General features: G+C 58.6%; 115 protein-coding genes, 1 tRNA gene and 1 other RNA gene (1 of these 117 cut by a window edge). 63 read left to right on the top strand and 54 right to left on the bottom strand.

The features are described from left to right. A protein-coding gene (locus ACR0L4_RS10350; protein ID WP_170750553.1) for a Bax inhibitor-1/YccA family protein crosses the window boundary here: on the top strand, positions 1–356 show its end. It extends 424 nt beyond the left edge of the window; 356 of the gene's 780 nt are visible here — the last part of the coding sequence; its start codon lies beyond the left edge, outside the window; the stop codon is at positions 354–356. A 159-nt stretch (positions 357–515) separates the two neighbouring features. Here the strand turns inward: ACR0L4_RS10350 and ACR0L4_RS10345 are convergent, their stop codons facing one another. Further along, complete coding sequence (locus ACR0L4_RS10345; protein WP_170750551.1) at positions 516–1022, bottom strand: membrane lipoprotein lipid attachment site-containing protein; 507 nt, start codon at positions 1020–1022, stop codon at positions 516–518. Between ACR0L4_RS10345 and ACR0L4_RS10340 the strand changes: the two genes are divergently transcribed. Continuing rightward, entirely contained in the window at positions 1021–1188 is a 168-nt protein-coding gene (locus ACR0L4_RS10340) for a hypothetical protein (RefSeq protein WP_480512718.1), read from the top strand. The two genes, ACR0L4_RS10345 and ACR0L4_RS10340, sit on opposite strands and share 2 nt — an antisense overlap. Before the next feature lie 41 nt (positions 1189–1229). Here ACR0L4_RS10340 and rpmG read toward each other — a convergent pair whose 3' ends face one another. From rpmG to gatC, 7 genes are all read right to left on the bottom strand, one after another. Then, positions 1230–1397, bottom strand: a complete 168-nt coding sequence (gene rpmG, locus ACR0L4_RS10335) for a 50S ribosomal protein L33 (RefSeq protein ID WP_005630270.1) — start codon at positions 1395–1397, stop codon at positions 1230–1232. 127 nt (positions 1398–1524) lie between these two features. After that, positions 1525–2232 (bottom strand): DUF533 domain-containing protein, encoded by a 708-nt coding sequence (locus ACR0L4_RS10330; RefSeq protein WP_480512716.1) that lies wholly within the window; start codon positions 2230–2232, stop codon positions 1525–1527. Between the two features lie 117 nt (positions 2233–2349). Continuing rightward, positions 2350–2749, bottom strand: an RNA gene (gene rnpB, locus ACR0L4_RS10325) — RNase P RNA component class A. Positions 2750–2872: 123 nt separating this feature from the next. Next, positions 2873–3538 carry an N-acetylmuramoyl-L-alanine amidase gene (locus tag ACR0L4_RS10320; protein WP_480512817.1) on the bottom strand — a complete coding sequence of 222 codons (666 nt, stop codon included), beginning with the start codon at positions 3536–3538 and terminating at the stop codon, positions 2873–2875. Between the two features lie 4 nt (positions 3539–3542). Continuing rightward, positions 3543–4238 carry a hypothetical protein gene (locus ACR0L4_RS10315; RefSeq protein ID WP_480512714.1) on the bottom strand — a complete coding sequence of 232 codons (696 nt, stop codon included), beginning with the start codon at positions 4236–4238 and terminating at the stop codon, positions 3543–3545. 38 nt (positions 4239–4276) lie between these two features. Then, positions 4277–5764, bottom strand: a complete 1488-nt coding sequence (gatA, locus tag ACR0L4_RS10310; protein ID WP_480512712.1) for an Asp-tRNA(Asn)/Glu-tRNA(Gln) amidotransferase subunit GatA — start codon at positions 5762–5764, stop codon at positions 4277–4279. Positions 5765–5767: 3 nt separating this feature from the next. Further along, positions 5768–6055: an Asp-tRNA(Asn)/Glu-tRNA(Gln) amidotransferase subunit GatC gene (gene gatC / locus ACR0L4_RS10305; RefSeq protein WP_142636734.1), complete on the bottom strand. Its 288-nt coding sequence runs from the start codon at positions 6053–6055 to the stop codon at positions 5768–5770. 229 nt (positions 6056–6284) lie between these two features. Here gatC and ACR0L4_RS10300 point away from each other — a divergent pair, with 229 nt between their 5' ends. The 3 genes from ACR0L4_RS10300 (at position 6285) to ACR0L4_RS10290 (ending at position 7939) form a co-directional block, all read left to right on the top strand. Further along, a complete protein-coding gene (locus tag ACR0L4_RS10300) occupies positions 6285–6443 on the top strand; it encodes a hypothetical protein (RefSeq protein WP_480512709.1) in 159 nt (52 codons plus the stop codon). Between the two features lie 149 nt (positions 6444–6592). Next, positions 6593–7156 (top strand): DUF4202 domain-containing protein, encoded by a 564-nt coding sequence (locus ACR0L4_RS10295; RefSeq protein WP_480512707.1) that lies wholly within the window; start codon positions 6593–6595, stop codon positions 7154–7156. 93 nt (positions 7157–7249) lie between these two features. Continuing rightward, the gene (locus ACR0L4_RS10290) at positions 7250–7939 is read left to right on the top strand and encodes an SGNH/GDSL hydrolase family protein (RefSeq protein WP_480512705.1); all 690 of its coding nucleotides are present in this window, start codon (positions 7250–7252) and stop codon (positions 7937–7939) included. On the opposite strand, the gene ACR0L4_RS10285 is transcribed toward ACR0L4_RS10290, so the two are convergent. After that, positions 7920–8591 carry a ceramidase domain-containing protein gene (locus ACR0L4_RS10285; RefSeq protein WP_480512703.1) on the bottom strand — a complete coding sequence of 224 codons (672 nt, stop codon included), beginning with the start codon at positions 8589–8591 and terminating at the stop codon, positions 7920–7922. The genes ACR0L4_RS10290 and ACR0L4_RS10285 overlap by 20 nt on opposite strands. A gap of 59 nt (positions 8592–8650) precedes the next feature. Here ACR0L4_RS10285 and ACR0L4_RS10280 point away from each other — a divergent pair, with 59 nt between their 5' ends. Next, complete coding sequence (locus ACR0L4_RS10280) at positions 8651–9343, top strand: metal-dependent hydrolase (RefSeq protein WP_480512701.1); 693 nt, start codon at positions 8651–8653, stop codon at positions 9341–9343. A gap of 1 nt (position 9344) precedes the next feature. Here the strand turns inward: ACR0L4_RS10280 and ACR0L4_RS10275 are convergent, their stop codons facing one another. Continuing rightward, a complete protein-coding gene (locus ACR0L4_RS10275; protein ID WP_170750531.1) occupies positions 9345–9803 on the bottom strand; it encodes a nucleoside deaminase in 459 nt (152 codons plus the stop codon). A 62-nt stretch (positions 9804–9865) separates the two neighbouring features. On the opposite strand from ACR0L4_RS10275, the gene ACR0L4_RS10270 reads away from it, so the two are divergent. From ACR0L4_RS10270 to ACR0L4_RS10215, 12 genes are all read left to right on the top strand, one after another. Beyond that, positions 9866–10681, top strand: a complete 816-nt coding sequence (locus tag ACR0L4_RS10270; RefSeq protein ID WP_480512699.1) for a pseudouridine synthase — start codon at positions 9866–9868, stop codon at positions 10679–10681. Positions 10682–10855: 174 nt separating this feature from the next. Beyond that, positions 10856–11770, top strand: coding sequence for a 5-bromo-4-chloroindolyl phosphate hydrolysis family protein (locus ACR0L4_RS10265; protein WP_480512698.1), 915 nt, complete (start codon positions 10856–10858; stop codon positions 11768–11770). 33 nt (positions 11771–11803) lie between these two features. Next, positions 11804–12994, top strand: coding sequence for a toxic anion resistance protein (locus tag ACR0L4_RS10260; RefSeq protein WP_480512696.1), 1191 nt, complete (start codon positions 11804–11806; stop codon positions 12992–12994). A gap of 54 nt (positions 12995–13048) precedes the next feature. Beyond that, a complete protein-coding gene (locus ACR0L4_RS10255) occupies positions 13049–13963 on the top strand; it encodes a DUF2927 domain-containing protein (protein WP_480512815.1) in 915 nt (304 codons plus the stop codon). Positions 13964–13985: 22 nt separating this feature from the next. Continuing rightward, the gene (locus ACR0L4_RS10250; protein WP_480512694.1) at positions 13986–15134 is read left to right on the top strand and encodes an SPFH domain-containing protein; all 1149 of its coding nucleotides are present in this window, start codon (positions 13986–13988) and stop codon (positions 15132–15134) included. 23 nt (positions 15135–15157) lie between these two features. Continuing rightward, entirely contained in the window at positions 15158–16246 is a 1089-nt protein-coding gene (locus tag ACR0L4_RS10245; protein WP_170750521.1) for a TFIIB-type zinc finger domain-containing protein, read from the top strand. Between the two features lie 117 nt (positions 16247–16363). Beyond that, positions 16364–16801, top strand: a complete 438-nt coding sequence (gene dtd, locus ACR0L4_RS10240) for a D-aminoacyl-tRNA deacylase (RefSeq protein ID WP_480512691.1) — start codon at positions 16364–16366, stop codon at positions 16799–16801. Beyond that, positions 16801–17904 carry a glycerate kinase type-2 family protein gene (locus ACR0L4_RS10235; RefSeq protein WP_480512689.1) on the top strand — a complete coding sequence of 368 codons (1104 nt, stop codon included), beginning with the start codon at positions 16801–16803 and terminating at the stop codon, positions 17902–17904. The genes dtd and ACR0L4_RS10235 overlap by 1 nt, the downstream gene beginning before the upstream one ends. 235 nt (positions 17905–18139) lie before the next feature. After that, positions 18140–19726, top strand: coding sequence for an ABC transporter substrate-binding protein (locus ACR0L4_RS10230; RefSeq protein ID WP_480512687.1), 1587 nt, complete (start codon positions 18140–18142; stop codon positions 19724–19726). A gap of 1 nt (position 19727) precedes the next feature. After that, entirely contained in the window at positions 19728–20684 is a 957-nt protein-coding gene (locus ACR0L4_RS10225; protein WP_170750515.1) for an ABC transporter permease, read from the top strand. Then, entirely contained in the window at positions 20681–21538 is an 858-nt protein-coding gene (locus tag ACR0L4_RS10220) for an ABC transporter permease (RefSeq protein WP_170750513.1), read from the top strand. The genes ACR0L4_RS10225 and ACR0L4_RS10220 overlap by 4 nt, the downstream gene beginning before the upstream one ends. Next, positions 21535–23172: an ABC transporter ATP-binding protein gene (locus tag ACR0L4_RS10215; protein WP_170750511.1), complete on the top strand. Its 1638-nt coding sequence runs from the start codon at positions 21535–21537 to the stop codon at positions 23170–23172. The genes ACR0L4_RS10220 and ACR0L4_RS10215 overlap by 4 nt, the downstream gene beginning before the upstream one ends. Positions 23173–23226: 54 nt before the next feature. Here the strand turns inward: ACR0L4_RS10215 and ACR0L4_RS10210 are convergent, their stop codons facing one another. Beyond that, positions 23227–23691, bottom strand: a complete 465-nt coding sequence (locus ACR0L4_RS10210) for a peroxiredoxin family protein (RefSeq protein WP_480512684.1) — start codon at positions 23689–23691, stop codon at positions 23227–23229. A gap of 208 nt (positions 23692–23899) precedes the next feature. Between ACR0L4_RS10210 and ACR0L4_RS10205 the strand changes: the two genes are divergently transcribed. Then, positions 23900–24736, top strand: coding sequence for an alkaline phosphatase family protein (locus ACR0L4_RS10205; RefSeq protein ID WP_480512682.1), 837 nt, complete (start codon positions 23900–23902; stop codon positions 24734–24736). Here the strand turns inward: ACR0L4_RS10205 and ACR0L4_RS10200 are convergent, their stop codons facing one another. From ACR0L4_RS10200 to ACR0L4_RS10185, 4 genes are all read right to left on the bottom strand, one after another. Then, the gene (locus tag ACR0L4_RS10200) at positions 24737–25660 is read right to left on the bottom strand and encodes an alpha/beta hydrolase (RefSeq protein WP_480512680.1); all 924 of its coding nucleotides are present in this window, start codon (positions 25658–25660) and stop codon (positions 24737–24739) included. 12 nt (positions 25661–25672) lie between these two features. Beyond that, positions 25673–27562, bottom strand: a complete 1890-nt coding sequence (locus ACR0L4_RS10195) for an acyl-CoA synthetase (protein ID WP_480512678.1) — start codon at positions 27560–27562, stop codon at positions 25673–25675. 160 nt (positions 27563–27722) lie between these two features. Continuing rightward, complete coding sequence (locus ACR0L4_RS10190) at positions 27723–29540, bottom strand: ABC transporter transmembrane domain-containing protein (RefSeq protein WP_480512676.1); 1818 nt, start codon at positions 29538–29540, stop codon at positions 27723–27725. A 271-nt stretch (positions 29541–29811) separates the two neighbouring features. Next, positions 29812–29885: transfer RNA gene (locus ACR0L4_RS10185), tRNA-Gly, on the bottom strand. A gap of 23 nt (positions 29886–29908) precedes the next feature. On the opposite strand from ACR0L4_RS10185, the gene ACR0L4_RS10180 reads away from it, so the two are divergent. Beyond that, positions 29909–30763, top strand: a complete 855-nt coding sequence (locus ACR0L4_RS10180; RefSeq protein ID WP_480512674.1) for a TIGR01458 family HAD-type hydrolase — start codon at positions 29909–29911, stop codon at positions 30761–30763. Between the two features lie 270 nt (positions 30764–31033). On the opposite strand, the gene ACR0L4_RS10175 is transcribed toward ACR0L4_RS10180, so the two are convergent. Continuing rightward, on the bottom strand, positions 31034–31732 hold the full coding sequence (locus ACR0L4_RS10175) for a Crp/Fnr family transcriptional regulator (RefSeq protein WP_170750499.1): 699 nt from the start codon (positions 31730–31732) through the stop codon (positions 31034–31036). A gap of 181 nt (positions 31733–31913) precedes the next feature. Between ACR0L4_RS10175 and hemA the strand changes: the two genes are divergently transcribed. Then, positions 31914–33137: a 5-aminolevulinate synthase gene (gene hemA / locus ACR0L4_RS10170; protein ID WP_480512672.1), complete on the top strand. Its 1224-nt coding sequence runs from the start codon at positions 31914–31916 to the stop codon at positions 33135–33137. 52 nt (positions 33138–33189) lie between these two features. Here the strand turns inward: hemA and ACR0L4_RS10165 are convergent, their stop codons facing one another. The 7 genes from ACR0L4_RS10165 to ACR0L4_RS10135 all read right to left on the bottom strand — a co-directional run bounded on the left by ACR0L4_RS10165 (position 33190) and on the right by ACR0L4_RS10135 (position 39917). After that, the gene (locus tag ACR0L4_RS10165; RefSeq protein ID WP_480512670.1) at positions 33190–33477 is read right to left on the bottom strand and encodes a cytochrome C oxidase subunit IV family protein; all 288 of its coding nucleotides are present in this window, start codon (positions 33475–33477) and stop codon (positions 33190–33192) included. A 5-nt stretch (positions 33478–33482) separates the two neighbouring features. After that, positions 33483–34031 carry a cytochrome c oxidase subunit 3 gene (locus ACR0L4_RS10160; protein WP_170750493.1) on the bottom strand — a complete coding sequence of 183 codons (549 nt, stop codon included), beginning with the start codon at positions 34029–34031 and terminating at the stop codon, positions 33483–33485. After that, positions 34028–35950, bottom strand: coding sequence for a nitric oxide reductase activation protein NorD (locus ACR0L4_RS10155; protein WP_480512668.1), 1923 nt, complete (start codon positions 35948–35950; stop codon positions 34028–34030). Before ACR0L4_RS10155 ends, ACR0L4_RS10160 begins: the two co-directional genes overlap by 4 nt. Positions 35951–35959: 9 nt before the next feature. Next, positions 35960–36775, bottom strand: a complete 816-nt coding sequence (locus ACR0L4_RS10150) for an AAA family ATPase (RefSeq protein ID WP_480512666.1) — start codon at positions 36773–36775, stop codon at positions 35960–35962. Beyond that, a complete protein-coding gene (locus ACR0L4_RS10145; protein ID WP_480512664.1) occupies positions 36775–38142 on the bottom strand; it encodes a cbb3-type cytochrome c oxidase subunit I in 1368 nt (455 codons plus the stop codon). The genes ACR0L4_RS10150 and ACR0L4_RS10145 overlap by 1 nt, the downstream gene beginning before the upstream one ends. A 16-nt stretch (positions 38143–38158) precedes the next feature. Next, a complete protein-coding gene (locus ACR0L4_RS10140) occupies positions 38159–38608 on the bottom strand; it encodes a c-type cytochrome (RefSeq protein WP_170750485.1) in 450 nt (149 codons plus the stop codon). A 121-nt stretch (positions 38609–38729) separates the two neighbouring features. Further along, positions 38730–39917, bottom strand: coding sequence for an NnrS family protein (locus ACR0L4_RS10135; protein WP_480512662.1), 1188 nt, complete (start codon positions 39915–39917; stop codon positions 38730–38732). A 229-nt stretch (positions 39918–40146) separates the two neighbouring features. Here ACR0L4_RS10135 and ACR0L4_RS10130 point away from each other — a divergent pair, with 229 nt between their 5' ends. The 20 genes from ACR0L4_RS10130 to ACR0L4_RS10035 all read left to right on the top strand — a co-directional run bounded on the left by ACR0L4_RS10130 (position 40147) and on the right by ACR0L4_RS10035 (position 60563). Next, the gene (locus ACR0L4_RS10130; RefSeq protein ID WP_170750481.1) at positions 40147–41823 is read left to right on the top strand and encodes a cytochrome D1 domain-containing protein; all 1677 of its coding nucleotides are present in this window, start codon (positions 40147–40149) and stop codon (positions 41821–41823) included. Positions 41824–41948: 125 nt separating this feature from the next. After that, the gene (locus ACR0L4_RS10125) at positions 41949–43733 is read left to right on the top strand and encodes a NapC/NirT family cytochrome c (protein WP_480512660.1); all 1785 of its coding nucleotides are present in this window, start codon (positions 41949–41951) and stop codon (positions 43731–43733) included. Positions 43734–43788: 55 nt separating this feature from the next. Beyond that, on the top strand, positions 43789–44190 hold the full coding sequence (locus ACR0L4_RS10120) for a cupredoxin domain-containing protein (RefSeq protein ID WP_480512658.1): 402 nt from the start codon (positions 43789–43791) through the stop codon (positions 44188–44190). A 190-nt stretch (positions 44191–44380) separates the two neighbouring features. Further along, positions 44381–45142, top strand: a complete 762-nt coding sequence (gene cobA, locus ACR0L4_RS10115; RefSeq protein WP_480512656.1) for a uroporphyrinogen-III C-methyltransferase — start codon at positions 44381–44383, stop codon at positions 45140–45142. Next, a complete protein-coding gene (locus ACR0L4_RS10110; RefSeq protein WP_480512654.1) occupies positions 45135–45506 on the top strand; it encodes a c-type cytochrome in 372 nt (123 codons plus the stop codon). Before cobA ends, ACR0L4_RS10110 begins: the two co-directional genes overlap by 8 nt. Next, positions 45503–46648, top strand: coding sequence for a cytochrome D1 domain-containing protein (locus tag ACR0L4_RS10105; RefSeq protein WP_170750470.1), 1146 nt, complete (start codon positions 45503–45505; stop codon positions 46646–46648). The genes ACR0L4_RS10110 and ACR0L4_RS10105 overlap by 4 nt, the downstream gene beginning before the upstream one ends. 3 nt (positions 46649–46651) lie before the next feature. Further along, complete coding sequence (ahbB, locus tag ACR0L4_RS10100) at positions 46652–47641, top strand: siroheme decarboxylase subunit beta (RefSeq protein ID WP_480512652.1); 990 nt, start codon at positions 46652–46654, stop codon at positions 47639–47641. Next, entirely contained in the window at positions 47638–48087 is a 450-nt protein-coding gene (locus ACR0L4_RS10095) for an Lrp/AsnC family transcriptional regulator (RefSeq protein WP_480512650.1), read from the top strand. Before ahbB (ACR0L4_RS10100) ends, ACR0L4_RS10095 begins: the two co-directional genes overlap by 4 nt. After that, positions 48084–48566, top strand: coding sequence for a siroheme decarboxylase subunit beta (ahbB, locus tag ACR0L4_RS10090; protein ID WP_480512648.1), 483 nt, complete (start codon positions 48084–48086; stop codon positions 48564–48566). The genes ACR0L4_RS10095 and ahbB (ACR0L4_RS10090) overlap by 4 nt, the downstream gene beginning before the upstream one ends. Positions 48567–48569: 3 nt before the next feature. After that, positions 48570–49784 (top strand): heme d1 biosynthesis radical SAM protein NirJ, encoded by a 1215-nt coding sequence (gene nirJ / locus ACR0L4_RS10085; protein ID WP_480512646.1) that lies wholly within the window; start codon positions 48570–48572, stop codon positions 49782–49784. Next, the gene (locus ACR0L4_RS10080; RefSeq protein WP_480512644.1) at positions 49759–51312 is read left to right on the top strand and encodes a cytochrome D1 domain-containing protein; all 1554 of its coding nucleotides are present in this window, start codon (positions 49759–49761) and stop codon (positions 51310–51312) included. Before nirJ ends, ACR0L4_RS10080 begins: the two co-directional genes overlap by 26 nt. Then, entirely contained in the window at positions 51269–51532 is a 264-nt protein-coding gene (locus ACR0L4_RS10075; protein ID WP_480512642.1) for a hypothetical protein, read from the top strand. The genes ACR0L4_RS10080 and ACR0L4_RS10075 overlap by 44 nt, the downstream gene beginning before the upstream one ends. Positions 51533–51635: 103 nt before the next feature. After that, positions 51636–52094 carry a DUF2946 family protein gene (locus ACR0L4_RS10070; protein ID WP_480512640.1) on the top strand — a complete coding sequence of 153 codons (459 nt, stop codon included), beginning with the start codon at positions 51636–51638 and terminating at the stop codon, positions 52092–52094. Positions 52095–52144: 50 nt separating this feature from the next. Then, positions 52145–54268, top strand: a complete 2124-nt coding sequence (locus ACR0L4_RS10065; RefSeq protein WP_480512813.1) for a 4Fe-4S binding protein — start codon at positions 52145–52147, stop codon at positions 54266–54268. A gap of 15 nt (positions 54269–54283) precedes the next feature. Beyond that, positions 54284–56191, top strand: coding sequence for a TAT-dependent nitrous-oxide reductase (gene nosZ / locus ACR0L4_RS10060; RefSeq protein WP_480512638.1), 1908 nt, complete (start codon positions 54284–54286; stop codon positions 56189–56191). A gap of 3 nt (positions 56192–56194) precedes the next feature. Further along, positions 56195–57451 (top strand): nitrous oxide reductase family maturation protein NosD, encoded by a 1257-nt coding sequence (locus tag ACR0L4_RS10055; protein ID WP_480512636.1) that lies wholly within the window; start codon positions 56195–56197, stop codon positions 57449–57451. Beyond that, positions 57441–58334, top strand: coding sequence for an ABC transporter ATP-binding protein (locus ACR0L4_RS10050; protein ID WP_480512634.1), 894 nt, complete (start codon positions 57441–57443; stop codon positions 58332–58334). The genes ACR0L4_RS10055 and ACR0L4_RS10050 overlap by 11 nt, the downstream gene beginning before the upstream one ends. Then, on the top strand, positions 58331–59152 hold the full coding sequence (locus tag ACR0L4_RS10045) for an ABC transporter permease (RefSeq protein WP_480512633.1): 822 nt from the start codon (positions 58331–58333) through the stop codon (positions 59150–59152). The genes ACR0L4_RS10050 and ACR0L4_RS10045 overlap by 4 nt, the downstream gene beginning before the upstream one ends. Continuing rightward, positions 59149–59664 (top strand): nitrous oxide reductase accessory protein NosL, encoded by a 516-nt coding sequence (locus ACR0L4_RS10040; RefSeq protein ID WP_480512631.1) that lies wholly within the window; start codon positions 59149–59151, stop codon positions 59662–59664. Before ACR0L4_RS10045 ends, ACR0L4_RS10040 begins: the two co-directional genes overlap by 4 nt. Further along, the gene (locus ACR0L4_RS10035) at positions 59661–60563 is read left to right on the top strand and encodes an FAD:protein FMN transferase (RefSeq protein ID WP_480512629.1); all 903 of its coding nucleotides are present in this window, start codon (positions 59661–59663) and stop codon (positions 60561–60563) included. The genes ACR0L4_RS10040 and ACR0L4_RS10035 overlap by 4 nt, the downstream gene beginning before the upstream one ends. Before the next feature lie 93 nt (positions 60564–60656). On the opposite strand, the gene ACR0L4_RS10030 is transcribed toward ACR0L4_RS10035, so the two are convergent. After that, entirely contained in the window at positions 60657–61223 is a 567-nt protein-coding gene (locus ACR0L4_RS10030) for a tetratricopeptide repeat protein (protein WP_480512627.1), read from the bottom strand. A 30-nt stretch (positions 61224–61253) separates the two neighbouring features. Then, positions 61254–61742, bottom strand: a complete 489-nt coding sequence (locus tag ACR0L4_RS10025; protein WP_480512625.1) for an Lrp/AsnC family transcriptional regulator — start codon at positions 61740–61742, stop codon at positions 61254–61256. A gap of 103 nt (positions 61743–61845) precedes the next feature. On the opposite strand from ACR0L4_RS10025, the gene putA reads away from it, so the two are divergent. Then, positions 61846–65244 (top strand): bifunctional proline dehydrogenase/L-glutamate gamma-semialdehyde dehydrogenase PutA, encoded by a 3399-nt coding sequence (gene putA / locus ACR0L4_RS10020; protein WP_480512623.1) that lies wholly within the window; start codon positions 61846–61848, stop codon positions 65242–65244. Positions 65245–65286: 42 nt separating this feature from the next. After that, positions 65287–66030, top strand: a complete 744-nt coding sequence (locus tag ACR0L4_RS10015) for a rhomboid family intramembrane serine protease (protein WP_480512621.1) — start codon at positions 65287–65289, stop codon at positions 66028–66030. A 7-nt stretch (positions 66031–66037) separates the two neighbouring features. Here ACR0L4_RS10015 and ACR0L4_RS10010 read toward each other — a convergent pair whose 3' ends face one another. Beyond that, the gene (locus ACR0L4_RS10010) at positions 66038–66823 is read right to left on the bottom strand and encodes an inositol monophosphatase family protein (RefSeq protein WP_170750433.1); all 786 of its coding nucleotides are present in this window, start codon (positions 66821–66823) and stop codon (positions 66038–66040) included. 98 nt (positions 66824–66921) lie between these two features. Beyond that, positions 66922–67827 carry a LysR family transcriptional regulator gene (locus ACR0L4_RS10005; RefSeq protein WP_170750431.1) on the bottom strand — a complete coding sequence of 302 codons (906 nt, stop codon included), beginning with the start codon at positions 67825–67827 and terminating at the stop codon, positions 66922–66924. Positions 67828–67921: 94 nt separating this feature from the next. Here ACR0L4_RS10005 and metF point away from each other — a divergent pair, with 94 nt between their 5' ends. Both metF and ACR0L4_RS09995 read left to right on the top strand, forming a co-directional pair. Next, entirely contained in the window at positions 67922–68788 is an 867-nt protein-coding gene (metF, locus tag ACR0L4_RS10000; protein WP_170750429.1) for a methylenetetrahydrofolate reductase [NAD(P)H], read from the top strand. A 204-nt stretch (positions 68789–68992) separates the two neighbouring features. Then, positions 68993–69661: a J domain-containing protein gene (locus tag ACR0L4_RS09995; RefSeq protein ID WP_480512618.1), complete on the top strand. Its 669-nt coding sequence runs from the start codon at positions 68993–68995 to the stop codon at positions 69659–69661. 52 nt (positions 69662–69713) lie between these two features. Here ACR0L4_RS09995 and ACR0L4_RS09990 read toward each other — a convergent pair whose 3' ends face one another. Then, positions 69714–70232, bottom strand: a complete 519-nt coding sequence (locus ACR0L4_RS09990) for a YHS domain-containing (seleno)protein (RefSeq protein WP_480512616.1) — start codon at positions 70230–70232, stop codon at positions 69714–69716. A 236-nt stretch (positions 70233–70468) separates the two neighbouring features. Here ACR0L4_RS09990 and yghU point away from each other — a divergent pair, with 236 nt between their 5' ends. Next, complete coding sequence (yghU, locus tag ACR0L4_RS09985) at positions 70469–71347, top strand: glutathione-dependent disulfide-bond oxidoreductase (RefSeq protein WP_480512614.1); 879 nt, start codon at positions 70469–70471, stop codon at positions 71345–71347. 46 nt (positions 71348–71393) lie between these two features. On the opposite strand, the gene ACR0L4_RS09980 is transcribed toward yghU, so the two are convergent. Both ACR0L4_RS09980 and ACR0L4_RS09975 read right to left on the bottom strand, forming a co-directional pair. Continuing rightward, positions 71394–72182: an SseB family protein gene (locus ACR0L4_RS09980; protein ID WP_480512612.1), complete on the bottom strand. Its 789-nt coding sequence runs from the start codon at positions 72180–72182 to the stop codon at positions 71394–71396. Beyond that, positions 72175–72762: a uracil-DNA glycosylase family protein gene (locus tag ACR0L4_RS09975; protein ID WP_480512610.1), complete on the bottom strand. Its 588-nt coding sequence runs from the start codon at positions 72760–72762 to the stop codon at positions 72175–72177. Before ACR0L4_RS09975 ends, ACR0L4_RS09980 begins: the two co-directional genes overlap by 8 nt. A 235-nt stretch (positions 72763–72997) precedes the next feature. Between ACR0L4_RS09975 and ACR0L4_RS09970 the strand changes: the two genes are divergently transcribed. From ACR0L4_RS09970 to ACR0L4_RS09955, 4 genes are read left to right on the top strand one after another with little or no spacing between them, the layout of a single operon-like run. Beyond that, the gene (locus ACR0L4_RS09970; protein WP_170750416.1) at positions 72998–73657 is read left to right on the top strand and encodes an ATP-binding cassette domain-containing protein; all 660 of its coding nucleotides are present in this window, start codon (positions 72998–73000) and stop codon (positions 73655–73657) included. Then, positions 73635–75209, top strand: coding sequence for a KpsE/RkpR family capsule polysaccharide export protein (locus ACR0L4_RS09965; RefSeq protein ID WP_480512608.1), 1575 nt, complete (start codon positions 73635–73637; stop codon positions 75207–75209). The genes ACR0L4_RS09970 and ACR0L4_RS09965 overlap by 23 nt, the downstream gene beginning before the upstream one ends. Before the next feature lie 5 nt (positions 75210–75214). After that, positions 75215–76048 (top strand): 3-deoxy-8-phosphooctulonate synthase, encoded by an 834-nt coding sequence (kdsA, locus tag ACR0L4_RS09960; RefSeq protein WP_480512606.1) that lies wholly within the window; start codon positions 75215–75217, stop codon positions 76046–76048. Between the two features lie 15 nt (positions 76049–76063). Further along, positions 76064–77560, top strand: coding sequence for a phosphomannomutase/phosphoglucomutase (locus tag ACR0L4_RS09955; protein WP_480512604.1), 1497 nt, complete (start codon positions 76064–76066; stop codon positions 77558–77560). A 44-nt stretch (positions 77561–77604) separates the two neighbouring features. Here ACR0L4_RS09955 and ACR0L4_RS09950 read toward each other — a convergent pair whose 3' ends face one another. Next, complete coding sequence (locus tag ACR0L4_RS09950; RefSeq protein WP_480512602.1) at positions 77605–79557, bottom strand: AsmA family protein; 1953 nt, start codon at positions 79555–79557, stop codon at positions 77605–77607. A gap of 97 nt (positions 79558–79654) precedes the next feature. On the opposite strand from ACR0L4_RS09950, the gene rimO reads away from it, so the two are divergent. Continuing rightward, positions 79655–81043, top strand: coding sequence for a 30S ribosomal protein S12 methylthiotransferase RimO (rimO, locus tag ACR0L4_RS09945; protein ID WP_480512600.1), 1389 nt, complete (start codon positions 79655–79657; stop codon positions 81041–81043). An 11-nt stretch (positions 81044–81054) separates the two neighbouring features. Here the strand turns inward: rimO and ACR0L4_RS09940 are convergent, their stop codons facing one another. Together ACR0L4_RS09940 and ACR0L4_RS09935 are read right to left on the bottom strand one after the other, a co-directional pair. Further along, entirely contained in the window at positions 81055–81411 is a 357-nt protein-coding gene (locus ACR0L4_RS09940; RefSeq protein WP_480512598.1) for a diacylglycerol kinase, read from the bottom strand. Between the two features lie 140 nt (positions 81412–81551). After that, the gene (locus tag ACR0L4_RS09935) at positions 81552–81740 is read right to left on the bottom strand and encodes a hypothetical protein (RefSeq protein WP_170750408.1); all 189 of its coding nucleotides are present in this window, start codon (positions 81738–81740) and stop codon (positions 81552–81554) included. A 229-nt stretch (positions 81741–81969) separates the two neighbouring features. Between ACR0L4_RS09935 and ACR0L4_RS09930 the strand changes: the two genes are divergently transcribed. Next, a complete protein-coding gene (locus ACR0L4_RS09930) occupies positions 81970–82212 on the top strand; it encodes a CDGSH iron-sulfur domain-containing protein (RefSeq protein ID WP_480512596.1) in 243 nt (80 codons plus the stop codon). Here ACR0L4_RS09930 and ACR0L4_RS09925 read toward each other — a convergent pair. From ACR0L4_RS09925 to ACR0L4_RS09905, 5 genes are all read right to left on the bottom strand, one after another. Further along, the gene (locus ACR0L4_RS09925) at positions 82195–82473 is read right to left on the bottom strand and encodes a DUF6455 family protein (RefSeq protein ID WP_480512594.1); all 279 of its coding nucleotides are present in this window, start codon (positions 82471–82473) and stop codon (positions 82195–82197) included. The genes ACR0L4_RS09930 and ACR0L4_RS09925 overlap by 18 nt on opposite strands. Then, entirely contained in the window at positions 82473–82742 is a 270-nt protein-coding gene (locus ACR0L4_RS09920; RefSeq protein ID WP_480512592.1) for a DUF6455 family protein, read from the bottom strand. The genes ACR0L4_RS09925 and ACR0L4_RS09920 overlap by 1 nt, the downstream gene beginning before the upstream one ends. A 13-nt stretch (positions 82743–82755) precedes the next feature. Continuing rightward, entirely contained in the window at positions 82756–83007 is a 252-nt protein-coding gene (locus ACR0L4_RS09915) for a DUF6455 family protein (protein ID WP_170750404.1), read from the bottom strand. Positions 83008–83076: 69 nt separating this feature from the next. After that, positions 83077–83445 carry a YigZ family protein gene (locus ACR0L4_RS09910; protein WP_480512590.1) on the bottom strand — a complete coding sequence of 123 codons (369 nt, stop codon included), beginning with the start codon at positions 83443–83445 and terminating at the stop codon, positions 83077–83079. Further along, on the bottom strand, positions 83442–84143 hold the full coding sequence (locus ACR0L4_RS09905) for a M48 family metallopeptidase (RefSeq protein ID WP_480512588.1): 702 nt from the start codon (positions 84141–84143) through the stop codon (positions 83442–83444). Before ACR0L4_RS09905 ends, ACR0L4_RS09910 begins: the two co-directional genes overlap by 4 nt. 120 nt (positions 84144–84263) lie before the next feature. Here ACR0L4_RS09905 and ACR0L4_RS09900 point away from each other — a divergent pair, with 120 nt between their 5' ends. From ACR0L4_RS09900 to ACR0L4_RS09890, 3 genes are all read left to right on the top strand, one after another. Continuing rightward, positions 84264–84512: a hypothetical protein gene (locus tag ACR0L4_RS09900; RefSeq protein WP_170750686.1), complete on the top strand. Its 249-nt coding sequence runs from the start codon at positions 84264–84266 to the stop codon at positions 84510–84512. Between the two features lie 202 nt (positions 84513–84714). Further along, entirely contained in the window at positions 84715–85293 is a 579-nt protein-coding gene (locus ACR0L4_RS09895) for a nitroreductase family protein (protein ID WP_480512586.1), read from the top strand. Further along, entirely contained in the window at positions 85290–85988 is a 699-nt protein-coding gene (locus tag ACR0L4_RS09890; protein ID WP_480512584.1) for an EI24 domain-containing protein, read from the top strand. The genes ACR0L4_RS09895 and ACR0L4_RS09890 overlap by 4 nt, the downstream gene beginning before the upstream one ends. A gap of 3 nt (positions 85989–85991) precedes the next feature. On the opposite strand, the gene ACR0L4_RS09885 is transcribed toward ACR0L4_RS09890, so the two are convergent. Beyond that, a complete protein-coding gene (locus ACR0L4_RS09885; protein WP_170452611.1) occupies positions 85992–86264 on the bottom strand; it encodes a DUF1467 family protein in 273 nt (90 codons plus the stop codon). Positions 86265–86285: 21 nt separating this feature from the next. Next, entirely contained in the window at positions 86286–86690 is a 405-nt protein-coding gene (mce, locus tag ACR0L4_RS09880) for a methylmalonyl-CoA epimerase (RefSeq protein WP_170750399.1), read from the bottom strand. 135 nt (positions 86691–86825) lie between these two features. On the opposite strand from mce, the gene ACR0L4_RS09875 reads away from it, so the two are divergent. Beyond that, positions 86826–87542: a response regulator gene (locus ACR0L4_RS09875; protein ID WP_480512582.1), complete on the top strand. Its 717-nt coding sequence runs from the start codon at positions 86826–86828 to the stop codon at positions 87540–87542. Between the two features lie 240 nt (positions 87543–87782). On the opposite strand, the gene aspS is transcribed toward ACR0L4_RS09875, so the two are convergent. The 4 genes from aspS to ACR0L4_RS09855 all read right to left on the bottom strand — a co-directional run bounded on the left by aspS (position 87783) and on the right by ACR0L4_RS09855 (position 92035). Continuing rightward, positions 87783–89558 (bottom strand): aspartate--tRNA ligase, encoded by a 1776-nt coding sequence (gene aspS, locus ACR0L4_RS09870; protein ID WP_480512580.1) that lies wholly within the window; start codon positions 89556–89558, stop codon positions 87783–87785. Between the two features lie 79 nt (positions 89559–89637). After that, positions 89638–90291, bottom strand: a complete 654-nt coding sequence (locus tag ACR0L4_RS09865; RefSeq protein ID WP_480512578.1) for a CPBP family intramembrane glutamic endopeptidase — start codon at positions 90289–90291, stop codon at positions 89638–89640. A 14-nt stretch (positions 90292–90305) separates the two neighbouring features. Then, complete coding sequence (locus ACR0L4_RS09860; RefSeq protein ID WP_480512575.1) at positions 90306–90953, bottom strand: aminotransferase class IV family protein; 648 nt, start codon at positions 90951–90953, stop codon at positions 90306–90308. Then, entirely contained in the window at positions 90908–92035 is a 1128-nt protein-coding gene (locus tag ACR0L4_RS09855; protein ID WP_480512811.1) for an aminodeoxychorismate synthase component I, read from the bottom strand. Before ACR0L4_RS09855 ends, ACR0L4_RS09860 begins: the two co-directional genes overlap by 46 nt. 177 nt (positions 92036–92212) lie before the next feature. On the opposite strand from ACR0L4_RS09855, the gene carB reads away from it, so the two are divergent. Continuing rightward, positions 92213–95557: a carbamoyl-phosphate synthase large subunit gene (gene carB / locus ACR0L4_RS09850; RefSeq protein WP_480512573.1), complete on the top strand. Its 3345-nt coding sequence runs from the start codon at positions 92213–92215 to the stop codon at positions 95555–95557. A 55-nt stretch (positions 95558–95612) separates the two neighbouring features. Here carB and ACR0L4_RS09845 read toward each other — a convergent pair whose 3' ends face one another. From ACR0L4_RS09845 to ACR0L4_RS09835, 3 genes are read right to left on the bottom strand one after another with little or no spacing between them, the layout of a single operon-like run. Continuing rightward, complete coding sequence (locus ACR0L4_RS09845; RefSeq protein ID WP_480512571.1) at positions 95613–98654, bottom strand: efflux RND transporter permease subunit; 3042 nt, start codon at positions 98652–98654, stop codon at positions 95613–95615. Between the two features lie 11 nt (positions 98655–98665). Beyond that, the gene (locus ACR0L4_RS09840) at positions 98666–99703 is read right to left on the bottom strand and encodes an efflux RND transporter periplasmic adaptor subunit (protein WP_480512569.1); all 1038 of its coding nucleotides are present in this window, start codon (positions 99701–99703) and stop codon (positions 98666–98668) included. Continuing rightward, positions 99700–100167, bottom strand: a complete 468-nt coding sequence (locus tag ACR0L4_RS09835; protein WP_480512567.1) for a MarR family winged helix-turn-helix transcriptional regulator — start codon at positions 100165–100167, stop codon at positions 99700–99702. The genes ACR0L4_RS09840 and ACR0L4_RS09835 overlap by 4 nt, the downstream gene beginning before the upstream one ends. Before the next feature lie 168 nt (positions 100168–100335). On the opposite strand from ACR0L4_RS09835, the gene ACR0L4_RS09830 reads away from it, so the two are divergent. Then, positions 100336–101460 (top strand): beta-ketoacyl-ACP synthase III, encoded by a 1125-nt coding sequence (locus ACR0L4_RS09830; RefSeq protein ID WP_480512565.1) that lies wholly within the window; start codon positions 100336–100338, stop codon positions 101458–101460. Positions 101461–101485: 25 nt separating this feature from the next. On the opposite strand, the gene ACR0L4_RS09825 is transcribed toward ACR0L4_RS09830, so the two are convergent. Together ACR0L4_RS09825 and ACR0L4_RS09820 are read right to left on the bottom strand one after the other, a co-directional pair. Then, positions 101486–103273 (bottom strand): hypothetical protein, encoded by a 1788-nt coding sequence (locus ACR0L4_RS09825; RefSeq protein ID WP_480512563.1) that lies wholly within the window; start codon positions 103271–103273, stop codon positions 101486–101488. 72 nt (positions 103274–103345) lie between these two features. Further along, the gene (locus ACR0L4_RS09820; protein WP_170750682.1) at positions 103346–103807 is read right to left on the bottom strand and encodes a hypothetical protein; all 462 of its coding nucleotides are present in this window, start codon (positions 103805–103807) and stop codon (positions 103346–103348) included. A 358-nt stretch (positions 103808–104165) separates the two neighbouring features. On the opposite strand from ACR0L4_RS09820, the gene ACR0L4_RS09815 reads away from it, so the two are divergent. Beyond that, positions 104166–104744, top strand: coding sequence for a thymidine kinase (locus tag ACR0L4_RS09815; protein WP_480512561.1), 579 nt, complete (start codon positions 104166–104168; stop codon positions 104742–104744). On the opposite strand, the gene ACR0L4_RS09810 is transcribed toward ACR0L4_RS09815, so the two are convergent. The 5 genes from ACR0L4_RS09810 to ACR0L4_RS09790 all read right to left on the bottom strand — a co-directional run bounded on the left by ACR0L4_RS09810 (position 104741) and on the right by ACR0L4_RS09790 (position 107936). Further along, positions 104741–105691 (bottom strand): 2-hydroxyacid dehydrogenase, encoded by a 951-nt coding sequence (locus ACR0L4_RS09810; protein WP_480512559.1) that lies wholly within the window; start codon positions 105689–105691, stop codon positions 104741–104743. The genes ACR0L4_RS09815 and ACR0L4_RS09810 overlap by 4 nt on opposite strands. After that, a complete protein-coding gene (locus tag ACR0L4_RS09805) occupies positions 105691–106029 on the bottom strand; it encodes a tRNA-binding protein (RefSeq protein ID WP_480512557.1) in 339 nt (112 codons plus the stop codon). Before ACR0L4_RS09805 ends, ACR0L4_RS09810 begins: the two co-directional genes overlap by 1 nt. Then, entirely contained in the window at positions 106022–106837 is an 816-nt protein-coding gene (gene proC, locus ACR0L4_RS09800) for a pyrroline-5-carboxylate reductase (RefSeq protein ID WP_170750385.1), read from the bottom strand. The genes ACR0L4_RS09805 and proC overlap by 8 nt, the downstream gene beginning before the upstream one ends. 39 nt (positions 106838–106876) lie before the next feature. Next, a complete protein-coding gene (locus ACR0L4_RS09795) occupies positions 106877–107377 on the bottom strand; it encodes a YbjN domain-containing protein (protein WP_170750384.1) in 501 nt (166 codons plus the stop codon). Positions 107378–107687: 310 nt separating this feature from the next. Further along, entirely contained in the window at positions 107688–107936 is a 249-nt protein-coding gene (locus ACR0L4_RS09790; RefSeq protein WP_120632035.1) for an accessory factor UbiK family protein, read from the bottom strand. A gap of 97 nt (positions 107937–108033) precedes the next feature. Between ACR0L4_RS09790 and lgt the strand changes: the two genes are divergently transcribed. The 4 genes from lgt to ACR0L4_RS09770 all read left to right on the top strand — a co-directional run bounded on the left by lgt (position 108034) and on the right by ACR0L4_RS09770 (position 112248). Next, positions 108034–108921: a prolipoprotein diacylglyceryl transferase gene (gene lgt / locus ACR0L4_RS09785; protein ID WP_480512555.1), complete on the top strand. Its 888-nt coding sequence runs from the start codon at positions 108034–108036 to the stop codon at positions 108919–108921. Then, positions 108918–109985 carry a class I SAM-dependent methyltransferase gene (locus ACR0L4_RS09780; RefSeq protein WP_480512553.1) on the top strand — a complete coding sequence of 356 codons (1068 nt, stop codon included), beginning with the start codon at positions 108918–108920 and terminating at the stop codon, positions 109983–109985. The genes lgt and ACR0L4_RS09780 overlap by 4 nt, the downstream gene beginning before the upstream one ends. Beyond that, a complete protein-coding gene (pgeF, locus tag ACR0L4_RS09775; protein WP_480512551.1) occupies positions 109982–110740 on the top strand; it encodes a peptidoglycan editing factor PgeF in 759 nt (252 codons plus the stop codon). The genes ACR0L4_RS09780 and pgeF overlap by 4 nt, the downstream gene beginning before the upstream one ends. A 725-nt stretch (positions 110741–111465) precedes the next feature. Further along, a complete protein-coding gene (locus ACR0L4_RS09770; RefSeq protein ID WP_480512549.1) occupies positions 111466–112248 on the top strand; it encodes a Hint domain-containing protein in 783 nt (260 codons plus the stop codon). Positions 112249–112308: the final 60 nt, after the last annotated feature.

The raw sequence follows: 112308 nt of genomic DNA, 5'->3' as shown, positions 1-112308 counted from the left end.
TGACGGCAATCGCCTTTGCTGGCCTCAGCCTGTATGGGTACACCACCAAACGGAACCTCAGCGGAATGGGGACTTTCCTGATGATGGGTGTGATCGGCCTGCTGGTTGCGATGGTCATCAACCTGTTCCTGCAGTCGGGCGTCATGATGCTGGCCATCTCGGCCATCGGTATTCTGATCTTTGCTGGCCTGACCGCCTTTTACACACAGGACATCAAGAACACCTATGTCGCACATGCTGCACATGGTGATCAGGAATGGCTGGACAAAGCGGCGTTCGATGGTGCGTTGAGCCTGTACATCTCGTTCCTGAACATGTTCCAGTTCCTGCTGATGTTCATGGGCCAACAGGAATAGATACGCGCCTCAGGCGAAGTTTCGATGGGCGGGTCTGCGATGACCCGCCCTTTTTCTTTCCGTACATACAACATGTCTGCGATGTCATGCACGGCGGCAGACACAAAAAAGGCCCCAACCAGACGGTGGGGCCATTTTTGCGATAAAGGCTTTTCTGTATCAGCTGCAGTTCAAGGGGACTGCAAACCCTGAACTCTTTTCGGACGATCCCTTGCGATAAACGTCACCTGCAGCCAGACATCCGGTGAACCGTTCGGTTTCACTGCCAAAGACAGCCCCAACCGAATTGTCGACCCGAACATTGCTGCTGCGCGTCCGGACCACCCCGAACAGGGTTCCGTTCACGTTTACCGTGCTCAGATACAGGTTCTGGCTGTTGCCCGACAACGGAACCGCGTTGCCGTCCGACTGCCCGCCATTGTCGATGGCCACACCGGCAATCTTGGAAATATCGACCTCATCGGACAGGACCGACACGGTCGGCAATTCGGCCAGCTCTGCGGGAACATTTGTTGCGGGCGGCACAAAGGCAACGGTGCCCGGTACATCAGAGACTGTGCGCGGCTCGCCATCAATTCCGGTGAACCCAACACCTTGGCGATTGAACGGATCCTCACAAGCCGCGAGGGTCAGAACGGCGATAGTGGGTAGCAAGATTTTTTTCATGACGGTCAACATTTTGTGGCGTTTTGCTGAAGCGTACCGGCAGGGATGTGCAAAAAGCAAGCCGCTGGGTATGCGAATGGGCGCAACGCTGATGCGCCTCTGCAACGGAGCCGGCTACCCGCGCCGGATGCGGGACAACTGGTACCGCAAAGAAAAAGGGCTCTGACAGTGCAGAGCCCTTTGGGAATGTTCAAGCGGAACGGCAGATTACTTGATCTTGCCTTCCTTGTACTCGACATGCTTTCGAGCAACCGGATCGTATTTACGAACGGTCATTTTCTCGGTCATGGTGCGCGCGTTTTTCTTGGTCACGTAGAAGTGGCCCGTGCCCGCGGTCGAGTTCAGACGGATCTTGATTGTCGTCGGCTTCGCCATGGTTATCTCCTGCGTCCGAAAAGGCAGGGGCCTTTCGGTTGAATTCCTATGAGCGTGCGCTTTTACCCGCTGCCACGCCCGAGTCAAGGCCAATCGGACCAGTATGGCTCAGGTTTCGGATACGGTCCTAAGAGGGCAAGGTCGGAGCGCCCATATAGGTGTGAATCCGATCTCGTTCCGCGTCGGATAAACCCAGCGCCGTGGCAAGTTGCAGCAGATAAGACGCCTCGCGCTCGTTATCCAGACGAATCGCGGCCAGAGATGTGGCGTAGATCTGGGTTTTGAGCGGCGCGCCTGCATCTGCCGCCAGCCCCATGACATCGATCGGCGCTTCCAACTGTTCAAGCACAAAGGCGCGTTCTTCATCGCTGATATCATCGCCCAGTTCTCCGAGAATGGTCTGTTTCTCCTGTTCATCCAGTTCCCCGTCCGCCTTGGCTGCCTGGATCATGGCACGCAGCATCAGTTTGGCTTGTTCTTCCATCGCCGCCCCGGCTGGTGTGCCGCTGAAAACCGTCTGCAACATGTCAGCGGATTGGTGACCGCTGGTTTTTGCAGCACCCTGCATCGCGTTCAACAACCCGCCCAGCCCCGCGGCACCGGTCGCGCCGCCGCCCAGGCCCATCTTGCCGATCATGTCCTGAAACCCCGATGCACCGCCCGGCATGCCGAACTGTTCGGCCATCTTGCCAAGCTGGTCCACGCCAAAACCGCCACCTGCGCCTTGCATCATGTTCTGCAGACCAGCCATGCTGCCCATTTCCTTGTATTTTTCCAATCCCTTTGCCGCCGCGAAACCAACTGCGACGGATGCCAATGTCTTCATGAAACTCATATCGGTCCTCCCGGGTTCACAAATCCCTGTCTGGCAGGGTAGCAGCGGAACCGGCTTGAGAATACCGGCCGCGCACATGTGGGCGGATCACCACTCGGCAGTTGGTTAGGGCCAGGTATGCGCGGAGGGCCTGTAAGCCGGATCTTGTTCCGGGGTTGCCCCCTTTGATGACCATTCCTCTAGGCCGTGCATTGCTGCGCGGCTCAAGCTGCCAACCCGGTCCCTCTCGGCCAAGACGCGCTTAGCGGCGGTATCGGCTTGCGCCGACCGGCCCGCGCGGGGACCCTATTTGGCATTGCTCCCGGTGGGGCTTGCCGTGCCGCCCCTGTTGCCAGGGGCGCGGTGGGCTCTTACCCCACCGTTTCACCCTTACCTTTGGCCGAAGCCGCAGGCGGTCTGATTTCTGTGGCGCTTTCCGTCGGGTTGCCCCGCCCGGGCGTTACCCGGCACCGTAGTCTTGTGGAGTCCGGACTTTCCTCTCGGGTCTTGCGACCCCAGCGGCCATCCGGCCCTCCGCGCGTGGGCTGGGTAGGCTGTGGGCCCGGCGGCGTCAAGGGTGGATGGAAGAAGAAGGGGCCAGCCCCTTCTTGGCCTGCGGCCAATTCATCCCCGGGATATTTCTGGCCAGATGAAGAATGGATCAGTTCTGTGGTCCACACGGGTAGAGTGGGATGAAATCCGCAGGCTCCAGCGGGCCTTTGCCCCAGGGCCGGTATCGGAGGCGGACGGCAGTGAGGAGGGTGTCATCGTCGGCGTCGGCTGTGAAACCTGCTTTGCGGGCCAGAGCCCGGAATGCTTGGGGGGTCGGGTCCACAACCTCTGTATCTTGACCGCGCCTACCGGCGAGGCCTTGTCTTTCCAGTCGCTGCCAGTCAAATCGCGGGCCGGGATCGGATTTTCGCCCAAGCGCCATGCCGGAATGTCCAATGACATCCTCAGGGCGGATTGACCAGCGGGTCTTGATGGCCTTCAACAGCTGCTCAAGCGTGGTCATCAGTGGCTGAGAGAACGGATGCGCACCCGTATTGTCCAACTCGATCCCGATAGAGCGTGAGTTGATATCCTTATGTCCGCACCACTCGCCTGCCCCCGCATGCCAGGCGCGGTCTTCTTCGCGAACCATCTGCCAGAGCGTGCCGTCATTGCCGACCAAGTAATGCGCGGAAACCTCGGCCGTTGGGTCACAGAGCCGATCCAGCGCGGCCTTTGCGCTATCCATCGCGGTGTAGTGCAGGACGATGAGACGCGGCGTCAGATCATCCCTGCGCGCACCGAAATTTGGCGATGGATGCCAGATTGGCAACAGTGGGTCAGTTGTTGACGGCACTGCGGAACCGGCTGGGATCCCAGCCACAAGCGTACCCATCCCCATCCGGGTCAAGGCCCATACGATCACGCTGGGGGCCGCCATTTGACAGGAACTCGATCTGGGCCTGATCAGCGGATGCGAATCGTGCGCAGTTGCGCTGTGCTTTGGCTTGCAGGTTGAAGCCGGCGCGACTGTAGAGCTGAGTGCCCACCGGATTGGACGTACTAAGCGCGTATTGAACGATGTTGGGCTGGCCGTCCGAGCCGCGCTCAGGAACGGCAGTCGGGGTGACAACTTCGTAGGTTTGTCGGTTCTGTTCGATCCGAGCCGCATCGGATTCGATGCTGCGTCGCTCGGAAACGGCGGCGAAATCCTGTTCGTCGGAAATACCCGTGGTGTTGGGCAAGGGTGCCGACGAGGTCGAGGTCGTCGCCAGAGCGGCCGCCGTCTGGTTGGCGATATCGGCGTTCGCACCGGTTGCAACAGGCAGTGTTGATACCGCACCAGTGCTTCCCAATGCCTGCTCGGACACGTCCACCGGTGCCAGCAACGGGTTGTTCACCGCCCCCTGCCCGGCCAACTGTGCCTCGCGTTGTGCCTGGTATTCGGGCGTGTTGAACCCCGTGCCCTGAACGGGCGCGACGGTATCACAGGCGGCCATCAGGACAACGACTGGAATCAAAGGCAAAAAGCGCATGCAACGCCCCCGTTTTAGATGCAGGTTCCGCCTGACGACTACCACCATTTCGCCGGTTTTGCCACAAATCCGGCTGCGTTTTCCAACGCGTAGGCGGTGTTGAGCAGGTCGCCCTCATCCCATGGGCGTCCGATCAGCTGCAGCCCCAGCGGAAGCCCTTGTTTATCAAGCCCTGCCGGCACCGAGATGCCCGGCAAACCAGCAAGGTTCACAGTCACGGTGAAAACGTCGTTCAAATACATTTGAACGGGATCAGCCTCGGTCATCTCACCCAGTCCGAAAGAGGCCGACGGGGTTGCCGGGGTCAGGATCGCGTCGATGCCAGCGGCAAACACATCCTCGAAGTCTTTCTTGATCAGGGTGCGAACCCTGCGGGCACGGTTGTAGTAGGCGTCGTAGAAGCCAGCCGACAAGACATAGGTTCCGATCATCACGCGGCGCTGGACCTCGTGGCCGAATCCTTCGGCGCGGGTTTTTTCGTACATCTCGGTGATGCCGTCGCCCTGCGCCAGCTGCGCGCGACGTCCAAAGCGCACACCATCATAGCGCGCGAGGTTCGAGGACGCCTCGGCAGGCGCAATCACGTAGTAGGCAGGCAGCGCATACTTCGTGTGGGGCAGAGAGATATCCACGATCTCGGCCCCGGCGTCCTTCAACATAGCCGCGCCATCGGACCAGAGCTTTTCGATCTCGGTCGGCATTCCATCCATGCGGTATTCCTTGGGGATACCGATTTTCTTGCCCTTGATGTCGCCGGTCAGCATCGCTTCGAAGTTCGGGACGGCCAGTTCGGCACTTGTGGAATCCTTGGGGTCGTGGCCGCACATGGTTTCCAGCATGATCGCGGCATCGCGGACATTCTTTGTCATCGGACCGGCCTGATCCAGCGAGGAGGCAAAAGCCACGATACCCCAACGCGAGCACCGGCCATAGGTCGGCTTGATGCCGGTGATTCCGGTGAAGGCCGCAGGCTGGCGGATCGAGCCGCCGGTATCGGTGCCGGTCGCCGCCAGACACAGATCGGCGGAAACGGCAGATGCAGACCCACCCGACGAGCCGCCCGGTGTCAGTTGAGCATCGTCGTTGCCGCGCCGCCACGGGCTGACGGCGTTGCCATAAACAGAGGTTTCGTTGGACGAACCCATTGCGAATTCGTCCATGTTCAGCTTGCCCAGCATCACTGCGCCCGCGTCAGCCAATTGCTGCGAGACGGTGGATTCATACTCGGGCTTGAAGCCTTCGAGAATCTTCGACGCCGCCTGCGACGGCACGCCCTTGGTGCAGAACAGGTCCTTGATGCCAATCGGCAGACCACACATGGACGGCGCGTCGCCACCTTTGATCCGCTCATCTGCTGCCTTGGCACGCTCAAGGGCAAGCTCGGGCGTCTTGTGGACAAAGGCATTCAGCGCGTCGGCAGTTTCAATCGCCTCCAAGCAGGATTCCGTGAGCTCAGCCGAGGTTACGTCACCTGCTCGCAGCGCATCACGCGCCTCGGCCAGACCTAGCTTGTTCAGATCGCTCATGTCTTACTCCACCACTTTTGGAACAGCGAAGAAGCCTTCGCGCGCGTCCGGGGCATTGGCCAGAACCTTGTCCTGCTGATTGCCGTCAGTGACCACATCCTGGCGGCGCTTCAGGCGCATCGGCTCGACCGAGACCATCGGCTCGACACCGTCCACATCCACCTCGTTCAGCTGCTCGATGAACCCGAGGATGGTGTTGAACTCGGACGCCAGCGCCGGCAGCGCGTCATCCTCGACCTTGATCCGGGCCAGTTTGGCCACCTTGGCGGCGGTGCTTTGGTCAATCGACATCGGAAAACCTCATATGCGTTAGGGGGCATTTACCCGTCTGCAGCCGCAGTCGCAAGACCACAGCCCCTCCTGTTCGACACAAGATTTGAACGGCCCCACTTCACCTGCCATTCAAAGGTGAATACCCGATATGCAAAAAAGTAAACCAAATAGTTCACTTTTGATCTTGAAAACTGAACTGAACTGTTCATTTTATATCTCACAACGCAACACATACCGGAGACAGATCGTGAAAACCTTCATCACCGCCGCAATCTTGTCCGCAACCGTTCTGACCTCGCCCGCAATGGCATTTGGCGTCAGCACTCAAAGCCTTATCCCAAACCTGACATTCCCAGAGCCGGTGTCGGAACCGATCACTCAGGACAAAGTCAAACCGGGCAAGTGATATGACCCCTTCGTCCGGGCCAGCCCCCCCGTTGGCCCGGTACGAATGCAATTGACTGCTGCATCCGCTGACTTCAGCCGCTACCATCCCCAAAAGCATCCGACCCGCGTCATATCCAACGCGGTTTCGGCCAGTCCATGGAGTGGAAGATGAGCGCGCGCAAACAGGCAGTTCTGGACGCAATTGATGCGGCCAATGCTAAAGATCCCAATATCGAAGATGGCCAGCCCGAGGCCTTGCTGTATGGCAAGCGCATGAGTGCCGAATTGGACCGGCTGTTCCCCGATGCCTCGGACCCTTTGCAACTGGCGGCGCGTGGGCAACATATTGAACGTTGGAAACTTGCGCGCACGGAATACCCCGAAGGCCGCGCCGGGTATCTGGCCTGGCGCAAGGCGCAGGCCGTTCACCATGCCGACAGGGTGATGGCCTTGATGGCCCAAGGTGGGTACGGTCCCGAAGACGCTGAAAGCGCCGGTCGCATGTTGCGCAAACAGGGTATCAAACGCGACGCCGAGGTTCAGGCCCTTGAGGACGTGATCTGCTTTGTTTTCCTCAAATGGTATTTCCAACCTTTCGCGGGCAAGCATTCGGCCGAAAAGATTCAGAGCATCGTGGAGAAAACCGCGCGCAAGATGTCTTCGGACGGGCGCGCGCGTGTTTTGGCGGAATTCGATCTGCCCGATCACCTTGCCACAGCCTTTCAGGACTGAGAGCACACAGGACAAAGCCCCACTTCGGTTAAGCGTCCGTTAACCCATCAAAGGTTCAACTGACCCGGTCAGAAATGCCAAAGGTCAGGACACATGTTCAGAAAGCTGTTTGTCTGTGCGGCAATGACCAGCCTTTTGTTTGGATGTCAGGACATGCCATCGCGTCATCCAGACGCAAAGATCATCGCCGTTGGTGATTCTCTCATGGCGTGGAATGCGACTTCGGGGTCATCGATCCCGGATATCGTCGCAGACAGCATCGGTGCTCCGGTTGTTGATCGAACGGTCTCAGCCGCGTGGCTGCAAACCCAATACGATGCCCAGGGGCGCGCGCAAACCGGCGTGCAGGCGCAGTTTGTCGAAGGCAACTGGGATTGGGCCATTGTGAATGGCGGCGGGAATGACCTGATGCTGGGATGTGGCTGTTCGCGCTGCGATGCAGTGTTGGACAAAATGATCTCGGAGGATGGAAACCGCGGTCAGATCCCCAACTTCCTGCGTCGGATCCGCACGACCGGCACCCGTGTCATCTATGTGGGCTATCTGCGCAGCCCGCAGCTGTTCACTCCGATCGAACACTGCAAGGCCGAAGGTGATGAGTTTGAGGCACGCATTGCCAGGCTGGCGCAACAGGATGAGGGTATCATCTTTGTGTCCAGTCAGGATGTTGCGCGACCCGGGGATGCCTCGTATTTTTCCTTTGACCTGATCCACCCATCACGCAAATCCAGCCGCATTATCGGTGAGAGGGTCGCCGAGGTGATCAAGACGCAGGCAAAGTAGCCGCCTGTCTGCTGATCAGGACCCGACGATAGGCTTCAATCATCCAGCCCAACATGGTGGCGTTCAGGATATGCCACAGGAAATGCGTGCCAATTGGAACCCTTTGGCAGATCGGCCCATCCAATGCGCGGAAGGTTATTGAAAGGATCAGGATCAATGCACCAAGGGTCAGGTTCGCGGCAAAGCGCGGCTCTTGATGCCGCAGCAAAAAAGCGTAGACCAAAATCAGCAGCGGTACCGGCGCATAGGCAGCAGACCCACCCAGGCCCGGCACAAATTGGAACAGAGGGATCGTAGCGGCCGCGTAGGGCACAAACAGGAGCGTCCCGACCAGAGCATAGCCGGACGGCATACGCCAGACATCCTTGTTCACGGCAAAGATGTAAATCAGGATGAACAGCAGAATGGGTATCACATCCGCAATTGCAGCCCAGACCTGCGCATGAGTGTGAAACAGGTAGCTGCCAAGCCCGATCACGGCCAGAACCAGAACCAGCCCCATCGCAAGCGGCATATCCTGCCCCTTCACCCTGCGCCACATAATGAAAGCTGCGATCAGGAAGGCCGCATTGGTCACCGCGTTGATCGGCTCGGCCCAATAGGCCGCCGACATCCTCTCACAATACCCGTCGATTTGCTGCATCCAGTCCATGAACTTTTACATAGCGGATGCTAAGTTGGTGCCAATAGGCATCGAAGGAGGATTTTCGCATGAACATCATTTGGTTGGGCCATGGCAGCTTTCGCGTTGAGACCGAAGGCCAGGTGTTGCTGATCGACCCTTGGCTGACGGGCAACCCAGTCCTGCCCGACGATCAGCATGACGCTGCTGTGGAAGGGGCGACGCATATCCTGCTCACCCACACCCATTTCGACCATGTTGTGGACGTTTTGCCTTTGGCCAAACACCTGAAAGTACCTGTTGTTGGTCAATATGACCTCATGGGCTACTGGTCAGAGGCCGAAGGGATTGAGACCATCGGCTTCAACAAAGGCGGTACGGTGAACCTGAACGGCATCAAGGTGACGATGGTGCCTGCATCCCACAGCTCGACCTTTTCGACCCCCGATGGGCTTCGGACAGGCGGCAGCGAGGTCGGCTACATGATCGCATCCGAAGGGCAAATGCTGTATGTTTCGGGCGACACCGACATCATGGCGGACATGGACTGGATGGGGGAGTACTACAAACCCGACATCGGAATTCTGTCGGCAGGCGGGCACTTTACCATGGACATGAAAGCCACCGCCTACGCGGCCAGCCGCTATTTCAACTTCAAAACGGTGATTCCCTGCCACTACAAGACCTTCCCGATCCTCGAACAATCCGCGCAGACATTGATCGACGGGCTACCCCAGGTCGATGTGATCGAACCGGAACTGATGAAGCCGATTGCCCTGTAGACTAGTCGTCCGTCCGACGTGCCGCGAAGAACGCTTTCAAGAGTGCGGTGGCTTCGTCGGCTGCAATCCCGTCATAGACCTCGGGCGCATGATGCGCCTGAGGATGCGAGAACACCCGCGCACCGTGGGCAACGCCGCCTGATTTCGGGTCAGAAGCCCCATAGTACACCCGACGAATCCGTGCAGCGGCCAAAGCTGCGGCGCACATCGCGCAGGGCTCCAACGTCACATAGAGATCGTGATCCGGCAGTCGCTCAGACCCGGCCTCGGCGCAGGCGGCACGCAAGGCCAGTATCTCGGCATGGGCCGTGGGGTCGTTCAACTCGCGGGTTCGATTGCCGGCAGACGCCACAACACGACCATCCGGCGCGACGATGACAGCCCCAACAGGCACCTCGCCGCGTTCAGCCGCCGCGCGCGCCTGTGTCAGCGCCTCGTGCATATGCGATTTGAACACCATGCCCCTGACTGCATCAGAAACCTGCCTTTCGCAAGCGCGCGGTATGGGGTATGGCCGACGCCATGAGCAACACCCCTCCTCCCGGCGATCGGATCGCCAAAGTGCTGGCCCGTGCAGGCGTCGCCTCGCGGCGCGAGGCTGAACGCATGATCGAAGCAGGCCGCGTTTCGGTGAACGGCAAGGTTATCGACAGCCCGGCCCTGAACGTGACCGCGAAAGACAAAATCGCCGTCGACGGAAAACCTGTCTCGGAACCTGAACCCTCGCGTCTTTGGCTGTACCACAAGCCAACCGGTCTGGTGACGACGACGAAAGACGAAAAAGGGCGCGCGACGATCTTTGACAATTTGCCCGACGACATGCCCCGCGTGATGTCCGTAGGGCGGCTGGACCTGAATTCCGAAGGGTTACTGCTGCTGACCAATGATGGCGGCATCAAACGCAAACTGGAACTGCCCTCAACCGGTTGGCTGCGAAAGTACCGCGTTCGCGTGAATGGCAGGCCCAAGGACGAAGATTTCGCGCCCCTGCGCAAGGGCCTTGTGATCGATGGAGAACGGTTCCAGCCCATGACCGTCTCGCTTGACCGTCAGCAGGGTGCGAATGCCTGGCTGACCATTGGGCTGCGCGAAGGCAAGAACCGCGAAATCCGACGCGCGATCGAGGATATCGGGTTTACCGTGAATCGTCTGTTGCGCGTCTCCTACGGACCATTTCAATTGGGTGATCTGAAACCCGGAGAAGTCGAAGAGGTCCGGCGCAGGGTGATGCGGGATCAACTGGGTCTGGATGGCGACGCCAAACCCGAGGGCACGGCCAAACGCGCCACACGTCCGCAAAGAAAACGGCCACCAATCGGCAAGAAACCCCGCAAGTGATGCGGGTTTAGCCACCTTCCCCCTAGCGCCAAGCCCGCGCATCCCCTAAATTTTCTGTGAATGCTGCATTTGGGGGGGCATGATGTCCGGGAGCGGAGTGCAAAAACTGGCCTATGCGGTCTTGCTGGTCCTGTTGTTCGGCGTGTGCACCGGTTTGCTAGGGGGGCTGTGAGCATGTCCAAACGGTTTGGCGGCAAATACAGTCCCCAGGGTCAGCCATCTTCCGACGCGCCACCGCCGCGGGGCCAGTTCGATGGTGCCCGGGTCGAGCCTGCAGGCGCACGGGCGAATATCCTGTTCATACCCGCCATCCCTTTGGTCTTTTTGTCCCTGAATGACGGCGCCATCGGGATGACCATCGGCTTGGTTGCCGCAGGTCTGCTGACCGCCGCCGCGTTTTTGCTGCGCGAAGGGTTGAGGGCCGAGGCCGCGTATGACGCGCGTAAATCGGCCCGTCGCCCAGCCTTTCCACGCAAGATCTTTGCCAGCGCCCTGACCGGTCTTGGCACGGCGCTTGCCGCGTACCGGACCGAATATGTGGACGCTGAAGCCGTTGGACAGGTGAGCTTGCTGGCCCCCGTTCTGTTCGGAGCCGCGGCAAGCGTTTTGCACTCGGTCTCGTTTGGACTGGATCCGATGAAAGACAAGGGCATGGAAGGTGTTGATACATTCCAACAGGACCGTGTGGCCCGCGTTGTCGATGATGCCGAGAATCACCTGTCCGAAATGACCGATGCGATCAAACGTGCCGGAGATCGCCGCATCGAGGCCCGTGTCGAACGGTTTCAGGACACCGCCCGAGACTTGTTTCGCACCGTCGAAGTAGACCCGCGCGATCTGGCCGGAGCGCGAAAATACCTGACCGTGTACCTACAGGGCGCGCGCGATGCCACGATCAAGTTCTCGGACGTTTATGCGCGTACGCGAGACGCACAGGCGCTGGCAGATTACTCGGCCTTGCTGGACGATCTGGAACAGAATTTCGCTGCGCGCACGCGCAAGATGCTATTGGATGACCGCAGTGATCTGACGGTCGAAATCGACGTGTTGCGCGACAGGCTGCAACGCGAAGGCGTCCGGTTGGACTGACCGACACCCTATATTTGAGCGAGGAACATCCCCATGTCAGATGAGATCAAGAACAAGGCGGTCGAGGCCGAAACCCTGGTGCAAGAAGTCACGGCCGTGGCCCTGCCCGAGCCGGTCGCCGAGATCGTCTCGCTTGAAGATGCTGACGAACCCGTCAGCGCCGAGATTCGCAAGCGCATGAACGAGATCGACATGGGCAACACCAATTCGATCGTTTCTTTCGGGTCCTCTGCACAGGCAGAGTTGCAAGAGATCAGCCAGGCTATGCTGGCAGATGTGCGCAACAAGGATGTCGGCCCCGCCGGGGACAGCCTGCGCAATATCGTCACCACGATCCGCGGCTTTTCGGTAAGTGAGCTGGACGTGCGTCGCGAACGCAGTTGGTGGGAAAAGCTGCTGGGCAAGGCCGCGCCTTTTGCCAAGTTCACCGCTCAGTACGAAGAAGTTCAGGGACAGATCGACCGCATCACCGATGATCTGCTGAGCCATGAACATACGCTGTTGAAAGATATCAAATCGCTTGACCTGCTCTATGACAAGACGCTTGGTTTCTACGACGAGCTGGCGCTTTACATCGCAGCAGGAGAAGAAAAGCTGACCGAATTGGACAGCCACGACATCCCCGAAAAGGAAACCAAAGTTCAGGCCGCACCCGAAGACCAACAGGTTATGATTGCGCAGGAACTGCGCGACATGCGGGCCGCGCGAGACGATCTGGAACGCCGTGTGCACGACCTGAAACTGACCCGTCAGGTGACAATGCAATCGCTGCCCTCGATCCGGTTGGTTCAGGAAAACGACAAGTCTCTGGTCACCAAGATCAACTCGACCCTGGTGAACACCGTTCCGCTGTGGGAAACCCAACTGGCGCAAGCGGTCACCATCCAACGCAGCGCTGAAGCCGCCGCTGCCGTGCGGGATGCCAATGACCTGACCAACGAGTTGCTGACCTCGAATGCCGCTAATCTGCGCGAAAGCAACAAGATGATCCGCGAAGAGATGGAACGCGGCGTCTTTGACATCGAAGCCGTGAAACAGGCCAACGCGGATCTGATCGGGACGATCAACGAAAGCCTCGCCATCGCAGATGAAGGCAAGGCCAAGCGCGCCGCAGCCGAGCAGGAATTGCAGAAAATGGAGACCGAGCTGCGCGATACATTGGCCGCTGCAAAGGCGCGGCGCGACGGGACCGGCGACAATGCCGGCACCGCTGTTCCGGGCTAAGGTGGGTTGGGCGTGCGGCCTTTGTACATTTTCAAACTGGGCCTTGGGGGTTTGATGTTGCTGGCATTGGTTGCTTGCGACGAAACCCTGACGTCTGCTGTTGCGCCGCAACCCAGCCCTGCGCCGCCGCCCCCGGCGGCGAACGCGTACGTTCCACCCTCTGCCGCAAGCCAGGATCTGGCTCGCTTTTACCAGCGCGTCGAGCGCGATTTGCTAACGCGCGGTCTTTTGCGAACCGATGGGGGTGGGCCGGATACGCCATATGACGCTGATGACCTGGGTCGGAACTTTGAGGCGATAGCCTTTTACAGCGAATATCCGAATCACAGCGTCTCATTTGGTTCGCGGCAAACAGACGGGCAATTGAGCCGCTGGTCGGGGCCCGTGCGCATCCAGACAGAATTCGGCCCCTCGGTCCTGCCCGCCACGCGGGCACAAGATGATGAGATGGTCCAATCCTATGTTGCGCGGTTGGCCAAACTGACCGGACACCCGATATCCACGGTCAGCCGCAAGGCGAATTTCCATGTCTTTTTTGCGGGCAAGGACGACAGCACCTATGTCGTGACCCGCCTGAAAGAGCTGGTTCCGAATATCAGCCAGGCCTCGCTGGATCTGGTCGCCAACCCGCGCGCGAATTTCGACTGCTTTGTCTTTGCCTCAGCCACAAGCAGCGCCCCGAACAAATACGTGCGCGCAGTGACGCTGATCCGCTCGGAACTGCCCGATCTGGTCCGGCGCAGTTGCATCCACGAGGAAATCGCACAAGGGCTTGGCCTGTCCAATGACAGCCCCGCCGCGCGGCCTTCGATCTTTAACGATGATGACGAGTTTGCCCTGCTGACAAGTCATGATGAGAAACTGCTGACAATGCTCTATGATCCGCGTCTTGAGCCCGGAGTGACGGTCGATCAGGCCCGCCCCGTGGTGCGGATCATTGCGCGCGAATTGATGGGTCAGCCGCTCTGACCCCAAGGACAGGAGAACCCAAATGGGAATTTTCGATTTTCTGACCGGAGAATTCATCGACGTCATTCACTGGGTCGATGACTCCCGCGACACCATGGTCTGGCGCTTCGAACGTGAAGGGCACGAGATCAAGTATGGTGCCAAGCTGACCGTCCGCGAAGGTCAGGCGGCCGTGTTCGTGCATGAGGGACAGTTGGCGGATGTGTTCACGCCGGGCCTCTATATGCTTGAGACCAACAACATGCCGATCATGACGACCCTGCAGCATTGGGATCATGGCTTTCAGTCTCCGTTCAAATCCGAGATCTACTTCGTCAACACGACCCGGTTCAACGACCTGAAATGGGGCACGAAAAACCCGATCATGTTGCGAGACCCCGAATTCGGCCCGACCCGTATCCGGGCCTATGGCACCTACACGGTGCGGGTGAAGGACCCGGCAAAGTTCCTGGTCGAGATCGTCGGAACCGATGGCGAATTCACCATGGATGAAATCAGCTTTCAGGTCCGTAACATCATCGTGCAGGAGTTCAGCCGCGTGATCGCCGGGTCGGGCATTCCGGTTCTCGATATGGCAGCAAACACCGCAGATCTGGGTAAACTGATCGCAGCCGAGGTGTCACCCGTTCTGGACAACTATGGGTTGGAGATGCCCGAATTCTACATCGAGAACATCTCGCTTCCGCCTGCGGTCGAGGCCGCTCTGGACAAGCGGACCTCGATGGGGCTGGCAGGCGATCTGGGCAAGTTCACCCAGTATTCCGCAGCCGAGGCGATGACCGCAGCAGCCAACAACCCCGGCCAAGGCGGGGGTTTGGGCGCTGGACTTGGCATGGGGATGGGCATGGCCATGGCGCATCAGATGTCGAACATGGCAGCGGGTCATCCGGGCGGCCCATGGGGATCGCCCGCCCCCGCTGCGCCGCAACCGACAGCGCAGGCTGCCCCGCCACCGCCTCCGCCGGTTGAGCACGTGTGGCATATCGCAGTGGATGGTCAGACAAGTGGGCCGTTTTCCAAGGCCAAGATGGGGCGCATGGCCACCGACGGGGAACTGACCCGCGAAACCCATGTCTGGACCGCCGGTCAGGATGGCTGGAAGAAGGCAGGTGACGTGCAGGAGTTGGCGCAGCTGTTTACCATATTGCCGCCTCCCCCACCGGGTGCGTGATCCAAACCGAGCAAAGTCGAGCCATGACCGAAGAACATCGCTTTCCCTGTGAGCAATGCGGCGCGGATTACCGGTTCAACCCCGGTGACGGCACGTTGACATGTGATCATTGCGGGCACTCGGAACCCATCGGCGCTGGACCATGGGGCGGTGCAAGCCTGCGAGAGCTCGATTTTGATGCCGCCATCGCTGATCGACTGCCGGACAGCGAAATCGAAGAAACGCGAGTTTTATCCTGTCCAAACTGTGCTGCACAGGTCGAGTTCGATCCGAACACCCATGCGGCCGAGTGCCCATTCTGTGCGACCCCCGTGGTGACGGATACCGGAGTGAACCGGCATATCAAACCCAAGGGTGTGTTGCCCTTTGCGCTGGATGAACGGGCGGCCCATACAGCGATGGCTACATGGTTGGGGCGCCTATGGTTCGCGCCGAACGGCCTCAAGGACTACGCCCGCAAGGGTCGCAGGATGCAGGGCATCTATGTCCCCTATTGGACCTTCGACGCCGACACCAAATCCAGCTACCGGGGTGAACGGGGCGTCGTGTACTACGAAACGCGGACCGTCATGCGCGATGGCAAGCGCGTGCAGCAACAGGTGCCCAAAACCCGCTGGACACCAAAGTCGGGGCGCGTGGCGCGGTTTTTTGATGATGTTCTGGTGCTCGCCTCACGCTCACTGCCGAAGACATACACCGACGCCCTGGAGCCATGGGACCTGCCGGCTCTGGAACCCTATCAACCTCAATATCTGGCAGGGTTCCGCGCCGAAGCCTACTCGGTCGAGTTGGCCGAGGGGTATTCCGAGGCGCGGGCGCATATGGCGCGCGTGATCGAGCGGGATGTGAGATTCGATATCGGCGGAGACCGTCAGCGCATACATGCGGTGGATACAGATGTGCGCGATGTGACGTTCAAGCATGTCCTTCTGCCGGTCTGGATGGCCGCTTACAAATATCGCGGCCAGACCTATCGCTTTGTGGTCAACGGACGCACCGGACGGGTGCAGGGTGAAAGGCCATGGTCTGCCATCAAGATCACCATTGCTGTGGTTCTGGGCCTGCTGGTTGCTGCGGGTCTAGGCTACGTAATAGCGACAACGCAAGGGTAGCCTTGCCCAAACTGACACAAACGGGTGTTTTCCCGAACGTTGGCAAGGCTTTGGGTGACATTCCTGTCAGTGGCAGCTAAAACGTCCGAGACACGGCTTCGACAGTGCTGGGGGACAATGCGCGCGGTTTTGCAACGAATTTCACGGGCTTCGGTTTCAGTGGATGGAATAAGTGTCGGACAGTCTGGACCGGGCCTCATGATCCTTGTTTGCGCGATGCAGGGCGACAACGAGGAAAACGCCGCCAAGTTGGCGGGCAAAATCGCCAAGATGCGGATTTTCAAGGATGACGCGGGCAAAATGAACCGTTCTGTTCTGGATGTAGAGGGGTCAGCCTTGGTGATCAGCCAGTTCACCCTGGCAGCCGATACGGCCAGCGGCAACCGCCCCGGGTTCTCTGACGCTGCGCCACCGGAGCTAGGAAAGCACTTGTACGAAACCTTTGCTCGGAACCTGGCCTCATATGGTATTGCCGTCGAAAAGGGGCAATTCGGGGCCGATATGGCCGTGGAACTGGTCAATGATGGGCCGGTGACGATTTGGATGGAAAACTGATGACACGCGCGGAACAAGCAATCGCACTCTGGGAGGCCGGAGTGGCGGCGGTAGACGGCTATGCGGCAACTAGGAACGCGTTGTCTGGTGTTGCTAAACCGGACCGGATTTTGGCCGTTGGCAAACCAGCCGCCGCGATGACGCGTGCGGCGCTGGACCATTTTGGCGACATACCGGCACTGGTCGTCACCAAAGACGATCACGGCAAAGACTTGCCCGATAGTGTCGACGTGATTGAAGCCTCGCACCCTGTTCCGGACAGCCGCAGTCTCGCAGGTGGGCGGGCCCTGCGCCTTGCGGTCGAAGCGATGCCGTCAGACGCGCATCTGCTTTTGTTGGTGTCCGGCGGTGCATCCTCGCTGGCCGAGGATCTGATAGAAGGCAAAACACTTGATGATCTGGAAACGCTGAATAAATCGCTGCTGTCCGAAGGCCTGGACATTGGCGCAATGAATGCCGAACGACGCAAGCTGTCGCGCGTCAAGGGAGGCGGGCTATTGTCGCGGTTCAAAGGCAGGCTGGTAACGGTTCTGGCCATCTCGGACGTGCCCGGTGATGACTTGAACGTCGTCGGCTCGGGCATCGGAGCCCTGCCCGAAGGCGTCTCGTTTGAGGCCACGACGCAAATCATCGCCTCAAACGCCCATGCACGTGCCGCTGCGGCGGCAGCCGCCAAAGAGGCCGAACTGAAGGTTCAGGCCAATCAAGAGGCGTTGCATGACGACTACCGCGCCGTCGCCACTTCCTTGGGTCAAATGATACGTCACATGGAACCGGGCGTGATGGTGTTTGGAGGAGAGCCAACTGTTGTTCTGCCCCCACAGCCAGGACGCGGAGGGCGCAATCAGGCGCTTGCATTGGCGCTGGCCCGAGAGATATCGGGTCATGACGACATCACAGTCGTTGTGGGCGGAACCGATGGGACAGACGGCCCAACCAGCGCAGCGGGCGGAATCGTTTCAGGCGCGACCTGGGGTACAGGGGCCGAAGAGGCGCTGAGGGACGCAAACAGCGGACAGTATCTGGACGATACCAATGCTTTGCTGGTTACCGGACCAACAGGAACCAACGTGATGGACCTGATTGTCGCAATTCGGCAATGAATTGACGCGTTTGTGTCATATCTTGCAGGAAAGCACGTTGATCATCCTGACCATGCGGCGGTTTTACAAACAGGGGGCCGCGACAGTGCAGCCGCCCGACACGTCAATGTCATGACCTATGCGTCGTTGAGGCAGAAATCTTCTTGCCCGCTAAGCTGAAATGCGCCAGCTTTGACTCATGCGTCAATAAAAAGCTCGCAAAGAGCAATAACTCAGAAAAACAGGGAGAACCCAAATGAAAGATAAACTCACCTATCTGGCCGGCCAGGTCGCGGCAGGCAAACTCAGCCGTCGCGAATTCATGGGCAAGGCGATCGCCATGGGCGTCACCATTGCAGCGGCCAGCACCATGTTCGCGACGGCAGCGCGCGCCGCTGGCCCGGTCAAAGGCGGAACCATTCGCGTCGGCATCCAGGGTGGTGGTTCGTCCGACAGCCTTGACCCGGCGCTGGCTGCAAACGCCACAGCAACCCAGGTGCTGCGCCTTTGGGGTGAGCCTCTGCTGGAGCTCGATCCCAATGGTGGACTATGGCCACGCCTGGCCGAAAGCTTTGAAGCTTCTGCTGATGCAACGGTATGGACCTTCAAAATCCGCTCGGGTGTCAATTTCTCGAACGGCAAGACCATGACTGCCGACGATGTTCTGGCCACCATCGAGCGTCATTCCGGTGAGGATACGCAATCCGGGGCACTTGGCCTATTGCGCGGCATCAAAGCCATGAGCGTCGAGGGCGACAAGTTCATAGTCGAACTGGACAAACCCAACGCTGACCTGCCCTATCTGATGACCGACTATCACCTGCTGATCCAGCCCAATGGCGGCAAGGACGACCCGACTGCTGCCATCGGCACGGGCCCCTATGTGCTGAGTTCCGTGGAACCGGGCGTACGGTTTGTTGGCGAGAAGAACCCCGACTATTGGGATGACAATGTTGGTCATGCCGACACGGTCGAACTGCTTGTCATCAATGACGATACCGCTCGTGTGGCGGCGCTGCAGTCTGGTCAGGTTCACATGATCAACCGCGTCCCGCCCCGCACAGCCAATCTGGTTGGACGCGCGCCTAATATCAATCTGCGCACCACCTCGGGTCCAGGACACTATGTGTTCATCATGCACACGAACACAGCACCCTTTGACAACAAGGACCTGCGGCTGGCGCTCAAGTACGGCATCAATCGTCAGGAAATGGTCGACAAGATTCTGTTTGGCTTCGGCTCGGTCGGAAACGACACTCCGATCAACAGCGCCTACCCGCTATACACAGAGCTGGAACACCGCGACTATGATCCGGACAAGGCAAAGTTCCACATGGATCAGTCAGGCTTTGACGGGTCGGTCCTGTTGCGCACGTCGGACAACTCGTTCCCGGGTGCGCCGGATGCTGCGGCTCTGTTCCAGCAATCCTGCGGCGCAGCTGGCATAGATATCGAGATCAAACGTGAACCGAATGACGGTTACTGGTCCGAGGTCTGGAACAAGCAGCCCTTCTGCACCAGCTACTGGGGTGGACGTCCGACGCAGGATGCGATGTTCTCGACCGCGTATCTGTCCACTGCGGACTGGAATGACACCCGGTTCAACAACGAGCAATTCGACCAGTTGCTGATTGCCGCACGTGGTGAGTTGGATGACACCAAGCGCACGCAGATGTATGCGGACATGTCCACCATCCTGCGTGACGAAGGCGGACTGATCTGTCCGATGTTCAACCAGTTCGTCGATGCAACATCGAGCGAGCTTGATGGCTGGGTTGAAACAAGTGTCGGGTTCGACCTCAACAACTTCTACGCTCCGATGACCATGTGGGTTGCTGCCTGATATGGGAATCGCGATGAAACTTGTGGTCCAGCGCGTTGCGCTGGGCCTTTTGCTGCTACTGGCCGTGTCCGTACTGATCTTTGTGGGCACGCTTATTTTGCCCGGCGACGTGGCCCAATCCATTCTCGGCCAGTCCGCAACCCCCGAAGCCCTTGCCAACCTGCGCGAAGAACTGGGGCTGAACGAACCCGCCATAACGCGCTATTTCGACTGGCTTTTTGCCGCGTTGCAAGGCGATCTGGGGACCGCTTTGACCAATGGTCGCGACATTGCCGAGAGTATTGGTCAGCGCATGTCGAACACGCTGTTTTTGGCCTTTTGGGCCGCGATCATCTCGGTGCCATTGGCCATTCTTCTGGGCCTGATTGCCGTGCGCTACCGCGATCGCTGGCCGGACAAGCTGATATCGGCTGTTACGCTGGCTTCGATCTCGATCCCGGAATTCCTGATCGGCTATCTGTTGATGTATTTCATCGCCGTGCAACTGGGCTGGTTCCCATCCGTCGCAATGATCGGCGATCACATGAGCCTGTTGCAAAAGCTTCAAGCCATCGCCCTGCCCGTCATGGTTCTGACGCTTGTGGTGCTGGCGCATATGATGCGCATGACACGCGCGGCCATCCTGAACGTGATGCAGTCGGCCTATATTGAAACGGCTGAACTCAAGGGCCTGTCAGGGTTTCAGGTCATCGCCCGCCACGCCTTTCCGAACGCCATCGCACCAATCGTCAATGTTGTGATGTTGAACCTCGCCTATCTGGTTGTGGGTGTTGTGGTTGTCGAAGTGGTGTTTGTCTATCCCGGCATGGGCCAATATCTGGTGGATCACGTTGCCAAACGTGACGTTCCCGTTGTGCAGGCCTGTGGTCTGATTTTTGCCGCCGTTTATATCGGCCTCAATATGGTTGCGGACATTGTCTCGATCCTGGCCAACCCGCGTCTGAGGCATCCGAAATGAAGAACATCCCAATTTCCGCAATGATCGGGCTGTTCCTGACGGCCCTCTACTTTCTCATGGCGCTGTTCGCGCCGCTCATCGCGCCTTACGGCATGGCCCAAGTGGTCGGCGATGTATGGGAACCCTCCAAGATCGAGATCATGCTTGGGATCGCACCCGCAGGTTTCACCGAGTCGAATTTTTGGCTGGGCACCGACAACATCGGCCGCGATCTGCTGAGCCGGATGATCTATGGTGGGCGCACGACGATCTTCATCGCAACGGCTGCGACGATTCTGTCCTTTGTGACCGGCTCGGTTCTGGGCTTCTTTGCGGCGGTGATGGGCGGCTGGGTCGATCAGGTGCTGTCGCGCTTTGTCGATCTGATGATGTCGATCCCGACGCTGATTTTTGCCCTTGTGATCCTGTCTGTGATGCCGGTGACGGTTCCGATCCTGATCGTTGTCATGGGTCTGCTGGATTCGACCCGCGTCTATCGCCTCGCCCGTGCCGTTGCGGTCGATATCACCGTCATGGACTATGTCGAGGCCGCGCGTCTGCGTGGCGAAAAGATTGCCTGGATCATCTTCCGCGAAATCCTGCCCAACGCGTTGTCACCGCTGGTGGCCGAGATGGGTCTGCGGTTCATCTTTGCCGTTCTCTTCGTCTCGACCCTCTCGTTCCTGGGGCTGGGTGTCCAGCCGCCCGAGGCCGACTGGGGCGGTATCGTGAAAGAAAACAAGGAAGGCATCGTCTACGGCATTCCGGCCGCGCTGTTGCCCGCCGTGGCCATCGCGACGCTGGCCATTTCGGTCAACCTTGTGGCTGACTGGGTTCTGAACCGTACCACATCGCTGAAAGGAGGCCGAGGATGAGTGATACCCTTCTCAAGGTCCGCGACCTCAAGATCGGCGCGACTGTCTATCCGCCGGGCGAAAAGCCCCATGACATCGAAATCGTGCACGGGGTCAGCTTTGACCTCGAACGCGGCAAGGTGCTGGGGCTGATCGGCGAATCCGGGGCCGGGAAATCCACCATCGGTCTTGCGTCGATGGCCTATGGCCGGGGTGGCGTGAAGATCACCGGTGGCGAGGTCTGGGTCAACGGACGAGACATTCTGAAAGCCAGTCTGGGGGATATCCGGAACCTGCGCGGGGGCGAAGTTACCTACGTGTCTCAATCCGCCGCCGCGTCCTTCAACCCTGCCAAAAAGATCATGGATCAGGTGATCGAAGCGTCTGTCGAACACAAGAAATTCTCGCGCAAAGAAGCGGAAGCCCGCGCACGGGAGCTGTTCGCCAAACTGGGTCTGCCCGACCCGGATAACATCGGCGAACGCTATCCGCACCAAGTCTCAGGCGGTCAGTTGCAGCGCTGCATGACTGCACTGGCACTGTGCCCCGAGCCTGATCTGGTGGTGTTCGACGAACCAACCACAGCGCTGGACGTGACCACGCAGATCGATGTTCTGATGGCGATCAAGGAAGCCATTGCCGACACTGGCGTTGCCGCGCTTTACATCACCCACGATCTGGCCGTCGTGGCGCAGGTGAGCGACGACATCATGGTGTTGAAAATGGGGGACACCGTTGAATACGGCACCACCGATCAGATCATCAACAATCCGCAGGAAGAGTACACGCAGGCGCTGGTCTCTGTGCGCTCGATCGACCACGAAGAGAAACAGCCGACATCGGAACCGGTGCTCAGCGTTGACGGTATCACCGCGCGCTACAAGGGGCTGAATTTCGACGTGCTGCACAACGTCAATGTCGAACTTCATCCGGGTCAGACCTTGGCGGTCGTGGGAGAATCCGGTTCGGGCAAGTCGACGCTGGCGCGGGTGATCACCGGCCTGCTGCCACCACGCGACGGCGAAATCACCTTTGCCGGTCGCAAGCTCTCGCCCGATCTCAAGGGGCGGACCCGCGAAGACCTGCGCGAGTTGCAGATGATCTACCAGATGGCTGACGTGGCAATGAACCCGCGTCAGACCGTGGGCACGATCATCGGTCGCCCGCTGGAGTTCTACTTCAACATGCGCGGGGCCGAAAAGCGCAAACGGATCATCGAACTGCTGGATGAGATCGAACTGGGCGAGAAGTTCATCGACCGCTATCCAGCGGAACTGTCCGGTGGTCAGAAACAGCGTGTGTGCATCGCACGATCGCTGGCCGCGAAGCCCAAAATGATCATCTGTGATGAGGTCACTTCGGCGCTGGACCCACTGGTGGCGGATGGCATTCTCAAGCTGCTGCTCGACCTGCAAAAGATCGAGAACGTGGCCTATCTGTTCATCACTCACGATCTGGCGACGGTGCGTGCAATCAGCGACAGCATCGCAGTGATGTATCAGGGGCGTGTTGTGCGCTACGGTCCCAAATCGCAGGTCATGAGCCCGCCGTTTGACGACTATACCGACCTGCTTCTGAGTTCGGTGCCCGAGATGCAGTTGGGTTGGCTGGAAGAGGTTGTGGCCCATCGCAAGATGGAAAGCGCCGGAAACTGATCCGCTGCCACGAAAGGAATCCGGCGGGTCTCGGCCCGCCGGTCTTTGTTTGATCTAAGCCTGCGGACCGTAGCGCTGATGGTGCCGGGCCAAAACCTCGCTCAGCTCGTCCTGATAGCGCATGCCTTGCAGGGTTTGCTGCAACACTCCTTCACCGTCGAACAACAGCAGGGTTACGTGGGGCACGCCATATCGGTTGGCGAACCCGGCCCCGTCCTGCTGGCTGATATCGGCAACGAGATAGATTAAATCATCATCCTCGAACTGTTTCATTGCCTTGCGCGTTTCACGCTGCAACGCCGTACAGATCGAGCATTGCGGGTCATGCACCTGCACAACCACCGGCTTGCCTCTCCCGATCCGCGTCAGATCATGCTCAGCCTGCATGGCACGGACCGAGCGCGTCATGAAAAAGCCAGCGCTCCCGACCACGACAGCGGCAATCGCACCGTTGCGGGCAAGCCGCAGAACTTCCCTCCGGGACGTACCGTTTGCTTGAGCTTCCTTTGCCTTTTGCATTTGTGCTTTTTTGCGTTTTGAAATCTTTGCCATCACCCGACCCGCGCGATTATCCTTGATCGGAATCATAGTCGTTTGAGCAGATTGGCGAACTCACAATCCCGGCATCAAATCACAGCGGCTTCGTCAGGCAAGATGTCGTTTTTTGCGTTGCCGAACGGGGCATGCGCCGTCAAACAGGCATCACTAACAGCAAAGGATGCCTGACATGGACCGCAAACTCCTCCTCATTATTCTGGACGGTGTTCCGTGGCGCAATTTCCGCCGACTGTTTGGCAATCTGGAAGGCTGGGTCGACAGTGGCGAGGCGCAGGTCTGGAAGCTGCGCGCGGTGCTGCCCTCGACCTCGGCCAGTTGTTACGCCTCGATTCACACGGGCGTCACACCACAGCAGCATGGCTGCACCGGCAACGGCAACGTCTTCCGATTGAGCCACAAGGATGTGTTCAGTCAGGTCCGCGAGGTCGGTGGCGTGACCGGGGCGGTCACTCACAGCTACTGGTCGCAGTTTTTCAACCGGCATCCTTTCGACTACGTCCGCGATGTTGAATATGACGAGCCTGACAGCAAGACCATCAACCATGGTCGGTTCCACAGCATGACCGGCTATGGCAAGGCCAATCAGATGACGCCTTCGGATGTGGATCTGTTCGCCACGCTGACCAATCTCTGCCTGCGCTTCGGTCTGGATTACGGGATCCTGCACACTTGCACGCTGGACAGTATGGGTCATCGATTTTTTCACGATTGCGAGGAAATGGATCACGCCTGCTTTGTCGCCGATGAGATGCTGGCCCCCTTTATCCCACACTGGCGCCAACTGGGGTATGAGGTCATCGTGACAGCTGACCACGGACAGGATGAGCGTGGTCATCACGGCGGGCGTAGCCCATTGCAGCAGGAAACCGCGCTGTACTACTTCGGAGACGCCAAAGGCCCCGAAGCTGATGCCGTCATCGATCAACTGCAGCTGGCGCCGACGATCCTGAACCGTATGGGGGCACCGCTGGCCGACACGATGAAGGCCAAGCCCTTTCTGACGTGATCAATCGTAGGACCAGATCCCCTGACCCAAAGCCTCGATCGCAACCGAGATCCGTTCAAAGCTGTCCGCTGCGCGCTTGACCGAGTTTCGGGCGCGCAAATAGCCGTGGACCAGACCGGTCTCATTTATCCACTCAGCTTGCCCGCCTGCAGTTTTGATGGCCTCACAGTAATCCGACCCGTCATCGCGCAAAGGATCACAATCGGCTGTCACAACCACAGTGGGCGGAAGGTTTGAAAAATCACTGTCTTGCAACGGTGCGAATGTTGGGTCGCCTTCAGGGGCCGCCCCTGCGCACCGGGTCTTTTCGTAGAACAGCACCTCGTCACGAGTCAGCAACGGGGCCTGCGCGTGCTCCAAATACGATCCCTTGGACGTATCGCCCCCAAGTGCCGGATAGATCAGAACTTGCCCCAACACGGTCTCTAACCGTCCCCGAGCATGATGGGCTACCGCCGCCGCCAAAGTTCCACCGGCGCTGTCGCCTGCCAGCACCAAGGGGTCACCGAATTCCTCTGCGGCCCATGCCGTAGCGGTCCAGCTATCCTGAAACTGAACCGGATGCATGTGTTCGGGGCACAGACGATAGTCGACAGCAACGATCCGATACCCCGTCTGGACGCAAATCTCGGCGCAGACATCGTCATGACTGTCCAATCCTCCAACGACAAATCCCCCACCATGGAAATAGACGACGGTGCGTGTGGGTTGGCCTGCCCAATACAGACGGACCGGCACGCCATTGGCGGACCGGTCCTGTGTTTCTACGCCTTGCGGGCGGGGCTGGCGAAAATCCCGACACATCGCGTCATAGACCCGACGTTGGTCCATGATCGACAGTTCCACTGCGTCGTCAGGATAGCTTTCCGCCGTGCGTCTTATGAACGCCCAAGTTTCTTCATCGATCAGACGTTCATAATCCATGTTCCCTCCCGGTCAGGCAGCCCACTCCCATGGCCGGGTAAACGATCCCAGCACTTTGCTGACATCGTCCTCTGACGCGCCGTTCGCGTCAAGCTGTGCGACAAGACCGCGTTTCTTGTCATCGATTACCGAGACAACACGCGCATCGACGCCTGCACTTTCCAAAGCACCGTTGTACACCCGCGTAATGGCGTTCTTGCGCAGGTCAGGCTTGAAGACCTTGCCAACAGCGGTTTTGGGCAGTTCAGTCAGGATCGTCATATGCTTGGGCTGTGCAGCACGTTCGTGCACATGCACTTTGCAGAACTCCATCAGTTCCTCTTCGGTGACCGAGGCCCCTTCGATCAATTCGACGAAGGCGCAGGGCACCTCGCCCGAATGGGCGTCGGGTTGGCCAATGGCACCGGCAAAGGCGACGGCCTGGTGGCCCAAAAGTGCCTCTTCGATCTCGGCCGGGTCGATATTGTGGCCGCCGCGAATGATCAGATCCTTCGCACGACCGGTGATCCACAAGTACCCATCCTCGTCAAACCGCCCCAGATCGCCCGTGCGCAAATACTTGTCGAAATGGTAAAGATTCTCGTTCTTGTCGGCCTCGGTATAGGTGTTGCCCGCGAAGACGCCGGGGTTCGAGACGCAAATCTCACCGATCTCGTCCGCCGCGCATTCATTGGGTCCATCCGGACCGTCCTTGAGGATTTTGACATCCGTATACGGGAACGGAATACCGATCGAACCGATCTTCTTCTCACCATCCACCGGGTTGCAGGACACCAGACAGGTTGCCTCGGTCAGGCCATAGCCCTCGACAATGGTCACGCCGGTCGCTTCTTCAAAGCGTCGGAACAGTTCCACCGGCAGAGGGGCCGAACCCGAGAAGGCGGTCTTCACGGTCGAGATATCTGCATCCACCGGGCGTTGCATCTTGGCCGAAATTGCCGTGGGAACGGTGATGATAAAACTCACTTTCCAGCGTTCGATCAGTTTCCAGAAATTGTCGAACACACCGTCGCCGCGATATCCGGCCGGTGTCGGGAAGACCACATGCGCGCCTGACGACACGGCCGCCATCATGATCACGTGAACGGCAAAGACGTGGAACATGGGCAGCGGGCACATGATGACGTCGTTTTCGTCAAACAACAGCGTGTGACCCAACCAGCCATTGTAGACGAGGCCGGAATACTTGTGCTGCGCCACTTTTGGCATACCGGTCGTACCGCCCGTGTGGAAAAAACAGGCGACCCGATCTTCCTTGCCATCCTCAAAGTTCAATGTCTTGGGCTGCTTTGCCAGCTCGCGATTAAAACTTTTGTAATCCGCGTGGGCCAGTTTTTCCTTGTCGCCCATCTTTGGTCGCAGGAACGGCACCAGCCAGGATTTTGGCGGTGTGAGGTATCGGTTCAGGTCAATTTCGAGAATGGTGTTGACCTTTGGCGCATGGCGCACGGCTTCTTCAACCTTCTGCGCGACATCCGTTTTCGGGAAAGACTTCAGCGTCACAACAACCTTGGCTTCGGTTTCCCGCAAGATTGCCGCAATCTGCTCGGGCTCCAGCAGCGGGTTAATCGGGTTCACGATCCCTGCCACGGCTCCGCCCATCAATGTGATCAACGTCTCGTTGCAGTTGGGCAGCACATAGGCCACCACGTCCTTTTCACCAATCCCCAGCGAACGAAACAGGTTCGCTGCCTGATTGACCTGTCCCAGCAGGTCAGACCACGTCAGTGTCTCAGCTTTGTCATTGGGGCCTGACAGAAGTTGAAAGCTAACCGCGTTGTGATTTGGGAAATTCTTTGCTGTACGCGACAGCAACTGGTGAAACGTCACCGGCAGGTCACGCTCCTCCCACGGCATTTCCTGTTCAATCCGCTCTTTGTCTTCCTTCCCAACAAGGGGCATGTGGTTCCTCCCGGTATTTTTTTCTCCCGCGCGTCACGCGCGATTTTGATCCTTGATTAGATGGGATCACAACCTTGGCGACGCAAGCAAGGGCTTAGCCGTGGAAAAGCCAAAAATGTAGAATGACGCTACGACGCAACTGCGAATTTCCGTACGTCATTTACTCGGCGGCAACCCCGTCGGTGAATTGCAGGCGCGCCAGACGGGCATAGAGGCCATCCTGAGCCACCAGATCGTCATGGGTGCCCTGTGCGACGATCCGGCCGGCATCCAGTACGATGATCCGGTCTGCCTTTTTCACGGTGGCCAGACGGTGCGCAACGATCAGCGTCGTCCGTCCCGCGCGCATTTTGTCCACTGCCCCCTGAACCGCGCGTTCGCTTTCCGCATCCAGGGCCGAGGTCGCCTCGTCCAGCAGCAATACCGGCGCATCGCGTAAAATCGCGCGCGCTATGGCGATACGCTGCTTCTGGCCCCCCGACAACATCACACCGCGCTCGCCGACAAAGCTGTCGTAGCCGTCCGGCAACGCAGCGATAAAGTCATGGGCTGCTGCAGCACGCGCCGCAGATTCAACCTCGGCATCCGAGGCATCCAACCGACCGAACCGGATGTTTTCGCGGGCCGAGGCCGCAAAGATAACCGGATCCTGAGGAACCAGCGCGATGTGCTTGCGAAAGTCTGAGCGATCAAGGTCCTGAAGATCGGCACCATCCAACAGGACGCACCCGGAATTCGGGTCATAGAACCGCTGGATCAACTGAATGACAGTTGTCTTGCCTGCGCCCGATGGACCAACAAACGCAACGGTTTCGCCCGGATTGACATGCAGGGACAGCTTGTCCAGCGCCACCACATTGGGCCGCGCTGGATAGCGGAAGGTCACATCCTGAAACTTGATATCACCCCGTACAGGCTGCACCAACGATTTTGCCTGCGACGGATCTTCAACCGTGTCTTCTGCGTTGAGGAGTTCAACCAACCGCTCAGTCGCACCAGCCGCGCGTTGAAGCTCGCTCCAGATCTCGGACAAGGCGGCAACCGATCCGGCCATGATGATCGAGTAGATCACGAACTGGATCAGAACACCTTCGGTCATGACCCCGTTGCGCACATCATTGGCCCCCATCCAAAGCACACCAACGATGCCGGAAAACACCAGAAAGATCACGATGACAGTCAGAACAGCCCGCGTCTGAATGCGCCGCAGAGAAACGACATAGGAGGTTTCGGTCATATCGCCAAACTGCTGGCGGCTGGCCTGTTCGTGGGTAAAGGCCTGCACGGTCTGCACCGCGCCCAACGCCTCACCCGCGTTGCCCGAAGACGCAGCGATCCAATCCTGATTTTCGCGGCTGATCACCCGTAATCGACGACCGAGAACCAGAATCGGCACGACGACAACCGGGATCAACAACAGAACCAATGCCGTCAGCTTTGCCGAGGTCAGCAGCATCAGCGCAAGCCCGCCAAAGAACAGCAATATGTTGCGCAGCGCAATCGATACGGATGATCCCAAGACCGATTGGATCAGCGTTGTATCCGTGGTGATGCGGCTCAGAACTTCACCGGTCAGGATGCGCTCGTAGAATTCAGGGCTCATGCCAATGACGCGGTCGAAGACAGCTTTGCGAATGTCCGCAACCACGCGTTCACCCAGACGCGTCACCAACGCATAGCGAACGCCTGTCCCAACGGCCAAAATGCCCGCGATACCCAAGGCGGCCAGAAAGTACCACTCCAGCAGCTCTCCATCCTTGATGCGAAAGTTGTCCACCACGCGCCGCACAGCCAGTGGCAAGCTTAGCGTCATGCAGGCCGTCACAACCAGCGCCATGAACGCGCCGGCCATCAGCAACCGATACGGCCTCATAAAGGGCCAAAGCGCGGCCAGAACACCCAGTTTCTTGGAACCTGCTCGTTCTTCGCTGGCTCCCGGCGCGGGTGCGGTCGTCGAGCTGGCTGTCTGTCTCGCCATATGGGGCCCTTACATCGTCAACAGTGCTTGAGTGACTGTTTCTTGGCGATAGTGGCCCCTAGGGTCAAGCGGCAGGACATGAATTGGCGACTTGAACGGGCCATTTGACGCAGGAATTGCTGGGCTAGGGTGAAGCGCGCGGGTCGAGGCACACCAACTTCGCATGCGGGGATACCAAGGGCAGCAATGCCGCGCATTGATAACGATGCCAACAACTTGACCAAAACTCTTTGGCCCAACTTTCCCAGATCACATTCGATGCTGAAGTCTTTGGAGCGGGTAGACGGAATCGAACCGACATAGCCTGCTTGGAAGGCAGGGGCTTTACCATTAAGCTATACCCGCTCAGGGTTGCGCCTTCCTATGTGATGGCCAAGAAGGCGTCAAGAGCGAACTATCAGCCGGTCGAAATGACCCCCATGAAAGGCTGTTTTGGATTGCACGAGGCTGATATGACACAAGGTGTTCTGCTCGATATTGCAGGAGTTCTGTATCAGGGCGACCGACCGCTGCCTGGCGCTGTGGAGGCAATATCGACCCTCCGGAATGCCGGTCTTCCAATCCGCTTTCTGACAAACTCCACACGTCGACCAAAGCGCTCGATCCTGAAGAAACTTCGGGGATTCGGACTTGACGCGTCATCGGACGAAGTCCTCACCCCTGCAGCCGCGGCGTGTGCCTGGCTCAAGGAAAATGGCTATGCTCCGCATTTGCTGGTTCATCCTGATCTGGAAGAAGACTTCGCAACCTGTCAGACGTCAGGCCCTTGCGCGGTCGTCGTCGGAGATGCCGGGCAATACTTCACCTATGAAAGGTTGAATACGGCCTTTCGCCTGATCAATGGTGGCGCCCCCTTTCTCGCCTTGGCTTCCAACAGGATCTTTCGCGATGTGGATGGTGACCTCAGCATGGATGCAGGCGCCTTCGTTCGAGCACTTGAGTATTCAAGTGGAACAAAGCCCCTTCTCTTTGGCAAACCTGCACCGGCTTTTTTCCACTCTGCAGCGCAAAGCATGCAACTAGAGCCCGCCAACGTCACAATGATCGGTGACGATGCCGAAAATGACATCGCAGGCGCTTTGAAAGCGGGTCTGGAAGCAGCTATTCTTCTTCGGACCGGAAAATACCAACCTGAGGACGAGACACGTTTTGAACCTCGGCCTTCGTCAACACAAGATAACATTCTATCTGCTGTCAATTGCTTGGTTGAAGGGCACGTTTGACTGACCCTTGATTGCAAATCTCTCGGCCAGAGCGAGATCTCTTGGCCGACGATCGGTGTCGGCGCGCGATCTCGCTGAGTTTCTGAAGGAGACGTGGCGCGCTACGCGCGTAAAGTAGATTTGGCGACAAATCCGAATGCTTGAAACTTGGATTGGGCGCCCAGACCGCCAAGAGCCATTGAAAAACATGGGAAAAGGACGACGGACACCCAAAGTCGCCAGGATCAACTGCGATAGCGGCAACGGCACGAGATTTCCACCTAGCCCAGCCTAGTGCCACTTTTCTGCCGGATCGCTGTCCGCGTAACCGCGTAAGGTTTCGATGTCGGATATCTCGGCATGGTTTCGGGAAATCTTGACCCCAACGGGTTTCAATCGCGAGAATGCCCGGCTGAGGCTCTCTGGTTTCATTCCCAAACGCCCGGCAATCAGCATCTTGTCGTAAGGCAGTTCGACCTCGCACTCGCCCTCTTCTGCTTCACACAAGGACAGCAGAAACTCTGCAACCCGCTGCGCCCCGGTTTGCGCCTTGAGCTGTTCAAGCTGAGCCACCAGAGAATGCAAATGCGTAAATGTCGAAGCGAGAATGGAAATTCCAATCTGGGAATCCTCTTTCATCAGCGACACAAGAACCGGGCTTGGAATGTGCATGACATCACATGCCGAGACTGCTTCGGCTGACACCGGGTAGGGAACGTTTCGCAACGCCACGGCCTCGCCAAAGCTTTCACCTCGGGTAAAGACGCTTACAACGGCCTCGGACCCGGTCGGTGACATGCGAAACAGCTTGACCCAGCCCGAAAGCACGACATGCACCGCTTTGGCCTCTTCTTCCTGCAGGAAAATCGTCTCGCCCCGGTCGTAAGTCCGCCAGATCGCGTGGCTCAGCAAAGTGTCGACATGCTGTTCCGGCAGACTGCGCAGCAAAAGTGATTGCCGTGCAACCGCTTTTTGAACTTCATGTGCCACGAAGGTATCCCCTCTCCTTCGCCGGTTTCTCGGACCGGTCCTTTCTTGTGATACCAGCTATGGCAAATGGTTGTAAGACGCACCCGTCTTTTCCAAGCCCGGAACTTGACTATTGTCATGTATCGCCCCCCGTTCACGCCATAGTGTCGGCCCAAAGCCAGTTGTCCGGGGAGCATCTCAGATGGATTTCGAGCGATTTTTCAGCCAAAGCCTTGACGCCTTGCGGGACGAGGGAAACTATCGTGTTTTCATTGACTTGCAACGCCACTGCGGCGCGTTTCCCAATGCAAGACAGACCGATGGATCAATCGCACGTGACGTACGCATCTGGTGTTCAAACGACTATTTGGGAATGGGGCAGCACCCGGCCGTGATTTCGGCGATGCATGAGACGCTGGATCGGTGCGGTGCCGGTGCGGGCGGGACCCGGAACATCTCGGGCACCACACATGATCACGTTTTGCTGGAATCCGAACTGGCCGATCTGCACGGGAAAGAGGCCGCCCTGCTGTTCACCTCCGGGTACGTATCGAACTGGGCGGCGCTGGGAACTCTGGCCGCTAAAATACCCGGTCTGATCGTATTTTCGGATGCGCTGAACCATGCGTCGATGATCGAGGGTATTCGCCATTCACGGGCGCAAAAGGTGATCTGGGCACATAACGATCTGGCAGATCTTGAGGCGAAACTGGCCGTGGCCGACCCGGAAGCCCCCAAGATGATTGTCTTTGAATCGGTCTACTCGATGGACGGTGACATCGCTCCGATCAAAGAGATTTGCGATCTGGCAGACAAGTATGGCGCCATGACCTACCTTGATGAGGTCCACGCCGTTGGCCTCTATGGCCCGCGCGGCGGCGGTATTGCCGAGCGTGAAGGGTTGATGGACCGCCTAACCGTAATCGAAGGCACGCTTGGCAAAGCCTTTGGTGTCGTCGGCGGATATATCGCCGCCTCGGCTGCCTTGTGTGATTTCGTACGCAGCTTTGCCAGCGGGTTCATCTTTACAACTGCCCTGCCGCCGTCGATTGCAGCCGGAGCTGCGGCATCGATCCAGCATCTCAAACACTCCAGTACCGAGCGTGATCTGCAAAAAACCCGCGTCGCACAAGTTCGGGCCCGATTGGATGCCGAAGGTATTCCGCATTTACCCAACCCTAGTCACATCATTCCGGTGACGGTGGGGGACCCGGTGAAGTGCAAATTCATCTCGGACATGCTGCTGGAAGAATTCGGGATCTACATTCAGCCCATCAACTACCCCACGGTGCCCAAAGGCACGGAACGGTTGCGGATCACTCCGTCGCCCGTCCATACCAACGCAGATATCGACCATCTTGTTGGTGCCCTGTCGACCTTGTGGCACCGCTGCCAGATCGCGCGGATGCCGATGGCCGCTCAATAAACAAAGCCTCCCTTTGCTTTGCGACCTGCCGCCCTTTTGTGGGCGGCTTTTTTTACACCAGATACAGGCCGAAAATCACTAGGGCAAATGCTACAAACACCATGGTGAAACCCCGCAGCCAGGCCGGGCTGGTCGAGAGGTCCAGATAGCGGGCGAGGATGACGCGGCATTTCAACGTCGCGAAGGTCAGAATTCCGGCACCCAAAAGCGTGGCTGGTATCGGCAGCAGGGTCAACGCTGCGGATGCAACGCTGAGTATCAGCAGGAAAAGCCATGCTCGGACCAGATGGTTCGATGCCCGGCTGCGAGAATAGCTTGGCAAAGATGAAGCTGCGGGCATCGACATCATCCCAGAAGGTAGATCACGGGGAACAGCATGATCCAAACCAGATCAACCATGTGCCAGAACTGTGCGCCTGCTTCGATGTTGCGGGGGTCATCACGCCAGGCAACCAGCAGCAGGATGCCGACGCCCGCCAGCACATGCGCCGCGTGAAACCCGGTGAGCAGGTAGTAGAACAGGAAAAAGGGGTGGGTCTCGAATGTGATACCCTGCGCGGCCTTTCCTGCGTATTCCGCGCCCTTGATGATCAGAAACACCAGGCCCAATACGGCGGCTGCGATCAGCGCCACGCGGGCTGCACCCCGACTCGCAGCCTGTCGCCAGCGCAAGGCCTGAGCAGCCAGATAGCCAGAGGTGACCAGCACCGCCGTATTGAGCGCCGCCCCAGTTCGATACAGGTGCGATTGCGCGTCGGCAAATCCAGCAGGATCAGTCAGGCGGACACCCATGAATGCAATCAGACCAGCGCCGAACACCAGCAGTTCCGAGATGATCAGCACCCACATCAGCAACTCGCCCGGAAGCTCGTCGATCAGAGAAGACTCGGTCATGCGCCAACCAGTTGGCGGTAGATTTGCGGCAATGCCAGGGTCAGGCGATGCGGGTCCGGAATAACGGCAAAACCGCCCTGTCCAAACATCCGGGGGAACCAGCTTTTGCCGGTCTTGTCGATGGTAACGCCAAAGACCGATTGTCCGGTGCGACGTGCTTCGCGGACAGCTTGTCGCGTGTCTTCGATGCCGTGGCGGCCTTCGTAGTGGTCCAGATCGTTGGGTTTGCCGTCAGTGATCACCAGCAGCAGCCGGCGTTTGCGCGATTGAGTGGACAGATCAGCCGAGCAATGACGGATCGCCGCGCCAAGCCTTGTATAGTGGCCCGGACGCAGCGAAGCGATGCGCTGCTCGACCACCCCGCCCATCGGCTCATCGAACCGTTTGCAGCGCTGGATATAGACGCGCTGGCGTTTCAAGGAACTGAAGGCATGGATCGCAAAGTCGTCACCGCAGGCGTTCAAACCCCAGGCAAGCGCAGCCAGCGCCTCGCGCTCGATATCGATCACGGCACGGCCAGTGACGGCGCTTTCGGTCGAACGACTGACATCCAGCAGGATCGAGACAGCCAGATCGCGCGCCTCGGGGCGAGATTGCATCCATATCCGTTCAGTCCCTTCACCATTCGCACAACGATCAACCTGCGCCCGAACGGCGGCTTCGACGTCCAACTGATCGCCATCCAGATGGCCACGTGTCATGACACGGCCCGGACGCAGCGCTTCGAACTGGCGTTTGACAGCGCGGATGCGGCGGGCGGTTGCAGGGTCTTTACCGAAAGTGGCGGCATCGTCACGGATCTCGGCATCCGAGAGCAGAACGTTCACGTGGTCGGGCAGGTATTGCCCCGTGCGCACGTCCCATTCGGGATAGAGGATGCGGCCAGACAGACGCTCGCGGTTTACATCCTCCGGCGCCAAGTCCAGATGAAGTTTCAGCTTGGTCGGAGGTGCCTTGGAGATCTGTCCGAGGCCGATCTCTTCCTGATCGTCGGCAGCCTTCTTGGCGTTGTCGGGATCGTCATCGTCGATGCGGCGGTTGATATTCAGGAACTCGGCCCAGCTGAGGATGGCTTCGAATTTGTGCAGGATGAAACTGTCGCTGCGCTCGGCCTGGTCTGATTTACGGCGGCGGGCACGGTGGGTTTTTTCGCCGGAGTCATCGGGCGGACCTTCGGTATCAGGGTTTTCCACCTCACTATGTTCCGAGAATCCAACGGCCCGCAATTCTGGCCACAGGGGAACCGGGCGCATCGGTTGATAGTTGCGCGGGGCGATCAGGTCATCGTCCAATGCCATAAGTTGTTTGGCTTTTTCCGACAGCGGCTGACGGTCGTCTAGATTATGTCTGATCAGTTCTTCGACTGCTGCCTCAACAGGCGGCAAGCTGGGGACGTCGCGTTGATGCAGCACGCCCTTGCAAAGCTCTGCATAAAGCGGGCGCAGGCCGGGGGCGTCGTCCAATGTCGCCGCAACCATGCTCTGCGCCGCGATCAGGCTGCGCAGATCGGCGCGCAGAGGGTCTTCTTCGTCAATTCGGGGTCCGGCATGGGCCGACGCAGCCGCCAGCCAGACATAGAGCGCACCATTGGCTTTGCGCGCGGGGAAAACGGCCAGCCGGTCCGGCAGGCGCAACACCTCGCCATCGAACGAGGCGCGCGGCATCAACTCGGCCTCAGCGCCCAGGCGGCGACGCCAGCTTAGACGGTGGCGCGAAACTTCGGGTGAGACCGGGCGCAATTCAACGCCCGGGCTACCCCCCAGACCCCTAAAGAGAACGGCCAGCCGCCCCGCGACCTGTGTCAGGTCGACCGCGGCTCCATCGTGCACCTGAGGTGCGTCGAGGCGGCTGGCAAGGGTGTGCCACAGTTTCCCGATCGTTTCTTCGGGTTCCCATGGCTCAAAATCGATCCTGACCATCGGCCGGCCTCACCCAAAGACAGCAGTGACAAGATCGAGGAGCCCGCGTTTTATATCCTCATCATCGGTCAGAGGTTCGATCATAGCGGCAAGGATGGCGCGGTCGGTGGACATGCCTTGTGCAATCAGTGTCGCGGCATAGACAACCAGGCGGGTGGAAACGCCTTCCTCAAGATCCTGACCCTTAAGCCCGCGCAGCTTGTTCGCCAGGCGGATCAGCGGTTTGCAGCGGTCAAGCGGCAGCCCGCTTTCCTGCGCAACAACTTCGGCCTCCATCTCGGGCGACGGGAAGTCGAACTCCAGCGAGATGAACCGTTGTCGGGTCGAGGGTTTCAGGGTTTTCAGGATGTTCTGGTAGCCGGGGTTGTAGGAGGCCACCAGCATGAAGCCGGGGGCAGCCTCAAGCTCTTCGCCGGTGCGATCGATCGGCAGGATGCGCCGGTCGTCGGTCAGCGGGTGCAGCACGACGGTGACGTCCTTGCGGGCCTCGACCACCTCATCAAGGTAGCAGATCGCGCCTTCACGCACCGCCCGGGTCAGGGGGCCATCGACCCAGACGGTTTCTCCACCCTTCAGCAGGTAACGACCGATCAGATCGGCAGCCGCCAGATCGTCGTGGCAGGCCACTGTATAAAGCGGACGGCCAAGGCTGGTGGCCATATGGGTCACAAAACGTGTCTTGCCGCAACCTGTCGGCCCTTTCAGCAGAACCGGCAGATTGTTGGTATAGGCGGCGGCGAACACATCGCATTCATCGCCCTGGGCCAGGTAGAAGGGGGCATTTGCCGCCCCCTTTTTCAGTTGCATGGAGCCGTCCATATTCATCACTCCGCAGGGGTTTCGACGGCGCCGGGTTCAATGATCTCTTTCCGGGGAACCCAGATCGAGTAGATGAACAGCAGCGCACCAAGGACCACAACCACACCAGAGCCGAGACGCATCCAGTAGAAGATCGCGATCTGGTCCTGAACATCCATGAAGTAGTCTCCGACCACACGCTGCATGTGCGTCTGCACGGTTCCGCCGAAGGTCAGGACAAAGGTCATGAAGACCATGCCGCTGGTCATCAGCCAGAACGACCCCATGTTCAGCACCTGATTGTAGGGATCACGGTTCTTCAGGATCGGCATCGCATAGCTGAAGATCGCCAGATTGAGGCAAACATAGGCACCGTAGAAGGCAAGGTGACCGTGTGCTGCCGTGATTTGCGTGCCGTGGGTATAGTAGTTCACCCCATGCAGCGTGTGCAGGAAGCCCCAGACACCGGCCCCGAAGAAGGCAAGCGTGGCACAGCCCAGCGACCACAGCAATGCGGCCTTGTTGGGGTGGTCACGACGTCCTTTCCAGACCATCACAAAGGCAAAGGCCATCATCGCAAAGAACGGGATCACTTCGAGGCTCGAAAAGATCGACCCGATCCATTGCCAGTAGCCCGGGGTACCGATCCAGTAGTAGTGGTGACCCGTGCCAAGAATGCCCGAGAACAGCGCGGCAGCGACAATGACATAGAGCCATTTCTCGACCACCTCACGGTCGACACCCGTCAGCTTCAGCATCAGATAGGCCAGGATTGAGGCCATGATCAGTTCCCACACACCTTCGACCCACAGGTGGACGACGTACCACCAGTATTGCTTGTCCAAAGACAGGTTGCCCGGGTTGTAAAAGGCAAACAGGAACAGCAGCGCCAGACCCCACAGGCCCAGCAGCAGGATGTTGGTAATGGCGGTCTTCTTGCCCTTCAGAACGGTCATCGACACGTTGTAAAGGAACATCAGCGCGGCCACGACGATGCCCACCTTGACCCATTTGGGCTGCTCAAGGAACTCGCGCCCCTCTTTGCCCAGCAGCCAGTTGCCTTCGAACAGGTTGAAGACATAGGTCACAACAACGCCCAGCGTGCCGACCACAAGGATGATCAATTGCAGATAGGCCAGCGTTGGCGAATGGATATCACGCTCGGATTCCTCGGGGATCAGGAAATAGGCCGCACCAAAAAAGCCCAGCAGCAGCCAGACGATCAAAGAGTTGGTGTGCAGCATCCGCACGATATTGAACGGCAGAAGATCACTCAGGAAGTTCGGGAATACATAGATGAAACCGGCCAGAAGGCCGCCGATTACCTGTATCGCGAACAGGGCCATCGCTACCGCAAAGTAGGCGTAGGCGATTTTTTGGGTTTCGTATTTCATTGCTCTGTTCCCTTTCTCAGCCTGCCTCATTGGGCGGCCAGCCCTGCGCGTCGATATTGTCGGTCCAGATCAGGAAGTTGGTCAGATCGCGGATATCTTCGTCGCTGAGGTTGAAATTGGGCATTTGCCGACGACCGGGAATGCCGGTCGGCTGTGCTTCCATCCAGCCTTTGAGGGCTTCAAAGGCTGATTCCGGGTCGTCCAGCACACCCCAGCGCGTCATCACATTCGCGACTTCGGGCGCGAAGTAAGCGCCTTCGCCCATGATTGTGTGGCAGTTGATGCAGGCGTGTTTTTCCCAGACATGCTTGCCGCGGATCACACTTTCATCAAGTTTTGCCGAGTTTTCGGAGTTGACGATGTACAGGTGCGAATGGGCCGACAGGGCCAGAAAGATGAGGATGAAGAACAGGGACCCGCCATAAAATATGTTGCGAGCCATGCTCTTTGTCATGACTTCTCGCATTGCGCTCTCCTTTGCGCAGATTAGCTTGTATCGTTAGAATGGCGGCCGGGTCCCTCGCCTGCCTTAACGAAAGTCAAGACCAATTTCCCGAAAGCGTAAGGTATTTGAAAAGCTTGGTTTTTCAGGCAACGCGCGGTCCGGTCAGGGCAGACCACATGGCGATCAGGTAGAGTGCAAAGGCTGCAACCCAAAGCCCATCAACTATCAACATCGCGGTCAGGTAACCGGTGCTCAGATCCGACCCAACCCATCTGAGAATCGCAGCCAGTGCCATCAGCCCATAGGCCAGCACCATCGGCGTCGGCGCAATCAACGCGCGTCCGCTGTGACCCAACGCAGCGCGGCTCATGACGGCCAGCGTCATGCCGCCAAGACAGCCAATGCCCAGCACATGCAAAGCCGCGATCTCATTGCCGACGCCCAGCAGCGACAGACCCCAGAGGATCAAACCCAGCGCAAGCATTCCCAGCCCGATGTGCAGGGCAACAAGAATAGGCTGCCTCAGGGCCCAAACAGAGCGCCAACGGCTCATACGCAAAAACTGTACCAAGCCCAGCACAAAGGCAACCACGCCAGTTTCAACGCTGGCCCCCAAGACCAATAGGCTAATCGGCAGCAGAAGCGCGATGACCAGTCCGGCCTTGTCAAGAACGGCCACCGAGACCGGCCATGCCTCTTCCGGTGCGCCGTCACGTATCATCGCGTTGCGGGTAAAGGCGGGTGTGATCCGACCGCCCAGAATCGCGATCATGGAACACAGTGTCAACAAACCGGCCCGCAGACCCAGATCGACCGTGTCACTTGTGACCCCAATCCATTCCAGGTGCGTCAGAAGATTGGCGACCCAGAGCAAGCTGAGCAGCAACAGGAAAACCATGTTCTGCGGTTTTGGGCGCCGGGTCAGTTGGGTCGCGATCTTCACGGCCAGAATCGGCACGAAGGCCAAATCAAGCACCGCGACCAGAACAGGCGGCAGCTCTGCGGAACACCACATTGCCAATCGCCCCGCCAGCCACAGACCGGCCGCCAACGTTATGAAGCGCGCGCGTGCATCAGGTGCTCCGGTCCAGTTCGGCACAGCCGTCAGAAAGAAACCGCCCAGCGCAGCAGTGGCATAGCCGAAAATCATCTCGTGCGCATGCCACATCGGTGCGGTCATCGCATAGCTGGTGTCCGAATAGGAAACTGCGCCGGTCTGGACCAACAACCAAACCCCCCAGACACCACCAACGAACAGACCGTAAAATCCGGCCGACAGAAAAAAGATCCGGAACCCCTCGCCGAAAACCCGCGCGATGACTGCCGACATGCCTGCTCTCCTCGGCTTTGGTGACCACGCTATTGAGCGTAATTAGGTTCGATGCCGGGTCACTTAACCGAAATCAAGCCAACCTAAACATGCCTCGGAAACCCTTATTTTGTTGGGGTAAATCTGGTCCCTACGCACAGTTTCGCGGCTGCCGTTGACTTTCGTCAAGGATGACACCTGCGTGTTGCCCCAGTCTTTGAGCTGCCTCACCAGCAAATGGAGAGTGATCATGTCACTTGGAATCAGCTACAACAAAACTGGCCGCGCCTTCGGGGTCGGTTTGGCGATGCTGCTGGGCAGCGTCGCTGCACCGGTCTTTGCCGAAGAGCCAACCCTAAGCAAGGAAGCCTTTGAATCCTCGAAACAACTCTATTTTGAACGCTGCGCCGGGTGCCACGGCGTGCTGCGCAAAGGAGCGACGGGCAAAAGCCTTGAGCCTATGGTTGAAACGAAGAACGCCGATGGCACTGTAACCGAGTCCGGGACCCTGAAACTGGGACAGGACCGGCTTGAGAAGATCATCGCCTGGGGTACCGAAGGCGGGATGAACAATTTCTCGGACGTCATGAACGAGGACGAGATCCGCGACATGGCGACCTATATCCAGATGGAGCCGCCCAAACCGCCCGAGATGTCGCTTGAGCAGATGATGGCGACCCGCAAGGTTTACGTCGAACCCGAAGACTACCCGACCGAGCCACTGCATGGCCGCAACTGGGAAAACTTCTTTGTGGTCATTGAGCGTGACGTGGGCAAGGTGGCCGTGATCGACGGCGACACCAAGGAAGTGCTGGCCCATATTCCGACCGGCTACGCTGTGCACGTTCTGAAAGCGTCCGAGCACCATAAACTGGAAGAGCCGGAAAACCCGGGGCGCTTCTGGTACACGATGGGCCGCGACGGCAAGATGACCAAGATCGACCTGTGGCAAAACCCCGAGAACATGCTGGTTGCCGAGGTCAAAATCGCCTATGACGCCCGCGACGTGGCCGTATCGGGTGATGGTAAATACGTGATCGGTGGCGGGTACTGGCCCCCTCATTTCGCCATCGTTGACGCCGAAACCATGGAGCCCAAAAAGGTCGTCTCGACCCGTGGTGTGAATGTGGACGGAGACTATGTGGAAGAAAGCCGCGTGGCCGCCATCTACACCACCCCGAACGAGCCCACATGGATCGTCGCGGTCAAGGAACTCGGCCAGCTTTGGCAGGTGGACTATACCGATCTGGACAACCTGAGGATCGACAAGATCGACAGCGCCAAGTTCCTGCATGACGGGTTCTTTGATCCAACAGGGCGCTACTTCCAGATTGCCGCAAACGCGTCGAACAAGATGGTCGTCGTAGACACCCAGACGCATAAGCTGGAAGCCATGATCGACACCGCTCCGCTGCCGCACCCCGGCCCGGGCGCCAACTGGGAAGATCCCAATTGCGGTCCTGTTGCCGGAACAACCCATCTGGGTGAAGGCACGGTCACCGTTTGGGGCAACGACCCCGAAGGCCACCCGGATCAGGCCTGGCAGACCTGCTATGAGGTCGAAACCGACGGACCCGGTCTGTTCATCCGGACCCACCCGACCTCGGACTACATCTGGGCCGACCAGACCAAGCACCCCGAGCCTGAAATTCAGCAATCGGTGCAGGTCATAGACAAGGCAACCGGTGAGATCGTGAAAACGATCCAGATTACAGAGGAGGAAGGCAACGTCGCCGTCCACTTCGAGTTCAATCAGGACGGTTCCGAGGTCTGGGTGTCCAAATGGAACCGCTCGACTTCGAAAGAACCAAACGGTGAGATCGTGATCTACGACGCCAAGACGCTGGAAGAGATCGGTCGCGTTAAGGGGCTGTTTGCGCCCACCGGCAAGTTCAACGTCTACAACCGTTCGAACCACGTCACCTGATGAAGTCAGTAAACAAAATTCGAAAGGGCGGGCCCCTCGCCCGCCCTTTCCTTGTTTGACGTATCAGCCAAATCCACAGGCCTGACTTCCAGGGCCAGAGACGAAAGCCAAAACGGAGACCGGACATGACCTCCGAACCGGAAAAGAAAAAACCAATCTGGCGCCGGTATTTCCTGTGGGGAATGCCCGTCGCCGGTATCGCCGCAGCCTTTGCGGGCGGCATCATCTTCTGGGGCGGGTTCAACACCGTCGTCGAAGCCACCAATACAGAACCCTTTTGTCTGTCCTGTCACGAGATGCGGGATTACGTCTATGAGGAATACAAAGGGACCATCCATGACGTGAACCGGTCTGGCGTCGGTGCAGTCTGTTCCGACTGTCACGTGCCCAAGGACTGGACGCACAAGATGATCCGCAAGGTCAAAGCGACCCGAGAGCTGTATGGCAAAGCCGTGGGGTCCATCAGCACGCCCGAGAAATTCGAGGCCAAGCGCGTCCATCTGGCCATGAACGAATGGGAACGGATGAAGTCAAACGACTCGCGGGAATGTCGCAACTGCCACGATTTCGAATCCATGATGCCCGAATTCCAGAAACCGCGGGCACGGCAACAGCATCTGAACGCGATGGAAGTCGGACAGACCTGTATCGATTGCCACAAGGGGATCGCCCACTCTGACCTGCGTGACCGCGCGGGTGACGAGTATCTGGAAAAGTTGGAAGCCCCCAACCCTGCCTTTATTCGCCAGATCCCGCCGGAATACCTGGCCAGCCTCGAGCGGATACAATCCAAAGAAGCTGCTGACGCAGAAGCGGAGAAAGTCGCGAAACAAGCACAGCTGGACTCGGTTCAGGCCCAAATCGCTGCGGCTGTGGATGCGGCTGTTGCGGAAGAGCGTGCCCAAGCCGCAGGCGAGGCCACTGCCACACCCTCGGGAGGTGGCAGCGATGTTGGCACAAATATCGATTGGGCCGCCATCCCCGGCGCGGATATGAAACTGTTCTATCCGGGGCAGGCCTCGTTCGAATGGGTGCAAAATGGCAGGTCTCATGGCGGCGCGCGCCCGCTGACCAAAGGTGGCGACAAATGCACCACCTGCCATGCCGCCGAGCTGGACGCGATCGGCACCAAGATCGTTGCAGGCGGCGAACTTGAACCAACCCCGATCCCGGGCAAACGCGGCGTGATCGAAGCAACCGTGCAGGCCGCACATGATGAAGAGACCCTCTATATCCGCCTGCAATGGCCCGATGCGGGCCACAACCCCGCACCCTTTGTGGATGGCGGCAAGATGGACCCCGACAACCAGATCAAGGTGGCCATGATGATCACCGGCACCGGGATCGAGCTGGGCGATCAGGTGGGGTGCTGGGCCTCGTGCCATTCAGACAACAGCTATATGCCCTTTGATCCGGGTGCCGAGGCGATTGCCGCAAATGGCGATGTTGCGGGCCGCCTGAACACACAGAACACCGTGACCAAATACATCAGCGAAAGCCGGACCGAGGTCGAGATCAAAGGCCGGCGCGGCAAAGCCCTGGGTGGCTGGGACAAGCTACAGGCCGCCGATCAGATCGAGCAGTATCTGGCCGATGGCACCTATCTGGACCTGATGCGCGTCTATGCCGATGGCAGCGCCACCAATGGCTACCTGCTTGAGCAGCGCGTCGTCAATGACGGGGAAATCGCCGCTTCGGCCAGTCTGGATGGAGGTATGTGGACCGTGGTCTTCACACGTCCGCTGAATTCGGGTGCACCAGGAGACGTCCCGCTGACCGCTGGCCAGACCTATACCGTCGGCTTTGCCATCCACGATGACTTTGCCGCCGCACGGTTCCACCACGTGACTCTGGATACCAGCCTGGCGCTGGACGATGACAGCGCCTTCATCAACGTGGTCAAACAATGAAAAAAAGGGGCCGGGTAATCCGGCCCCTTCCGCTTAGAAGAGGAGACTTGGACGCATGAAACCCCAACACCTTCTTCCTGCGCTGCTGCTTCTGGCCGCGCCTGCTTGGGCGGATGAGACCGCCGAGCTGTGTGTCGAAGCAGAAGAGCGCTATGTCGAACTCTTCGGTCAACCTTCGTCCACCGTTGAGGAAGCCGAAGTTGTTCTGATGTACAAATACACCTTCTGCCCGGTCGAGCTTACGGTGAAGCCGGGTACGACCGTGCGCTGGGTGAACGTGGACAAACGCACCAGTCACTCGGTCCTTCTGAAAGATGGCAGCGAACCCGAAAGCGACCGGTTGTTTCCCGAGGAATCCGTTGATCTGACTTTCCTCGCGCCCGGTCCGCAGGAATATTTGTGCGGCCCGCATTGGGAGACACAAAACATGCTCGGCATGGTCAAAGTCGAACCCTGATTCGAGGCGAACAACAGGCAAGGCCGAAGGAGCGCGGACGCAAATCCCGCGCTCCTTAACTTTAGTCAAGGATACCGCGCACTGGATGCGCGACCCTTGCAGCACGACACGCCCGGATTGCCCAGCACCGTCGTCCAATCGTGCAGGAAAACCCGGGTTCCGAAGACATTCAGACCAAGCGAGTTTGCAGATGATCGGTAAGGTTTTTCTGATTGGCGCCGGCCCCGGTGACCCCGAGTTGATGACCCTGCGCGCCCTGCGGATGCTGCAAGAGGCCGATGTCGTCGTCTACGACCGTCTGGTCTCGACCGAGATTCTGGCGATGCACGCCGAGGGCGCGCGGTTGATCCCCGTGGGCAAAGCTCCGAAATGCCACACCGTATCTCAGGACCGGATCAATACGATCCTGCTGGAAGAGGCTCGCGCGGGACATATTGTGGCGCGCTTAAAAGGCGGCGACCCGATGATCTTTGGCCGCGGCTCGGAAGAAGCCGCCTATCTGCTGGCACAAGGTGTGGCTGTCGAATACGCGCCCGGTATCACCGCAGCACAAGGCGCGTCCAGTTCCACCGGTGTGCCATTGACCCATCGCGGGTTGGCCACGTCGGTGCAGTATGTCACCGGACACCGGCAGGCCGACAAGGTGCTGGATCTTGACTGGAAGCGGTTGGCAGACCCGGATTCGACGCTGGTCGTCTATATGGGCGTCGCCAATATCGGCCAGATCGCCATGTGTCTGATGACCGAGAACCTGCCCGGTTCTACCCCGGTTCTTGCTGTTGGAAATGCGACAACCCCAGAGGAGTGCCGCCTGGTGTCGCGGCTCGATCGACTGGCAGCGGATGTGCGCGAGGCGGAGTTAAGAGCACCCACGCTATTTATAATTGGCAAGGTGGTCTCGCTTTACGCGGAACGGCCTGTGACTGAATTGCTGGAGCAAGCCCATGGCTAAATTTGGTTCCCGCAGATCAGGGCCGCGACCAGTTGCCAGAAGGCACAAGGGATGGCCCGCGCGCGCCGTCCTCACGTCTGCCGTGCTTGTGGCCACAACAGCCTTTGCCGCCGACACGCTCGACCCGAACGCGCTGAAGCGCCTTGTCCATCAGGATTGCGGCTCGTGCCATGGCTTGTCACTGAAAGGCGGCCTTGGCCCCGATCTGCGGTCAGAGACGTTGGACCACTACGATCCCGAAATTCTGAGCAGCGTGATCCTCGACGGCATCCCCGACACCGCAATGCCACCCTGGAGGCCCTTGATCAGCGAAGAAGAGGCCGAATGGATCGCCCGCTACCTTCTGGAGTCACACGCAAAATGAAGCATCTCGTCCTTGGCTTTGCCGCTTCTTTGATGATGACTGCGGCCCATGCCGAACCTACCGCGACCGGAGATTTGGGGCTTGTGATCGAACGCGCCAACGGCTCGGTTCTACTGGTGGATCAGTCGGACCGCGCAGCACTGGCCCGGATCGAAGGGCTGGGCGATCTTTCACACGCATCACTGGTCTATTCGCCTGATGAACGCTTTGCCTATGTCTTTGGTCGTGACGGTGGCCTGACCAAGGTCGATATCGTCACCCGTCAGATCGCAAACCGTGTTGTGCAGGCAGGCAACGCCATTGGTGGTGCGATCTCGGATGACGGCACATTGGTCGCCGTGTCGAACTATGAGCCCGGCGGTGTGCGCGTCTTTGATGCGAACACGCTGGAGATGGTGGCCGATATCCCGACCGACAGCAAAACCATCGGACTGGTCGACGCGCCCGGTCGGCGGTTTGTCTTTACCATGTGGGATACCGGCGAGACCTGGATTGCCGACTTTGCAAAAGGCGACCCCAGGATCACCAGGATCCCCGACATGGGCAAAAACCCCTATGACGCGCTGATCACCGCAAATGGCCGCACCTATATCACCGGTCTGTTCGGCGAGGACGGCCTGACCGCACTGGATCTTTGGGCCGAAACGCCAGAGCCTATCCGCGTGCTGCCAAACTACGGTCGCGGGCAAGAGGAAATGCCGGTCTACAAGATGCCCCACCTTGAAGGCTGGGCACTGACGGGCCGGGAATTCGTTCTTCCTGCCGTCGGCCATCACGAGGTTCTCTGGATCGACTCAGACACATTGTCCGAGACCGGGCGCACCAAAACCCATGGCCAGCCGGTCTTTGCGATGGCGCGGCCCGACGGGCGGCAGGTGTGGGTGAACTTCGCCCACCCGCTGAACGACACCATTCAGGTCATCGACAGCGTCAGCAAGCAGATCATTCACGAATTCAAACCCGGTCCGGCGGTGCTGCATATGGAGTTCACACCGCGCGGGCATGAGGTCTGGATCAGCGTCCGCGACGCCAACAAGGTCATGGTCTACGACACGCGAACCTTCGAGAAGCTGCGCGAGATCGAGGCCGACAGCCCATCCGGCATCTTCTTCACCGCCCGTGCGCACAGAACGGGGCTTTGAGAGATGCAACATATCACCGACCCACTCGATCGCCGTCTGCTGGATGATTTCCAACGTGGTTTTCCCATCACCCAGCGCCCCTTTCAGGTCCTTGCCGACGCGCTTGGGCTGGATGAGACCGAAGTGCTCGATCGTCTGACGCGAATGCGCAAAACCGGGCGCATCACGCGGGTGGGCGCGACGATTGCCCCCGGCGCGGTTTCCGCCAGCACTCTGGCCGCAGTCGCCGCTCCGGACGCCCAGTTGGAAGAGATCGCGGCCCTGATTGATGCCGAGCCCGGCGTGAACCACAATTACCAGCGCGAAGATGACTGGAACCTGTGGTTCGTGGCCACCGGACCGGACCGCAACCATGTAGACGACACCCTCGCACGGATCGCGCACCGCACCGGGTTGCGGGTTTTGGACCTGCGACTGGTACGCCCTTTCAACGTCGATCTTGGATTCCCCATGTCAGGAGAAACCCGCACTGTCCCCGGCCCAAGAAAAGTAGACAGTTCGGCCATGCGAGATGGCGACCGCCCCCTGTTGCAGGCCCTCAGTTCCGGTCTGTCGCTGGTCTCAGCGCCATACGCTGCACTGGCCCAGACCTTACATCGCCGCACGGGCGACGTGATGGAGCGCATTGAGGCCCTGCACCATGCCGGGATCATCTCTCGTCTGGGTGTCATCGTGCGCCACCGCGCTTTGGGCTGGTCGGCCAATGCGATGGTGGTTTGGGACATGCCCGCAGAACAAGTTGGGGCGGCCGGTCCCGCGCTTGCCGCCCATCCCGGTGTCACGCTGTGCTATGAGCGTAACCCGGTCGAAGGTGTCTGGCCCTATCGCCTCTATTCCATGATCCACGCCCGCTCGCGACCCGAGGCGCTGAAGATTCTGGCCGGTGCCGAAGCCTTGCCCGAACTAACGGGTGCGCAAAACAAAGTGCTGTTCTCGACCCGGTGTTTCAAACAGACCGGCGCGCTGATCCAAACCCAAGAGGCAGCCGCATGACGTTGGATGACATTGACCGTGCGATCCTGAACCGGATGCAGGATGACCTGCCGCTGAATTCGCATCCTTACGCGATAATTGCTGCAGAACTTGGTGTAGCAGAGGCCGATCTGCTGACCCGTCTGAGCCGCATGAAAGACACGCGCGTGATCACCCGGTTCGGTCCTTTCTTTGACGCAGCGGCCATGGGCGGCGCGTTCTGCCTGTGCGCCATGGCTGTACCGTCCAAGGATTTCGAAACCGTCCTGACAAAAGTCAATGCGCATCCAGAGGTCGCGCACAATTATGAACGCTCGCACCGGCTGAATATGTGGTTCGTTCTGGCGACCGAAACGCCCGAAGGCATCGCCGCAACGGTCGAAGCAATCGAAGGGGAAACCGGGATCGCTGTCCTGCAATTTCCCAAACTTCAGGAATTTTTCATCGGCTTCCGGGTGGCAGCATGATTGACGCAAAAGACAGAGAGATTATCGAGGCACTGCAAAGCGGCCTGCCGCTTGTTCCCGCACCCTACGCGCGGGTGGCCGAAGGGCTGGGACTTGACGAAACGACCCTGATATCCCGTCTGGCCGACTTGAAGTCGCGTGGCATCATCCGCCGCATTGCCGCAGCTCCGAACCACTACAAACTGGGGATGACCTCGAACGGCATGACTGTCTGGGACGTCGAAGATGACCGCATCGCCGAATTGGGCGCTCAGATTGGTGCTCTACCCTTTGTCACCCACTGTTATGAACGCCCGCGCGCGTTGCCGGACTGGCCCTACAACCTGTTTGCTATGGTTCACGGATCGGATCGGGATGAGGTCGAAGAAAAGCGTGCGCAGATCACGGCGATCTTGGGCGAAGCCTGCCGGGCGAATGATATCCTCTATTCCACGCGCATCCTTAAAAAAACCGGGCTGCGCCTGCAAAAGAAAGGCTGAGATATGTTCCGCCTGACCGAATACATGCACCAGTTGGTCAACCCGACCCCGGTACGCAAGCGCCGACCCGGGCCGGTGAAACCGGTGGTGATCTGGAACCTGACGAGGCGCTGCAACCTGAAATGCCGCCATTGCTATACCGTCTCGGCGGATGTGGCGTTCCCGGGTGAGCTCAGCCATGAGCAAGCCATGGTAACCCTTGAGGATCTTGGCCAATTTCGCGTCCCGGCCTTGATCCTCTCGGGTGGGGAACCTTTGGACCGGTTCGATTTCTTCGACATCGCCAAACGCGCCCGCGATCTGGTGCCAATGCTGGCGCTTTCCACCAACGGGACGCGGATTTACGACGAAACCGCTGACATGATCGCTGATGTGGGATTCAACTATGTCGGTATTTCACTGGACGGGATCGGGGCCACAAATGATTGGTTCCGAGGAGTTGACGGTGCCTTTGCCGATGCCCTGCGGGGTGTGCGCGAATGCAAGACGCGCGGCATCAAGGTCGGTTTGCGGTTCTGCCTGACCGAGGGCACGCAACATCACCTGCCCGACCTTCTGAAGCTGTGCGACGATGAGGGTGTAGACAAGTTCTACCTGTCTCACCTCGTCTATGCCGGGCGCGGTGACAAAAACCGGGGCGAGGACGCCGAGCACCTACGTACCCGCACAGGTCTGGACCTGCTTATGGACCGCGCGTGGGAGGCTGCATCGGGCGGACGCCCGCTGGATGTCGTCACCGGGAACAACGACGCCGATGCGGGGTATTTCCTGAACTGGGTTCGCACGCATTTCGACGACGCAAAAGCCGCCCATGTCCGAGCCCATCTGGCCGCGTGGGGTGGGAACTCCAGCGGGTTGGGCGTGGCGAATATCGACAATCTGGGGCGGGTTCATCCCGACACCTATTGGTCCGATTACACAGTCGGCAATGTGAAGACCAAATCGTTCTCGGAGCTTTGGACCAGCGACGACCCGATGCTCGCGATGTTGCGCACCCGTCCACGCCCGTTGAAAGGGCGTTGTGGGGCCTGCCAGCTCAAGGACGTCTGCGGCGGTAATACTCGCATCCGCGCCTTGCAATTGACTGGCGATCCGTGGGCCGAAGACCCGGCCTGCTACCTGTCAAATGATGAAATCGGTGTTCAGGACATCGGGAATCGCCTGCTGGTCACGCCATTTCGGGGGAAACGCCATGATCCGGCACACCAGTTCTTTTAAACCCCTGAAAACCGCCTCACTTTGTTCCTTGCTTCTGGCCAGCGCCACATGGGCAGACGCCCCTTCGGATTACGCCCAACACTGCGCCTCTTGTCATGGTGAAAGTCGACTGGGCGGCGTGGGACCTGCTCTGATCCCCGAAACGCTGAAACGGATGCGCGGTCCCCGCGTGGCTGCCGTGATTGCAGAGGGTCGAGCTGCAACACAAATGCCTGCCTTTTCCGACGCGCTGGACGCGCTGCAGATCGAAGAACTGGCGGGTTGGCTGAAATCTCCGCTGGAAACCAGTCCCGAATGGAGCGAGGCCGATATCATGGCCAGTCGCGTTCTGGATGAGGGCTACGTTCCTACTGACGCCCCTGTCTGGGACAGCGATCCGATGAACATCACACTGACCGTTGAGACCGGCGATCATCATGTCAGCGTTCTGGACGGGGACACATTCGAGGTTCTGGACCGGTTCGAAACGCCTTTTGCCGTGCATGGTGGACCCAAATTCAGCCCGGACGGGAGGTATGTCTTCATCATGTCCCGCGATGGCTGGGTCCAGAAATATGACATCTGGGCCTTGAAACAGGTGGGTCGCGTGCGTGCGGGCCTGAACAGTCGTAACATCGCCATGTCAGGTGACGGAAAATGGGTCGCCGTAGCAAACTATTTGCCGAACTCACTGACGCTGCTGTCGACCGAAGACTTGTCGGTGGCGAAAGTCATTGAAGTCAAAAGTAAAAAAGGCGTTCCCAGCCGTGTTTCAGCCGTCTATCAGGCACCGCCGCGCGAAAGCTTTGTGCTGGCGCTTAAGGACGTGCCGGAAATCTGGGAAGTCTTCTACGGGGCCAACCCGCCACAATCCGGGCTGGGTCATGATTTTCGCATCGAAGGCCAGTTCAAGAACCCCGATCCGTTCCCGGTGCGCAAGATCACCACGCCCGATTATCTGGACGACTTCTTTTTCGACCAGAGCTATGAATACGTCATGGGAGCCTCGCGGGGTGGCAATGGCGGACAGGTGATCGATTTGGTGATTGGGCACAAGGTGGCCGATCTCGACCTACCGGGCATGCCGCATCTGGGCTCGGGCATTACATGGAAACATGGGGATACCACCGTGATGGCGACGCCGCATCTGACCGATGGCATGGTGTCGGTGATCGACATGGAAACCTGGAAAACCGTCAAACGGATCAAGACCGAAGGCCCCGGCTTTTTCATGCGCAGCCATGAGAATTCGCCGTATGTCTGGGCCGACGTGTTCTTTGGGCCAAACAAGGACGTCATGCATGTGATCGACAAGCAAAGCCTCGAAATCGTGAAGACTTTGCGTCCGGCTCTGGGCAAGACCGTCGCGCATGTGGAGTTCACCAAAGATGGCAGCCACGCACTGGTGTCGATCTGGGAAGATGACGGCGCGGTGATCGTCTATGACGCGCAGACGCTGAAGGAAATCCGCCGTTTGCCGATGCGCAAACCGTCAGGAAAATACAATGTCTGGAACAAGATCACATTCTCGGAAGGCACCAGCCACTGAGGATAAATGGCCGGTCTGGAAACTGGCCATCCTGCTTTATCCGGCAACGGCGCTTGCGGTTGCGATCAACCTGTTTCTGGCCGGATTGATTGCACATGGCGCGGGTTTCGGCGTCATCGAACCGGTATCGGCGCTGATCTGGTCGGTTCCTCTGGGTTTGCCTGCAACCTGGCTGGCGGGGCGCTGGGTGCGCGGGCTTATGGATGAGGCAGAAGACTGAATTCAATACATAAAGCCAGAAACCCGGACCACCTAACCTAAGTCAAGTATCCGGAGGCACAATTCACATACGACTCAGGAAAGTTTTCCGAGTTGGATTTTCCATGCCCACCCCTGTTCAGTTCCACATCCTCCCTGTGCGCGTGTTTCGCGCGGTATGTGGTTGGGCGGGTGTCTTCCTTCTGTTGATGCAAGTACTGAGCCCGGCGCTGGCGAGTCCCGGGCAAAGTATGTGGATGGAAATCTGCTCGGAGGAGGGTGCGGTCTGGGTTGAGGTTGACCTTAATGAGGACAGTCAGGACCCGACCGCACCCTGCCCGAAATGCGCTGACTGCACACTATGTGCGATGTCCGGCGCGGCGCTGATTCCGGACCTGCCACAAATCGTACAGATCGAATTTGTCCAATTGGTTCACTGCCCCACCGCGGACCCGTTCAATTTGTACACCACTAACTGGCTCTGGCCCGAAACCCGCGGCCCTCCGCGCGGGCCTGAAATCAAAGTCGAACGCGTTCCGCGCGCGTCCATGGCGTCATTCCAATTGTCCGGAGGTGCGCCGTGATCGTAAGTCGCGCAACCCACTTTCTGCTGGCCCTTACCCTGTCCTGTCTGATGGCGCTGAGCACACAGGCCGACAGCCTCGCCAGCTTCCTGCCCGAGATTGAGCCCGCTGATCTGTCCGCCGGTGCCGATGCCTTTGGTCCGGTACGCGAGGATGTGCCCGTTGCCCCGGTTTTGAAGGGTGGCCAGACGGTTGCCTGGGCTTTTCTGACCTCAGACTTTGTTGGCACCACAGGGTATTCCGGTAAGCCGATCCACGTGGTTGCCGCCATCAATTCAGATGCGGTTCTGACCGGTGTGCAACTGGTCAAACACTCGGAACCCATTGTTCTGATCGGCATCCCCAATGCGCGCATGGCCGAACTGACCGAAGGCTACGCCGGTTTGGATCTCAAACGCGAGGCAGAGACCGGGGGAGAAGGGCACGATCTCGACATCATATCCGGCGCAACCGTCACGATCATGGTGATCGATGACAGCCTCGTGCGCGGCGGCATCAAGGTAGCGCGGGCACTGGGTCTGGGCGGCCTGTCACCGTTGCAGGCCGATGGTCCAAGACGCGAAATCGACATGACCAAGAACGCCATCTATGACTGGTCGACCCTATCGGGCGACGGCTCGATCCGGCGGCTGACGCTGGATGTTGGGCAGGTCAATGCCGCCTTTGAGGCCACAGGCGATCAGCGCGCCATCAAACGCCCCGAACCGGGTGAGCCGGATGACACATTCATCGACATGCACATGGCGCTGGTCTCGGTTCCATCCATCGGAAAATCCCTGTTGGGCGAAGCCGAATATCAGAACTTGGTCGAATGGCTGGACGAAGGCGAACAGGCCATTCTGGTGCTGGGGCGCGGAGCATACAGCTATAAGGGCTCGGGCTATGTGCGCGGTGGGATTTTTGACCGCATTCAGCTCATTCAGGGCGACAACTCGGTGCGCTTTTTTGACAAGCAGCAAGAGCGTCTTGGTAGAGTTGCCGCCCCCGACGCGCCCAGTTTCACTGAGCTGGATATCTTCAAAATCCCGGCTGAGGCCGAGTTTGATCCGGCCGAACCATTCCGGCTGCAACTGCTGGTGCAGCGCGCGGTGGGTGCGGTTGAGAAGACGTTCCTGACCTTCGATCTGGGCTACATACTGCCCGAGCAATACTTGCTGCCCGTAGCGGCCCCCAAGATCGTCGATGACGCCACCAGCGAGGCCGCTGCAAAGGCCGCCCTGTGGCAGCGCATCTGGAAGGACCGCACTGTGGAGATTGCCGTTCTGTGCGTCATGCTGCTGGTGCTGACCGCGACCTTCTTCTTCCAGTTCCACGCCACGATGAATGCCCGTGCCTTCTATTGGTTCCGCATCGGTTTTCTGACCATGACCCTGTTCTTCATCGGCTGGTACGCCAATGCGCAGCTAAGCGTGGTGAACCTGATGGCGCTGGCAGGCAGCTTGCGGACCGGGTTCTCGTGGGATGCGTTCCTGCTGGATCCGCTGGTGTTTATCCAGTGGTTTGCCGTAGCTGCTGCCCTGCTGTTCTGGGGGCGGGGGGCCTATTGCGGTTGGCTGTGCCCGTTTGGCGCGCTGCAGGAACTGACAAACAAGATCGCACGCGCGCTGAAGGTACCGCAATGGACACTGCCCTGGGGTCTGAACGAACGCCTCTGGCCTGTAAAATACATGATCTTCCTCGTGCTCTTTGGCATCAGCTTTGTCTCGATCCCGCTGGCCGAGAAGTATGCCGAGGTCGAGCCGTTCAAGACCGCGATCATCCTGAAATTCATGCGCGAATGGCCGTTTGTGGTCTTTGCGCTGGCCCTGCTGGGGATCGGGCTGTTCGTTGAGCGGTTCTATTGCCGCTATCTCTGCCCGCTGGGCGGCGCGCTGGCGATCCCTGCCCGTATCCGCATGTTCGACTGGCTGCGCCGCTACAAGGACTGCGGCACCCCCTGTCAGACCTGCGCCAACGAATGCCCCGTTCAGGCGATCCACCCCACCGGTGAGATCAATCCGAACGAGTGCGTCACCTGCCTGCATTGTCAGGTGCTCTACCAGTCCGAGGACAAATGTCCCGTCGTTATCCGCCAGCTCAAACGGCGGGCCAAGACAGGGTCGGTCCAGATGAAGACCCCACTCGGACAACCACCGGCGAACCATCCGAACGCCAAACCGTTAACCGCTTCCTAAAAGGAGGAGCAAATTATGTCGGAACATGACAATAAACTGAACATCACACGCCGCGGGATGCTGGGGGCAACCGCCACCGGCGCCGTGCTGGCCGGGACCGGTCTGGGTTCGACCCTGATGACCGCAAAACAGGCCAGCGCTGCGGCCAATGCCAACCTGGAGCCAGGCGAACTAGACGAGTATTACGGCTTCTGGTCCTCGGGTCAGACCGGCGAATTGCGCATTCTGGGCTTCCCGTCCATGCGCGAACTGATGCGGGTGCCAGTGTTCAACCGCTGCTCGGCCACCGGCTGGGGTCAGACCAACGAGTCGCTGAAGATCATGACCGATGGCCTGCTGCCGGAAACCAAAGAGTTTCTAGCCAAGCGTGGCTTGCAGACCTATGACAATGGCGACCTGCACCACCCGCATATGTCGTTCACCGACGGCACCTATGATGGCCGTTATCTGTTCATGAACGACAAGGCCAACACCCGTGTCGCCCGTGTGCGTTGCGATGTGATGAAATGCGACAAGATCACCGAGATTCCGAACGCCAAGGCGATCCACGGTCTGCGTCCGCAGAAATTCCCACGCACCGGCTATGTCTTTGCCAATGGCGAAGATGAAACGCCGCTGGTCAATGATGGCTCGGTACTGGACGATCCGTCGCAATACGTGAACATCTTCACCGCGCTTGACGGCGACACCATGGAGGTCGCGTGGCAGGTGATCGTTTCGGGTAACCTCGACAACACCGACTGCGACTATCAGGGCAAATACGCCTATTCGACCTCGTACAACTCGGAAATGGGTATGAACCTGGCCGAGATGACCGAGAACGAGCTGGACCACGTTGTTGTTTTCAACCTCGCGGAAATCGAAAAAGGCATCGAAGCTGGCGACTATCAGGAGCTGAAAGGCGTCAAGGTTCTGGACGGACGTAAGGGTCAGAACAAGAAATACACCCGCTACATCCCGATCCCGAACTCGCCCCATGGCATCAACACCGCGCCCGACGGCAAGCACGTCTGCATCAACGGTAAACTGTCGCCCACCGTGTCGATCATGGACGTCACCAAGCTGGACGCCCTGTTCGAAAGCGATGCCGATCCACGGTCCTGCATCGTGGGTGAGCCGCAGCTGGGTCTTGGCCCGCTTCACACCGCGTATGACGGTCAGGGCAATGCGTTCACCACGCTGTTCCTCGACAGCCAGATCGTGAAGTGGAACATGGACAAGGCGATCCGCGCATACGCGGGTGAGGATGTCGATCCGATCATCTCGAAGGTCGATGTGCATTATCAGCCGGGTCACAACTCGACATCGATGGGTGAGACCAAGGATGCCGATGGCAAGTGGCTGATTTCGATGAACAAGTTCTCGAAAGACCGCTTCCTGAACGTGGGTCCGCTGAAGCCTGAGAACGAACAGCTGATCGATATCTCGTCGGATGAGATGAAGGTGGTCCACGACGGTCCAACCTTTGCCGAGCCGCATGACTCGATCATCGTGCGCAGCGACATCGTCAACCCGGTCAACGTTTGGGATCGGAACGACGTCACTTGGGAAGATGCCCGCAAACAGGCCGAAGCCGATGGCATCGATCTGGAAGAGGGCGCCGAAGAGCCGATCCGGGATGGCAACAAGGTGCGGGTCTACATGACATCGCAGGCGCCGACCTTCAGCCTTGAGAAGTTCACCGTCAAACAGGGTGACGAGGTAACGGTTTACATAACCAACCTGGATGACGTGGATGACGTGACCCACGGCTTCTGCCTGGGCAACTACGGCGTTGCGATGGAAGTTGCCCCGCTGGCAACCGCCTCGGTCACCTTCACCGCTGACCGTCCGGGCGTACACTGGTTCTATTGCCAGTGGTTCTGCCACGCGCTGCACATGGAAATGCGCGGCCGGATGCTGGTCGAGCCGCAAGGAGCATAACCCATGCGTTGGTCCCTGCTCATACCGCTCCTGCTCGGCTCGCCCCTTTGGGCGGCGGACTGGGATGTGCCCAACCGGGCGGGGGCCATCAATGAAACACTGGCGCAGGCGGCGGATGGGGACACCCTCCGCCTGAGCCCCGGTGTCTACACCGAAACACTGGTTCTGGACCGGCCCGTAACTCTCGACGGGCTGGAACAGGCCACCATAGACGGGCAAGGCGAAGGCAGTGTGATCACGGTCACCGGACCGGGCGTGACCGTGCGCGGTCTGACCGTGATCGGCTCAGGCTCAAGCCATGACGGGATCGACAGCGGCATCCAATTGACCAAGACGGCCAAGGCGCCGGTGATCGAGGATAACGTGCTGCTGGGCAACCTCTACGGCGTCGACATTCACGGGGCCAAGGACAGCATCGTGCGTGGCAACCGGATCGAAGGTCGTCAGGACCAGCGGATGAATGACCGCGGCAACGGCGTTTATGTCTGGAATGCACCAGGCGCGGTGGTTGATGGCAATGACATCCGGTACGGGCGCGACGGGATCTTTGTGAACTCGTCCAAGAAGAACACCTTCACCAACAACCTGTTCCGCGATCTGCGCTTTGCCGTGCATTACATGTATGCCGACGACTCGGTCGTCAGCGACAATGTCTCGATCGGCAATGATCTGGGCTATGCGGTGATGTTCACGACCAATGTGACAGTTGCCAACAACGTCTCGATCGGCGACCGCGAACATGGCGTGATGCTGAACTACGCCAACAAGAGCGTTATCACCGGCAACGTGGTGAAAGGTGCCAAGGAAAAATGCACCTTCCTCTATAATTCGAACAAGAATGAATTCACCGACAACTGGTTCCAGGGATGTGGCATCGGCATCCACTTTACCGCTGGCAGCGAACGCAACCAGATCGTCGGAAACGCCTTTGTCGGCAATCGGACCCAGGTAAAATACGTCTCGACCAAATGGGTCGAGTGGTCCGAGGACGGGCGTGGTAACTACTGGTCCGATTTCGCCGCCTATGACGTGGATGGCAACGGCATCGCCGACGCGCCCTATCGCCCCAATGACAGTATGGACCATGTGTTGTGGACCCAACCCGCAGCCAAATTGTTGCTCGGCTCCCCTGCCGTGCAACTGGTGCGCTGGTCACAATCGGCCTTCCCGGCGCTTCTGCCGGGGGGTGTGATGGACAGCAACCCGTTGATGCAAGCCCCTGAACCCCCAGCTATGAAAAAGGTGCCTCATGACGGATAAGGCCCTGTCAATCGACCATGTTCTCAAGGACCGTGGAAAAACCCGCGTTCTTGACGATATCACCCTGTCCCTTGCCCCCGGCCAGCGCGTTGCGCTGCTGGGCCATAACGGCGCGGGCAAGTCGACCCTGATCAAATCCATCCTCGGCCTGACGCCGATCCATGGCGGAGCAATTCGGATCGGGGACGCCACCCCCGGCAGCACGCAGGCGCGTCGCGAGACCGCGTATCTGCCCGAGGCGGTTTCATTCCACCCTGCGCTGACCGGGCGGGAACAGTTGACCCTGTTTGCGAAACTGTCTGGTGCCAAGTCTGACGTGCCTGCCCTGTTGGATCGTGTCGGCCTGAGCGACGCTTTGGACCGCCGGATCGGCACCTATTCCAAAGGGATGCGACAACGTCTGGGACTGGCGCAGGTGCTGCTGGGTCATCCAACAGTGGCATTGTTGGATGAGCCAACATCAGGCTTGGACCCGATCTCGCGGCAGGACCTTTATGCCATCATCGACGAGCTGGCCGCCCAAGGCACCGCCGTTCTGATTGCCTCACACGCGCTGACCGAGGTCGAGGCGCGCACCGACCGGATCGCCATCATGCGCAAGGGTCGGATGGTCGCCGACGACACCCTGAACAATCTGTCGGCTCTGGCCGGTCTGCCGATCCGCCTGAAGGTACGCGCCAGCGCCAATCCGGATGTGCTGGCCGCTGAACTGGGCGGCAGCCGGATCAATGGGGCATCCGTTGAATTGCTCTGCACACCCGAAGACAAGATGGAGGCTCTGCGCCGCATCGCCGGGTTGGGCGATGCAGTGACGGATGTGGAAATGACCCCGCCCAAACTGGAAGACCTCTATCGCCATTACGCACAGGAGGGCTTGCAATGACCCGCTTCCTCGCCATCACCCGCATTGAAATGCTGATCCTACGACGCAATCGTTGGCTGCTGGTCGCGACGCTGATCATGGTACTGTTCGCGCTGGCGCTGACCTTTGCGGGCAGTGCGCCAACCGGCACATTGGGGGTCGACATGCTGACCGTCTCTGTCGCCTCGATGACCACACTGTCGGTCTATCTTGCGCCCCTATTGGCGCTGATGATCGCCTTTGATGCAATCGCCGGAGATGTCGACAGGGGCAGCCTTGCGTTGCTGTTGTCCTACCCGGCGGGACGCGGAGAAATCTTGCTGGGAAAGTTCACCGCCCATCTTGCGGCATTGGCTTTTGCCATGATCATCGGTTTCGGCACTGCTGGCGCCGTGGCCGCGTTTTTTGGCGGCGCAGGGCCGGAAAGCCTGATGGCTCTGGTCCGTCTCATTCTCACATCGATCCTGCTGGGCGCTGTTTTTCTGGCGCTTGGATACCTGTTGTCCGCCTTGGCAAAGGGCGCCACGGCGGCGGCAGGTCTGTCGGCCGGGCTCTGGCTGGTTTTTGTCGTCCTCTATGATCTGGGCCTGTTGGGGGCCGTTGTCATGGATAAGGGCGGCACCTTCACCCAATCCGTCTTTCCATGGGTGATGGTGGCCAACCCGGCCGATGCATTCCGACTGTGGAACATCGCTGCGACCGAAGGCGTTGCGATGGCGTCCGGCATGACCGGCGCGGCGCACGCCCTGCCCGTCTGGGCCGCACCCGCCTCGCTGCTGATCTGGCCATCCATCGGTTTTACGCTTGCACGGCTGGCCTTTCGGAGGGTTGAGCCATGAAACACCTTGCCCTGATCGCGCTGGTCGCGCTGACAGCCTGCAAAGAAGAGGTGGCCGAGACCCCTGATCCGGTCGATCTGACCCCTGATGCACTCAGCTACTTCTGTCAGATGAATATCGCTGAACACGGCGGGCCCAAAGGTCAGATTCACCTCAAAGGCTACCCGGCCCCTTTGTTCTTCGCGCAGGTGCGCGACATGGTGGCTTATCTCAAAAGCCCCGAGCGGGATGCCGAAATCACGGCTGTCTATGTCAGTGACATGGGCGCAGCAGACAATTGGCAGTATCCGGGGATCTCAAACTGGATCGGCGCCGACGGCGCGACCTTTGTCGTCGGCGCGGATGTCGCCGGCGGCATGGGAGCCCGCGAAGTGGTCCCCTTTGCTGATCCTGCTGCCGCGCAGAGTTTCATCGACAGCTACGGCGGCACGCCCCTGCCTTTGTCGGACATCCCGGATTCCGAAGTGCTGGGGCCTGTCGATCTGGACCTGAAACTGGAGACACCCGCATGACCTTTCTGTCCCGTCGCCGTTTCCTGACCATATCGGCTGCCTGTGCCGCCCTGCCAAAAATCGCTGGGGCTGCCCCCTCGGCGCATTGGAATGGTGTAGCGTTGGGAGCGCCCGCCAGCCTGCGACTTGAAGGGCTGACCTATGCGCAGGCCGCGCCGATCATTGCGGCCGTCGAAGCCGAATTGGAGCGGCTGGAGAACATCTTCAGCCTCTACCGACCCCAGTCTCAGTTGAGCCGGTTAAACGCAAACGGGGTCTTGCGTGCCCCGGCACCCGAATTGCTCAGGACTATGAGCCTGTGTTCGTCTTTGCATGCGGCCTCTGACGGGGCCTTTGATCCAACAGTTCAACCTGTCTGGCAGGCCTTGGCGCGGCGCGCTGATCCGCCGGTGGTAGCTGCCGCGCAAAAAACGATCGGTTGGCGCAGGGTGTATTTTGGTGCAGATAAAATCCAGCTTGCGATACCGGGTACCTCGGCCCTTACGCTAAATGGTATCGCGCAAGGCGTTGTGACAGACCATATCGCTGCTTTGCTGCGCACGTCTGGGCTAAGGGACGTGCTGGTTAATATGGGTGAAATTGCTGCACTAGGGCAACATCGAGACGGTCAAAAGTGGCGCGTGGGTCTCTCTGACCCTGACGGGGTTGTCCTGAAATCGATTTCACTACGGGACCGCGCCGTGGCGACATCATCGACCCATGGAATGCAGTTTGCCGACGGGCAGGGCCATATCCTGAACCCCAATGATCGGACATTGAAGCCGAGAACCGTGTCTGTCTCGGCACCTCAGGCTGGTTTGGCGGACGGTCTGTCGACCGCCCTATGCGCAGCTCCAACGTCGCAGGTCGCCAGCATTCTGAGTTGCTTTCCATCCGCGAAGCTTGAGTTGAACGCTTGATGCTTGATCTAAATCGCAAAACAGGTGTAGACGGCATTTTCGCGCTCCAAAATCCGGCAGCATGTTTAGCTTCAGGTGCCGCCGCACAGCCGATCAGATGTCTTCGCCCGGCGGCTCAAGGGCACCGCCAGGTGCCAGCAAGGCCCGTTCGGACAGCCACGGATTAAGCTGCAGCGCCGCTGTCAAAGCTGTGCGGGCCTCGTCAAGGCGTTTGAGGCCCAAAAGCGTCAGAGCCCGACCGCTCATCGCGGCGATATGGTTCGGAGACAAATCCAGCGCTTTGTCCAAATCGATCAGAGCCGCGCCAAAGTCCTGCCGCAGGAAATTGACAAAGGCGCGTTGGTTGTAGCCCTCGGCATAGTCGGGGCAGTAGGCGACCAATTTATCCAGTTCGCCCAACGCCCCCAACAGATCCCAGGCCTCGCGCCGGGCCATGCCACGATCCAATAATGTCTGCGATCGCGCATCCGGCGCATCGGTCCATAGCTCCCACATCTGGCCCGAGATACCGCGTGCTTCGTCTTGTGTTTCTGCCCGTTGTATCTGGCCGATAAGCTCACCCAACCCCGCAGAGTGGTCCGGCGCAGACGGGCAATCTTGTGCAAACGCTGAAGTGCAAGCCAAAGCAACTGTGATACATATGGAAACCCTGCGGATCATAAACGAAGTGTGACGCGTCTGACGCGCGGGTCAAGCTTTTCGCTCCAAATCGCCCAGCAGCCCGGTCTCTTTCACGGCCTGCATGGCCACGAAGGTTGAGGTGTTCGCCACGTGCGGCAAAGATGAAATTTTCTCGGCCAGCACCGCGCGATATTCGGACATCGACCCGGTACGTACCTTCAGCAGGTAGTCGAAATTCGATGCGATCATATGGGCCTGCTCAATCTCGGCGATCTTGCGCACGGCTACATTGAATTCGGCCAATGCTTTTTCACGCGTGTCGGTCAGGCGCACTTCGACAAAGGCCACGTGGTCCAAACCCAATCGGATCGGGTCCAACATCGCACGGTAGCCGGTGATGACACCATCTGCCTCAAGCCGCTTTAACCGCGCCTGTGTCGGAGACTTGGAGAGGCCAATGCGCCGCGCCAGATCCGCGACCGAGATGCGCCCATCTTCGGCCAGAGCCTGTAAAATCGAGCGATCAAAGCGGTCGAGACCCGGAAAGTCATTTTGCATCGTTATTCTGCCAATTTTTAGTCGATCTGCCTTCAGTACCATCAAAATTGGTCCAATGTCCCGTCAAATAAATCCTATATTGATTCAAATGCCCGGAGGAACAATGTCACACAGCCTGCGTACAACCATCGATTCACAAACCTATGCCGATCAATCGACCGTTTTGCAGGCGTTGACCGATCAAGCCGCCCTGAGCGACGCCGACCGCACTGCAATCTGCGCAGCAGCGGCACAGTTGGTCCGTGACATCCGGTCCAGCACCTCGCCGGGTATGATGGAGGTGTTTCTGGCCGAATATGGCCTGTCCACCGACGAAGGCGTAGCGCTGATGTGCCTGGCCGAAGCACTGTTGCGTGTACCTGATGCGGACACGATTGATGCGCTGATTGAGGACAAGATTGCGCCATCGGATTGGGGCAAACATCTGGGTCAGTCCTCGTCTTCGCTGGTCAACGCGTCGACGTGGGCGCTGATGCTGACCGGTAAGGTGCTGGATGAAGGCAAAACCTCGCCCGTCAGCGCCCTGCGCGGGGCAATCAAACGATTGGGGGAGCCGGTCATCCGCACCGCCGTTGGGCGCGCGATGAAAGAGATGGGGCGCCAGTTCGTCCTGGGTGAGACCATCCAGGCGGCAATGGATCGCGCCAGCGGGATGGAGGCCAAGGGCTACACCTATTCCTACGACATGCTGGGCGAAGCTGCCCGGACCGAGGCTGACGCCGCCCGCTATCACCTGTCATATTCCCGTGCCATCGCTGCCATCGCCGAGGCATGCACCCATGACGATATCCGCGAAAACCCCGGCATTTCGGTCAAGCTGTCGGCCCTGCATCCACGCTATGAACTGGCACAGGTAGACCGGGTCATGGATGAACTCGTTCCACGCCTGCGCGCGCTTGCGCTATTGGCAAAGGCCGCCGGGATGGGTCTGAACATCGACGCCGAAGAAGCAGATCGTCTGTCCTTGTCCTTGCAGGTGATCGAAGACGTGATGGCCGAGCCTGCCCTGGCCGGATGGGATGGATTTGGCATCGTCGTTCAGGCCTATGGACCACGGGCCGGGCTGGTGCTGGACACGCTTTACGACATGGCCCAGCGCCATGACCGCAAGCTGATGGTTCGTCTGGTAAAAGGGGCCTATTGGGATACCGAGATCAAACGCGCTCAGGTTGAAGGGGTGGATGGGTTTCCTGTCTTTACGCAAAAAGCGGCGACGGATGTTTCGTATATTGCTAACGCGCGAAAGCTGCTGGCCATGACTGACCGGATCTATCCGCAATTTGCGACGCATAACGCCCATACGGTCAGCGCCATTCTGCATATGGCCGAAGATCAGCCATTTGAATTCCAGCGCCTGCACGGAATGGGCGAAACGCTGCATGGGTTGGTCATGGACACCCATAAGACCCGCTGCCGCATCTACGCGCCGGTCGGGGCGCATCGGGATCTTCTGGCCTACCTTGTGCGCCGCCTTCTGGAAAACGGTGCAAACTCGTCCTTCGTCAACCAGATCGTCGATGAGGCGGTTCCACCGGAAGAGGTCGCCGCGGACCCTTTTACAACGGTTCAGACCCCCGCCGCCCCGCTGCCGACCGGGCCAGAACTGTTTCTGCCGGAACGCCCGAACTCCAAGGGCTTTGATCTGCACCATACCCCGACACTCGACAAGATCGATGCCGCGCGGGATCGTTTTAGGGCCGCGCTTTGGCGCGCAGAACCCTTGCTGTCAGAACAGGTCAGACCGGAAGCAGAAGAACTCGTCATCAACCCGGCCCGGCCGCAAGACAGGCCCGGCACAGTTGCACCCGCCAGCGCCGCAGATGTGGAACTGGCCCTTGCCTCGGCCAGCCCCTGGCAGGACACAGCCGAAAGGCGGGCTCAGGCACTGAATGCAGCGGCCGATTTGTACGAGGCGCATTTTGGCGAACTATTTGCCCTTTTGGCGCGCGAGGCCGGGAAATCCCTGCCCGACGCGGTCGCCGAATTGCGCGAGGCAGTCGACTTTCTGCGCTACTATGCAGCGCATATTCCTGACGCAGGACCCGCCGGGACTTTCACCTGTATAAGCCCTTGGAATTTCCCTCTGGCGATTTTCACCGGGCAGATTGCCGCCGCGCTGGCAACCGGCAACGCGGTTCTTGCCAAACCCGCCCCGCAAACACCTCTGATCTCACATCGCGCCATCCAGTTGCTGCACGAGGCCGGTGTGCCCCGCGACGCGCTGCAACTTCTGCCCGGCGGGCCAGAGGTGGGCGCGGCGCTCACTTCGGATGGGCGGGTCTCTGGCGTGGTGTTTACCGGATCGACCGCGACAGCGATGAAAATTCGGTCGGCCATGGCGCAGAACATGCGGCCAGGTACGCCCTTGATCGCAGAAACCGGTGGGTTGAATGCGATGATCGTTGACAGTACGGCCTTGCCGGAACAGGCGGTACAATCCATCATTGAAAGCGCGTTTCAATCTGCCGGCCAGCGCTGTTCCGCCCTGCGGTGTCTGTATCTGCAAGAAGATATCGCTGATGACGTGCTGACTATGCTGAAAGGTGCGATGGATGCGTTGCAGGTTGGTGATCCCTGGTTGATCTCGACCGATTGCGGTCCGGTCATCGATGAGACCGCGCGTCACGGCATTGCGGATCATGTCGCGAAAGCGCGCAGAGAGGGCCGCGTTCTGAAAGAACTCGGCACCCCACCAGAGGGGACGTTCATTCCTCCGACCCTGATCGAAATCAATGGCATAGCCGATCTGGAACGCGAGGTTTTCGGACCCGTTCTTCATGTTGCCCGTTTCAAGGCGCAAGAGATCGACGCGGTGATCGCGGACATCAACGCAACGGGCTACGGTCTGACCTTTGGCCTGCATACCCGCATCGACGACCGTGTCCAGCATGTGACCGAGGCGATTCACGCTGGCAACGTCTATGTAAACCGCAACCAGATCGGCGCGATCGTGGGCTCGCAGCCCTTTGGTGGCGAGGGGCTGTCGGGCACCGGCCCGAAAGCGGGGGGGCCGAACTATATGGCCCGGTTCTGTGCGCCGGACCGTCAGACGACAACCGAGACCTGGGAGGCAACAGCAGAATTGTCTTCACCCAAAGGGCAAGCCACCGCGGTGCGAACGCAAACCCTGCCCGGACCGACGGGGGAGTCGAACCGTCTGTCCGAATTCGCACGCGCGCCTTTGCTGTGTCTCGGTCCGGGCCCAACGGCAACCCGCGCCCAGACGGAGGCAGTGCTGGCATTGGGTGGCACAGTGATTGAGGCGACCGGAAGGCTCGATCTGCAGCGGTTGGAGACCCTGACAGGGATTTCGGGCGTTCTGTGGTGGGGTGATGAGGAAACGGCGCGTCAGATCGAGCACCATCTGGCCCAACGTGACGGCCCAATACTGCCGCTGATCCCCGGCCTGCCGGACCGCACGCGGGTTTTGGGCGAACGCCATGTCTGCGTCGATACAACAGCTGCTGGCGGAAACGCGGCCTTGTTGGGTGGTGCAGCGTAACCTGACCTTGACGCTGGGCGCGGAAAAGCCCAGCGTCGCGCCATGTTCCCGATCCGAGATCACAACCCCTCGGGGCGCACGCCCTATGTCGTCTACGCGCTGATGGCCGCGAATATCCTGATCTTCATCAGCTATGTTGGGATCATGGATAACCCACAATTGATCCAACGTTTTTATTTCGACTACGCCATCATTCCGGCCCGAATTTCGGATGGTTTTGCGCTTGAGACTTTCGTAACATCCATGTTCCTGCATGGCGGCTGGATGCATCTGGCAGGAAACATGCTGTTCCTCTGGATTTTCGGAGACAATCTGGAAGACGAGATGGGCCACCTGCCCTTTCTGCTCTTCTATCTCGTAGCTGGCGTCGGAGCCGGGCTGATCCACGTCATCACCGCGCCGGGCTCGGTAGTGCCGACCATCGGGGCGTCAGGTGCAATTGCAGGTGTGATGGGGGGCTATCTGTTGCTGTTTCCCAAGGCGCGCGTCGATATTCTGCTGATCCTGATCGTGTATTTCCGGGTCTTCTCGATCCCCGCCTTTGTGATGCTGGGCGTATGGCTGGGGATGCAGTTTGTGGGCAGTCTGAACAGCAACCCGGATGAGGGCGGTGTTGCCTATTGGGCCCATACCGGAGGGTTCGCGGTCGGGCTGGTCCTGTGTATTCCGCTGTGGCTGAAACGCGGCGGCCCTGGATTCTGGAACCGCACGCACGGCCATCCACCCCACCCGGAAACGAAGTACAAGCTGTCGCAATCCCGCATCCCGCGCGTGCCGCGCAGGTAGCGGCTGCTCAGCCCCGGATCACTTTTGCAAAGGTGTCAAAGATCGGCTCGTTGGCGCAGATGACCTCGCCATCCTCAAGAACGCTGCCGTCCGGGTTCAACGGTTGCACAAAGCCGCCTGCCTCTTTGACGATGATGATACCTGCGGCCAGGTCCCAGGCGTTCAGGCGGCGTTCCCAGAACCCTTCGTACCGACCGGCGGCCACATAGGCCATGTCCAAAGCAGCGGCACCCCAGCGGCGCACACCTGCACAAGCGGGCATCAAGCGCGCCAGATCTTGCAGGGTCGCGGGCAGATCGGACCGGCCACCGAAGGGCAGACCGGTCGAAAAGATCGACTCGATCATGCGGTTACGGCCAGACACGCGTATGCGCATGTCGTTCATCCAGGCACCTTCGCCTTTTTCGGCAAAGAACATCTCATCCTTGGCGGCATCGTAGATGACACCGGCAACGATCTTGCCCTTGTGTTCAAGGGCAATCGAAACCGCCCAGTGCGGCAGTCCGTGCAGGAAGTTGGTGGTGCCGTCCAGCGGATCAACGATCCAGCGACGCGTCGGGTCCTCACCGTCCATCGCGCCTCCCTCTTCGGCCAGCCAGCCATAGGTCGGACGCGCGCCCAACAGTTCCTCTTTCAGGATGGCTTCGGCGGCGATATCAGCCTTCGATACAAAGTCGCCAGCACCTTTCATCGACACCTGCAGGTTTTCAACTTCACGAAAATCCTTGACCAGAGACCGCCCCGCCTTGCGCGCGGCTTTGATCATGATGTTGAGATTTGCACTGCCAACCATTGTGAAAAGGCTCCTGTCCGGTCAAACCGCGCGTATACTGATGCATTGCGCCCTTGCCAAGAGGAATGATGCACATAGCAGCCCCACCGAAAACGCCGCTACTGGGCCTGCAGCTTACGCGCCTCATCCCGCGCCAGTTTGACCAGTTCCTGCACAAAGGGTTTTTCCAGATCGTCCGAGCGAACAGCAGCATACAGACGGCGCGTGATCCCCTCTTTCGTCAGTGGGCGTGTGACGTAATCCGAGTTGTACTTGACCTCACGAACAACCCAATCGGGCAGGACGGATATACCCCGGTTGGACGCAACCAGCAACAGGATCACAGCTGTCAGCTCGACCTGACGGATAGAGGCCGGCTCAACACGCGCCGGGATCAGCAATTGGCTAAAGACGTCCAGACGCGTGCGCTCGACCGGGTAGGTGATCAATGTCTGACCCCGGAAATCCTCGGCTTCGACAAACTCTTTCTCGGCCAGCGGATGGGACGAGGCCGCAACAAACACGGCATTGTAGTCGAACAGTTCAACAAACTCGACACCCGGCAAGTCTTCTGGGTCCGAGGAAACGACCAGATCGACCTCTTCCTTTTGCAGGGCGGGCAAGGCGTCGAAGGCCAGACCGGGACGAATGTCGACATCCACATCGCCCCAGGATTTCCGGAAGGATTCCAGCACTGGGAACAGCCATTCGAAACAAGCGTGACATTCGATGGCAATATGCATCCGCCCCGTGCGTCCATCGCGGAGCGACGAGAACTCATGCTGGGCCGCCTCGACTTGCGGCAGGATCTGTTCGGCCAGCCGCAACAGGCGCAGTCCGGCAGCCGACAGCTTCATCGGCTTTGATCGACGCAGGAACAGTTCAACCCCGGCCTGATCCTCAAGCCCCTTGATCTGATGGCTTAGTGCGGATTGCGTGATGTTTAACTGATCGGCCGCGCGCGCCAGCCCACCGCAATCATGGATGGCCTTGATCGTGCGCAGGTGCCGGAATTCAATATGCATATGTCACGTGACTCATGTTGTTCTTGAAGAATATGAGTTTGTCTCACACTGCTTCGCATGGCACAAGAGGCTCAATTGATCCTGAGAGGCCGTGATGACCAAACCTGAAATCTCCTTCGAGTTCTTTCCGCCCAAGACGCTGGAGGCCTCATTCCGGCTGTGGGACACGGTACAGACCTTGGCCCCACTGGAGCCCCGGTTTGTCTCGGTTACCTATGGCGCGGGCGGCACCACACGCGAGTTGACACGCGATGCCGTTGCGACATTGCACAAATCTTCGGGCCTGCCCGTTGCGGCACATCTGACCTGTGTCGAAGCCTCGCGTCAGGAAACGCTGGACATCGCGGACACGTTCGCCCGCGCTGGTGTCGAGAACATCGTTGCTTTGCGGGGGGATCCGCCAAAAGGTCAGGACAAGTTCATTCCCCACCCCGAAGGTTTTGCCCATTCGGTCGAATTGATCGAGGCGCTGGCCGAAACCGAGATGTTCAGCATTCGCGTCGGCGCTTATCCCGATGTTCACCCCGAGGCCCGGGATACCCGCGCCGATGTGGATTGGCTCAAGGCCAAACTGGATGCAGGCGCTGACGAAGCACTAACGCAGTTTTTTTTCGAGGCCGAGACGTTCTTCCGTTTCCGCGACGCCTGCGAGAAAGCCGGGATCGACAAGCCCATCGTGCCCGGAATCCTGCCCATCGAAAACTGGAAAGGAGCGCGCGCGTTCGCCCAGCGCTGCGGCACACGCGTTCCGGATTGGGTGGATCAGGCTTTTGAAAAGGCAATCCGCGATGATCGCGAGGACCTGCTGGCGACGGCGCTGTGCACCGAACTCTGCTCGGACCTCTTGGAGGGCGGGGTCGACAAGCTGCATTTCTACACTCTGAACAGGCCCGAGCTAACCCGGGATGTCTGTTTTGCCCTTGGCATCACCCCCAAGGCCGAGCTGCAAAACGTCGCCTGAACTTTACTTTATTCCCTGTACTCCCCGAGCCCAAACAGGCTCGGGTCTTTTTTGAGTGATGGGGTTCAGGTTCGTAAGGACTGACGAACAATGCCAGGACTGCCTGATCATTGTCCCTTGCTGTCGCCTCAATACCCGGGAAAATTTGACAAAAACCTGCCGCTCCTCAAACTGGCCCTGTGTAAGTTAGTGAGTGATTTGAGTATGGAGCCTGTTGATAAAATCAAGGCGCGCGCCGACGCGCTGGCCGATCTTGGGTTGGCCCCCTGTGCCGGTTCAGAAGACATTCGTGAAGCATGGCGGCGGATCGCGTTCGAGGCGCACCCTGACCACACGCCCGAAGATTGCGGGGATTTCTCGCGTGCCAAAGCCGCCTATGACTACCTGCGTCAAGAAGGGCTCAGCGTCCGGGGTGCGGCGGGGTCCGGCCCACAGGTTCCGAAACGTGTTCGGATAAAGAAGCGTGTCATCGAACTGCCACCTGAGGATATCGCCACCTGCAAGGCGATGCTGGGTCCGGCGAAAGTGCTGACGCATATGACGGATGAGGACGCCACGCCGCCTCGGGCCGCAACACCGAATGCTTCGGATCATGTGCCAGACGCTGTCGGCTGCTATGGTCGGCACCTGACCTATTTTGTGGCAACGCCGGTCAGTCAGGGCGCAAATCGCGTCGCGCTGCCAACCTCGGTTTTGACCAGCCGACGGCATACCGAGACCGAGGTTCTGAGCTTTCAATCCAAAAACACCGGACCTGGCGAGGTGGTGATCCCCGAAACCATTCGTGAGCGTAAATTCCCCGGTGCAAAAAGTGTCCGGATCAGGTTCAAAGCCGATCAGGACATGATCGACGAGTTCTGGTTGGCTGGGTAGCCGACCGGGAAAGCCCGGCTCAGTGGGGGGAGCCGGGCTTGCGTTTTTGCACTTAGTTGCTGACAGGACCTTCCGAAGTGAACTTTGGAATCACGCTGCTCGACGCGTCGGCACTTTCGATACCCGGCCAATTGCCTTCGGCCAGGTTGATATTGCCCGGAATGTCTTCTTCGAAGAAACCAACCACAACGTCCGTGATATTCAGGTACAGCTTGTCGTCGACGATACGCCACAGGTTCGGATTTGCCGGAACCTTACCGCCTTTCGACACACCATAGGCGCAGTGGCCGTCATATTGAGGTGCATAGAAGGCCGGGTTTTCAATAAATTTGTCCCGGTTTTCTTCAGATGCGAATGCCCAGGTGGCACCGTTGTATTCCGCGGTGATGTCGGCTTTGCCGCGCACGCCTTCTGGCTGAGCGGTTCCAACAGGTGCCTGATCAAGTCCGCGATAGGCAACAACGTCATAGCCGGAAACGGCAAATCCGGTGCCGTCGACATATTGCGGCCCGGCAAAAGCCGGAACTGCCAGAGCCAAAGCCGCAGCAAGGGTCAGGGCAAAACGTTTCATGGTGTCATTCCTTTTTCGTGTCACGTGTTTGGAGAGCGCCGTGTGGCTGACTGTTCAGACAATAAGCGATTCTGGGACGCTTCGTAGACCCGCTCGCGGCGCTGTGACCGTCGATGAGAAATCGTGAGAGGAATATTACAGTTTCCTGCGGAAAACAGGGTTGGACTCGGCAAAATGCAACATTAGCTGTTAGCCCATCGGCTTGACAGCCGCATGATTGGCAAGAAAGGCATCAGATGAGCGATCAATCCATCTACACTCCTCCGAAGGTCTGGACCTGGGACAGCGAAAGCGGCGGGCGTTTCGCCAGCATCAACCGCCCAATTGCCGGGGCAACACACGACAAAGACTTGCCGATTGGCCGCCACCCGATGCAATTGTATTCGCTGGCCACCCCGAACGGCGTCAAAGTCACCATCCTGCTGGAAGAGCTACTGGCGCTGGGTCATGAGGGTGCCGAATACAACGCCTGGCTGATCAATATCGGCGAAGGGGATCAATTTGGCTCGGGCTTTGTCAACGCCAACCCGAACTCCAAGATCCCCGCCTTGTGGGATCGATCAGGCGAGACGCCGTTGCGCGTCTTCGAAAGCGCGTCGATTCTGTTCCATCTGGCCGAAAAGTTCGATGCATTCCTGCCGAAATCCGGCCCTGAACGGACCGAGGTCATGAACTGGGTGTTCTGGCAAATGGGCAGTGCGCCCTATCTGGGCGGCGGATTTGGCCATTTCTACGCCTACGCGCCCGAGAAATGGGAATATCCGATCAACCGCTTCGCCATGGAAACCAAGCGGCAACTCGATGTTCTGGACCGTCAACTGGCCGAGAATACGTTTGTCGCAGGCGAGGACTACTCGATTGCCGATATGGCGATCTGGCCGTGGTATGGCCAACTGGTTCTGGGACGCCTCTATGACGCGGCCGAGTTCCTGGACGTAGGGACCTATGAAAACGTGATGCGGTGGGCCAAGGCAATCGATGCCCGCCCCGCGGTGCAACGGGGTCGGATGGTCAACCGCGCCTTTGGTGAACCCCATACACAGCTGCATGAGCGCCACGAGGCAAGCGACTTCGAAACCCGGACGCAGGACAAACTGGAACCGGCGGAAAACTAAGTCGATCTGCGCGGTCCGCCCGACGGCACCGCGCACCCGGTCGACGCTATTTCAGAACCGGTGGTTTGTCCGGGTCGCGGCCCGGCGCAGCACGCTCGACGGCGTGAGACTGGGGTTGGGGAAGATCGAACCGCAGCCCCACTTTGGCCAACACCGCCGCCGCAGGAGCGTCGGGTGGAAAGAAACCAACATCCATCGCCCCCGCTTCGATCCCCGAAAATGTCAGGGCCTCGGACGCGGCCTTGGCCAACGCAGATTGCGCGCCTTCGACAGCCCCCACAAACCCGAGCAAATGACCCTGAGCGCCCAGTTCGGATTTGGTCCCAACCAGATAGGCGGCCTGTGCCAGCCCCATTGCTGTCGACAACTTCGTGTCCAAGGCGCTGAGCAAGGTCTCGGGTAAACCTGTAGGGGGCAGAAACTCGGCCAGTTTCTCTTCAACCTCGGTCGGGCTGTGTTCTAGCGTGGTAGCCAACCATTCCAGCGCCTCCGCCGGGATCAGGGTCGAAGACGGTGCAACTTCGAGGTTCAGACCCAACCCTATCCCCTGCCCCGCCAGCATTGAGGACAGTATGCGCCCCGAAAGCGCAACATAAGGCACTGGCTTTCCGGCAAATTGGGCCAACCTGTCTTCACGGTCAAAGGCCAAGACAAAGCGGCCATCGACCACATCGAACAATTCAGGAGAGATGTTTTCGCCCTGTGCCTCCTCGGTTAGCATCAAAAACAACTCGCAGTCGGCAAGGCGTTCGAAAAACCTGAGCCTTGCGAGATCATCCCCGGGGGATGCCTCCATCGCAGTGTGGGCCGTGTCCAGAGCCGTCATCTCAGTCATGTAGCACCTCTTGCACCCGGGCGCGTAGGACCGGCAGCAGGTCGGCCTCGAACCATGGGTTCTTCTTCAGCCATGCCGTATTGCGCCAGGACGGATGAGGCAAGGCAAAGATGCGCGGCGCGTGTTCTTGCCAGTTGCGAACGGTTTCGGTCACCGAGGTGCGTGCGCCCAAATGGTACCTGTGCGCATGCCCGCCCACCAGCACCGTTAGCGGAACCGGCCCCAGAGCCCGCATGACACGGTCATGCCATGTCTCACGGCACACAGCAGGCGGCGGCAAATCCGCATTGCGGGCATCGTATCCGGGGAAACAGAAGGCCATGGGCACGATGGACAGACGGTTCCGGTCGTAAAACACTGTCTCGTCGATCCCCAGCCAAGCGCGCAAACGGTCCCCAGACGGGTCTGTGAAAGGACGGCCTGTGGCATGCACACGCGCGCCCGGTGCCTGACCGGCGACAAGAATCGGTGCACCAGAACGGAACCAGACAACGGGGCGCGGGGCGTGAGCTGTTGCCGTCTGCGCGAACGCATCTTCGCACAGCCGACACGCGGCAATATCCTGTTCAAGGCTATTCACGACTGATTTCCGGGTAACAAACGGCTTCCGACGTCACATAAGGATCGACAAATGGTACCCCAAAACACCTTTTCGTGTGACGGCCAGTCTGCATGTTTTCGGGCGGTCGTAAACACGCATTGATCATTTGTTTCATAATTCGACATAATGTAGCCAACATGGATCGGTAGACAAAGCGTTCAAGCGCCGACCGACAAGAGCGACCAAACACCAAGGATTGAGCAGCAGGCCACGCATGCTTGAGTTCGAGAATGTCAGCAAGTCCTTTTGGACAGGGACCCGCCGCAAGGTGATCCTTGACCGGGTCTCGTTCCGGGTCGAGCTTGGCACGTCGCTTGGCGTGCTTGCCCCAAACGGCACGGGCAAGACCACCCTGATCAACATGATGGCAGGTCTTGAAAAACCGGATGAAGGGGTCATCCGCCGCGACTGCAAGGTCTCGTTCCCGATGGGGTTTACAGGGGGGGTTTCGGCCAAGATGTCCGCGCTGGAAAACGCGCGCTATATCGCCAAGATCTACGGCATGGACCCTGACTATGTCGAAGCCTATTGCAGCTGGCTCTGCGGTTTGGGGGAGTATTTCAACCAGCCCTTGGCAACCTATTCATCCGGCATGAAGGCCCGGTTCACATTTGCTCTTATGCTGGCACTGGACTTCGATATGTATCTGATTGATGAGGGCATGCCCGCAACAACCGATGTCGAATTCAACAAGAAAGCCGGCTCGATCCTTCAGGAAAGACTGCGCACGACGACCCTTATTATCGTGTCTCACAGCCCTGCAACGCTTGAGAAATTTGCAAAGCAGGCGGCTGTTCTGATGGACGGCCAGCTTTACATGTTTGAAACCTTGGAAGAGGCAAAGCAGTTATATGACTACGAAACCCAAGGTTAGAAAATACAATTGGCGAAACAAGGCGCAGCCTGACGGTTCGCCCGAGGCCCGCTCGGACGCCGTGTCTCGTATCCGCAACGCAACGCAGCCGCCCGGCGCTGCGAACCAAGCGCAACCCGGTACTGAGCTTGACGAAATCAAACGTGAGGGGCTGACAGGCCGACAGTTGCGGATCGCGCGACGTCTGGCGCAGAAGCATGGGCTGGCGGCAACGTCGGACTATGATGCAGTGCGCCTGTTGCGCAAGAAAGGAATCGACCCGTTCCAACGGACCAATCTGCTGGAACTGGCCGCCGCAAAGTCGTCCAAAAAAACCGATTCCAAGGACAAGGTGAAAATCCAGCTGCCGCAAACCGTGCGGGAGACACCGGAAAATCTGCCCGGACCAGAGATGAGCCCGGCAGAGCGACGCGATCTGGAAATAGGCCAGATCCAGAAAGACATCGCCCGCCGCCGCAAAAAAAAGCTGTTCGCCCTCTTCGCCCGGCTGGCTGTGTTTGTGTTTCTGCCGACTTTTGTCGTCGGGTACTATTTCTACCGGGTTGCAACACCGATGTATGCAAGCGACTCGGCCTTTTCGATCCTGCAGGCCGATGGCGGCGGCGGCTCAATTGGCGGTCTTTTGACCGGGACACAATACGCGACTGCGCAAGACTCGGTCTCGACCCAGGAGTTTCTCGAATCCAAGGATGCGCTGGAGCGGTTGGAGCGCGACATGGACTTCTCGGCGATCTTTCAACAGGAATGGATCGACCCAATTCAGCGGCTTTCTTTGGACGCCAGTCTGGAAGATACTCACAAGCTCTACAAACGGATGGTCACGATCGGGTACGACCCCAGCGACGGGATCGTCCGCATGGAAGTGGCCGCGCCAGAGCCCGAGATCGCAGTTGACCTGTCCGCGCGGCTGATTTCCTACGCGGAGGAACGCATTAACAGTTTGTCCGAGCTGAAGCGCGAAGACCAGATGCGCGACGCATTGGAAGGGTTCGAGGCAGCCCAGCAGGAACGCCGCAATGCACAAGAAGCTCTGATCGAGTTGCAGCTACAGGGCGCTTTGCTGGACCCCGAAAATGTCATTGCCGGTCTTCGCGGACGCATTAATGAAATCGAGATTTCAATTCAGGACAAGGAACTGGAATTGGCGGCCTTGCAGGACAACCTGCGTCCCAATCAGGCCAAGGTGGACGGTGTCAAAGCTGATATCGCTCGGTTGGAAGCCGTGCTGTCAGAACTGAATGCCGAGATGCTGGATGCGTCGGCAGGCGAAAACTCGCTGGCCCGGCTCAGTGTTCGGATTCAGATGGCCCAGGCCGATCTGGTGGCGCGGGACATGATGATGCAAACAGCCTTGCAACAAATGGAAACCACACGGTCCGAGGCGAACCGGAAAGTCCGCTATCTTACAGTCTCGGTAAACCCGGTTGAAAGCCAGGATCCCACCTATCCGCGCAAGTTCGAAAATACGATTTTGGCTTTCCTGTTGTTTGCTGGTATCTACCTGATGATCTCGCTTACCGCGTCGGTCCTTCGTGAACAGGTATCCTCGTAAGACACATGAAACATGTAAAAATCTCCGATCTGACGGTCGGCAACGACCTTCCGCTGACCATCATTGCCGGCCCCTGCCAGCTTGAGACGGCAGACCACGCACAGATGATTGCGGGTGCCATGAAAGAAGCCTGCGACGCAGCTGGCGCGCAGTATGTGTTCAAGGCGTCCTATGACAAGGCCAACCGGACCTCGCTGTCCGGCAAACGTGGCATGGGGATAGACGCCGGACTGAAGGTTTTGGACGATATCCGCAAGACCATGGGAATCCCTGTTTTGACGGACGTCCATACCGAAGCCCAATGCGCCCTTGCTGCGGCGGCGGTCGATGTTCTGCAAATCCCGGCCTTTCTGTGCCGCCAGACCGATATGTTGCTGGCGGCGGGTGAAACCGGACAAGCCGTGAACGTCAAAAAAGGACAGTTTCTCGCCCCGTGGGAGATGACGAACATCGTCGACAAGGTCGAAAGCACAGGGAACCAGAACATCCTGCTGACCGAACGCGGCACCTCATTTGGGTACAACACGCTGGTGGCTGACATGCGCGGCCTGCCTCAAATGGCGCAGACGGGTTACCCGGTTGTGATGGACGCCACCCATTCGGTGCAGCAACCCGGCGGCAAAGGTGGTTCTTCGGGTGGCCAGCGGGAGTTCGCTCCGGTGATGGCGCGCGCCGCCGTTTCGCTGGGAATCGGAGCTGTGTTCATCGAAACCCATCAGGATCCGGACACAGCCCCCTCGGACGGCCCGAACATGATCCCCCTGGACCAGATGCCTCATCTTGTTGACACTTTGATGCGCTTTGACGCGCTGGCCAAAGCCAACCCAATTCAAATTTAACGATTGAGCAATTCCATGACCAAGCCCCTGCCCGAGGTGACCCAAAACACCTGGAGTTTTTTGCGTGATCCGATGATCAAACCCACAGGGTTCCGGGAATATGACGCGCGCTGGAAATACCCTGATGAGATCAATCTGCCCGGCATGACGGCGTTGGGTCTTGGCCTCGGCACGCAGATGCACAAACGCGGGATTGAACCGGTCATCGCGGTGGGCAACGATTATCGCGACTATTCCTTGTCGATCAAGAATGCGCTGATCCTGGGACTGATGCGGGCGGGGGTTCAGGTTAAGGATATCGGTCCGGCGCTCAGCCCGATGGCCTATTTCGCCCAGTTCCATCTGGACGTGCCCGCGGTGGCGATGGTGACCGCCAGCCACAATCCAAACGGCTGGACCGGTGTCAAAATGGGTTTTGACCGCCCGCTGACCCACGGTCCGGATGAGATGTCCGAGCTGCGCGACATCGTGCTTAAGGGTGAAGGAATGACCCGCGAAGGCGGTTCTTACGAGTTTGTTGATGGCGTCAAAGAGGCCTATATCGACGATCTTGTTGGTGATTTCAAAATGTCGCGTCCGCTTAGGGTCGTATGCGCCACCGGAAATGGCACGGCCTCGGCTTTTGCGCCAGAGATTTTCGAGCGGATCGGCGTCGAGGTTGTACCCAGCCACAACCAGCTCGACTATACGTTCCCGAACTACAACCCCAACCCCGAGGCCATGGAGATGTTGCATGACATGGCCGATGCGGTGAAATCCAGCGGCGCTGATCTTGCCTTGGGTTTTGACGGCGACGGGGACCGCTGTGGCGTCGTGGATGATGAAGGGGAAGAGATTTTTGCCGATAAGGTCGGTGTCATCATGGCACGCGATCTGGCCAAGCTGTATCCCGGCGCGACCTTCGTGGCCGATGTGAAATCCACCGGCCTGTTTGCCAGCGATCCGGAATTGAAAGCGCATGGGGTGAAAGCAGATTACTGGAAAACCGGCCACAGCCATATGAAGCGGCGGGTCAAAGAGATCGGAGCCCTCGCGGGCTTCGAGAAATCCGGGCATTACTTTTTGGCCGAGCCAGTCGGGCGCGGTTACGACTGCGGCATGCGCGTCGCGGTCGAGATTTGCAAGCTGATGGACCGCAATCCGGACCAAAGCATGTCGGACCTGCGCAAGGCTTTGCCCAAGACGTGGTCCACCCCAACGATGTCGCCCTACGCCGCCGATACCGAGAAATACGATATCCTCCAGCGCCTCGTAGATAAGCTGGTCGCAAAAGCAGAGGCGGGAGAAAACTTTGCAGGCCGGGCTATCAAGGAGGTCGTCACGGTTAACGGCGCGCGCGTTATTCTGGACAATGGCAGTTGGGGGTTGGTGCGCGCGTCTTCGAACACCCCCAATCTGGTTGTTGTTTGCGAAAGCAGCGAAAGCGATGCGGAAATGCGCGCTATCTTTGCCGATATCGATGCGGTGATACGCACCGAACCAGGCGTTGGTGACTACGACCAGACGATCTGAAACACAATCGCGCGGAGTGGACGGCGGCCCCCACAGGGTTTGCGTCAATCTCCGCCGAACAGCTTGAGAAGCCCCTTTTTGGCTTCTTCTTCAAGCTTGTCTTTCAGGGCGTCCTCAATTTGCCCGCTTTCTGTGATGGTCGTGTCCAACTCGCTCCCGACTTTTTCCAAGACCTTGCCTTTGGCATCGTCTTCCAGGTCTTTCAGTTGCCCTTCTGCTGCGGCCTCGATGACTTTAGTCAGGTCTGGACGTATGGACGGGTCGCTCCATGGGCCGACAATACGCACCGGCACGGCGATCCCCTGGCCCGCATTGGCGCGCAGCGCGACAGGCGTGAACAGATAGTCGATATCCCGCGCACCCAGCCCAACACGCCCGCTACCGTCCGCCCGGAAATTGTCCAGCGACATCAGCAGGTCGTTGTTGGTCAGGTTGCCGCCATCCATCGTGAAACTGGCCGTCAGACTGTTGAAAACGGTCGTCTTGCCAGATCCTTCCCCACGCCCCATCAACCGGTTCAGATCGAACCCCGAGATCACACCTTTTCCAACCGCTATGTCGCCTTTTCCCGAAAGGGACCGCATGATCGCATCCTCGGTTTGACCCACACCCAGAAACTCAAGCGAACCGGACGCAGTTCCAGTCAAACGCTTTATGTCACCCAGTGTCGACAAGGCCTGTTGAACATCAATTCCCTCAGCTTTGAAATTCCCGCCGACGGACAAACCATTCCTGTTATTGGCGACCACTTGCCCGTTCAGCTGGCCCGAAAACAACGTCGCCGGGTGCATCTTCAGAACCGCTCGCGACCGGTCGAGGCTGAGCGTCAGGTCGCTTGCCCCAAGGGTCACATCTGGTACCGTGATCGATTTCGCAGTCAGGCGGATCGACCCGTTTGCCAGCGCCAGCGCAGACGCATCAATCGGTGCGGTAGACCAGCCTTCACTGTTTGACGACGGCGCACCTGCGCCCCCTGATTCGCTGGCCGCAGTTTCGGAGAAGGTTGAAAAATCCAGCTCTCCGGCCTGAAGCCTGGCGGTAATCTGCGGCGGGTTCGAGATCACGATATCGACTTCACCGTCAAATCGATTGTGATCCAGAACCGCGCTCATGTCCCGCAGGGAAATGCGCCCATCCCGCGTATAAGTCATCTGCCCCGACACATCCGCAACGCGCCCCATGCCGTTTGGAACCGTGACACCTCCCTGCCCGAAGGCGGCGAGCATTTTGTCTGTATTTCCGGTTTTCACCTCGGTCTTGCCATCCACTTCACCTGCGATGGTGGCACGCCCGTCAAACCCTATTTGCCCACCCGGCGCGGTCATCGTCAGCTGCAGTGGGGCCGCGGATCCAGACGCAAAAGCGGGAAGATCGGGAAGTTTCAAATCAACCTGAACAGTGCCGCCCGGTACGGCCATGTTGGCCTCCATCACCATTGGGGCCGATACATCCGGCCATTGCGCCGAAAGGTTGACCTTTTCAAAATTCCACGTGGTTGCACCGTTTTCGATGAAAATCAGACGTGCATCACTCAGCTCTAGACGTTCGAGCGTCACCGGACGGGAGTCCACGGGCGCAGCGCTGGGCGCACCGCCGCCGCCGGGTGACGGTGCAGCGGCCTGAAGTTCCCAATTTCCGCGCCCGTTTGCGTACTCCAGACGCAATACCGGGTTGTTTGCAAAAACACGCTTGATCCGAATGTCACCGGCCCAAAGCGCCACAGCGTCGACACCAAAGGACAGGCTTTGTGCGCTCAGCATCGGCTCTGGTCCAGCCCAGTCCGCGTTGCCGAAGGTAACAGGTCCGGTTTCTATTCCCAGCACAGGCCAGAAAGAGATGGAGACATCGCCAGAAAAGGTCAGATCCCGACCGGATTCAGCCTTGACCTGTTCGGCCAGAATGGCGCCCAGCTTGTCTCCGGGCATCAACAAAAGGGCGCCGATGACCAGCCCGACAACTGCCACCAATATGAACAGGATACGCATCAGCCATTTCATTGTTCTGCTCTCCGCCGGTTTGGGCTTTTGTTACAGTCATCATTCAAATCGTGCACCACATTTGCAAGGGGAAGCGTTCCCCACTATATGCCGCCGCATGAGCACCAACCCACCGAACCTCCGCCCCGACCTCGCCCCTGCGGCCCGGATCTCAGACGCGCCCCGTTCCGGGCAGCCGACCATCGGCATGGTCTCGCTGGGCTGCCCCAAGGCGCTGGTGGATAGCGAGCGTATTCTGACGCGGCTACGAGCCGAAGGGTACGGCATTTCGCCCGACTATGCCGGGGCCGATGCCGTGATCGTGAACACCTGCGGATTTCTGGACAGCGCCAAGGCCGAATCCTTGGATGCCATCGGCGAGGCACTGGTGGAGAATGGCAAGGTCATCGTGACCGGCTGTCTGGGGGCCGAACCTGACTATATTCGCGCCCACCATCCGCGCATCATGGCTGTGACCGGACCGCATCAGTACGAACAGGTTCTGGACGCGGTACATCAGGCTGTGCCGCCGGACCCTGATCCGTTTGTCGATCTGCTGCCCGCCAGCAGCGTGCAGCTGACACCGCGCCACTACAGCTATCTGAAGATTTCCGAAGGCTGTAACCACAAGTGCAATTTCTGCATCATCCCCGACATGCGCGGCAAGCTGGCCAGCCGCCCGGCCCATGCGGTGCTGCGCGAGGCTGAAAAGCTGGTCGACAATGGCGTGCGCGAATTGCTGGTGATCAGTCAGGACACCTCGGCCTATGGGCTGGATCGCAAATACGATGTGAACCCGTGGAAAGATCGCGAGGTGCGTAGCCACATCACCGATCTGGCGCGCGAGCTGGGTCGGTTCGATGCCTGGGTACGGCTGCACTATGTCTATCCCTACCCCCATGTGCGCGATTTGATCCCGCTGATGGCGGATGCGGGCTGCAACGTGCTGCCTTATCTCGACATTCCGTTCCAACACGCCCACCCGGATGTGCTGAAACGCATGGCCCGCCCAGCGGCAGGCGCAAGAACGCTGGACGAAATCGCCGCGTGGCGCGCGACCTGCCCCGATATCACGCTACGCTCGACCTTCATTGTCGGCTATCCCGGAGAGACCGAGGATGAATTCCAGACCCTGCTGGATTGGATGGATGAGGCCCAGTTGGATCGCGTTGGATGTTTTCAATATGAAAACGTCGACGGGGCACGTTCGAATGACTTACCAAACCACGTCGCGCCCGACATCAAACAGGACCGGTGGGAACGATTCATGGAAAAGGCACAGACCATTTCCGAGGCCAAACTGGCCGCCAAAGTTGGCCAGACCCTCGAGGTGATCGTGGACGAAGTCGACAATGAGGCCGCAACCTGCCGCACCAAAGCCGACGCGCCCGAAATCGACGGCAACCTGTTCATTGATGAAGGTTTCGCAGCCCTCAATCCGGGGGATATCGTGACGGTCCAGGTGGATGAGGCTGGCGAATATGACCTTTGGGGCAGACTTGTCTAGGGCCAGCTAGCCTATATCAGGGCGATCAGGGTTACCACCCAAGCGACACCAGCAGCGACTGCGGTCACGGCCACTGCCGCGCTCGCGGCATCCTTGGCCTGCCCGGCCAAAGGGTGCCGTTCGGTCGAGGTATAGTCCACCGCCCGTTCAATCGCTGTGTTGATCAGTTCTGCAGCCAGCACCAAAAGACCCATGACAAGGATCAGAGCCCGCTCAGCCGTGCCGACAGGCAACCAAAGCACAAGACTCGCCGAGATCAGATTGGCAAAGCCCCAGGCCCGAAAGGAATACTCATCCCGCCACGTGGCCACCAAGCCCTGCCAGCTCCAGCGGGTGCGGTCTTTGAGACGGGTGAAGAAATACAGCATGATCCCTCGGCCAACGAATTTGCTCAGGTCGGAACAGTTGCGAACTGACGCGGCACAGACAATAAAAAAAACCGCCTCAGGGGCGGTGAATTTTGCAACAAGGGTGCAGGTGGCCCACAATCAGGCCACCTGCGTAAAGCTTATTGAGCAACCGGGTTGCAGACAGTCTGGCCAGCTTCGGTGGTTGCCAGTTCATACCCGCCTGGGCAGCTGGGCGTACCCGCTTTGTCATAGCTGGGCTGAACATACACGGGGGTCGGTTCTTCCTGCTGCGCGCATGCAGTCAGGATCAGGGCAAATGCACCAACGGCGGCGAATTTCAGTTTCATGTCCTTCAATCCTTTATTACTTTGCTGATATTGCCCAGTTTTCGGGGCCTTCATCAGGATACGGGGTGCAGGTCAATCTGGCAACAGAATCAATCACAAACCCGTGATCCAAGGCGAAACCGTGCCGGCAGAGGGGATATTTCGCCGATGAATTCGCCTGGCCGCTACCCTTTTTGGCGCCACACCCTACACTTGATCGGGACATCAGCCAAAAGTACGGAGACGCCACATGTCAAAGACACCAGTTATCGCCCAAAACTCACCCATCCCAGTCGAGGTTGTCGAAGGAAAAAGCTATTTCTGGTGTTCATGCGGCAAATCGGGCAAACAGCCATTTTGCGATGGCTCGCATAAGGGCACCGAGTTCGAACCTATTAAGTATACGGCTGAAGCCAGTAAAAAGGTGTATTTTTGCGGCTGCAAGCACTCGTCCAAGCAACCCCTGTGCGATGGATCACACTCTGGGCTTTGACCTCTGCGAGAGGGCGTTCAGGGCGTCGGCATTGGCGCAAAACTCAGGTGCGGCGTTCTTGATGGATTGCTGATCCGCCAGCCACAGGGCGCATTGCGCATCGCAGTTGGACGCCCTGCAACGCGTTACCATTTCTGCATAGCCTTCTGCGGACAGCCGCCCGTCAGTCATGGCATCTGTTAGAGAGAGGCCCAGGCATCTGGCGACGGATCGGGTGAGCCAAAAGTGCTTTTCGATATCCCCAAGCGCAATCTGAGCCACTACGCATCCTCCAGTTGCACCGCCTTGAGTGCCGCAAAACGGGACCGATTCGGGCAGGAATGGGGGGCTTCTGCGCCGCCCTCATGCTGATCCATCCATTCCGGACAGTCCTGCGCCCAGGCACACCCTCGGCAGAACTGGATCATCTCGGCCCAGTCTTGCTGACTTAGACGACCCGAACGATGAGCGCCAATGATGTCGGTTCCAGTTGTCTGCCCCATTCGCAGGACCAGACGGAAATGGGTCATGATGCTTCCCAGACGCGGCATGTTACCACCATTTTCAAGGCATGAGTTTGTGAAGCAATTCCTGATTGCGGCAGTATTCCGGCGTGCGTCGCATCGCTGTCGTTTCGGACAACAGCCCTTCGCAATGAACAGGGTTTGGACACCCGGTACACCGCAGGACAGCGTCGGATATTTCATCAATAGACACCTTGCCCTGAATGGCAGCGTCTTCCAGATCGACATCCAGCATGTTTGCCATATCGTCCATCAAACCGGCGTGCAGTCGCAGTACTCTTTGGCTGGGCATGTTGCGTCCTTTCCCTGTCGCGCTAAGGGAAATGGTATCTAGCCGCCGCCGGACAGACCTTGATACAGGTCAAGGAGTGGCACTGATCTGGTCCAGATAGGCGCGAGTCGCATCCTGAACACGGCGAAATCGGTCGCCGCCCAGTTTCTTGCCACCGTACCAACGGGTTACAATGATCACGTGATTGTCCAGCCCGGCACGCTCCATCATGCGCAAGATCACCATCCCGGCGCCACTTTCATCGTCATCCGCCTTTAACGCACCCGTAGATAAAACAGCTGCCCATGTGTTGTGCGTGGCCTTGGCATAACTTTTGTCTGTGCGAAGGGACGCGAGCACTGCATCAATCTCGGACCGGTTTTTTACGTTGGCCCCTGACACCGCATATTTTGATCCCCTGTCCGTCAGGACAACGCCCAACCGCACCACATCCGTCATGGTGTCAGGCCAAGTTGCCGTGCGGTTTGTTCCACAATCTGAACACGCTGCGCATTGGGTGGATGCGTGCTTAGAAACTTGTCGCCGGGGTCGGGAATACGGCCGAAATACTTGGCCCCGATCAAAGGATTGTAGCCTGCGTTGTACGTTATGATCGTGCCCAGGCGATCTGCCTCAAGTTCGAAGGATTGAACGTAAGCCTGGACACCCACTTTGGCCCCCAGCTTCTGCGCCTCTTCGATCTCGGCGGCACTGGCCCCTTGCAACCGCGCCAGATCACCGAATTTGGCCGCGCTGGCGCTTGCGTTTTCATTTTGTCGAGCGATATGCCCCAACACGTGATGCGCCGCTTCGTGCCCCATGACAAATGCCAATTCATCAGCGTTTTGCGCCGATTGGATAATCGATCGGGTAAAGATGATCACCGGTTGCTGGTTTTCGTCCAAGGTCTGAAACGCATTGGCCGGAGCTTTTGGGTTCAAATCGACCAGAATCTTGAAATCACACTTTTGCCCGTCGGTTTTGCGCAGACATTGCGCGCGGGCCTCGTCGCCGACCGCCCGGCTTATTTCGTGGAAGGTTTCCACCGTCACAGGGGTGTCCGAGGCCTCCCATTCGGCAAGCGACTGCTCGCGCAGCGTATCCGCCCCGCAGGCCGTCAGAAACAGCGCAATCAGCACAAGGATTGATCGATGCATCACTGTTCCTCTGAACGGCCAGACCTTCGGTCGAGCATAGCGCGCGCATCAAGCGGCGACCATAGCCAGATCGACGCTGAATGGGTTGCATTGCGCGCCTTTGAAGCGCAGTCTGAAAACATGTTTTCGATTGAGCATGAATTCGACTCGACAGTCATCACTCTGGTAGATGAAGGCGCCAAGCCTCTGCAGGAAGATGTGATCATCAACAGTTTCGCGGAATGCGTAACGCTGGACCAATTCGATCCACGCACAGGTGAGGTTCAGAAGATAACGCTTTCACCCGAGCAGGTGCGTGATTTGGCCGCGGCGCTGGACTTGCCGGAAGGTGTGTATCAGGTGCACGAAACGCAGGATCGGGACTCGTAGCCCAAAACAAACCCCCTTCTTTGCAAGACGCGCTTGACGGCGCGTCGGGCGATTTGCATCCGGGCATCATCAGTCCTTTGTGAAGATCGTCTTGCATGACGGGAATCAGGATGAAATTGATCCAGAGATGCCGCCCTATGCCTCTTGAATTGGTGACATCGGCAGCCAAGATACCAAGTGCCGATGTAAAGAAAGTTAACATATGTCCCTAAAAAACCCTGCCGCGCTCGAGTTTCTGCAGGTGCGCAGATCTCGCCCTGCCAAAACACTGACAGCACCGGTGCCCACGCGGGACGAGCTGTTGCCTTTGCTGACCGCCGCAGCCCGCAGCCCCGATCACGGCAAGCTGGAACCCTGGCGGTTTATCGTTCTGGAGAAAGGCGCCATGCCGCGTTTGGCCGCCTTGACAGTGGAGTGTGGCACGGCCTTGGGCAAAAGCCCTGACGACATTGCCAAAGCGCGCAGCCAGTTTGATTTGGGACAACTGGCTGTCGCCGTGGTCGAGGTTCAGAAAGCATCAGAAAAGATCCCTGCCATAGAACAAACCTATTCCACTGGAGCTGTCTGTCTGGCGCTGTTGAATGCGGCGTTGGCGTCAGGTTGGGGGGCCAACTGGTTGTCCGGCTGGCAAACCCACGATCGCATGTTCTGCCAAAAGGCGTTCGGTCTGGCTGAAAACGAAAGGATCGCGGGTCTGATCCATATCGCGACCGAAGGCAGCGCGCCGCCCGAGCGCCCTCGCCCGGATGTCACCGCCCTGACTGAATGGGTTTCGGAATGATCATCCTGAACGCGTTCTTCGCGGCTTTGGGCCAAATCGGCGACCCCAAATTTCGCGCAGTCCTGTTCCGGGGCATAGGCCTGACGATCCTGTTGCTGACCGTGACCTGCGCCGGGGCAATCTGGTTCATCAACTCCCTGTCCGGGAACGAAATCGCCCTTCCCTTCATCGGCACTGTATCGTGGCTGAACGATGTTCTGAACTACTCGGGCATCCTGCTTGTGCTGGTGCTGCCCGTGTTTCTGATGGTGCCCGTCGCCTCGGCCATTACCTCGATCTTTCTGGAAGAAGTTGCACAGGCGGTCGAGGAAAAACACTATCCGACCCTGCCCGCAGCCCCCAAGATACCCGTTTCCGAAGCCGTGAAGGACGGGCTGGGTTTTCTGGGTGTGCTGATCGTGGCGAACCTGCTGGCCTTGATCCTGTATGTAATCTTCACGCCGTTCGCGCCCTTCATTTTCTGGGCGATGAACGGGTTTCTACTGGGTCGGGAGTACTTCACCCTGGCGGCGATGCGTCGCCTGGGGCGCGAGGGTGCGCGCAAGCTTCGGGCCAAACACGCAACCACCATCTGGGTTGCAGGCACGTTGATGGCGATCCCGCTATCGGTGCCACTGGTGAACCTGGTCATCCCGATTATCGGGGCCGCCACGTTCACTCATATCTACCACAAACTGTCAGACGTCCAAGCCTGACACTCAGCGTGGCTCCAACTGGTTCAGCCAGTCGAAGTCACGCACTGAGATCACGCCCGACAGGATAATCCCCGCAATGATCGCCCAAAGAACAATCGATATCCCGGTGGTAATCCACATCTTCTTCTTCATGTGATGCACCTCTGGCGCACCTGCATGGGTGCCGGGAACAATCTCACCCAGATCGCCCTGAGTCTTGATCCGAATCGGAAGGACAATCAGCAGCGTCAGGAACCAGATGACGGCGAACAACACCAATGCGGCAGTGATAGTCATGTCAGGCCCTCCGGGCTGCCGTTACACCTGTTCCAGCTCGACCAGGCAACCGTTGAAATCCTTGGGGTGCAAAAACAGGACAGGCTTGCCATGTGCACCGATCTTGGGGTCCCCCGAGCCCAGAACACGTGCGCCGGTTTCCTTCAGGTGGTCGCGCGCGGAGATTATGTCGTCAACCTCATAGCACACGTGGTGAATGCCTCCGGCCGGGTTCTTTTCCAGAAAGCCGTTGATCGGACTGTCCTCACCCAGCGGGTAGAGAAGTTCAATCTTGGTGTTGGGCAATTCGATGAAGACAACTGTCACGCCGTGATCGGGCTCGTCCTGCGGTGCACCGACCTTGGCTCCCAGCGCGGAGCGATACTGTTCGGATGCGGCCTCAAGATCCGGCACTGCTATGGCGACGTGGTTCAGGCGTCCAATCATGGTAGTCTCCTCTGTCCTGCGTTGCATGGGTTATGAGGGCTGATCGGGCAAAGGACAAGTGCGCCAAATCGCCCGTTAACCCTGTGTTAGCCAGAAGTTCCTAGCGTGACTCAACTGCTGGATAGGAGAGCTGCCATGGACGATTCGAGACCATTCAACACCATTGCAACACCCACCGCGACACGGCCGTTGCTGGGACAGACCATTCTGGTTGTCGAAGACAGCCGGTATTCCTGCGACGTCATACGCCTGATGTGTTTGCACAGCGGTGCCCGGATTCGGCGAGCAGATTGTCTGAAATCGGCCCGACGTCACCTGCAAATCTACCGCCCGTCCGTCATCGTAGTGGATATGGGCTTGCCTGACGGGTCCGGGGCCGATCTCATTGCGGAACTGGCACAGGCCACACCGCGCATAGGTGCGATCCTGGGGATGTCCGGTGATGATTGCACTAAAGAAGACGCGATAGGGGCCGGGGCCGACGGGTTTCTGGATAAACCCATAAAATCCATGTCTTATTTTCAGAAAACCATCTTAGAGTTGTTGCCCGAGGATCGTCGCCCCAGTGGCCTGCATGCCGTCCGGGATGAGGTCATTCACCCGGATCCTTTGGCCTATCAGGATGACATGGCCCATATCGCCGATGTTCTGGCCAGCCCGAATGACCACCGCACCCTCGACTATGCCGCGCAATTCCTGCGTAGCGTCGCGCGCGAGGCCGATGATCTGGTTCTTGTTAAGGCCGCACAGGATCTGGCTGCCTCCCGAACAGAGGGGACACCGATCACCGCCCGCGCCGCACAGGTCGCAGGCATCGTGCAAGATCGTTTGAATCAAAGAGAGGCGATCTAAGGTGTTGCCCGCCTACTTCATTGCCGCCACAGCTTTGTTTTGGTGGCTGTATCGACAAACCCGGGCCTCGGCGCGAACAATTCGGGTGAACCGGGCAGATATCGGGAACCCTTTGGACTAGCGCTCTGCCACGAGGTATCTTTGCCTGTGCGGCACCGGGGATCGCGTTGAAGGGGGAGCAAGACCGGATTGTACTATTCCTGAAATGCAAACCGCCCGCTTGAGACGGGCGGTTGACACTCACTCCTGAGGGATGATCCGCAAGCCCAGCTCCATCAGCTGGTCCGAGCTTGGATCAGAAGGTGCCTGCATCATCAGGTCTTCGGCGCGCTGGTTCATCGGGAACATCATGACTTCGCGGATATTGGCCTCATCGGCCAGCAACATCACGATGCGGTCGATACCAGCAGCACAGCCACCATGCGGCGGTGCGCCATAGTGAAACGCGTTGAACAGAGCACCAAAGCGGGATTTGACCTCATCCGCGCCATAGCCTGCCAACTCGAACGCCTTCAGCATGATCTCGGGCTTGTGGTTCCGGATCGCGCCTGACACCAACTCATAGCCGTTACAGGCCAGATCGTATTGATAGCCGCGCACATCCAGAGGATTCCCCTGCAGCGCTTCCATCCCGCCTTGCGGCATTGAGAACGGGTTGTGCTCAAAGTCGATCGCGCCGGTCTCTTCGTCCTGTTCGTAGATCGGGAAATCGACGATCCAGGCAAAAGCAAAGCGGTCTTTCTCGGTCAGACCAAGCTCATCACCGATCACATCACGTGCCCGACCGGCAACCTTTTCAAAGGTTTTCGGCTTGCCACCCAGGAAGAACGCCGCATCGCCAACGCCCAGACCCAACTGCTGACGGATCGCCTCGGTCCGCTCGGGGCCGATGTTCTTGGCCAGCGGGCCTGCGGCCTCCATCCCTTCACCCTGATCACGCCAGAAGATATAACCCATGCCGGGCAATCCCTCTTTCTGGGCAAAGGCGTTCATGCGGTCGCAGAACTTGCGGCTGCCACCTGTCGGCGCCGGGATAGCGCGGATTTCGGTGCCATCCTGCTCCAACAGCTTTGCGAAAATCGCAAAGCCAGACCCGCGGAAGTGGTCGGAGACCACTTGCATTTTAATAGGGTTCCGCAGGTCGGGCTTGTCGCTGCCATACCAAAGGGCCGCGTCCTTATAGGAAATCTGCGGCCAGTCCTGATCGACCTTGCGGCCACCACCGAACTCTTCGAACACGCCTGTCAGAACCGGCTGGATCGTGTCGAACACGTCCTGCTGCTCGACAAAGGACATCTCAAGGTCAAGCTGGTAGAAATCGGTGGGCGAGCGGTCGGCGCGCGGGTCTTCGTCACGGAAACAGGGCGCGATCTGGAAATATTTGTCAAAGCCCGACACCATGATCAGCTGTTTGAACTGCTGAGGGGCCTGCGGCAACGCATAGAACTTGCCAGGGTGCAGGCGCGACGGCACCAGAAAATCGCGGGCGCCTTCGGGCGACGATGCGGTGATGATCGGCGTCTGATATTCGCGGAAGCCCTGATCCCACATCCGGCGGCGCATCGAGGCCACAACGTCCGAGCGCAGAGCCATGTTCTGCTGCATCACCTCACGGCGCAGGTCCAGATAGCGATAGCGCAGGCGCGTTTCCTCGGGGTATTCCTGATCACCGAACACCATCAGCGGCAGCTCATCCGCGGCGCCCAGCACTTCCAACTCGCGCACATAAACCTCGATCTCGCCGGTGGGCAATTTCGGGTTCACCAGATCAGCGGCGCGCGCCTTGACCGTACCGTCGATGCGGATACACCATTCCGAGCGGACCTTTTCCAGCTCGGCAAAGGCCGCACTGTCGCCGTCGCACAGAACCTGCGTGACGCCGAAATGGTCGCGCAGGTCGATGAACAGAACCCCGCCGTGATCTCGGACACGATGCACCCAGCCAGACAGGCGAACGGTTTCACCGACATTTGCGGCGGTCAGAGCGGCGCAGGTGTGGCTGCGATAGGCGTGCATGGATAATATCCCTTCGGGCGCAGAATTCGTCGCGCCGATACACCCTGTCAGGCTTGGAAAGTCAAGGCAGGTCGCGTCGTCAAAACGGCCTTTGAACGTTGCCGGAATAGAAATACACGCCCAGACCCACGGCAAAGATGATGTTCCCTGCAATCGCGTGCAACAGAACCGCGTAAAAGAACGAGCCCCGTTTGCGATAGGCCCAGCTGAACAGCAACCCGCCGACAAAGGTCATAACGGCGACGATCCAGCTCCAATACATCAGGTGAGCAAAGGAAAAGACGGCAGCATTCAACAGATCAGCCCTGCGCCCGTCAGGCAGAATGTCGTGGTATCGGCGATAAAATAGCGGGCGAAACAGCAGCTCTTGCGGTAGTGCCGACAAAAGCGGATAGCCGATCCAAATGAAAGCCAGCATCTCGGGTCTGTATCGCAGCAGGAAAAAGGCGGCGTCTGGTCGGGTGAGATAGATCAGCGTGGTGCAAGATACCACCGTCACAATCGCAAACAAGGCGAGTTCACGCAGCGACCAGTTTGCCCAATCGTAGCGTAGTTCCGCCCACTGGAAGCCGGGTGTTGCGTGCAGCAGAACAATCCCCAGGCCGGTAAACGCGAAGAGGGCCGGAAACATCCAATTGGGTGGGAAAAACACGGCGATCATCAGCGGGACGGCAAGAAAAAACAGGCCAAATTCAAACCGCAATCGCGCCGTCGCAACCAAAGGGCTGGTCATCGTGCCTTTTCTGCTCAAAGGAATGCCAACTCCACCGGGATCAAGCCACGCAACGCATTGCCCATGTAAACGGCTTGTGCATCTCGTATATCTTTCACACTCAGAACCGCCTCGGCATAGTCGTCCCTCTCCAGCAGTACTTCACGCAAAATTCCAGGAAGAAGACCACATGACACAGGAGGCGTAAGCCGTCGTCCGTCCTGAGTTTCAATAAACAGATTGGTGATTGACCCCTCGCACAGTTCGCCCCGTTCGTTCATGAACAACACCTCGTCAATCCCCTTGGGCATCGCGGCGCGCGCGGTGTCATAGACGTGCCGTCGGGTGGTTTTGTGGCGCAGCCAAACATCATCCGAGGTCAGACAGGTCTCCGAGATCCCCAACCGCCAGAAAGGCGGATTGTCGACTAGCGGAGCAGTGGAGAGATCGAACCGGCCAAGGACATCCATTGTCAGGCGGCAGCGCAGCGGGACGTCACCGGTTATCTCAGACAGAACCTCTGCTGCCACAGCCGGATCAAAGCGCAGCGCCAATGCACTGGCGGTGCGCGACATACGGTTCAAATGCCTGCTCCTCCGAACAAACCCCTGCCCCGGCCTGTAGCCCAGCGTTTCGATCAGGCGGAAGTCAGGCTCAGCTGGTGGGCAAAGCGGGCTTTCCATAGCGCTTCCTCATATTCCGATGGGGCTGTGCTGTCCCAGACGACGCCGCCGCCCACATTCAGTGTGGCCGTGTGCCCCTCAACCATCAGTGTGCGAATGGCCACGTTGAACTCGGACCGCCCGTCAGGGGCTGCCCATCCAATGGTGCCGCAATAGATGTCGCGCGCCCACGGTTCCAGCTCGGACAGAATCTCCATCGCGCGGATTTTGGGCGCGCCGGTGATGGACCCGCAGGGGAACAGTGCGTTCAGAATATCCGACAGACCGGCACCAACCTGCAACCGCGCCCGCACAAGCGAGACCATCTGATGCACCGTGGCATAGGTTTCGACCTTGAACAGCTCGGGAACATGGACCGATCCGGGCAGGGCTACGCGGCTGATATCGTTGCGCAACAAGTCAACGATCATCAGGTTTTCGGCCCGGTTTTTGTCATCCCCTGACAGGAAATTGCGCCGTCGGGCGTCTTCGGCCATATCCTCGCTGCGGGGCTGGGTGCCTTTCATGGGACGGGTTTCAATACGCCCGGTCTCATCTGTGCGGAAAAACAGCTCGGGCGAGCGACTGAGCAGGTCCGGCAACCCGTCCTGTTGAACCAAGGAGCCATGCCCCACGAGCTGGCCCGAAGTCAGAGCGGCATAGAGCGATGCGCTGTCACAGTCGACAGCCAGATCAATCGGGAAAGTCAGATTGGCCTGATAGATGTCCCCGGCCCCGATGGCATCGTGCACGACCTTGAACGCCTGACTGTATCGCACTTCATCCCAACGTGGTTGAAACACGGTCACACCGCCCGACGCCTTGGGCAATTCAAATTGATCGGGCGCGTCATAAACACCAAAGCATAGCAGCGGCAGTTTTCGGTCATCTGGCAGGCGCGGCAGCAGGCGTGGCTCCAGCGTATACCCCATCTCGTAACTGGCATACCCTGCCAACCACCTCCCCGCTGCGCGCGCCTCATCCAAGGCCGCCAACGCCGCGGGCACCTCATCCGCGGTATCCGCACGGATGATGTCGGAGGGCCGGTCAAACCGGGTCCCCGGACCGGCAGGTCCCTGATCGAAACGAATTCGCAAGTGCATCCTCATAAGCCGTGCTGCGCGATATAGAGAATACGCTGCCAAGGGAAGGGGGGGAAAGCGGCAATTTCGCCCCTGTTTCCGATACCTCTTGCACCTTTTCGCGCGGTCCCTATAACGCAGGACAATTTGGGCGCTGGGGCGGTGCCCTGACTCGCGGACAATCAAAGGAACAGGGCCATGCCGAGAAGAACCGACATCCAGTCGATCATGATCATCGGGGCGGGTCCCATTGTTATCGGTCAGGCCTGTGAATTCGACTATTCGGGGGCTCAGGCCTGTAAGGCACTGCGGGAAGAAGGGTATCGGGTCATTCTGGTGAACTCGAACCCCGCGACGATCATGACTGACCCCGGACTGGCCGATGCCACCTATATTGAGCCGATCACGCCCGAAGTCGTCGCAAAGATCATCGAGAAAGAACGCCCCGACGCCCTGCTGCCCACCATGGGCGGGCAAACCGGCCTGAACACTTCGCTGGCGCTGGAAGAAATGGGCGTGCTGGAAGAGTTTGGTGTCGAGATGATCGGTGCCAAGCGCGACGCCATCGAAATGGCCGAAGACCGCAAGCTGTTCCGCGAGGCGATGGATCGGCTGGGCCTGGAAAACCCCAAGGCCACAATCGTGACCGCGCCGCGCAAGGAAGACGGCAGCGCCGATCTGGATGCGGGTATCCAATTCGCATTGGACGAGTTGGAAGAAATCGGCCTGCCCGCCATTATCCGCCCCGCCTTTACACTCGGCGGCACCGGGGGCGGTGTGGCGTATAACCGTGAGGATTATATCCATTTCTGCCGCTCGGGCATGGATGCCTCGCCTGTGAACCAGATCCTCGTCGATGAATCTTTGCTGGGCTGGAAAGAATACGAGATGGAGGTGGTCCGCGACACTGCCGACAATGCCATCATCGTCTGTTCCATTGAAAACATCGATCCAATGGGCGTGCACACCGGTGACTCGATCACCGTGGCCCCTGCACTGACGCTGACCGACAAGGAATACCAGATCATGCGCAATGGCTCGATCGCCGTTCTGCGCGAGATCGGGGTCGAGACCGGCGGGTCCAACGTCCAGTGGGCGATCAACCCCGACGATGGCCGCATGGTTGTGATCGAGATGAACCCCCGGGTGTCGCGATCCTCGGCGCTGGCCTCCAAGGCGACCGGATTCCCGATTGCCAAGATCGCCGCAAAGCTGGCCGTGGGATACACGCTGGACGAGCTGGACAACGACATCACCAAGGTCACGCCCGCGTCCTTCGAGCCGACCATCGACTATGTCGTGACAAAAATTCCGAAATTCGCGTTCGAGAAATTCCCCGGCTCAGAGCCCTACCTGACCACCGCGATGAAATCGGTGGGTGAGGCAATGTCCATCGGCCGCACCATCCACGAATCGATGCAAAAGGCGCTTGCCTCGATGGAATCCGGTCTGACCGGCTTTGACGAGATCGAAATCCCCGGCCTGAACGTGGGTGTCTGGGACGAGGCCGACGACAAGGCCGCCGTGATCAAGGCGATCAGCCAACAAACGCCTGATCGCCTGCGCACCATCGCACAGGCCATGCGCCATGGCTTGACCGATGATGAGATCTTCGGCGTCACCAAGTTCGACCCGTGGTTCCTGGCCCGCATCCGCGAGATCATCGCAGCTGAGCGCACGGTGCGCAGAGACGGCCTGCCGATGACCGAGGACGGCATTCGCAAGCTGAAGATGCTTGGCTTTACCGATGCGCGTCTGGGCAATCTGACCGGTCGTGACGAAGACAATGTCCGCCGCGCCCGCCGCAATCTGGGCGTTTCTGCCGTGTTCAAACGCATCGACACCTGCGCAGCCGAGTTTGAGGCGCAGACGCCCTATATGTATTCGACCTATGAGGCCCCGATGATGGGGGAAGTCGAATGCGAAGCCCGCCCAAGCGACCGCAAGAAAGTCGTCATCCTGGGCGGAGGCCCCAACCGGATCGGTCAGGGGATCGAGTTCGACTATTGCTGCTGCCACGCCTGTTTCGCACTGACAGATGCGGGCTATGAGACCATCATGGTCAACTGCAACCCCGAGACGGTTAGCACCGACTATGACACCTCGGACCGCCTGTATTTCGAGCCGCTGACTTTCGAACATGTGATGGAAATCCTGACCAAGGAACAGGAAAACGGCACGCTGCACGGTGTGATCGTTCAGTTCGGCGGCCAGACCCCGCTGAAACTGGCCAACGCGCTGGAAGAAGAAGGCATTCCAATCCTCGGCACCACACCTGACGCCATCGACCTCGCCGAAGACCGTGAACGGTTCCAGGCACTGGTCAATGATCTGGGTCTGAAACAGCCCAAGAACGGTATTGCTTCGACCGATGAACAGGCGTTGGAAATTGCAGAAGAGATCGGCTTTCCGCTGGTCATCCGCCCCTCGTATGTCTTGGGCGGTCGCGCGATGGAAATCGTACGAGATATGGATCAGCTGCGGCGTTACATCAACGAGGCCGTGGTGGTTTCCGGCGACAGTCCCGTACTGCTCGACAGCTATCTGGCCGGTGCGGTGGAACTGGATGTCGACGCGCTGTGTGACGGCACCGACGTTCATGTTGCGGGTATCATGCAGCACATCGAAGAAGCAGGTGTCCATTCCGGCGATTCAGCCTGTTCGCTGCCACCCTATTCTTTGTCGAAAGAGATTCTCGAACAGATCAAGGATCAGGCCTACAAACTGGCCAAGGCGCTGAACGTTGTCGGCCTGATGAACGTCCAGTTCGCGATCAAGGACGATGAGATTTACCTGATCGAGGTGAACCCGCGCGCATCGCGGACCGTCCCCTTCGTGGCCAAAGCCACCGACAGCGCCATTGCATCCATCGCCGCGCGTGTGATGGCCGGTGAAAAACTGGCCGATTTTCCGAAACGCCCGCCCTACAAGACCGTCGACGACACCAAGATCGCGGACCAGATGACGCTGGCCGATCCGGACATGCCCTGGTTCTCGGTGAAAGAGGCCGTTCTACCCTTTGCCCGCTTCCCCGGCGTTGACACCATTCTTGGCCCAGAAATGCGCTCGACCGGTGAGGTCATGGGCTGGGACCGCGACTTTCCCCGTGCCTTCCTAAAGGCACAGATGGGCGCTGGTATGGTATTGCCGTCATCGGGCTGCGCTTTCCTTTCGATCAAGGACGGCGACAAAGGGTCGGATATGCTGGACGCCGCGCGCGTTCTGGTCAGCCAGGGCTTTTCCCTTGTGGCGACACGAGGCACCCAAAGCTGGCTGGACACCAACGGAGTACCGTGCGGCGTGGTCAACAAGGTCTATGAGGGTCGTCCCGACGTAACCGACTTGATGAAAGACGGTGGCGTTCAGTTGGTCATGAACTCGACCGAAGGGGCGCAGGCGGTGGAAGACAGCAAATCCATCCGCTCAATCGCGCTGTACGACAAGATCCCCTACTACACCACGGCGGCCGCCAGCTACGCCGCAGCGCTTGCGATCAAGGCGCAGGCTGGAGAAGATGTCGACGTAAAATCGCTTCAGGGCTGATCCAAAGCCCAGGGAAAAGAGCAAAACCCCCGGTCACGGACCGGGGGTTTTTCATTTAGGCAGCAACCGCCTGCCGTCTTTCATCTCGTTTGAAAAACAACAGATAGAACACCGGCGCAGCAACCATCGTCAACACGGTCGCAAACGCCAGTCCCCCCATGATGGTCACGGCCATCGAGACAAAGAACGCATCCGTCAGCAGCGGAGCCATACCAAGAATGGTCGTGATCGCCGCCAGCATTACTGGGCGCAGGCGCGAAACCGAAGCTTCGATGATCGCCTCTTGCAACGGTTTGCCTGTTGCCCGGACCAGATCGATCTCTTCGACCAGAACAATGCCGTTCTTGATCAGCATCCCCGAAAGGCTCAGCAGCCCCAAAAGCGCCGTGAAGGTAAAGGGCAAACCCGTGCCCAACAGGCCAATCACCACGCCGTTGACCGACATCGGGACAAGCAGCCAGATGATGATCGGCTGGCGGATCGCGTTGAACAGCAGGACCGAGATCAATACCATGATCAGCAAGCTCAGCGGCAACTGCTTGCCCAAGCTTTCCTGCGCATCGCGCGAGTTCTCGAATTCACCACCCCATTCCATCCGGTAGCCCGGCGGCAGCTCCATCGCTTCAATGGCCGCGCGCACCTCGGAATGCACCTGAGCCGCTGTCAGATCCGGCGGGATATCGGCGCCAACGGTGATCGTCAGCACCCGGTTGCGACGATGGACCTGAGTATTGAGCAATTGGTATTCGAACCCGTCGACCATCTGCTCGATGGGCACGAATCTTTCGGACTGATCCGAATACACAACCTGATCGACAATCGAGTAATCATCATCCGCCGGGCGGCGCAGGATGATCGGAATCAGGCGGTCGCGCTCACGCAGAACGCCTCCGGTGATGCCGTCCGTCGAAAACTGCAGCGTCGCCGCAATATCCTCGCGCGCAACACCCGCTGTCTGTGCCCGCTCAGTGGCATAGATCGGCTGCACTGCCAGCTCTTTTTCGCGCCAGTCATGATGAATGTTCAACGCATTCGCAGAGGCCGCAGCCATGCGCTGCACCGCTTCGTCCGCCAACTGCCGCAAGACTGCCGGATCGCTCCCAGAGAAACGAGCCTGGATCGGGTCGCCGCCGCCCGGGCCAAAGACCAGCCGTTTGGTGCGGAATTCACCTTCGGGGAACTGCATTGAGCCAAAGGCTTCAAGTTCGGCCTGCAGCATTGGGATGTCATCCAGAGTCTCGGTCCGGATGATCATGTGACCATAGCTCGGATTCGGATCCTCAGCCGAGTAGGTCAGCATGAACCGGGTCGCACCCTGACCCACGAACGTAGTGACCGAGACCACGTCTTCGCGGGCCGCCAACCAATCTTCGAACACGGCCATATCCTGCGCAGTTCGGGCGATGGGCGTGCCCTGCGGCAATTTGTAGTGCACGAAGAACAACGGCGTATTCGAGTCCGGGAAAAACTGCTGCTTCATCAGGCCAAAGCCCGCATAGCAAGCCACAGTGACCCCGACCAAAATCGCAACAACAAGCCAACGGAACCGCAAGGCCCAGCGCAGGATCGCGCCGTAGACACGAAACAGAATGCCGCCATACGCGTCCACTTCGCCTTCTTTACCCTGCTTGAAGAAGTAGTGCCCCAGCATCGGTGTCACCGTGATGGCAAGAACCCAGCTCAACAGCAATGAGATACCGATGACAGCAAAGAGCGAAAACAGGAATTCTCCGGTTGCATCGGGGCTGAGGCCGATACCAGCAAAGGCCATGATCCCGATAACCGTCGCCCCAAGCAGCGGGATCTGCGTTTTCGATGCGACCTCATCCGCCGCATCACGCGAGGATTTGCCCCGCAGCATCGCGATCTGCATCCCTTCGGCCACCACGATCGCGTTGTCCACCAGCATCCCCATCGCGATGATCAGGGCCCCGAGTGAGATACGTTCCATCTCGATCGAGAACAGCGCCATGAACAGCAGCGTGCCGACAACGGTCAGCAACAGGGTCGATCCGACCACGATAGCCGCCCGCCAACCCATGAAGATGCCCAGAACCGCAACCACGATGGTCACCGACATGGCGAGGTTCACGAGGAAATCGTTCGACGCTTGCTCGACCACCACATGCTGCTGGTAGATGGGCAGAATTTCGACGCCAAAGGGAATTTGCGCGTCCAGTTCGACGAATTTCGCATCGGCGCGTTTGCCCACTTCGACAATGTTCTCGGCTGCCAATCCGGCAACACCCAACGTGAAGGCTTCGACACCGTCGAACCGGATCACGATATCGGGGTCGGTCTGGCGGGCGCGATAGACATTGGACATGTCGAACAGGTTGATCACCTGCCCTTGCGACCCGACCGAGAGCCCCGCAATCGCGGACACACTGTCCGAGCCTTCGGCCGTCAGAATGGTTGTGCGGTCGTTCTCCGAGCGTACCGACCCCGACGAATTGACCGAATCCGCGTTGGCGATGGCTTCGTTGATTGCCTGAAACGGCACGTTCTGGTTCACCGAGATGGCCAGATCGGGTTCGATGAAAATTGCCTCTTGCGGCAGGCCCTGAACCTCGACATCCGCGACGCCGTCCACCGTCAGCAGCTCGCGCCGCAGGAATGTTGCCAGTTCATGTTTCTCTGCGTCCGAGAACCCTTGGGCGGTGACCGCATAGAACAGACCAAACACGTCACCAAACCCGTCATTCACGAACGGCTGGTTTACACCTGACGGCAAGCCCCGCGCGGCATCGCGCACCTTGGCCCGCAGGCGTGTCCAGATATCGGGCAATTCGGTCCCGTCATAGGTGGATTTGATCTCGACCTCGATAAGAGATTGGCCAGGCTGGTTCAGCGAGGTGATCGTGTCCACCTCACCCATTTGCTGGATCGCGGATTCAAGCGGCTCGGACACCTCCAGCGCCACTTGTTCAGCGGTTGCGCCGGGGTATTGCGTGACAATGACGGCGTTTTTGATTGTAAACGCAGGATCTTCCAAACGCCCCAGCGAAAGGAAGCCCCAGATGCCACCGAACAGCGCTATGAGGATGATCAGCCATGTATAGAGTGGCCGGTCGATAGATGCGCGCGCAATTCTCATCGATCTGCCCCTCAATTCGAAAAGCCGGTGAAGCGACGCACGGTCTGACCATCGGTCAGCGCAGAACCGCCCGCAACGACGATCTCATCGCCATCGGACAAACCTGTCAGAACCCGGACCTCTCCGGTCTGGGTCGGTTCAATGGTCACAGTTGAACGGCGCACAGTGCCTTCGTCTGCGCCAGCCGGAGAAAAGACCATGACGCCCAATGTTCCGTCTGCACCCGCAGCGATGGCCGACGCAGGCAAAACAATACCGGTTCTGTCATCGCGGACATGCACGTTGACCGATACCGACGACCCCGGCAGGATCTGCAGCCCCTCAGGCGGAGTCAGGCCGAACTGAATGCGGAAGGTTTGCCCAACGCTAGAGGTTTCGGCGTCGAATTCGCGAATCTCCAGAGGAAAAACCTCGTCACTTGCGGGAAACTTAGCGGTGATTGTGATATCTTCGTTCTGCCCCGAGCGTTGAAACAGGATCTCGGGGACATCCACCTCGATGCGCAGTTCCGACATATCATGAATGCGCACAATCGGGGTGCCAGCCGATACCGTCGTGAAGGCTTCGACTGCGCGGCTGGACACCAGGGCGTCAAATGGGGCGGTCAGGGTCGCGTGTTCCAATTCGTACTCTGCGTCGCGCAGGGCAATCGCCGCCAGTTGGGCCTCGGTTTCCGCGTCATCGACCGCCACCTGACTTGCTGTTGTGCCTCGCAGTCGGGAGAGACGTGCGACGGTCCGGTCGGCCTGCTCTTTCTGTAGCCGCGCGCGATCCAGCCTCAGTTCGAACGGCTCCTGATCCAGACGTGCAATCAGACCGTCCTTGGGGATGACGAAACCTTCGGTGATGGGCATCTCGAGAATCTGACCCGCAACCTGAAAAGCCAGATCAACAGTCTGGCGCGCGGCAACTCGGCCAAAGAACTGCCGCGTGAAACCGGGGGAAGTTTCCTGCACTTGCAACAGCTTTACCGGTTTTGGGGTATCCTGAGCGGCGATCGGGGTCGCCAGAACGGCCAAAACAAGGCCCAGAGAGGCTATGAGTTTCATTTCTTCAATCCCTCGGGAATTCCCGTTTTCAAAACGTTGTTACGGATTTTGCACGCCAGTCGTGCGAATTCGGCGGTTTCTTCCTGATTGAGACCAGAGGCCCTTTGGAACAGGTCTCCGGCCTCGGCCACCAACATGTTGCGGGCCTCTTCACCCTGTGCGGTCAACACCAGGAGCCATGCCCGGCGATCTTCGGGGTCACGTTCACGCCTTAAATAGCCAGCCGTCTCAAGAGCATCGGCGGTCGCCGTTATGGTGGACGGCACGCTCAGCATATCAGTCGCCAGAACGCCCATCCGCTTGGGCTGATCCAGTTTGATCAGCATATGGCATTCGGGATGGCTCAGATCTGTCTCGATCGTCTCAAAGGTCTCTTCCAGTTTCCAGTAAAGCGCATACACGCCCATGATCGCCTGTATTTCGGGGCTGAGGCGGCCAAGTCTGGTTGTGATGTCGTCGGTCACTGGGATTCTCCGCATGTGGCACCGGGGCCATATACTTCAAATTATGAACTATTCAAGATGTGAAGCTGTATTTCACGCAAAGACGCTGGTTCCCTTGGGTCAACATACCTTGATCAAACTGCATTGTGACTGCATTTTAGGCGAATCCAAAACCCGTCAGGACCCACAATGTATACCCCAGCCATCACTGGTACCGGTGTTTTCACACCCGAGAATGTCATTACCAATGCCGAACTGGTACAGGCATTCAATGCATATGCCGACAAGATGAACGCCCAAAATGCCGATGCCATCGCGACCGGCGAGATGGAACCGATGCAGCATTCTTCGGAAGAATTCATCGTCAAAGCCTCGGGGATTAATAACCGTTACGTGATGGACAAGTCTGGCGTATTGGATCCTGACATCATGTATCCCGCTCTGCGTCAGCGCACGGATGACGAGCCCGGCATCATGACCGAGATGGCCATTGATGCCTGCACCAAAGCGCTGACCCAGGCGGGCCGCACAGCGGCGGATGTCGACCTGGTGATCTGCGCGGCTTCGAACCACGAACGCGCCTATCCGGCCATTGCCATCGAAATTCAACAGGCGTTGGGGATCAACGGGTTCGGATTTGACATGAATGTCGCCTGTTCCTCGGCCACGTTTGGAATTCAGGCAGCCGCAGATATGGTTCGGTCCGGCTCGGTCAGGGCGGCATTGGTGGTGAATCCCGAGATCTGTTCGGGTCATCTGGAGTGGCGCGACAGGGACTGTCACTTTATTTTCGGAGACGTCGCAACGGCGACCCTGATCGAACGGATCGAGGATGCCAAAGGCCCGCATTTCGAGATCCTCTCGACCCGATGCGCGACAGCGTTTTCGAACAACATCCGCAATAACAACGGGTTCCTGCGTCGCTCGCGCCCTGATGGCATGGTGGATCGTCGTGACATGCAGTTCATGCAAAACGGACGCAAAGTGTTCAAAGAGGTGCTGCCCATGGTCAGCCAGCACATCGGAGATCACATGGAGGCCGAAGGTGTCATCAGTGACGATCTGAAACGTCTGTGGCTGCATCAAGCCAACAAGACAATGAACGACTTTATCGGAAAAAAAGTCCTGGGGCGCGTACCCCAGCCGGGTGAACAACCCAACATCCTGCAGGACTATGCCAACACCTCCTCCGCAGGGTCCATTATCGCATTTTCGAAATACTCGGACGATCTTGAGGATGGCGATATCGGTTTGATCTGTTCGTTCGGGGCCGGGTATTCGGTCGGATCCGTGATCGTGAAACGAAAATCCTGATCCGTTTAACGGTCAATGGGTCAGACTATCTGTTCACGCGAAAGACCCGAAACGCCTCTTCTTCAGGCCGGGGAATTTCTTCAACATTGTGAGGGAGTGTGCCCGCAATGAACGCTGCTGGCAGCCCTTCACCGTCAGATACAGAATCCCAGTAGTCTGCGCGCGACGCCCTTTTACAAATCATCACGTAGTCCACACCAAGCGCGGCCAGATGTGCGCCCATATCGGCCGTGTCGGACCGGAACAACTCAATCTGCGCCAGATTGCCCGCTTCGTTGCGGTGATAGTTCCCGCCAAGAACCGAATGATGGGTGAAACGCAGGAAATTCCCGGCAAAGTTCAAACCGGAAACGACAAACCCAGGTGGCAAGTCGTTTAGCGGTTCGTAGGCAAACTGCGTCGCACAGTACTTCATCGTCACTGGCGGTTCAGTGTCCTCACCCTCTTCGGCGGAGGGCTGCCGCCATGCAAGATAGTATTGTTCAATCTTGATCCCCGTTTTCGGTGACATGAAAATCAGAAATACGATCATCAAGAGACCAAAAATATGCCGACCATCTGATTTGTATGTCAGGTAGATCACCCGCAGCATCTGCGCCTGGATGGCCACCAAAGACATCGTCAGGAAGGATACCATCCGGATTTGATAGTAAAACAAAGCCAAACTGGCCAAAACCAGACATGACAACAAAAGATAGTCCATTCTGGTCTCGGAATTTCGAGCGAAGAACAAGCCTGCAAAAATCACAATACCGGAAATGACCGTCATCGATATCGTTTCGCCTTTGTGACGCTGCAGCGAAATCAAAATGTTCTGCGCTTCTGTAATCTGGCTCAACCAGAACTCGCGCATCGCCAATGGCATCTGATCGATGGGATTTTCCAGACAGTGTGGGGCAAATCTGTGGGCCACCGCAAACACCAGCCCACCCAAAACCAGAAAACAGAGCGCGCGCACCCACAGGGTCTGATGGGACGCCAAAGCCGCCAAGGCGACCAAGCCCAATCCTGCGAAACCGGCCGGCAGCGCAATACTAAGGGTCAGCGCATCACATCCGGCGAAGAAAAAGCTCTCTCTTGACGTTGTCGCGAGGCTTGCCAACAGAAGTGTCGCAGCAATTGCGGAACCAAACTCGATCAACCGCTGGCGGGCCTGCTTCCCGGACAACACCCAATCTGCGGCGAAAAACGCGCCGATCAATCCGGTGTGCACCATGGATTCAGCCCCGATCGACATCGACAACGCAAGGCATATGCCTAACCACATGCCCGCGCGCGGCCGGTCTTTGCGCAAAACAAAGAACATCAGCGCAACCGCGAATAGCATGATCTGATAGCCATGATGATCAAAGGAAAAATAGTTGAACTTCCTCGAATTCACCAAGGCATAGGCACCAAAGATCAAAGCCGAGACCGCACCCGGACGCCCACCCAACGCTCCGCCGGTGACAGTAAAGGCCCATAGGGTCAATGCGGCCAGACCGGCAGGCCAGATGATCGCTGTGAGATGCAGTGCGGTTTGCGCAGGTAAAACCAGATCGAATAGCCAGTAGAGCGCTGCAATCGGCGCATCAACAAGACGAGACCAATGCATCAATGTCCCGCCATCGGGACCCAAACGATGCTGATACAGATCAAACCAGCCCTGTCCGTTCAGCAGGTCACGGACCACCACCCAGCGCATCACGTCATCCGTTCGGCCTTCATAAGTGCTCAGGGCTGTTAAGATCGTCAGCACCAAACAACCAGCGACAACAAGGCGACACACAAAAGCGTCTGCCTGCACCCGGTAGGCATTTGGGGAATTCTTCATAAAATACTGCTCTTAGCCGTTTCGCCCTGAAAGACCTGCACGATTGAGTCACAGGCTTGTCCGGACAGCGTGTCAGCTTACGCTTTCTTCTTCCAGATGTAATTTCATCTCAATCAGAACCTGTTGCAAAAGGCTTGTTTCCTTGAGCAATCGCTTGGCCTCGTTCACGGTGATGATGCCGTCTTCGATGGCCGCCTGATACTCTGTCATCAACATCGCGAACCGTTGGCTGAGAGCAATAACATCCGAATTCACTCCACCCGTTCTGGGTTGGTCCGAATTTCGATTGGTATAAGACAAGGTGATGTTTTTCAGATCGGCAAGCGCAGACGTGACATGCGGGTAGTTGGCTGCATTCTCTAGTCGCGCGACCGCGTCAACGGGCATAAACCGGTCCGAATGCTCGGCATTGTCTGAATAATACCGACCCAGAGTCGCCTTGGATTTGCCCGTGATCTCACAAGCGGCCTCTATCCCCACATCTTTCACCAAAGCTTCGGTGTGTTTCTTCAGATAGGCCCCGATATCTGCCATTGCTTTACCTTTGTTGCCTGCACCCGCTGCCCCAATTGTCCATTTGGGGGAAAGCGTCAGGAAATTTCCCATAACAGAGTCATAATTGAAATGTCATATATTGGCTATCCCTCAGATATGCGGGGGTTTTGTGAGTGAGTGGCGGCAGTTCTATGCCGGTAATGAGTGATCGTGAGGCGGTATTGCTAAGCCTCACTCCGTTTTGGTCACATGATGACCGACGGCGTCGCCGTTGCAAAAGCGGGGGTTCCATCCCCAAAGAGCATCTGCTCGGCCTCTGCAACGGCAACGGCGACGTCGCTTCCCCTTGAAGGACTAATGCCTTGTTCGTTTGAGCCGGGCGCTTTAGACCCGCCGCATGGCAAAGCTGTACTTTAACTATTCGACAATGAATGCGGGCAAATCGACCGTACTGTTGCAAGCCTCGCACAACTATCGCGAGCGTGGCATGGACACGTATCTGATGACCGCTGCGGTGGACGGCCGCGCTGGAACGGGTCGCATCGCGTCACGCATCGGTATCTCGGAACAGGCAGATACGTTTCGCCCCGATGATGACGTATTTGCCATGATCGAAACCCGACTCGAACGCGGACGCGTTGCCTGTGTTTTTGTTGATGAGGCACAGTTCCTTTCGGAAGATCAGGTCTGGCAGTTGGCTCGTGTCGTAGATGACCTGAACCTGCCAATTCTGGCATATGGACTGCGGGTAGATTTTCAGGGCAAACTGTTCCCCGGTTCAGCGGCCCTGCTGGCGCTGGCGGATGAGATGCGAGAAGTACGCACCATCTGCAAATGCGGACGCAAGGCCACGATGGTGATTCGCCAGGATGAGACTGGCAATGCCATCACCCAAGGCGCTCAGGTCCAGATTGGCGGGAACGAGAGCTATGTATCGCTCTGCCGCAAGCACTGGCGCGAAGCGGTCGGAGACTAGACCCGGTTGGGCAAATCCCGACCTGCGACAAAGGCCGCGACATTGTCCAATGCCATATGCCCCATACTGGTCCGCACCTCTTCGGTTGCTGTCCCCAGATGCGGTAGCAGGGTGACGGTATTCATTTCTAGCAACGCTTGAGGTACAGCAGGTTCGAACTCGTAGACGTCCAGTCCGGCACCAGCAATTTGACCGGCTTGAAGCGCACCGATCAGGGCGGTTTCGTCCACGACTTCGCCGCGCGCGATATTCACCAAAATAGCGTTGGGGTTCATGGCCTCCAGTATTGACGCATTGATTAGATGACGCGTCTCTGCCCCACCCGGAACAGCCAGGATCAGAAAATCCACAGACGCCGCAAGCTCAGGCAGATTCGGGGTAAAATTCGCTTGGAAATCCAGTTGTTTGGCGCTGCGGGATTGGTAGGCGATCTGCATTCCAAACCCGAAATGGCAGCGTCGGGCAATAGCCTGACCAATGCGACCCATTCCAACGATCCCGACCCGTTTGCCGGTGACATGGTGCCCCAGCATTTGCGTTGGGTGCCAACCTTGCCATGCGTTGGAACGAACCAGTCGCTCACCTTCACCCGCGCGCCGTGCCGTGGACAATAGCAGCGTCATGGCTATATCGGCGGTGGCATCCGTGACCGCGCCCGGCGTGTTGGTGACAGCGACACCCGAAGCCCGCGCGACGTCGACATCGATATGGTTGTAGCCGACACCAAAATTGGCCAGCAACTTGCAACGCGGCGCTGGCACATCCGCAAACACCGCCGCCGAGAACTGGTCGCCCAAAGTCGGTACGACCACATCGAATTCTGTCAGGGCGCGTTTCATCTCATCCAGCGATAGCGGTTCGGTCGACGGACGAATGTCGACATCAAACTCTGCAGCGGCCCGGGCCTCGACAGCTGGCGTCATGGGGCGTGTGATCCACAGTTTCATCAGTGCATCCGCCCGCCCAACGGAACTTTACCGTCGGGGCCAATCAGCACGATCTCGCCGTTTTCATCGGGCAGGCCCAGAACCAAAACCTCGGACATGAATTTGCCGATCTGGCGTGGTGGAAAATTGACAACCGCCAACACCTGCTTGCCGATCAGCGCGGACGGTTCGTAGTGCGCCGTGATCTGGGCCGAAGTTTTACGTTCGCCGATCTCATCCCCGAAATCGATCCACATCTTGATCGCGGGTTTGCGCGCCTCGGGGTATGGTTCGGCGCGGACGATCTCGCCAACGCGGATGTCGACCTTCAGAAAGTCATCGAATGAAATCTCACTCACGAGACAGCTCCTTTGAACGATCTGTCGCAGCCTTGACGGCCCTGTGCAACAGGTCAGGAAAACCTTCGGCCTCATGCATCAGAACCTCAAGTGCGGCCTGGGTCGTGCCGTTGGGTGATGTTACATTGACCCGCAACTGCGAGGGGTCGTCCTCCGCAGCAACGGCCAGAGCGCCTGCCCCGGCGACCGTGGACTTCGCCAGTTTCATCGCCAGGTCATGCGGCAGGCCTTGCGCCTCGCCGGCAGCGGCCAGCGTTTCTATCAGGTGAAAAACATAAGCCGGACCGGAACCACTTACGCCGGTGACGGCATCGATCTGCGTCTCATCCGTCAGACGCACGGTTTCACCAATGGCTGAAAGAAGGTTTTCGGCAAGCTCCAAGCCTTCTTCGGACACCTGTGAATTGCCAATCATCGCGGTGATGCCCTGACGAATTGCCGCTGGCGTGTTCGGCATCGCCCGCACGATCGGGGTACCCGCGCCCAGGACATCCTCAAATGTGGCAATAGACGTGCCCGCCGCGACCGATACAAACAGGCTACCGCCGCCGCCCAACGCCTGAATTGCGGGCAGAGCCGCGCCCATCATCTGCGGTTTAACAGCAACCAGCACAACGGCGGGTGCTTCGGGCAACGGGGTGTTGATATTGACGCCCTGCGCTTTCAGCCAGTCAGACGGGTAAGGATCAATCACCCAAACGGATGCGGCGGGCAGGCCGTGATCCAGCCAACCCGCCAACATCGCGGACCCCATCTTTCCGCATCCCAACAGCACCAGGCCCTGCTCGGCCACGCGTGACATGTCCATCTGTGCCCCTCCCCTCAATCACCGGTTTGGGGCAAAGCTTTACGCCCGGCCGTAGGCCTCTGCAATGGCAACCTGCATCGCGTCTTCCGGGTCGCGATTGCCCCAAGTGACCAGTTGAATCGCCGGGTAGTAGCGCTCGGCGCTCATCACAGCGGCGGTGATCATCGTGTCAATCTGGTCCGGGCTGGCTGTCTGGCCGCCCGCCAGAACCAGACCGTAGCGATAGACCATCAGCTTCTGGTTCGCCCAATAAGTGAAAGCCCCCGCCCAGCACTGATCATTCATCTTGTTCAGCAGCTCATACAGCTCACTTTCGCGTTCGGACGGCGGCTCCATCTCGAAGGAACACACCATACGCAGCGTTTCGTCATAGTTCGACCAAGCGAGCGTAATCGAATAGGTCCGCCACTGACCTTCAACGGCCATGGCAATCTGATCGTCGCCGATACGGTCAAAATCCCAGTCGTGATGTTCGGCCAGATGTTCAACTATGTCGATCGGATGAAGGTCTTCTTCGAGAAACTGCTCGGAAAGGGCCATAATGCCACCTCACTAATCTCTAGCATTTTGGGACTGGCAGCGCCCCAGCGCTAGTTGACTGCTCTACAAGCCGGGCTTCCCCCGTGGGCCTGTACTAAATATGGTGCGCCGCAAGAATCCTTCTGGCAACCCTATTTCTTGGGGATAACAGCAATAAGTTGAGGACAGTCGGCAACGGAGGTCAAAATATTGGCGTTCGACGCAGCTTTGTCTTGATTAAATTCTGCAAGGCGGCAAGATACACATCACCGCACAATCCAACCTCGGATTGCGCGGCGTTAATCCTGCGTGGAAAATCTGGATTCGGACTTTATTTGTCCAGTTTCGCCTCAAGCGCGGCGATCCGTGCCTCAAGCGCAGCGTTTTCTTCGCGGGCTTTCTGAGCCATGGCACGCACTGCATCGAATTCTTCGCGCGTGACAAAATCACGGTCGGCCAACCAGCGGTCCACCATCGATTTCATGGCGTTCTCGGCTTCTTCCCGCGCGCCCTGTGCAACGCCCATGGCATTGGTCATCAGCTGAGAAACATCGTCGAGGATCTTGTTGCGGGTTTGCATGGTTTTTCTCCGAATAAGCGGTTCTGCCTTATATGGGGAAAGAAAGGCCCGGGCTCAAGGTTGACTTGTCCTGTGATCCCCGGGCAATGAGACGCACATGCAGGCTGTTCTGAATTTCCCCGATCTGTCACCCGAACTGTTCTCGATCTCTGTGTTCGGGATGGAGTTCGCCTTGCGGTGGTACGCACTGGCTTATATCGCGGGCATCCTGATTGCCTGGCGTCTTGCGGTGATGGCCTTGCGGCGACCGGTCTTGTGGCCCCACGATACGCCACCCATGAAGCCCGACCAGTTGGACGACCTGCTGACCTGGATCATTGTCGGCGTCATCCTAGGTGGACGGCTTGGGTTTGTGCTGTTCTATCAACCCGCTTACTACCTGTCGCACCCATTGGACATTCTGAAAGTCTGGCAGGGTGGCATGGCCTTTCATGGGGGACTGCTGGGCGTTATCCTTGCCTCTTACCTTTATGGTCGTCGCCACAAAATCCGAATTCTGTCGCTGGGCGATCTTGTGGCCTATACGGTGCCGCCCGGCCTGCTTTTGGGACGGCTGGCCAACTTCATCAATGCCGAGCTTTGGGGTCGGCCAAGCGACGTGCCGTGGGCCGTCATCTTCCCCGGCTTCGCTGCGCAGGATTGCCCCGGGGTGGTGGCCGGCATGTGCGCACGCCATCCGTCGCAGCTCTATGAGGCTGCTTTGGAGGGCATTTTGCTGGGTGCCATCCTGCTGTGGTTGGTCTATCGCCGCGGCGCATTCCGCAAACCCGGTTTGGTCATGGGCCTGTTTCTGGCCGGATATGGCGCATCGCGATTCCTTGTTGAATTCTTCCGCCAGCCGGATGCGCAGTTCATCTCAGCCGGAAATCCGTTGGGACTGGCCTGGCAAATTGGCGGGTACGGGTTGACCATGGGCCAGGTGTTGTGTCTGCCCATGATCGCGCTCGGCCTTTGGTTTGCGCTGCGCGCGCAGCGACCGGCATGAGCCTGACCGACCTTCTGATTGCACGTATACGGCAGGACGGCCCGATGAGTGTGGCCGACTACATGACAGAATGCCTGCTGCATCCGACACTGGGATATTACAGCACGCGCGACCCGCTTGGCATCAAGGGCGATTTTGTCACCGCGCCAGAGGTCAGTCAGATGTTTGGCGAATTGATCGGCCTCGCGCTGGCGCAATGTTGGATAGATCAGGGCAGCCCCTCCTCGTTTACGCTGGCCGAGTTTGGCCCCGGGCGTGGAACGCTCATGTCTGACGCCCTGCGTGCAACGCGGCAGATTCCGGGATTTCATGAGGCGATGGACCTCTGCCTGTTGGAAGCCTCGCCCGCGCTGCGGCAGGTTCAGTCAGAAACTTTGGACGGGTATGCACTCCGATGGATCAAAAGCGCCTCAGATTTGCCAGATCGGCCTTTGTTCTTGGTCGCCAACGAGTTCTTTGACGCTCTGCCCATTCGCCAGTTCATCCGCAATGGGGCCGCGTGGCGCGAGCGTCTGATCGGCGTCACAGAGGACAAATTGACTTTCGGCCTTGGGCCGAGCACCCCGCAGGTGGCACTGGATGATCGGTTGAACGACACCACTGATGGCGATCTGGTTGAATTGTGCGCAGCCGCAATCCCGGTCACAACCTTCATTGCCGGGCGGATAGCATCTCGTGGTGGCATGGCGTTGATTATCGACTATGGCGACTGGCATTCGCTGGGCGACACGTTTCAGGCCTTGAAATCACACAAACAATCTGACCCGCTGGATGCCCCCGGGCAGGCAGATTTGACAGCGCATGTGGACTTTGAGCCGCTGGCCACCGAAGCCCGTTCCGTGGGCTGCGCTCATACAAAACTGACACCGCAGGGCGTTTTTCTTGAGCGGTTGGGAATAACCGCCCGCGCCAAGGCCCTGGCCAAAGCGGCAGGCGAATCCAAGCTTGATCAGTTGATCGCCTCACATCGCCGGTTGACGCATCCTGATGAAATGGGAAACCTGTTCAAAGTGCTGGGCCTCTTTCCCTCGCACGCCGCGCCACCACCGGGACTTGAACCATGACATTGGAAATTCTCACTTCTGATATTCTGTCCCCTGTTCGCCACGGCTTTTTCAGCCGTCGAGGAGGTGCGTCCTCGGGCATCTTTGCCGGGTTGAACTGCGGGTATGGCTCCTCGGATCAGACCGAGATCGTCGCGCTGAACCGTAAAAGGGTGGCCGACGCGATGGATGTCGAGCCCGAGGCATTGGTCGGTATACATCAAATCCATTCTCCGACTGTCGTGACAGTGGATGCTCCGATCGAAGGCGACAGACCAAGGGCAGACGCGCTGGTTACGGCAACGCCGGGATTGGCGCTGACGATTCTGACCGCAGATTGCCAACCTGTCCTGTTTTGTGACCCTGACGCGCATGTGATCGGCGCGGCGCATGCCGGGTGGCGCGGTGCGCTGGACGGCGTTCTGGAGGCCACGTTGGACGCGATGGAGGCACTGGGTGCCAAGCGCGAAAACACGCGGGCGGTGATTGGGCCTTCGATCTCTCAGACCGCATATGAAGTCGGACCCGAGTTTCTGGACGAATTCATGGCGGATTCAACAGAAAACAGCCGGTTCTTTGCGAACGGGCACGGCGATCGGTTGCAGTTTGACCTGCCAGCCTTTGGCCTTCACAAGTTGCGCCAAGCAAAGATCGGGCAGGCCGAATGGACCCGGCATTGCACCTATTCGGACCCGGATCGCTTTTATTCGTACCGTCGCGCGACGCACGCAAAAGAAGCTGACTACGGACGCCTGATTTCAACCATCAGATTATAAATCCGGACCAGAATAAGGCAGATTCGCCACCTTTCCGCCACATTTGTTGTGTTTATGGAAAGCAGAATCGTTGTGAATTTTGTGCCAGTCCTCAGATGGTTATCTGACTTCCAGACATGTGAATGCTGGCACCCCAATCAGGAGGGTCTGCCACCTTCATTTTAAAGTCCGCATTTGATCCCGGTTAAGCCTTATCCCTGCCGCAAACCAGCGTCACATTAGGGTTACAAACCGAAAAAGGGCACAGCCCTAAGATCGAGCAGGACCAAAAATGAAACAGAAATCTCGCTTTCTCAGCGCGGTCGTTGCAGCCGCGCAAGACCAGAAACTGGAAATGCCATGGAAGCGAGTTTCTAGCCATTCTGTCAGGGTTGCCCGTCGGTTGGCGGCGCGGCGCTGAAAACAGAAACCCCACGGAACCAAGCTGCCGGTTCCAAGTGGGCAACGCGCACCGGGTGCTGCTCTGGCCTGTTGCGCGTGGAGTGCGGTCTACCGCGCCTATGTTTCAGAGCGTGTTTGCGGGCAATTCAGGCCCGCGTAGTACGAGTTTGTCTTGGGGGGTCAATGGTTGACCAATGGAATGCGATATTTCTTCGCTGCGCGCTGCTGCTACCACCAGCGCCCAGGGGTTACCCGTTTGTTTCAAGACAAAGAACCGAACCAACAGGCGGGCCTGCATGGGGGTACGCCCCTCCTGTTCTGGTTTTAAAGGGGACGGAATACGAATGACTATTCCAAATTCACTGGCACGTGCTGCCAGAAATGCCATCGAGACGTCGGCTTTGCTGCGCGACGCACCTCGACCAACGACAAAGAAGAAAGCGCAGCTGCGACGCTACGAGGTCAGCACCTTGCTGAAAAACGGAGACGTTGTGCAAACCCGCCACATTGCGCCCGCGCTGCCGATGTTCGAGGACGCCTTCTGCGCCTTCTCACGCGGATCGCTGGTGGAAACGGAACAGGGGCCGATGGCGATCGAAGATCTGCTGCCCGGCGACACTGTTCTGACGCAGGATGGCACATCGGAAACGGTTTTATGGAAAGGCTCTGTCACTCTGGTTCCGGGCCGCGAAGATTCACGGGGGCGCACGCGTCCACTGACCCGGATCATGGCGGATACGTTTGGCATGCAAAAACCAATGTCTGGTGTCATTGCCGGGCCAGCAGCGCGGTTGGTAGGCACCCCCGCGCATCTGCGACACCTGCACGGAGCGTCACCGATTCTGACACCTGTGTCAGAGTTTCAGGATGGGATGGGTGTAATTGAAACAATGCCGCCGACGCCGGTCGAATTGTTTCATATTTGCCTCAGAAAGCATTCGGTTATCCGTGTCGATGGATTACCTTTTGAAACCTATCATCCAGGTGTTAATGCGGTTCGAATGATCAGCCATTCTCTTCGGTCGATCTATCTTAATCTGTTCGCTCACATTGAGTCGCTGAACGATTTTGGCCCGTTGCTCATGCCGCGCGCCGGAGATGGAGAGATCGACGCGATCACGGCCTGAGTTGTTAATCAGTACTGCGAAGTGGGGGCTTTATGCAGATTTTACTTGGATGGGTTTTGA

This window comes from Ruegeria sp. AB5, from assembly GCF_056542645.1.
Note: the sequence above shows the minus strand (reverse complement) of the source record. Positions and strands in the feature narration are given on the sequence as shown.

Coding starts and splice junctions, on each gene's coding strand:
- ACR0L4_RS10340 (WP_480512718.1), top strand. CDS start 1,021: ATGACGGTCAACATTTTGTGGCGTTTTGCTGAAGCGTACCGGCAGGGA.
- ACR0L4_RS10345 (WP_170750551.1), bottom strand. CDS start 1,022: ATGAAAAAAATCTTGCTACCCACTATCGCCGTTCTGACCCTCGCGGCT.
- rpmG (WP_005630270.1), bottom strand. CDS start 1,397: ATGGCGAAGCCGACGACAATCAAGATCCGTCTGAACTCGACCGCGGGC.
- ACR0L4_RS10330 (WP_480512716.1), bottom strand. CDS start 2,232: ATGAGTTTCATGAAGACATTGGCATCCGTCGCAGTTGGTTTCGCGGCG.
- ACR0L4_RS10315 (WP_480512714.1), bottom strand. CDS start 4,238: ATGCGCTTTTTGCCTTTGATTCCAGTCGTTGTCCTGATGGCCGCCTGT.
- gatA (WP_480512712.1), bottom strand. CDS start 5,764: ATGAGCGATCTGAACAAGCTAGGTCTGGCCGAGGCGCGTGATGCGCTG.
- gatC (WP_142636734.1), bottom strand. CDS start 6,055: ATGTCGATTGACCAAAGCACCGCCGCCAAGGTGGCCAAACTGGCCCGG.
- ACR0L4_RS10295 (WP_480512707.1), top strand. CDS start 6,593: ATGAGCGCGCGCAAACAGGCAGTTCTGGACGCAATTGATGCGGCCAAT.
- ACR0L4_RS10290 (WP_480512705.1), top strand. CDS start 7,250: ATGTTCAGAAAGCTGTTTGTCTGTGCGGCAATGACCAGCCTTTTGTTT.
- ACR0L4_RS10285 (WP_480512703.1), bottom strand. CDS start 8,591: ATGGACTGGATGCAGCAAATCGACGGGTATTGTGAGAGGATGTCGGCG.
- ACR0L4_RS10280 (WP_480512701.1), top strand. CDS start 8,651: ATGAACATCATTTGGTTGGGCCATGGCAGCTTTCGCGTTGAGACCGAA.
- ACR0L4_RS10275 (WP_170750531.1), bottom strand. CDS start 9,803: ATGGTGTTCAAATCGCATATGCACGAGGCGCTGACACAGGCGCGCGCG.
- ACR0L4_RS10270 (WP_480512699.1), top strand. CDS start 9,866: ATGAGCAACACCCCTCCTCCCGGCGATCGGATCGCCAAAGTGCTGGCC.
- ACR0L4_RS10265 (WP_480512698.1), top strand. CDS start 10,856: ATGTCCAAACGGTTTGGCGGCAAATACAGTCCCCAGGGTCAGCCATCT.
- ACR0L4_RS10260 (WP_480512696.1), top strand. CDS start 11,804: ATGTCAGATGAGATCAAGAACAAGGCGGTCGAGGCCGAAACCCTGGTG.
- ACR0L4_RS10255 (WP_480512815.1), top strand. CDS start 13,049: ATGTTGCTGGCATTGGTTGCTTGCGACGAAACCCTGACGTCTGCTGTT.
- ACR0L4_RS10250 (WP_480512694.1), top strand. CDS start 13,986: ATGGGAATTTTCGATTTTCTGACCGGAGAATTCATCGACGTCATTCAC.
- ACR0L4_RS10245 (WP_170750521.1), top strand. CDS start 15,158: ATGACCGAAGAACATCGCTTTCCCTGTGAGCAATGCGGCGCGGATTAC.
- dtd (WP_480512691.1), top strand. CDS start 16,364: ATGCGCGCGGTTTTGCAACGAATTTCACGGGCTTCGGTTTCAGTGGAT.
- ACR0L4_RS10235 (WP_480512689.1), top strand. CDS start 16,801: ATGACACGCGCGGAACAAGCAATCGCACTCTGGGAGGCCGGAGTGGCG.
- ACR0L4_RS10230 (WP_480512687.1), top strand. CDS start 18,140: ATGAAAGATAAACTCACCTATCTGGCCGGCCAGGTCGCGGCAGGCAAA.
- ACR0L4_RS10225 (WP_170750515.1), top strand. CDS start 19,728: ATGGGAATCGCGATGAAACTTGTGGTCCAGCGCGTTGCGCTGGGCCTT.
- ACR0L4_RS10220 (WP_170750513.1), top strand. CDS start 20,681: ATGAAGAACATCCCAATTTCCGCAATGATCGGGCTGTTCCTGACGGCC.
- ACR0L4_RS10215 (WP_170750511.1), top strand. CDS start 21,535: ATGAGTGATACCCTTCTCAAGGTCCGCGACCTCAAGATCGGCGCGACT.
- ACR0L4_RS10210 (WP_480512684.1), bottom strand. CDS start 23,691: ATGCAAAAGGCAAAGGAAGCTCAAGCAAACGGTACGTCCCGGAGGGAA.
- ACR0L4_RS10205 (WP_480512682.1), top strand. CDS start 23,900: ATGGACCGCAAACTCCTCCTCATTATTCTGGACGGTGTTCCGTGGCGC.
- ACR0L4_RS10200 (WP_480512680.1), bottom strand. CDS start 25,660: ATGGATTATGAACGTCTGATCGATGAAGAAACTTGGGCGTTCATAAGA.
- ACR0L4_RS10195 (WP_480512678.1), bottom strand. CDS start 27,562: ATGCCCCTTGTTGGGAAGGAAGACAAAGAGCGGATTGAACAGGAAATG.
- ACR0L4_RS10190 (WP_480512676.1), bottom strand. CDS start 29,540: ATGGCGAGACAGACAGCCAGCTCGACGACCGCACCCGCGCCGGGAGCC.
- ACR0L4_RS10180 (WP_480512674.1), top strand. CDS start 29,909: ATGGCCAAGAAGGCGTCAAGAGCGAACTATCAGCCGGTCGAAATGACC.
- hemA (WP_480512672.1), top strand. CDS start 31,914: ATGGATTTCGAGCGATTTTTCAGCCAAAGCCTTGACGCCTTGCGGGAC.
- ACR0L4_RS10165 (WP_480512670.1), bottom strand. CDS start 33,477: ATGCCCGCAGCTTCATCTTTGCCAAGCTATTCTCGCAGCCGGGCATCG.
- ACR0L4_RS10160 (WP_170750493.1), bottom strand. CDS start 34,031: ATGACCGAGTCTTCTCTGATCGACGAGCTTCCGGGCGAGTTGCTGATG.
- ACR0L4_RS10155 (WP_480512668.1), bottom strand. CDS start 35,950: ATGGTCAGGATCGATTTTGAGCCATGGGAACCCGAAGAAACGATCGGG.
- ACR0L4_RS10150 (WP_480512666.1), bottom strand. CDS start 36,775: ATGAATATGGACGGCTCCATGCAACTGAAAAAGGGGGCGGCAAATGCC.
- ACR0L4_RS10145 (WP_480512664.1), bottom strand. CDS start 38,142: ATGAAATACGAAACCCAAAAAATCGCCTACGCCTACTTTGCGGTAGCG.
- ACR0L4_RS10140 (WP_170750485.1), bottom strand. CDS start 38,608: ATGCGAGAAGTCATGACAAAGAGCATGGCTCGCAACATATTTTATGGC.
- ACR0L4_RS10135 (WP_480512662.1), bottom strand. CDS start 39,917: ATGTCGGCAGTCATCGCGCGGGTTTTCGGCGAGGGGTTCCGGATCTTT.
- ACR0L4_RS10130 (WP_170750481.1), top strand. CDS start 40,147: ATGTCACTTGGAATCAGCTACAACAAAACTGGCCGCGCCTTCGGGGTC.
- ACR0L4_RS10125 (WP_480512660.1), top strand. CDS start 41,949: ATGACCTCCGAACCGGAAAAGAAAAAACCAATCTGGCGCCGGTATTTC.
- ACR0L4_RS10120 (WP_480512658.1), top strand. CDS start 43,789: ATGAAACCCCAACACCTTCTTCCTGCGCTGCTGCTTCTGGCCGCGCCT.
- cobA (WP_480512656.1), top strand. CDS start 44,381: ATGATCGGTAAGGTTTTTCTGATTGGCGCCGGCCCCGGTGACCCCGAG.
- ACR0L4_RS10110 (WP_480512654.1), top strand. CDS start 45,135: ATGGCTAAATTTGGTTCCCGCAGATCAGGGCCGCGACCAGTTGCCAGA.
- ACR0L4_RS10105 (WP_170750470.1), top strand. CDS start 45,503: ATGAAGCATCTCGTCCTTGGCTTTGCCGCTTCTTTGATGATGACTGCG.
- ahbB (WP_480512652.1), top strand. CDS start 46,652: ATGCAACATATCACCGACCCACTCGATCGCCGTCTGCTGGATGATTTC.
- ACR0L4_RS10095 (WP_480512650.1), top strand. CDS start 47,638: ATGACGTTGGATGACATTGACCGTGCGATCCTGAACCGGATGCAGGAT.
- ahbB (WP_480512648.1), top strand. CDS start 48,084: ATGATTGACGCAAAAGACAGAGAGATTATCGAGGCACTGCAAAGCGGC.
- nirJ (WP_480512646.1), top strand. CDS start 48,570: ATGTTCCGCCTGACCGAATACATGCACCAGTTGGTCAACCCGACCCCG.
- ACR0L4_RS10080 (WP_480512644.1), top strand. CDS start 49,759: ATGATCCGGCACACCAGTTCTTTTAAACCCCTGAAAACCGCCTCACTT.
- ACR0L4_RS10075 (WP_480512642.1), top strand. CDS start 51,269: ATGTCTGGAACAAGATCACATTCTCGGAAGGCACCAGCCACTGAGGAT.
- ACR0L4_RS10070 (WP_480512640.1), top strand. CDS start 51,636: ATGCCCACCCCTGTTCAGTTCCACATCCTCCCTGTGCGCGTGTTTCGC.
- ACR0L4_RS10065 (WP_480512813.1), top strand. CDS start 52,145: ATGGCGCTGAGCACACAGGCCGACAGCCTCGCCAGCTTCCTGCCCGAG.
- nosZ (WP_480512638.1), top strand. CDS start 54,284: ATGTCGGAACATGACAATAAACTGAACATCACACGCCGCGGGATGCTG.
- ACR0L4_RS10055 (WP_480512636.1), top strand. CDS start 56,195: ATGCGTTGGTCCCTGCTCATACCGCTCCTGCTCGGCTCGCCCCTTTGG.
- ACR0L4_RS10050 (WP_480512634.1), top strand. CDS start 57,441: ATGACGGATAAGGCCCTGTCAATCGACCATGTTCTCAAGGACCGTGGA.
- ACR0L4_RS10045 (WP_480512633.1), top strand. CDS start 58,331: ATGACCCGCTTCCTCGCCATCACCCGCATTGAAATGCTGATCCTACGA.
- ACR0L4_RS10040 (WP_480512631.1), top strand. CDS start 59,149: ATGAAACACCTTGCCCTGATCGCGCTGGTCGCGCTGACAGCCTGCAAA.
- ACR0L4_RS10035 (WP_480512629.1), top strand. CDS start 59,661: ATGACCTTTCTGTCCCGTCGCCGTTTCCTGACCATATCGGCTGCCTGT.
- ACR0L4_RS10030 (WP_480512627.1), bottom strand. CDS start 61,223: ATGATCCGCAGGGTTTCCATATGTATCACAGTTGCTTTGGCTTGCACT.
- ACR0L4_RS10025 (WP_480512625.1), bottom strand. CDS start 61,742: ATGCAAAATGACTTTCCGGGTCTCGACCGCTTTGATCGCTCGATTTTA.
- putA (WP_480512623.1), top strand. CDS start 61,846: ATGTCACACAGCCTGCGTACAACCATCGATTCACAAACCTATGCCGAT.
- ACR0L4_RS10015 (WP_480512621.1), top strand. CDS start 65,287: ATGTTCCCGATCCGAGATCACAACCCCTCGGGGCGCACGCCCTATGTC.
- ACR0L4_RS10010 (WP_170750433.1), bottom strand. CDS start 66,823: ATGGTTGGCAGTGCAAATCTCAACATCATGATCAAAGCCGCGCGCAAG.
- ACR0L4_RS10005 (WP_170750431.1), bottom strand. CDS start 67,827: ATGCATATTGAATTCCGGCACCTGCGCACGATCAAGGCCATCCATGAT.
- metF (WP_170750429.1), top strand. CDS start 67,922: ATGACCAAACCTGAAATCTCCTTCGAGTTCTTTCCGCCCAAGACGCTG.
- ACR0L4_RS09995 (WP_480512618.1), top strand. CDS start 68,993: ATGGAGCCTGTTGATAAAATCAAGGCGCGCGCCGACGCGCTGGCCGAT.
- ACR0L4_RS09990 (WP_480512616.1), bottom strand. CDS start 70,232: ATGAAACGTTTTGCCCTGACCCTTGCTGCGGCTTTGGCTCTGGCAGTT.
- yghU (WP_480512614.1), top strand. CDS start 70,469: ATGAGCGATCAATCCATCTACACTCCTCCGAAGGTCTGGACCTGGGAC.
- ACR0L4_RS09980 (WP_480512612.1), bottom strand. CDS start 72,182: ATGACTGAGATGACGGCTCTGGACACGGCCCACACTGCGATGGAGGCA.
- ACR0L4_RS09970 (WP_170750416.1), top strand. CDS start 72,998: ATGCTTGAGTTCGAGAATGTCAGCAAGTCCTTTTGGACAGGGACCCGC.
- ACR0L4_RS09965 (WP_480512608.1), top strand. CDS start 73,635: ATGACTACGAAACCCAAGGTTAGAAAATACAATTGGCGAAACAAGGCG.
- kdsA (WP_480512606.1), top strand. CDS start 75,215: ATGAAACATGTAAAAATCTCCGATCTGACGGTCGGCAACGACCTTCCG.
- ACR0L4_RS09955 (WP_480512604.1), top strand. CDS start 76,064: ATGACCAAGCCCCTGCCCGAGGTGACCCAAAACACCTGGAGTTTTTTG.
- ACR0L4_RS09950 (WP_480512602.1), bottom strand. CDS start 79,557: ATGAAATGGCTGATGCGTATCCTGTTCATATTGGTGGCAGTTGTCGGG.
- rimO (WP_480512600.1), top strand. CDS start 79,655: ATGAGCACCAACCCACCGAACCTCCGCCCCGACCTCGCCCCTGCGGCC.
- ACR0L4_RS09940 (WP_480512598.1), bottom strand. CDS start 81,411: ATGCTGTATTTCTTCACCCGTCTCAAAGACCGCACCCGCTGGAGCTGG.
- ACR0L4_RS09935 (WP_170750408.1), bottom strand. CDS start 81,740: ATGAAACTGAAATTCGCCGCCGTTGGTGCATTTGCCCTGATCCTGACT.
- ACR0L4_RS09930 (WP_480512596.1), top strand. CDS start 81,970: ATGTCAAAGACACCAGTTATCGCCCAAAACTCACCCATCCCAGTCGAG.
- ACR0L4_RS09920 (WP_480512592.1), bottom strand. CDS start 82,742: ATGCCGCGTCTGGGAAGCATCATGACCCATTTCCGTCTGGTCCTGCGA.
- ACR0L4_RS09915 (WP_170750404.1), bottom strand. CDS start 83,007: ATGCCCAGCCAAAGAGTACTGCGACTGCACGCCGGTTTGATGGACGAT.
- ACR0L4_RS09910 (WP_480512590.1), bottom strand. CDS start 83,445: ATGACGGATGTGGTGCGGTTGGGCGTTGTCCTGACGGACAGGGGATCA.
- ACR0L4_RS09905 (WP_480512588.1), bottom strand. CDS start 84,143: ATGCATCGATCAATCCTTGTGCTGATTGCGCTGTTTCTGACGGCCTGC.
- ACR0L4_RS09900 (WP_170750686.1), top strand. CDS start 84,264: ATGTTTTCGATTGAGCATGAATTCGACTCGACAGTCATCACTCTGGTA.
- ACR0L4_RS09895 (WP_480512586.1), top strand. CDS start 84,715: ATGTCCCTAAAAAACCCTGCCGCGCTCGAGTTTCTGCAGGTGCGCAGA.
- ACR0L4_RS09890 (WP_480512584.1), top strand. CDS start 85,290: ATGATCATCCTGAACGCGTTCTTCGCGGCTTTGGGCCAAATCGGCGAC.
- ACR0L4_RS09885 (WP_170452611.1), bottom strand. CDS start 86,264: ATGACTATCACTGCCGCATTGGTGTTGTTCGCCGTCATCTGGTTCCTG.
- mce (WP_170750399.1), bottom strand. CDS start 86,690: ATGATTGGACGCCTGAACCACGTCGCCATAGCAGTGCCGGATCTTGAG.
- ACR0L4_RS09875 (WP_480512582.1), top strand. CDS start 86,826: ATGGACGATTCGAGACCATTCAACACCATTGCAACACCCACCGCGACA.
- aspS (WP_480512580.1), bottom strand. CDS start 89,558: ATGCACGCCTATCGCAGCCACACCTGCGCCGCTCTGACCGCCGCAAAT.
- ACR0L4_RS09865 (WP_480512578.1), bottom strand. CDS start 90,291: ATGACCAGCCCTTTGGTTGCGACGGCGCGATTGCGGTTTGAATTTGGC.
- ACR0L4_RS09860 (WP_480512575.1), bottom strand. CDS start 90,953: ATGGAAAGCCCGCTTTGCCCACCAGCTGAGCCTGACTTCCGCCTGATC.
- ACR0L4_RS09855 (WP_480512811.1), bottom strand. CDS start 92,035: ATGCACTTGCGAATTCGTTTCGATCAGGGACCTGCCGGTCCGGGGACC.
- carB (WP_480512573.1), top strand. CDS start 92,213: ATGCCGAGAAGAACCGACATCCAGTCGATCATGATCATCGGGGCGGGT.
- ACR0L4_RS09845 (WP_480512571.1), bottom strand. CDS start 98,654: ATGAGAATTGCGCGCGCATCTATCGACCGGCCACTCTATACATGGCTG.
- ACR0L4_RS09840 (WP_480512569.1), bottom strand. CDS start 99,703: ATGAAACTCATAGCCTCTCTGGGCCTTGTTTTGGCCGTTCTGGCGACC.
- ACR0L4_RS09830 (WP_480512565.1), top strand. CDS start 100,336: ATGTATACCCCAGCCATCACTGGTACCGGTGTTTTCACACCCGAGAAT.
- ACR0L4_RS09825 (WP_480512563.1), bottom strand. CDS start 103,273: ATGAAGAATTCCCCAAATGCCTACCGGGTGCAGGCAGACGCTTTTGTG.
- ACR0L4_RS09820 (WP_170750682.1), bottom strand. CDS start 103,807: ATGGCAGATATCGGGGCCTATCTGAAGAAACACACCGAAGCTTTGGTG.
- ACR0L4_RS09815 (WP_480512561.1), top strand. CDS start 104,166: ATGGCAAAGCTGTACTTTAACTATTCGACAATGAATGCGGGCAAATCG.
- ACR0L4_RS09810 (WP_480512559.1), bottom strand. CDS start 105,691: ATGAAACTGTGGATCACACGCCCCATGACGCCAGCTGTCGAGGCCCGG.
- proC (WP_170750385.1), bottom strand. CDS start 106,837: ATGGACATGTCACGCGTGGCCGAGCAGGGCCTGGTGCTGTTGGGATGC.
- ACR0L4_RS09795 (WP_170750384.1), bottom strand. CDS start 107,377: ATGGCCCTTTCCGAGCAGTTTCTCGAAGAAGACCTTCATCCGATCGAC.
- ACR0L4_RS09790 (WP_120632035.1), bottom strand. CDS start 107,936: ATGCAAACCCGCAACAAGATCCTCGACGATGTTTCTCAGCTGATGACC.
- lgt (WP_480512555.1), top strand. CDS start 108,034: ATGCAGGCTGTTCTGAATTTCCCCGATCTGTCACCCGAACTGTTCTCG.
- ACR0L4_RS09780 (WP_480512553.1), top strand. CDS start 108,918: ATGAGCCTGACCGACCTTCTGATTGCACGTATACGGCAGGACGGCCCG.
- pgeF (WP_480512551.1), top strand. CDS start 109,982: ATGACATTGGAAATTCTCACTTCTGATATTCTGTCCCCTGTTCGCCAC.
- ACR0L4_RS09770 (WP_480512549.1), top strand. CDS start 111,466: ATGACTATTCCAAATTCACTGGCACGTGCTGCCAGAAATGCCATCGAG.